The sequence below is a fragment of the Ruegeria discodermiae genome, assembly GCF_030758345.1.
Taxonomy (GTDB): Bacteria; Pseudomonadota; Alphaproteobacteria; order Rhodobacterales; family Rhodobacteraceae; genus Ruegeria_C.
The window spans coordinates 1-110,791 of record NZ_JAVAMO010000015.1; the positions used below are offsets into that span (position 1 = coordinate 1).

116 protein-coding genes, 1 tRNA gene and 5 pseudogenes (1 of these 122 cut by a window edge) are annotated in these 110,791 nt (G+C 59.6%); 65 read left to right on the forward strand and 57 right to left on the reverse strand.

What is annotated here, in order from left to right:
* The coding region (locus Q5Y75_RS22095) for a hypothetical protein (RefSeq protein ID WP_306201637.1) at positions 1-211 on the reverse strand (211 nt) is incomplete at its 3' end.
* Positions 212-265: 54 nt separating this feature from the next.
* Complete coding sequence (locus Q5Y75_RS22100) at positions 266-979, reverse strand: uroporphyrinogen-III synthase (RefSeq protein WP_306201639.1); 714 nt, start codon at positions 977-979, stop codon at positions 266-268.
* Between the two features lie 98 nt (positions 980-1,077).
* Between Q5Y75_RS22100 and tsaD the strand changes: the two genes are divergently transcribed.
* Genes tsaD through Q5Y75_RS22125 form a run of 5 tightly spaced genes read left to right on the forward strand, consistent with a single transcriptional unit; the run spans position 1,078 to position 4,265 of the window.
* A complete protein-coding gene (gene tsaD, locus Q5Y75_RS22105) occupies positions 1,078-2,175 on the forward strand; it encodes a tRNA (adenosine(37)-N6)-threonylcarbamoyltransferase complex transferase subunit TsaD (RefSeq protein ID WP_306201641.1) in 1,098 nt (365 codons plus the stop codon).
* The gene (locus Q5Y75_RS22110; protein ID WP_306201642.1) at positions 2,172-3,134 is read left to right on the forward strand and encodes an NAD(P)H-dependent glycerol-3-phosphate dehydrogenase; all 963 of its coding nucleotides are present in this window, start codon (positions 2,172-2,174) and stop codon (positions 3,132-3,134) included. Before tsaD ends, Q5Y75_RS22110 begins: the two co-directional genes overlap by 4 nt.
* Before the next feature lies 1 nt (position 3,135).
* Complete coding sequence (locus tag Q5Y75_RS22115; protein ID WP_306201644.1) at positions 3,136-3,405, forward strand: YciI family protein; 270 nt, start codon at positions 3,136-3,138, stop codon at positions 3,403-3,405.
* Complete coding sequence (locus Q5Y75_RS22120) at positions 3,405-3,827, forward strand: EVE domain-containing protein (protein WP_306201646.1); 423 nt, start codon at positions 3,405-3,407, stop codon at positions 3,825-3,827. The genes Q5Y75_RS22115 and Q5Y75_RS22120 overlap by 1 nt, the downstream gene beginning before the upstream one ends.
* 42 nt (positions 3,828-3,869) lie before the next feature.
* On the forward strand, positions 3,870-4,265 hold the full coding sequence (locus tag Q5Y75_RS22125; protein ID WP_306201648.1) for a DUF1761 domain-containing protein: 396 nt from the start codon (positions 3,870-3,872) through the stop codon (positions 4,263-4,265).
* A 227-nt stretch (positions 4,266-4,492) separates the two neighbouring features.
* Here Q5Y75_RS22125 and Q5Y75_RS22130 read toward each other — a convergent pair whose 3' ends face one another.
* Positions 4,493-4,834, reverse strand: coding sequence for a DUF2853 family protein (locus Q5Y75_RS22130; protein ID WP_306201650.1), 342 nt, complete (start codon positions 4,832-4,834; stop codon positions 4,493-4,495).
* 199 nt (positions 4,835-5,033) lie between these two features.
* Between Q5Y75_RS22130 and Q5Y75_RS22135 the strand changes: the two genes are divergently transcribed.
* On the forward strand, positions 5,034-5,681 hold the full coding sequence (locus tag Q5Y75_RS22135) for a DUF899 family protein (protein ID WP_306201652.1): 648 nt from the start codon (positions 5,034-5,036) through the stop codon (positions 5,679-5,681).
* A 44-nt stretch (positions 5,682-5,725) separates the two neighbouring features.
* On the opposite strand, the gene ahcY is transcribed toward Q5Y75_RS22135, so the two are convergent.
* Together ahcY and Q5Y75_RS22145 are read right to left on the reverse strand one after the other, a co-directional pair.
* Positions 5,726-7,114 carry an adenosylhomocysteinase gene (gene ahcY / locus Q5Y75_RS22140; protein ID WP_306201654.1) on the reverse strand — a complete coding sequence of 463 codons (1,389 nt, stop codon included), beginning with the start codon at positions 7,112-7,114 and terminating at the stop codon, positions 5,726-5,728.
* A gap of 147 nt (positions 7,115-7,261) precedes the next feature.
* The gene (locus tag Q5Y75_RS22145; RefSeq protein WP_306201655.1) at positions 7,262-7,576 is read right to left on the reverse strand and encodes a hypothetical protein; all 315 of its coding nucleotides are present in this window, start codon (positions 7,574-7,576) and stop codon (positions 7,262-7,264) included.
* A gap of 209 nt (positions 7,577-7,785) precedes the next feature.
* Between Q5Y75_RS22145 and Q5Y75_RS22150 the strand changes: the two genes are divergently transcribed.
* Positions 7,786-8,379: an HD domain-containing protein gene (locus Q5Y75_RS22150; RefSeq protein WP_306201658.1), complete on the forward strand. Its 594-nt coding sequence runs from the start codon at positions 7,786-7,788 to the stop codon at positions 8,377-8,379.
* A 303-nt stretch (positions 8,380-8,682) separates the two neighbouring features.
* Here Q5Y75_RS22150 and Q5Y75_RS22155 read toward each other — a convergent pair whose 3' ends face one another.
* Genes Q5Y75_RS22155 through rpsJ form a run of 4 tightly spaced genes read right to left on the reverse strand, consistent with a single transcriptional unit; the run spans position 8,683 to position 10,645 of the window.
* Positions 8,683-8,979, reverse strand: coding sequence for a 50S ribosomal protein L23 (locus Q5Y75_RS22155; protein ID WP_039523333.1), 297 nt, complete (start codon positions 8,977-8,979; stop codon positions 8,683-8,685).
* Positions 8,976-9,593 (reverse strand): 50S ribosomal protein L4, encoded by a 618-nt coding sequence (gene rplD / locus Q5Y75_RS22160; RefSeq protein WP_306201660.1) that lies wholly within the window; start codon positions 9,591-9,593, stop codon positions 8,976-8,978. The genes Q5Y75_RS22155 and rplD overlap by 4 nt, the downstream gene beginning before the upstream one ends.
* Positions 9,590-10,315: a 50S ribosomal protein L3 gene (rplC, locus tag Q5Y75_RS22165; protein ID WP_306201662.1), complete on the reverse strand. Its 726-nt coding sequence runs from the start codon at positions 10,313-10,315 to the stop codon at positions 9,590-9,592. Before rplC ends, rplD begins: the two co-directional genes overlap by 4 nt.
* A 15-nt stretch (positions 10,316-10,330) precedes the next feature.
* Complete coding sequence (gene rpsJ / locus Q5Y75_RS22170; RefSeq protein WP_005621947.1) at positions 10,331-10,645, reverse strand: 30S ribosomal protein S10; 315 nt, start codon at positions 10,643-10,645, stop codon at positions 10,331-10,333.
* A gap of 379 nt (positions 10,646-11,024) precedes the next feature.
* Between rpsJ and Q5Y75_RS22175 the strand changes: the two genes are divergently transcribed.
* A tRNA-Arg gene (locus tag Q5Y75_RS22175) sits at positions 11,025-11,101 on the forward strand.
* A 761-nt stretch (positions 11,102-11,862) separates the two neighbouring features.
* Here Q5Y75_RS22175 and Q5Y75_RS22180 read toward each other — a convergent pair.
* Entirely contained in the window at positions 11,863-12,087 is a 225-nt protein-coding gene (locus Q5Y75_RS22180) for a hypothetical protein (RefSeq protein ID WP_306201670.1), read from the reverse strand.
* 470 nt (positions 12,088-12,557) lie between these two features.
* Between Q5Y75_RS22180 and Q5Y75_RS22185 the strand changes: the two genes are divergently transcribed.
* Entirely contained in the window at positions 12,558-13,166 is a 609-nt protein-coding gene (locus Q5Y75_RS22185) for an SH3 domain-containing protein (RefSeq protein ID WP_306201671.1), read from the forward strand.
* A gap of 43 nt (positions 13,167-13,209) precedes the next feature.
* Here Q5Y75_RS22185 and Q5Y75_RS22190 read toward each other — a convergent pair whose 3' ends face one another.
* From Q5Y75_RS22190 to Q5Y75_RS22210, 5 genes are all read right to left on the reverse strand, one after another.
* The gene (locus Q5Y75_RS22190) at positions 13,210-13,617 is read right to left on the reverse strand and encodes a thermonuclease family protein (RefSeq protein WP_306201673.1); all 408 of its coding nucleotides are present in this window, start codon (positions 13,615-13,617) and stop codon (positions 13,210-13,212) included.
* Between the two features lie 112 nt (positions 13,618-13,729).
* Positions 13,730-13,939, reverse strand: a complete 210-nt coding sequence (locus tag Q5Y75_RS22195; RefSeq protein ID WP_306201675.1) for a DUF1127 domain-containing protein — start codon at positions 13,937-13,939, stop codon at positions 13,730-13,732.
* A 118-nt stretch (positions 13,940-14,057) separates the two neighbouring features.
* Positions 14,058-14,714, reverse strand: a complete 657-nt coding sequence (locus tag Q5Y75_RS22200; protein ID WP_306201677.1) for an SOS response-associated peptidase — start codon at positions 14,712-14,714, stop codon at positions 14,058-14,060.
* A gap of 7 nt (positions 14,715-14,721) precedes the next feature.
* Positions 14,722-15,270, reverse strand: coding sequence for a DUF2165 family protein (locus Q5Y75_RS22205; RefSeq protein ID WP_306201679.1), 549 nt, complete (start codon positions 15,268-15,270; stop codon positions 14,722-14,724).
* Positions 15,271-15,341: 71 nt separating this feature from the next.
* Positions 15,342-15,611 carry a hypothetical protein gene (locus Q5Y75_RS22210; protein WP_306201681.1) on the reverse strand — a complete coding sequence of 90 codons (270 nt, stop codon included), beginning with the start codon at positions 15,609-15,611 and terminating at the stop codon, positions 15,342-15,344.
* 79 nt (positions 15,612-15,690) lie between these two features.
* On the opposite strand from Q5Y75_RS22210, the gene Q5Y75_RS22215 reads away from it, so the two are divergent.
* Positions 15,691-16,062 carry a hypothetical protein gene (locus Q5Y75_RS22215; protein WP_306201683.1) on the forward strand — a complete coding sequence of 124 codons (372 nt, stop codon included), beginning with the start codon at positions 15,691-15,693 and terminating at the stop codon, positions 16,060-16,062.
* A 551-nt stretch (positions 16,063-16,613) separates the two neighbouring features.
* Here Q5Y75_RS22215 and Q5Y75_RS22220 read toward each other — a convergent pair.
* A pseudogene (locus Q5Y75_RS22220) lies at positions 16,614-16,955 on the reverse strand (transposase); the annotation flags it as partial.
* A gap of 198 nt (positions 16,956-17,153) precedes the next feature.
* On the opposite strand from Q5Y75_RS22220, the gene Q5Y75_RS22225 reads away from it, so the two are divergent.
* On the forward strand, positions 17,154-17,648 hold the full coding sequence (locus Q5Y75_RS22225) for a substrate binding domain-containing protein (protein WP_306201685.1): 495 nt from the start codon (positions 17,154-17,156) through the stop codon (positions 17,646-17,648).
* A pseudogene (locus Q5Y75_RS22230) lies at positions 17,624-17,743 on the forward strand (IS6 family transposase); the annotation flags it as partial. The gene Q5Y75_RS22225 and the pseudogene Q5Y75_RS22230, both read left to right, overlap by 25 nt.
* A 154-nt stretch (positions 17,744-17,897) precedes the next feature.
* On the opposite strand, the gene Q5Y75_RS22235 reads toward Q5Y75_RS22230, so the two are convergent.
* Genes Q5Y75_RS22235 through Q5Y75_RS22245 form a run of 3 tightly spaced genes read right to left on the reverse strand, consistent with a single transcriptional unit; the run spans position 17,898 to position 21,325 of the window.
* Entirely contained in the window at positions 17,898-19,580 is a 1,683-nt protein-coding gene (locus Q5Y75_RS22235; protein WP_306201687.1) for a Dyp-type peroxidase, read from the reverse strand.
* Between the two features lie 15 nt (positions 19,581-19,595).
* Complete coding sequence (locus Q5Y75_RS22240; protein ID WP_306201689.1) at positions 19,596-20,621, reverse strand: hypothetical protein; 1,026 nt, start codon at positions 20,619-20,621, stop codon at positions 19,596-19,598.
* Positions 20,621-21,325, reverse strand: coding sequence for a hypothetical protein (locus Q5Y75_RS22245; RefSeq protein WP_306201691.1), 705 nt, complete (start codon positions 21,323-21,325; stop codon positions 20,621-20,623). Before Q5Y75_RS22245 ends, Q5Y75_RS22240 begins: the two co-directional genes overlap by 1 nt.
* Positions 21,326-21,502: 177 nt before the next feature.
* Between Q5Y75_RS22245 and Q5Y75_RS22250 the strand changes: the two genes are divergently transcribed.
* On the forward strand, positions 21,503-22,474 hold the full coding sequence (locus Q5Y75_RS22250; protein WP_306201693.1) for a M10 family metallopeptidase C-terminal domain-containing protein: 972 nt from the start codon (positions 21,503-21,505) through the stop codon (positions 22,472-22,474).
* Between the two features lie 256 nt (positions 22,475-22,730).
* Here Q5Y75_RS22250 and Q5Y75_RS22255 read toward each other — a convergent pair whose 3' ends face one another.
* On the reverse strand, positions 22,731-24,251 hold the full coding sequence (locus Q5Y75_RS22255; protein WP_306201695.1) for a winged helix-turn-helix domain-containing protein: 1,521 nt from the start codon (positions 24,249-24,251) through the stop codon (positions 22,731-22,733).
* 302 nt (positions 24,252-24,553) lie between these two features.
* Here Q5Y75_RS22255 and Q5Y75_RS22260 point away from each other — a divergent pair.
* From Q5Y75_RS22260 to nhaC, 4 genes and pseudogenes are all read left to right on the forward strand, one after another.
* Positions 24,554-24,829 (forward strand): annotated as a pseudogene (locus Q5Y75_RS22260) (transposase); the annotation flags it as partial.
* Entirely contained in the window at positions 24,806-25,135 is a 330-nt protein-coding gene (locus tag Q5Y75_RS22265; RefSeq protein ID WP_306201697.1) for a hypothetical protein, read from the forward strand. The pseudogene Q5Y75_RS22260 and the gene Q5Y75_RS22265, both read left to right, overlap by 24 nt.
* 1,057 nt (positions 25,136-26,192) lie before the next feature.
* Positions 26,193-26,324 (forward strand): annotated as a pseudogene (locus Q5Y75_RS22270) (IS5/IS1182 family transposase); the annotation flags it as partial.
* A gap of 78 nt (positions 26,325-26,402) precedes the next feature.
* Positions 26,403-27,839, forward strand: a complete 1,437-nt coding sequence (nhaC, locus tag Q5Y75_RS22275; protein ID WP_306201699.1) for a Na+/H+ antiporter NhaC — start codon at positions 26,403-26,405, stop codon at positions 27,837-27,839.
* A gap of 337 nt (positions 27,840-28,176) precedes the next feature.
* Here nhaC and gyrB read toward each other — a convergent pair whose 3' ends face one another.
* From gyrB to mutM, 7 genes are all read right to left on the reverse strand, one after another.
* Positions 28,177-30,594: a DNA topoisomerase (ATP-hydrolyzing) subunit B gene (gene gyrB / locus Q5Y75_RS22280; RefSeq protein WP_306201701.1), complete on the reverse strand. Its 2,418-nt coding sequence runs from the start codon at positions 30,592-30,594 to the stop codon at positions 28,177-28,179.
* A 74-nt stretch (positions 30,595-30,668) separates the two neighbouring features.
* Positions 30,669-31,775 carry a DNA replication/repair protein RecF gene (gene recF, locus Q5Y75_RS22285; RefSeq protein ID WP_306201703.1) on the reverse strand — a complete coding sequence of 369 codons (1,107 nt, stop codon included), beginning with the start codon at positions 31,773-31,775 and terminating at the stop codon, positions 30,669-30,671.
* Between the two features lie 59 nt (positions 31,776-31,834).
* Complete coding sequence (gene dnaN / locus Q5Y75_RS22290) at positions 31,835-32,956, reverse strand: DNA polymerase III subunit beta (protein WP_306201704.1); 1,122 nt, start codon at positions 32,954-32,956, stop codon at positions 31,835-31,837.
* A 182-nt stretch (positions 32,957-33,138) separates the two neighbouring features.
* Positions 33,139-34,524, reverse strand: a complete 1,386-nt coding sequence (gene dnaA, locus Q5Y75_RS22295; protein ID WP_306201705.1) for a chromosomal replication initiator protein DnaA — start codon at positions 34,522-34,524, stop codon at positions 33,139-33,141.
* A 561-nt stretch (positions 34,525-35,085) separates the two neighbouring features.
* On the reverse strand, positions 35,086-35,349 hold the full coding sequence (gene rpsT / locus Q5Y75_RS22300) for a 30S ribosomal protein S20 (RefSeq protein WP_306201706.1): 264 nt from the start codon (positions 35,347-35,349) through the stop codon (positions 35,086-35,088).
* A 175-nt stretch (positions 35,350-35,524) separates the two neighbouring features.
* Positions 35,525-36,301, reverse strand: a complete 777-nt coding sequence (acuK, locus tag Q5Y75_RS22305) for an acryloyl-CoA hydratase (protein ID WP_306201708.1) — start codon at positions 36,299-36,301, stop codon at positions 35,525-35,527.
* A gap of 65 nt (positions 36,302-36,366) precedes the next feature.
* On the reverse strand, positions 36,367-37,218 hold the full coding sequence (mutM, locus tag Q5Y75_RS22310; RefSeq protein ID WP_306201710.1) for a bifunctional DNA-formamidopyrimidine glycosylase/DNA-(apurinic or apyrimidinic site) lyase: 852 nt from the start codon (positions 37,216-37,218) through the stop codon (positions 36,367-36,369).
* Positions 37,219-37,303: 85 nt separating this feature from the next.
* Between mutM and ubiE the strand changes: the two genes are divergently transcribed.
* Together ubiE and ubiB are read left to right on the forward strand one after the other, a co-directional pair.
* Positions 37,304-38,056 (forward strand): bifunctional demethylmenaquinone methyltransferase/2-methoxy-6-polyprenyl-1,4-benzoquinol methylase UbiE, encoded by a 753-nt coding sequence (gene ubiE / locus Q5Y75_RS22315; protein ID WP_306201712.1) that lies wholly within the window; start codon positions 37,304-37,306, stop codon positions 38,054-38,056.
* Between the two features lie 3 nt (positions 38,057-38,059).
* The gene (gene ubiB, locus Q5Y75_RS22320) at positions 38,060-39,586 is read left to right on the forward strand and encodes a 2-polyprenylphenol 6-hydroxylase (RefSeq protein WP_306201715.1); all 1,527 of its coding nucleotides are present in this window, start codon (positions 38,060-38,062) and stop codon (positions 39,584-39,586) included.
* 89 nt (positions 39,587-39,675) lie between these two features.
* Here the strand turns inward: ubiB and Q5Y75_RS22325 are convergent, their stop codons facing one another.
* A complete protein-coding gene (locus tag Q5Y75_RS22325) occupies positions 39,676-40,851 on the reverse strand; it encodes an acetyl-CoA C-acyltransferase family protein (RefSeq protein WP_306201717.1) in 1,176 nt (391 codons plus the stop codon).
* A gap of 115 nt (positions 40,852-40,966) precedes the next feature.
* Between Q5Y75_RS22325 and Q5Y75_RS22330 the strand changes: the two genes are divergently transcribed.
* The 3 genes from Q5Y75_RS22330 to tdh all read left to right on the forward strand — a co-directional run bounded on the left by Q5Y75_RS22330 (position 40,967) and on the right by tdh (position 43,870).
* Positions 40,967-41,533, forward strand: coding sequence for a helix-turn-helix domain-containing protein (locus Q5Y75_RS22330; RefSeq protein WP_306201719.1), 567 nt, complete (start codon positions 40,967-40,969; stop codon positions 41,531-41,533).
* Positions 41,534-41,636: 103 nt separating this feature from the next.
* Positions 41,637-42,821 carry a glycine C-acetyltransferase gene (locus Q5Y75_RS22335; RefSeq protein WP_306201721.1) on the forward strand — a complete coding sequence of 395 codons (1,185 nt, stop codon included), beginning with the start codon at positions 41,637-41,639 and terminating at the stop codon, positions 42,819-42,821.
* A gap of 14 nt (positions 42,822-42,835) precedes the next feature.
* Complete coding sequence (tdh, locus tag Q5Y75_RS22340; protein WP_306201900.1) at positions 42,836-43,870, forward strand: L-threonine 3-dehydrogenase; 1,035 nt, start codon at positions 42,836-42,838, stop codon at positions 43,868-43,870.
* Between the two features lie 22 nt (positions 43,871-43,892).
* On the opposite strand, the gene Q5Y75_RS22345 is transcribed toward tdh, so the two are convergent.
* The 3 genes from Q5Y75_RS22345 to Q5Y75_RS22355 form a co-directional block, all read right to left on the reverse strand.
* Positions 43,893-44,642, reverse strand: coding sequence for a metallophosphoesterase family protein (locus Q5Y75_RS22345; RefSeq protein ID WP_306201723.1), 750 nt, complete (start codon positions 44,640-44,642; stop codon positions 43,893-43,895).
* Between the two features lie 130 nt (positions 44,643-44,772).
* On the reverse strand, positions 44,773-46,368 hold the full coding sequence (gene serA / locus Q5Y75_RS22350) for a phosphoglycerate dehydrogenase (RefSeq protein WP_306201724.1): 1,596 nt from the start codon (positions 46,366-46,368) through the stop codon (positions 44,773-44,775).
* A gap of 67 nt (positions 46,369-46,435) precedes the next feature.
* The gene (locus Q5Y75_RS22355; protein WP_306201726.1) at positions 46,436-47,590 is read right to left on the reverse strand and encodes a phosphoserine transaminase; all 1,155 of its coding nucleotides are present in this window, start codon (positions 47,588-47,590) and stop codon (positions 46,436-46,438) included.
* A 159-nt stretch (positions 47,591-47,749) separates the two neighbouring features.
* Between Q5Y75_RS22355 and serB the strand changes: the two genes are divergently transcribed.
* Complete coding sequence (gene serB / locus Q5Y75_RS22360) at positions 47,750-48,625, forward strand: phosphoserine phosphatase SerB (protein WP_306201728.1); 876 nt, start codon at positions 47,750-47,752, stop codon at positions 48,623-48,625.
* Here the strand turns inward: serB and Q5Y75_RS22365 are convergent, their stop codons facing one another.
* Positions 48,626-50,956, reverse strand: coding sequence for a caspase family protein (locus tag Q5Y75_RS22365; RefSeq protein ID WP_306201730.1), 2,331 nt, complete (start codon positions 50,954-50,956; stop codon positions 48,626-48,628). It lies immediately after the preceding gene.
* A gap of 14 nt (positions 50,957-50,970) precedes the next feature.
* Positions 50,971-51,276, reverse strand: a complete 306-nt coding sequence (locus Q5Y75_RS22370) for a hypothetical protein (RefSeq protein ID WP_306201731.1) — start codon at positions 51,274-51,276, stop codon at positions 50,971-50,973.
* Positions 51,277-51,447: 171 nt separating this feature from the next.
* On the opposite strand from Q5Y75_RS22370, the gene Q5Y75_RS22375 reads away from it, so the two are divergent.
* The 3 genes from Q5Y75_RS22375 to Q5Y75_RS22385 are packed head-to-tail and all read left to right on the forward strand — an operon-like array spanning position 51,448 to position 52,534.
* Entirely contained in the window at positions 51,448-51,771 is a 324-nt protein-coding gene (locus tag Q5Y75_RS22375; RefSeq protein WP_306201733.1) for an ArsR/SmtB family transcription factor, read from the forward strand.
* Entirely contained in the window at positions 51,768-52,196 is a 429-nt protein-coding gene (locus Q5Y75_RS22380) for an SRPBCC family protein (protein WP_306201735.1), read from the forward strand. The genes Q5Y75_RS22375 and Q5Y75_RS22380 overlap by 4 nt, the downstream gene beginning before the upstream one ends.
* A 23-nt stretch (positions 52,197-52,219) precedes the next feature.
* Positions 52,220-52,534, forward strand: coding sequence for a YciI family protein (locus Q5Y75_RS22385; RefSeq protein WP_306201737.1), 315 nt, complete (start codon positions 52,220-52,222; stop codon positions 52,532-52,534).
* Positions 52,535-52,558: 24 nt separating this feature from the next.
* Here the strand turns inward: Q5Y75_RS22385 and Q5Y75_RS22390 are convergent, their stop codons facing one another.
* Positions 52,559-53,554 carry an asparaginase gene (locus Q5Y75_RS22390; RefSeq protein WP_306201739.1) on the reverse strand — a complete coding sequence of 332 codons (996 nt, stop codon included), beginning with the start codon at positions 53,552-53,554 and terminating at the stop codon, positions 52,559-52,561.
* A gap of 171 nt (positions 53,555-53,725) precedes the next feature.
* On the opposite strand from Q5Y75_RS22390, the gene Q5Y75_RS22395 reads away from it, so the two are divergent.
* From Q5Y75_RS22395 to Q5Y75_RS22415, 5 genes are all read left to right on the forward strand, one after another.
* On the forward strand, positions 53,726-54,259 hold the full coding sequence (locus tag Q5Y75_RS22395; RefSeq protein WP_306201741.1) for an invasion associated locus B family protein: 534 nt from the start codon (positions 53,726-53,728) through the stop codon (positions 54,257-54,259).
* Between the two features lie 223 nt (positions 54,260-54,482).
* The gene (locus Q5Y75_RS28570) at positions 54,483-55,124 is read left to right on the forward strand and encodes an endonuclease III domain-containing protein (RefSeq protein WP_371933298.1); all 642 of its coding nucleotides are present in this window, start codon (positions 54,483-54,485) and stop codon (positions 55,122-55,124) included.
* 188 nt (positions 55,125-55,312) lie between these two features.
* Positions 55,313-56,500: a dual-specificity RNA methyltransferase RlmN gene (gene rlmN, locus Q5Y75_RS22405; protein ID WP_306201745.1), complete on the forward strand. Its 1,188-nt coding sequence runs from the start codon at positions 55,313-55,315 to the stop codon at positions 56,498-56,500.
* 90 nt (positions 56,501-56,590) lie between these two features.
* Entirely contained in the window at positions 56,591-56,980 is a 390-nt protein-coding gene (locus tag Q5Y75_RS22410) for a phage holin family protein (RefSeq protein WP_306201747.1), read from the forward strand.
* 123 nt (positions 56,981-57,103) lie between these two features.
* Positions 57,104-57,316 (forward strand): hypothetical protein, encoded by a 213-nt coding sequence (locus tag Q5Y75_RS22415; protein ID WP_306201749.1) that lies wholly within the window; start codon positions 57,104-57,106, stop codon positions 57,314-57,316.
* Between the two features lie 4 nt (positions 57,317-57,320).
* Here Q5Y75_RS22415 and Q5Y75_RS22420 read toward each other — a convergent pair whose 3' ends face one another.
* From Q5Y75_RS22420 to hutI, 5 genes are all read right to left on the reverse strand, one after another.
* Positions 57,321-57,608: a hypothetical protein gene (locus tag Q5Y75_RS22420; RefSeq protein WP_306201750.1), complete on the reverse strand. Its 288-nt coding sequence runs from the start codon at positions 57,606-57,608 to the stop codon at positions 57,321-57,323.
* 114 nt (positions 57,609-57,722) lie between these two features.
* The gene (gene hutU, locus Q5Y75_RS22425; protein ID WP_306201752.1) at positions 57,723-59,402 is read right to left on the reverse strand and encodes a urocanate hydratase; all 1,680 of its coding nucleotides are present in this window, start codon (positions 59,400-59,402) and stop codon (positions 57,723-57,725) included.
* Entirely contained in the window at positions 59,399-60,181 is a 783-nt protein-coding gene (hutG, locus tag Q5Y75_RS22430) for an N-formylglutamate deformylase (RefSeq protein ID WP_306201754.1), read from the reverse strand. Before hutG ends, hutU begins: the two co-directional genes overlap by 4 nt.
* The gene (gene hutH, locus Q5Y75_RS22435) at positions 60,178-61,701 is read right to left on the reverse strand and encodes a histidine ammonia-lyase (RefSeq protein WP_306201755.1); all 1,524 of its coding nucleotides are present in this window, start codon (positions 61,699-61,701) and stop codon (positions 60,178-60,180) included. The genes hutG and hutH overlap by 4 nt, the downstream gene beginning before the upstream one ends.
* A complete protein-coding gene (gene hutI, locus Q5Y75_RS22440; RefSeq protein WP_306201902.1) occupies positions 61,698-62,864 on the reverse strand; it encodes an imidazolonepropionase in 1,167 nt (388 codons plus the stop codon). The genes hutH and hutI overlap by 4 nt, the downstream gene beginning before the upstream one ends.
* Before the next feature lie 120 nt (positions 62,865-62,984).
* Between hutI and Q5Y75_RS22445 the strand changes: the two genes are divergently transcribed.
* Both Q5Y75_RS22445 and hutC read left to right on the forward strand, forming a co-directional pair.
* On the forward strand, positions 62,985-64,349 hold the full coding sequence (locus tag Q5Y75_RS22445) for a formimidoylglutamate deiminase (protein WP_306201757.1): 1,365 nt from the start codon (positions 62,985-62,987) through the stop codon (positions 64,347-64,349).
* 61 nt (positions 64,350-64,410) lie between these two features.
* Positions 64,411-65,112 (forward strand): histidine utilization transcriptional repressor HutC, encoded by a 702-nt coding sequence (gene hutC / locus Q5Y75_RS22450; RefSeq protein ID WP_306201759.1) that lies wholly within the window; start codon positions 64,411-64,413, stop codon positions 65,110-65,112.
* 19 nt (positions 65,113-65,131) lie between these two features.
* On the opposite strand, the pseudogene Q5Y75_RS22455 reads toward hutC, so the two are convergent.
* Positions 65,132-65,866, reverse strand: a pseudogene (locus Q5Y75_RS22455) (fumarylacetoacetate hydrolase family protein).
* 255 nt (positions 65,867-66,121) lie between these two features.
* Here Q5Y75_RS22455 and Q5Y75_RS22460 point away from each other — a divergent pair.
* Entirely contained in the window at positions 66,122-66,505 is a 384-nt protein-coding gene (locus tag Q5Y75_RS22460) for a hypothetical protein (protein WP_306201760.1), read from the forward strand.
* A gap of 103 nt (positions 66,506-66,608) precedes the next feature.
* Here Q5Y75_RS22460 and Q5Y75_RS22465 read toward each other — a convergent pair whose 3' ends face one another.
* Genes Q5Y75_RS22465 through Q5Y75_RS22480 form a run of 4 tightly spaced genes read right to left on the reverse strand, consistent with a single transcriptional unit; the run spans position 66,609 to position 72,875 of the window.
* A complete protein-coding gene (locus tag Q5Y75_RS22465; protein ID WP_306201762.1) occupies positions 66,609-67,883 on the reverse strand; it encodes a bifunctional folylpolyglutamate synthase/dihydrofolate synthase in 1,275 nt (424 codons plus the stop codon).
* The gene (gene accD / locus Q5Y75_RS22470) at positions 67,880-68,815 is read right to left on the reverse strand and encodes an acetyl-CoA carboxylase, carboxyltransferase subunit beta (protein ID WP_306201764.1); all 936 of its coding nucleotides are present in this window, start codon (positions 68,813-68,815) and stop codon (positions 67,880-67,882) included. The genes Q5Y75_RS22465 and accD overlap by 4 nt, the downstream gene beginning before the upstream one ends.
* 60 nt (positions 68,816-68,875) lie before the next feature.
* On the reverse strand, positions 68,876-69,763 hold the full coding sequence (locus tag Q5Y75_RS22475) for a CPBP family intramembrane glutamic endopeptidase (RefSeq protein WP_306201766.1): 888 nt from the start codon (positions 69,761-69,763) through the stop codon (positions 68,876-68,878).
* Positions 69,756-72,875 (reverse strand): ABC transporter transmembrane domain-containing protein, encoded by a 3,120-nt coding sequence (locus Q5Y75_RS22480; RefSeq protein WP_306201768.1) that lies wholly within the window; start codon positions 72,873-72,875, stop codon positions 69,756-69,758. Before Q5Y75_RS22480 ends, Q5Y75_RS22475 begins: the two co-directional genes overlap by 8 nt.
* A 189-nt stretch (positions 72,876-73,064) precedes the next feature.
* Between Q5Y75_RS22480 and ilvD the strand changes: the two genes are divergently transcribed.
* From ilvD to Q5Y75_RS22500, 4 genes are all read left to right on the forward strand, one after another.
* Entirely contained in the window at positions 73,065-74,798 is a 1,734-nt protein-coding gene (gene ilvD, locus Q5Y75_RS22485; RefSeq protein ID WP_306201770.1) for a dihydroxy-acid dehydratase, read from the forward strand.
* Complete coding sequence (locus Q5Y75_RS22490) at positions 74,779-75,372, forward strand: hypothetical protein (RefSeq protein WP_306201773.1); 594 nt, start codon at positions 74,779-74,781, stop codon at positions 75,370-75,372. The genes ilvD and Q5Y75_RS22490 overlap by 20 nt, the downstream gene beginning before the upstream one ends.
* 109 nt (positions 75,373-75,481) lie before the next feature.
* On the forward strand, positions 75,482-76,243 hold the full coding sequence (locus Q5Y75_RS22495) for a DUF6478 family protein (RefSeq protein WP_306201775.1): 762 nt from the start codon (positions 75,482-75,484) through the stop codon (positions 76,241-76,243).
* Positions 76,244-76,252: 9 nt separating this feature from the next.
* Positions 76,253-76,624 carry a hypothetical protein gene (locus Q5Y75_RS22500; RefSeq protein ID WP_306201777.1) on the forward strand — a complete coding sequence of 124 codons (372 nt, stop codon included), beginning with the start codon at positions 76,253-76,255 and terminating at the stop codon, positions 76,622-76,624.
* Between the two features lie 16 nt (positions 76,625-76,640).
* Here the strand turns inward: Q5Y75_RS22500 and Q5Y75_RS22505 are convergent, their stop codons facing one another.
* Both Q5Y75_RS22505 and Q5Y75_RS22510 read right to left on the reverse strand, forming a co-directional pair.
* The gene (locus Q5Y75_RS22505) at positions 76,641-77,933 is read right to left on the reverse strand and encodes an NAD(P)/FAD-dependent oxidoreductase (RefSeq protein WP_306201778.1); all 1,293 of its coding nucleotides are present in this window, start codon (positions 77,931-77,933) and stop codon (positions 76,641-76,643) included.
* 64 nt (positions 77,934-77,997) lie between these two features.
* Positions 77,998-78,768, reverse strand: a complete 771-nt coding sequence (locus tag Q5Y75_RS22510) for an IclR family transcriptional regulator (protein ID WP_306201780.1) — start codon at positions 78,766-78,768, stop codon at positions 77,998-78,000.
* Between the two features lie 280 nt (positions 78,769-79,048).
* Between Q5Y75_RS22510 and Q5Y75_RS22515 the strand changes: the two genes are divergently transcribed.
* From Q5Y75_RS22515 to Q5Y75_RS22525, 3 genes are all read left to right on the forward strand, one after another.
* Entirely contained in the window at positions 79,049-80,041 is a 993-nt protein-coding gene (locus tag Q5Y75_RS22515; RefSeq protein WP_306201782.1) for a taurine ABC transporter substrate-binding protein, read from the forward strand.
* Between the two features lie 110 nt (positions 80,042-80,151).
* Positions 80,152-80,958: a taurine ABC transporter ATP-binding protein gene (locus Q5Y75_RS22520; RefSeq protein WP_306201784.1), complete on the forward strand. Its 807-nt coding sequence runs from the start codon at positions 80,152-80,154 to the stop codon at positions 80,956-80,958.
* The gene (locus Q5Y75_RS22525) at positions 80,955-82,229 is read left to right on the forward strand and encodes an ABC transporter permease (protein ID WP_306201786.1); all 1,275 of its coding nucleotides are present in this window, start codon (positions 80,955-80,957) and stop codon (positions 82,227-82,229) included. The genes Q5Y75_RS22520 and Q5Y75_RS22525 overlap by 4 nt, the downstream gene beginning before the upstream one ends.
* Before the next feature lie 84 nt (positions 82,230-82,313).
* Here the strand turns inward: Q5Y75_RS22525 and dalA are convergent, their stop codons facing one another.
* Positions 82,314-82,802: a divisome-associated lipoprotein DalA gene (dalA, locus tag Q5Y75_RS22530; protein WP_306201788.1), complete on the reverse strand. Its 489-nt coding sequence runs from the start codon at positions 82,800-82,802 to the stop codon at positions 82,314-82,316.
* A gap of 168 nt (positions 82,803-82,970) precedes the next feature.
* Between dalA and Q5Y75_RS22535 the strand changes: the two genes are divergently transcribed.
* Complete coding sequence (locus tag Q5Y75_RS22535; protein WP_306201790.1) at positions 82,971-83,570, forward strand: L,D-transpeptidase; 600 nt, start codon at positions 82,971-82,973, stop codon at positions 83,568-83,570.
* 139 nt (positions 83,571-83,709) lie between these two features.
* Complete coding sequence (locus Q5Y75_RS22540; protein WP_306201792.1) at positions 83,710-83,892, forward strand: hypothetical protein; 183 nt, start codon at positions 83,710-83,712, stop codon at positions 83,890-83,892.
* 63 nt (positions 83,893-83,955) lie between these two features.
* Here the strand turns inward: Q5Y75_RS22540 and hemH are convergent, their stop codons facing one another.
* Together hemH and Q5Y75_RS22550 are read right to left on the reverse strand one after the other, a co-directional pair.
* Positions 83,956-85,017 carry a ferrochelatase gene (hemH, locus tag Q5Y75_RS22545; RefSeq protein WP_306201794.1) on the reverse strand — a complete coding sequence of 354 codons (1,062 nt, stop codon included), beginning with the start codon at positions 85,015-85,017 and terminating at the stop codon, positions 83,956-83,958.
* Between the two features lie 56 nt (positions 85,018-85,073).
* The gene (locus tag Q5Y75_RS22550) at positions 85,074-85,904 is read right to left on the reverse strand and encodes a class I SAM-dependent methyltransferase (protein ID WP_306201796.1); all 831 of its coding nucleotides are present in this window, start codon (positions 85,902-85,904) and stop codon (positions 85,074-85,076) included.
* A gap of 16 nt (positions 85,905-85,920) precedes the next feature.
* On the opposite strand from Q5Y75_RS22550, the gene Q5Y75_RS22555 reads away from it, so the two are divergent.
* From Q5Y75_RS22555 to Q5Y75_RS22570, 4 genes are read left to right on the forward strand one after another with little or no spacing between them, the layout of a single operon-like run.
* Positions 85,921-86,649, forward strand: coding sequence for a ComF family protein (locus Q5Y75_RS22555; protein ID WP_306201797.1), 729 nt, complete (start codon positions 85,921-85,923; stop codon positions 86,647-86,649).
* A 36-nt stretch (positions 86,650-86,685) separates the two neighbouring features.
* Entirely contained in the window at positions 86,686-86,943 is a 258-nt protein-coding gene (grxC, locus tag Q5Y75_RS22560) for a glutaredoxin 3 (protein WP_306201799.1), read from the forward strand.
* Positions 86,943-87,773 (forward strand): carbon-nitrogen hydrolase family protein, encoded by an 831-nt coding sequence (locus Q5Y75_RS22565; RefSeq protein ID WP_306201800.1) that lies wholly within the window; start codon positions 86,943-86,945, stop codon positions 87,771-87,773. The genes grxC and Q5Y75_RS22565 overlap by 1 nt, the downstream gene beginning before the upstream one ends.
* Positions 87,774-87,785: 12 nt before the next feature.
* The gene (locus tag Q5Y75_RS22570) at positions 87,786-88,226 is read left to right on the forward strand and encodes a MarR family winged helix-turn-helix transcriptional regulator (protein ID WP_306201802.1); all 441 of its coding nucleotides are present in this window, start codon (positions 87,786-87,788) and stop codon (positions 88,224-88,226) included.
* A 2-nt stretch (positions 88,227-88,228) separates the two neighbouring features.
* On the opposite strand, the gene ubiG is transcribed toward Q5Y75_RS22570, so the two are convergent.
* Entirely contained in the window at positions 88,229-88,975 is a 747-nt protein-coding gene (gene ubiG, locus Q5Y75_RS22575; RefSeq protein WP_306201804.1) for a bifunctional 2-polyprenyl-6-hydroxyphenol methylase/3-demethylubiquinol 3-O-methyltransferase UbiG, read from the reverse strand.
* 49 nt (positions 88,976-89,024) lie between these two features.
* On the opposite strand from ubiG, the gene pip reads away from it, so the two are divergent.
* The 8 genes from pip to Q5Y75_RS22615 all read left to right on the forward strand — a co-directional run bounded on the left by pip (position 89,025) and on the right by Q5Y75_RS22615 (position 96,089).
* Positions 89,025-90,002, forward strand: a complete 978-nt coding sequence (gene pip, locus Q5Y75_RS22580; RefSeq protein ID WP_306201807.1) for a prolyl aminopeptidase — start codon at positions 89,025-89,027, stop codon at positions 90,000-90,002.
* Positions 89,999-90,838: an ABC transporter substrate-binding protein gene (locus Q5Y75_RS22585; RefSeq protein WP_306201809.1), complete on the forward strand. Its 840-nt coding sequence runs from the start codon at positions 89,999-90,001 to the stop codon at positions 90,836-90,838. Before pip ends, Q5Y75_RS22585 begins: the two co-directional genes overlap by 4 nt.
* Positions 90,839-91,046: 208 nt before the next feature.
* Complete coding sequence (locus tag Q5Y75_RS22590) at positions 91,047-91,865, forward strand: TIM barrel protein (protein ID WP_306201811.1); 819 nt, start codon at positions 91,047-91,049, stop codon at positions 91,863-91,865.
* Between the two features lie 82 nt (positions 91,866-91,947).
* Positions 91,948-92,892: a sugar ABC transporter substrate-binding protein gene (locus Q5Y75_RS22595; protein WP_306201813.1), complete on the forward strand. Its 945-nt coding sequence runs from the start codon at positions 91,948-91,950 to the stop codon at positions 92,890-92,892.
* 93 nt (positions 92,893-92,985) lie between these two features.
* Positions 92,986-94,071 carry an ABC transporter permease gene (locus tag Q5Y75_RS22600; protein WP_306201815.1) on the forward strand — a complete coding sequence of 362 codons (1,086 nt, stop codon included), beginning with the start codon at positions 92,986-92,988 and terminating at the stop codon, positions 94,069-94,071.
* Positions 94,072-94,108: 37 nt separating this feature from the next.
* Positions 94,109-94,888, forward strand: coding sequence for an ATP-binding cassette domain-containing protein (locus Q5Y75_RS22605; RefSeq protein ID WP_306201905.1), 780 nt, complete (start codon positions 94,109-94,111; stop codon positions 94,886-94,888).
* Positions 94,885-95,085, forward strand: coding sequence for a hypothetical protein (locus Q5Y75_RS22610; RefSeq protein ID WP_306201817.1), 201 nt, complete (start codon positions 94,885-94,887; stop codon positions 95,083-95,085). Before Q5Y75_RS22605 ends, Q5Y75_RS22610 begins: the two co-directional genes overlap by 4 nt.
* Positions 95,086-95,090: 5 nt before the next feature.
* Positions 95,091-96,089: a LacI family DNA-binding transcriptional regulator gene (locus Q5Y75_RS22615; RefSeq protein ID WP_306201818.1), complete on the forward strand. Its 999-nt coding sequence runs from the start codon at positions 95,091-95,093 to the stop codon at positions 96,087-96,089.
* On the opposite strand, the gene fliP is transcribed toward Q5Y75_RS22615, so the two are convergent.
* From fliP to fliF, 4 genes are read right to left on the reverse strand one after another with little or no spacing between them, the layout of a single operon-like run.
* Positions 96,086-96,823 carry a flagellar type III secretion system pore protein FliP gene (fliP, locus tag Q5Y75_RS22620; RefSeq protein ID WP_306201820.1) on the reverse strand — a complete coding sequence of 246 codons (738 nt, stop codon included), beginning with the start codon at positions 96,821-96,823 and terminating at the stop codon, positions 96,086-96,088. The two genes, Q5Y75_RS22615 and fliP, sit on opposite strands and share 4 nt — an antisense overlap.
* The gene (locus Q5Y75_RS22625) at positions 96,820-97,107 is read right to left on the reverse strand and encodes a FliM/FliN family flagellar motor switch protein (RefSeq protein WP_306201822.1); all 288 of its coding nucleotides are present in this window, start codon (positions 97,105-97,107) and stop codon (positions 96,820-96,822) included. The genes fliP and Q5Y75_RS22625 overlap by 4 nt, the downstream gene beginning before the upstream one ends.
* Positions 97,100-97,699: an ABC transporter ATP-binding protein gene (locus Q5Y75_RS22630; protein ID WP_306201824.1), complete on the reverse strand. Its 600-nt coding sequence runs from the start codon at positions 97,697-97,699 to the stop codon at positions 97,100-97,102. Before Q5Y75_RS22630 ends, Q5Y75_RS22625 begins: the two co-directional genes overlap by 8 nt.
* Complete coding sequence (gene fliF, locus Q5Y75_RS22635) at positions 97,699-99,306, reverse strand: flagellar basal-body MS-ring/collar protein FliF (protein WP_306201826.1); 1,608 nt, start codon at positions 99,304-99,306, stop codon at positions 97,699-97,701. Before fliF ends, Q5Y75_RS22630 begins: the two co-directional genes overlap by 1 nt.
* A gap of 119 nt (positions 99,307-99,425) precedes the next feature.
* Here fliF and Q5Y75_RS22640 point away from each other — a divergent pair, with 119 nt between their 5' ends.
* From Q5Y75_RS22640 to Q5Y75_RS22685, 10 genes are all read left to right on the forward strand, one after another.
* Positions 99,426-99,932 carry a flagellar basal body-associated FliL family protein gene (locus tag Q5Y75_RS22640; RefSeq protein ID WP_306201828.1) on the forward strand — a complete coding sequence of 169 codons (507 nt, stop codon included), beginning with the start codon at positions 99,426-99,428 and terminating at the stop codon, positions 99,930-99,932.
* Positions 99,933-99,941: 9 nt separating this feature from the next.
* Positions 99,942-100,346, forward strand: coding sequence for a hypothetical protein (locus Q5Y75_RS22645; protein ID WP_306201830.1), 405 nt, complete (start codon positions 99,942-99,944; stop codon positions 100,344-100,346).
* The gene (locus Q5Y75_RS22650) at positions 100,343-100,951 is read left to right on the forward strand and encodes a MotE family protein (protein ID WP_306201832.1); all 609 of its coding nucleotides are present in this window, start codon (positions 100,343-100,345) and stop codon (positions 100,949-100,951) included. Before Q5Y75_RS22645 ends, Q5Y75_RS22650 begins: the two co-directional genes overlap by 4 nt.
* Positions 100,952-100,982: 31 nt before the next feature.
* On the forward strand, positions 100,983-101,852 hold the full coding sequence (motA, locus tag Q5Y75_RS22655; RefSeq protein ID WP_306201834.1) for a flagellar motor stator protein MotA: 870 nt from the start codon (positions 100,983-100,985) through the stop codon (positions 101,850-101,852).
* Entirely contained in the window at positions 101,849-103,993 is a 2,145-nt protein-coding gene (locus tag Q5Y75_RS22660) for a hypothetical protein (RefSeq protein WP_306201836.1), read from the forward strand. Before motA ends, Q5Y75_RS22660 begins: the two co-directional genes overlap by 4 nt.
* 73 nt (positions 103,994-104,066) lie before the next feature.
* A complete protein-coding gene (locus Q5Y75_RS22665; protein ID WP_306201839.1) occupies positions 104,067-104,768 on the forward strand; it encodes a transglycosylase SLT domain-containing protein in 702 nt (233 codons plus the stop codon).
* A gap of 10 nt (positions 104,769-104,778) precedes the next feature.
* On the forward strand, positions 104,779-106,866 hold the full coding sequence (gene flhA / locus Q5Y75_RS22670) for a flagellar biosynthesis protein FlhA (protein ID WP_306201841.1): 2,088 nt from the start codon (positions 104,779-104,781) through the stop codon (positions 106,864-106,866).
* Entirely contained in the window at positions 106,866-107,624 is a 759-nt protein-coding gene (locus Q5Y75_RS22675) for a flagellar biosynthetic protein FliR (protein ID WP_306201843.1), read from the forward strand. The genes flhA and Q5Y75_RS22675 overlap by 1 nt, the downstream gene beginning before the upstream one ends.
* A complete protein-coding gene (gene flhB / locus Q5Y75_RS22680; RefSeq protein ID WP_306201845.1) occupies positions 107,621-108,709 on the forward strand; it encodes a flagellar type III secretion system protein FlhB in 1,089 nt (362 codons plus the stop codon). Before Q5Y75_RS22675 ends, flhB begins: the two co-directional genes overlap by 4 nt.
* Entirely contained in the window at positions 108,706-109,137 is a 432-nt protein-coding gene (locus Q5Y75_RS22685; protein WP_306201847.1) for a hypothetical protein, read from the forward strand. Before flhB ends, Q5Y75_RS22685 begins: the two co-directional genes overlap by 4 nt.
* Here Q5Y75_RS22685 and Q5Y75_RS22690 read toward each other — a convergent pair.
* The 3 genes in view from Q5Y75_RS22690 to flgA are tightly spaced (at most 11 nt apart) and all read right to left on the reverse strand, a layout consistent with a single transcriptional unit that may run on beyond the window.
* Positions 109,131-109,628 carry a flagellar basal body-associated FliL family protein gene (locus Q5Y75_RS22690; protein WP_306201849.1) on the reverse strand — a complete coding sequence of 166 codons (498 nt, stop codon included), beginning with the start codon at positions 109,626-109,628 and terminating at the stop codon, positions 109,131-109,133. The two genes, Q5Y75_RS22685 and Q5Y75_RS22690, sit on opposite strands and share 7 nt — an antisense overlap.
* Positions 109,629-109,639: 11 nt before the next feature.
* Positions 109,640-110,377, reverse strand: a complete 738-nt coding sequence (gene flgH, locus Q5Y75_RS22695) for a flagellar basal body L-ring protein FlgH (RefSeq protein WP_306201851.1) — start codon at positions 110,375-110,377, stop codon at positions 109,640-109,642.
* Positions 110,377-110,791 carry the 3' portion of a flagellar basal body P-ring formation chaperone FlgA gene (gene flgA / locus Q5Y75_RS22700; RefSeq protein ID WP_306201853.1) on the reverse strand. Its footprint extends 2 nt past the window's final position, so the window shows 415 of its 417 coding nt (coding positions 3-417); the start codon is cut by the window's right edge — 1 of its three bases falls inside, at position 110,791; it ends in the stop codon at positions 110,377-110,379. Before flgA ends, flgH begins: the two co-directional genes overlap by 1 nt.

Genomic DNA, 110,791 nt, shown 5'->3' on the forward strand with positions numbered 1-110,791 from the left:
CTTCGGCTTCGGCTTCGGCTTCGGCTTCGGCTTCGGCTTCGGCTTCGGCTTCGGCTTCGGAAGTTACCTCCTCTGCGACCGCATCCGTGTCAACAGCTTGGTCAGCCTCGCCCTCGGGCAGCTCAGTGGCATCGGCATTTTCAACTGCCTCTGCCGAGTCAGCCTCGGATGAGGTCTCCTTGCTGATCTCAGTCTTTTTCTTACCGGCCACCGAGCATTTCCCCCGTGATTCTGAAAATTATTAAACACCAGACCCTTGCAAAGACTAATGCGCGTCCGTGCGGCCCTCAACCCGGTTCACCCGTTTGACGGACAATTCAACGATTTTTCTCATCGCAGCACTGTCCGGGCGATCTGCGATCAGTAGGTTTTGAAAGGTTAATGTTTCAAGGGGTTCTGCCACGGCGGGGCTGAGGGCTGTCAGCCAAAGTGGCGCGCGAATACGAGCGGTTTCGGCAAATTGTCGCGCCGTACGTGGCGAGAATAGTGGCGCGACAACAGGATCGGACCCGGCCAGAACCTGGACCGCTGCGTCGGTCAGGGGCTGCAGGGATTGATCGTAAATCGCCTGTTCATCACACGAGGTACCCGCGCGTGACAGGTTCTTGGCAATCTCGCCCCGCGCATGTACGCCCCGCAGATGCAATAGCGGCGCGTCAGGTTTTTCCCTTGTTAGGGTCGAAATCAGCTGCTGCGCCGTATCGCCTGATTGTGTTGTAGGCCATCCCGCGTCGCGCGCAGCATCGGTGGTCGCCGCCCCGACGCAATAACAAGCCAGATCGCGCGTCTGGATCAGGTCGCCAGCGATCGCAACAGCATTGGCTGAGGTGAAGACGAGCCCGCGAACAGTCGACAGATCGAGCACGACATCCAGGGGACAGATTTCGATCAGCGGCGAAAAGACCGGTGTCAACTGCTCCAAAACCTCGGGAGGCAAGCCAGCAATGAACCGTTCGGAGGCGGCGCGCGCGCGTGTCATCAGCAGATGCATCTTGGTGTGGCCTTCCGCCTCGGGATTGTTTGCCGGAACGCGGGATGCTACCCCGCAGCGGATATCCGATGCAATCCCGGGGATGCATGACACCACATCTGACAATATTGGGACTGGAAAGCAGCTGTGACGATACGGCCGCCGCCATCGTGCGTCAGACCGAGGGTGACGCGCCAGAGATCCTGTCCTCCATCGTATATGGGCAGACCGATCTGCATGCGGATTTCGGCGGCGTGGTGCCAGAGATCGCAGCGCGCGCGCATGCCGAAAAGCTTGATTTAGCAGTGTCCGAGGCGTTGGCGGCTGCTCAGGTGACGCTGACAGAACTCGACGCCATCGCGGTGACTGCCGGGCCGGGGCTGATCGGCGGGGTTCTGTCGGGCGTGATGTGCGCCAAGGGGCTGAGCGCCGCAACCGGGCTGCCATTGATCGGGGTAAACCACCTGGCCGGTCATGCACTGACGCCGCGCCTGACCGATGCGGTGGCGTTTCCCTATCTGATGCTGCTCGTCTCAGGCGGACATTGCCAGTATCTGATTGCGCGCGGTCCCGAAGAGTTCACCCGCCTTGGCGGCACCATTGATGACGCTCCAGGTGAGGCCTTTGACAAGACCGCCCGACTGCTGGGGTTGCCTCAACCCGGTGGTCCTGCGGTAGAAGCTGAGGCAAAGAGCGGCGACCCGAAACAGTTCCGTTTCCCGCGCCCGCTGCTGAATCGCCCCGATTGCAATCTGTCGTTTTCGGGGCTGAAAACAGCCGTACTACGAGCCCGCGATCAGATTGTGGCCGACAAGGGCGGCCTGACCAGACAGGATCGCGCCGATCTCTGCTCCGGGTTTCAACAGGCGGTCTCGGACACTTTGACCGAGAAGACGCGGCGTGCAATCAGGCTCTATATTGCGGAAAACCCGTCTGAGCCCGTGGTTGCCGTGGCGGGTGGTGTTGCCGCCAACGGCACGATACGGGCCGCGCTGAAGACGCTATGCGAAGAGACCGGCGCGCGGTTTCTGGCGCCGCCGCTGGCACTTTGCACCGACAACGCCGCGATGATCGCTTATGCCGGGCTGGAACGGTTTCGCGTCGGCGCACGCGATGGCATGGAGCTTGCTGCGCGACCACGCTGGCCACTCGACAAGACAAGCCCGGCTCTATTGGGCAGCGGCAAGAAAGGGGCCAAGGCATGAGCATTTCGGTTCTGGGAGCTGGCGCGTTCGGCACCGCCTTGGCTGTGTCGCTTGCTGGGAACGGGCCGGTGACGCTCTGGTCCAGATCGCATGCGCAGGCCGATGCAATGCGCAGGGCGCGCGAAAATGCCGGGCGTCTGCCGGGAGTGCTCTTGCCAGAAGCACTGACCGTCAGTGATGATTTGCACATGGCAGCGCAGAATCGGACACTATTGCTGGCCGTTCCGATGCAGAAACTGCGCGCTTTCCTCAACGATCATACCGAGGCTCTAAGGGACAGGTCTCTGGTCGCGTGCTGTAAGGGGATCGAGATGAAAACTGGGCTGGGCCCAATCGCGGTGATGTCTGATGTTTTGCGCAATGCTCGCACTGCCCTGCTGACCGGGCCAAGCTTTGCCGATGACATCGCGCGTGGCCTGCCTACGGCACTGACTCTGGCTTGTGCCGAGACGGTTTTGGGGGCGGAACTGCAACATGATCTGACAACCGCGAACCTGCGGCTTTATCGCACGAATGATACGATCGGGGCCGAGCTTGGCGGGGCGCTGAAAAACGTAATGGCGATCGCCTGCGGCACGGTGATGGGCGCAGGGTTGGGCGACAGCGCCCGCGCCGCCCTGATGACGCGCGGCTATGCGGAAATGCAACGTTTTGCGCTGGCCTGCGGGGCGCAGCCCGAAACGCTTGCGGGGCTGAGCGGCTTTGGCGATCTGACGCTCACCTGCACCTCGGACCTATCGCGCAACTATCGCCTTGGCCTGTCCTTGGGTCGGTCCGAGGGGTTCGATCCTTCGGTCACGGTCGAGGGGGCGGCGACCGCTTATGCCGTTGTTGCGCGGGCGGAGGAGATGGGGATCGACATGCCGATCTCACGCTGTGTGACCGGGCTGCTGGATGGCGTCTTGACCCCGGATGCGGCGATGGCGCAACTTCTGGCACGACCGCTCAAGGAGGAATAACATGCTGATAGCCCTGATTGCGCGCGACAAGGATGGCGCGCTGCAAACCCGTCTGGATAACCGCTCCGCACATCTGGCCTATATCGAGGAAACTGGCGTAGTCGCGCAGGCCGGTCCTTTGCTGGACGGTGACGATATGATCGGATCGCTGATCATTCTGGACGTGGCGGATATGGCAGCGGCGCAGGCTTGGGCCGATAATGACCCCTATGCGAAAGCAGGGCTGTTTCAATCGGTCGATCTGATCGCCTGGAAGAAGGTGATCGGGTGATGGCATATTGGCTGTTCAAATCCGAACCCTCAACCTGGAGCTGGGACCAACAGGTCGCCAAGGGCGAGGCGGGCGAAGAATGGGATGGTGTTCGCAACTATCAGGCCCGAAATCACATGCGTAACATGAAGCTCGGCGATCGCGGCTTCTTTTATCATTCACAGAAAGAAAAGGCCGTGGTCGGCATTGTCGAGGTCTGCGCCAAGGCGCATCCCGACAGCACCACCGACGATCCGCGCTGGGAATGCGTGGACATCAAGGCGATCCGGCCCTTCACCGAGCCGGTGACGCTGGAACAGGTCAAGGCCGAGGAAACGCTGGGTGAGATGGTGCTGGTCAAAAGCTCGCGCCTGTCGGTTCAACCCGTGACCGAGGCGGAATGGCGCAAAATCTGTGCCTTGGGGCAGACAGAGGCGGACTGATCGGGCATCTTGGGCGCAAGTCCAATAGCGGAGAAGTCAGTAATGGAAGTGCTCAACATCCTCGTCGCTGCAGTTGCGGCATTTGCCATCGGGTCGGTCTGGTACATGAAGCTGGCCGAGCCCTGGATGGAGGCCTCGGGCGTGCCGCGCGGGCCGGATGGCCAGCCCGAAGGCGGGATGAACCCCAAGATCTTTGCGATCGGCTTTGTGCTGCAACTGATCGTGGCTGGCATGATGAGCCATGTATTCCGCATGAGCGGGATCGCCTCGATTGGCGCGGGTCTGATCAGCGGTATCGGGGTTGGGCTGTTCTTCATCTCGCCCTGGATCGCGCTGAACAACATGTACGCCATGCGACCGTTCAAACTGACGCTGATCGACGGCGGCTATGCCACGCTTGCCTGCGGCGTCATGGGTCTGGTTCTGGCACTGTTCTAGGTGATTTTGCGATAAATGGGGGAAGGTCCTGACGATACAGAACCTTCCCCGTCCCCACGTGCTCCCAACTCACCACACGCGAAAAAATTCGAAGGTTTGACCGTCCTGGTCCTTGGCTTCACTATCCGCCAAAACGCGGTATTTAGCAAACTCAAAGCAATTCGGATTGAGTTAAAATGCGAAACGCCCACCTGTCCACGGTGGACGTATTCAGGTTTGCGGTCGCGTTAGCCGTAGACCGATTCCTTGCCGAAATGCTTGGTCAGCATGTAGTAGACGACGGCGCGATACTTGTTGCGCTCGGACTTTCCATAAGTCTCGACAACCGAATTGATGCCGTCCATCAACTCGGGCCCGTCGGCAAGGCCCAGTTTCTTGATTAGAAAGTTCTTTTTGACCGTTTCCAGCTCGCTGTCCTGGCTGGAGGCAACGGTGGCGGCATCCGCATCATAGATCGCCGGACCACAGCCGATGGTGACCTTGCTCAGCAGATCCATGTCAGGATCAATCCCGCATTTGTTCTTCAGATCGTCGGCATATTGCGCGATCAGTTCGTCACGCTTTCCCATGGCAATTCTCCCTTGATTCTTGTGTGTTTGCGGGTGTCTCAACCCCGCCGCGCAAGCTAGTCAGCCAGCCAATTCACACAAAGGGAAAAATCCGCGGGGTTCCCCCTATCTGCTACCAGCGCGCAACCTGTTGCGATTTCTTGGATTTTATTTTAACATTTAAGTTAAATAATATTTTGCCAGAGCGAAAGGCCCTGAGATGTCCGCATCATTTCCCAATGAATCATCTGCATATCGCACCGCACGCAATACGCTGTTGCACTCGGAACTGGAACTTCGCCAGAAGACCGAAGAGGTCGCCGCGCTCCGCCGAAAGCTGCCAAAGGGCGGGGCGATTGCCGAGGATTACGGTTTCCGGGCGCTGAATGGGTCCGACGCGCCGCTATCCTCGCTGTTTGGTGATCACGACACGCTTGCGATCTATTCGCTGATGTATGGCCCGAATGCCGATGCGCCCTGCCCGGCTTGTTCGTCGCTGCTGGATGGGCTTTGTGGTCACGCCGCACAGCTGGCGCGGCGGATGTCGCTGGTCATCGTGGCGCAGAACACGCCGGAAAAGCTGACCGCCTTGTCCAAGCATATGGGCTGGCAGGCGCTACCGATTTATTCGGCCTTGGGGACCAGCTATCAAAGCGACTATCTGGCAGAGAGTTCCGAGGGCAATCAGATGCCGATGATGAACGTCTTTTGCCGCGACGAGGACGGCATTCATCACTTCTGGGGGTCCGAGATGCTGTTTGAGCCCAGCCCCTGGCATCCGCGCCATATGGACAGTGTCTGGCCGCTCTGGAATGTGATGGACATGACACCTCAGGGGCGCGGGGATTTCATGCCGTCGCTGCGCTGAGGCGGGGAAATGGGGCCGGGTAGACGCGCCCGGCCCCGCCCGGATCAATACCGGTAGTGTTCGGGCTTATAGGGACCCTCAGGCTTCACGCCGATATAGGCCGCCTGCTCGCTGTCCATCTGGGTCAGTTTGACGCCAATGCGATCGAGATGCAGGCGCGCGACCTTTTCATCCAGATGCTTGGGCAGGATGTAGACCTCATTTTTGTATTGATCACCTTTGGTGAACAGCTCGATCTGCGCCAGAACCTGATTGGTGAAGGAGGCTGACATCACGAAAGACGGATGCCCTGTGGCGTTGCCGAGGTTCAGCAGACGGCCTTCGGACAGCAGAATGATGCGGTTGCCCGAGGGCATCTCGATCATGTCCACCTGTTCCTTGATGTTGGTCCATTTGTGGTTCTTCAGGCTGGCCACCTGAATTTCGTTGTCGAAATGGCCGATATTGCCGACGATGGCCATGTCCTTCATCTCGCGCATATGCTCGATGCGGATGACGTCCTTGTTGCCGGTGGTGGTGATGAAGACATCGGCACTGGCGACTTCGTCTTCCAGCAGCGTCACTTCGAATCCGTCCATCGCAGCCTGGAGCGCGCAGATCGGGTCGACCTCGGTCACTTTCACACGGGCGCCGGCACCACGCAGCGAGGCAGCCGAGCCTTTGCCCACATCGCCATAGCCACACACAACAGCAACCTTACCGGCCATCATGGTGTCGGTGGCGCGGCGGATGCCGTCGACCAGCGATTCCTTACAGCCGTATTTGTTGTCGAATTTCGACTTGGTGACCGAGTCGTTCACGTTGATCGCCGGGAATGGCAGGTGGCCGTCTTTGACCAGCTGGTACAGACGGTTCACACCGGTGGTGGTCTCCTCGGACACGCCCTGAATCTGGTCGCGCATCTTGGTGAACCAGCCTGGGCTCGCTTCCATCCGCTTGGCGATCTGCTTCTTGATGACTTCTTCCTCTTCCGAACCGGGAACGGGAATGATGTCTTCACCCGCTTCGGCGCGGGCACCCAGCAGGATGTACAACGTTGCGTCGCCGCCATCATCCAAGATCATGTTGGGGCCGTCTTCGAACAAGAAGGATTTGTCGAGGTAATCCCAATGCTCTTCCAGCGTCTGACCCTTGATGGCAAAGACCGGGATACCGGCCTCGGCAATCGCGGCGGCGGCATGGTCCTGGGTCGAAAAGATGTTGCATGACGCCCAGCGCACATCGGCACCCAGTTCGACCAGCGTCTCAATCAGAACCGCCGTCTGGATGGTCATGTGCAGCGAACCTACAATGCGCGCACCCTTCAGCGGTTTGCTCTCACCATATTCCGCGCGCAAGGACATCAGCCCCGGCATCTCGGTTTCCGCGATATCCAGTTCCTTGCGGCCAAATCCCGCCAGCGAAATGTCTTTGACGATATAGTCCCCGGGCATTCTGCGCGCTCCATATGCAACAATCAAATCCTGCTTGGCCCGTAGCATCCAAAGCTACGAGAGGCAACGCGATTGAGCATCACAGGCGCTGGGTAGCGCAGATCGGGGGAGAGGGGGAGGGACGCGTTCGCTAAAACTGGTCCCGGATCAACTTGGCGTACCGTCTGGGATGACGAGCGGAACAGCCTCGAAGAAATCAGTGCCGGCGGCGACAATACAGGAAATGCCGTTGGCCTGGGTTAGGAGTACGGTGAATGTGCCGGTTTCTTCAGATGTCCAGATCTCCATCACCGAGTGTGAGCCTCGTACATTCTGAAGACCGCCGACCTTTAATTCTTCGGCATATTTGTCTTTCAGATTGGCGACAACACTGTCGCGGGCTCCGCAAGAGGCGGCAAAGGCAGGCGGCGCGGTGGCGGCCATACCGAAAGTCAGGGCAACACCCAACAAACGCTTGAACATAACAAGCTCCTTTCGTTACAGGTTTCTGTCTGAGAGGACCGCCCAGGGAGGATAAAATGGCGTCCCCCTCGATTAATATATCGTGATCCCGCACCCATTTTTCAAACCACGGGCGCTCAATAATTTGTTCGCAATGCGTGATCAGGATAGGGAACATTGTGCGATCGAATTGTGGCAAAAACATGGCAAACACGAAGGGCTGTGGCTGAATGGCAACGCAAACACGGGCTTGGCAGCGGATGTTATCGGGGCGTAGACTGGACTTACTGGATCCGACCCCGGTTGATATCGAGATCGAAGATATCGCTCACGGACTGGCATTCGTGGCCCGCTGGAACGGTCAAACCAAGGGTGATTTCGCCTATTCCGTGGCCGAACATTCCTTGCTGGTCGAGGCGCTTTTTGGCCGAATTGCCCCCAAGGCGCCCGCAAAATGGCGGCTGGCGGCCCTGCTGCACGACGCACCGGAATATGTGATCGGCGACATGATCTCGCCGGTGAAATCCGCTGTGGGCCCGGATTACGGCAAACTGGACGACCGGTTGGCCGCCGCGATCCATATCCGCTTCGGCCTACCCGCTGCGGTGCCGCAAACGGTGAAACGCCAAATCAAGAAAGCCGACAAGATCAGCGCCTGGATGGAAGCAACCCAGATCGCCGGGTTTTCCGAGGTTGAAGCCTCCAAGTTCTTCGGCCGCCCGGACAAAGCGGTGATGGAGGGGCTGCAGATCACGCTGCGCCCACCGGTGGAGGTACGGCGGGCGTATGCGGATCGGCACGGGGCGTTGTTGGCCTTGATTTGAACGTATGGCTTCGCACCGATGTCAACAAAAGCCAACTTTGTTGAAAAAGCCGTCCGCTTTCGAGTGCCTTACGGGTTGGTCAGACCAGGCTGTCCCTTACAGCGCGCGCATCGCACTTGGATTGGCTGATCCGCAAGGGTCAGTTCGGATCTTTGACAAACGGACTCCGTTAATTTGCAAACCTCGCTGGATAGAGGCGCCCGATCAGCGCGTTAGCTTTGAACAACGGCAACGTTTGCGACGGATCACAAAATAGGCCCCCGCTTTCGCGAGGGCCTGCTTTTCTTGCCAAAGACGTTTCGATCAGAGACCGGTGGACACGTCGATGGTGTTGCCCTCTTCGAGGGTCACATAGGCTTTCTTGACGTCTTTCCGCTTGCCAAGTTGCCCGCGGAACCGCTTGACCTTGCCCTTGGTCACGGTGGTGTTCACCGCCTTGACCTTCACACCAAAGAGCGCCTCGACGGCTTCTTTGATCTGCGGCTTATTGCTGTCAATCGCCACTTCAAAAACAACCGCGCCGTTTTCGGACGCCATGGTCGATTTCTCGGTGATGACCGGCTTGCGGATCACGTCATAATGTTCTGCTTTCGCGCTCATTTCAGACGAGCCTCCAGTGCTTCGACACCCGCTTTGGTGAGCACCAGCGTGTCACGCTTGAGGATGTCATAAACGTTTGCACCCATCGACGGCAGGATATCCAGACCTTCGATGTTGCGCGACGCCTTCAGGAACCCTTCGTTCACGGTCGCCCCGTCGATGACCAGCGCGCGTTTCCAGCCCAGGTTTGCAACCTGTTTGGCCAGAGCGCCGGTCTTGCCTTCGGCGGCGGCGTCTTCGATCACGACCAGTTCACCGGCTTTCGCCTTGGCGGAAAGGGCGTGCTTCAGACCCAGCTTGCGGAACTTCTTGGGCAGGTCGTGGCCGTGCGAACGCGGCGTCGGACCTTTGTAGATGCCACCCTTGCGGAAGATTGGTGCGTTGCGGTCACCATGGCGTGCGCCACCGGTGCCCTTCTGGCGATAGATCTTCTTGGTCGAGTAGCTGGTTTCCGAGCGGGTCTTGACCTTGTGGGTGCCAGCCTGCGCGTTGTTGCGCTGCCAACGGACCACACGGTGCAGGATGTCCGCGCGCGGCTCCAGGCCGAACAGGTCCGCATCCAGCTCGATGTTGCCGGCTTTGCCGCCGTCCAGTTTGATTACATCAAGTTTCATGCTTCACCACCTTCCGCGGGTGCTTCTTCCGCGGGTGCTTCGGTTGCAGCCGATTTGATCGCCGCCGGGAAAGGCAGCCCTTCGGGCGCTTTCTTTTTCACGGCGTCCTTGACGGTGACCCAGCCACCTTTCGAACCCGGAACCGCGCCCTTGATCATGAGCAGGCCACGATCAGCATCGGTTTTCACGACTTCGAGGTTCTGGGTGGTGACACGGGCAGCGCCCATGTGACCGGCCATCTTCTTACCTTTGAACACCTTGCCGGGGTCCTGACACTGACCGGTCGAACCGTGCGAACGGTGCGAGATCGACACACCGTGCGAGGCACGCAGACCACCGAAATTGTGCCGCTTCATGGCACCGGCGAAACCTTTGCCGATCGAGGTGCCTGTCACGTCCACTTTCTGACCTTCCAGAAAGTGCTCGGCCGAGATTTCGGCGCCAACGTCAATCAGGCCTTCTTCTTCCACGCGGAACTCGACCAGCTTGCGCTTAGGCTCAACCTTGGAGGCCGCATAATGGCCGCGCATCGCCTTGGAGACACGCTTGACCTTGGGCGAACCTGCGCCAAGCTGAACGGCGGTGTAGCCGTCTTTTTCAGTGGTCCGCTGCGCCACGACCTGCAGGCCGTCCAGTTGCAGAACGGTCACAGGGATCTGCTTGCCGTCGTCCTGGAACAGCCGGGTCATGCCGACTTTCTTTGCGATAATACCGGAACGCATTCTCATACCCTCCGATTACGATTGCAGCTTGATCTCGACATCCACACCAGCGGCGAGGTCGAGCTTCATCAGCGCGTCCACGGTCTGGGGGGTCGGATCAACGATGTCCAAGAGACGCTTATGCGTGCGAATCTCGAACTGATCGCGGGATTTCTTGTCGACGTGAGGGCCACGGAGAACCGTGAACTTCTCGATCTTGTTCGGCAGCGGGATCGGGCCGCGCACTTGCGCACCGGTCCGCTTGGCAGTGTTGACGATCTCTTGCGTGCTGGCATCCAGGACGCGATAGTCAAATGCCTTCAGCCGAATACGGATGTTTTGGCTTTGCATTCTAACAGCCTTTGTCTTCAGGCGTTGGAGTTGAGAGGAGGACAGGCGCCCATCGCCCACCCTCATCGAACCCAAAAGGCGGGAATCACCCCGCCTCGATGTTCATGATGAGAACCCGCGCGCTATACAGGTGCACGGACGACGTGACAAGGGGCGATTCACCGCCCTGATCCACCAAATAAGACCTGCGGCCTAAATTGAGTTTCCGGCAATCCGACAGGTGCCATTGTGCAGCGGTACCTGGGCGACGCAATATCGTATTGCGGATCGTAGAGCTAAGCGTCAGCGCGGCTCTGCGCGGTGCCCGATCAACAAGATGCAAAAAAACCTGACGGGTCGCCGATGACAACCATGAAAAACCCGGATAGACAGCCGCCAAGGCCCCGTGGCTCAACTGGATAGAGCAGCCCCCTCCTAAGGGGCAGGTTGCAGGTTCGAATCCTGCCGGGGTCGCCACTAAGCATCTGATAATAATAGATTAAATCAGGATTTTTGCATCAAAACCATTAGCATGATATTTTGTGCGTAGCACCTAATGGAATTTGGATGCACGACATGTCATGCAGACTAACCCGTTGCTGGCACAAGATTGGCACAAAACTGACACAGCCGCAGCGCCCAAACGGACGAAAAAGGCCCGGCGCTGTGCTGGACCTTCTGCATTTGATGTCAACCGATTTACAATGCTGTGATCCGGCGGGATCGCCAGGCGGCCAAGGCCGATGCAGGTTGGGCAAGACCAGGGCGGAGGGCCGATTCCCCCGTAGCCCGGACCAGTTCAGAGCCGCCGCAGATCACGTCACTCCCATACAGTTCCAAGTCTGGGATATAAGGCGCGCTCGATCATTTGCCGCGCGCGAGATCAGCTTTCACCTCTCGCGCCGATGAATGCGTGGAACCTCTATCAAATCCACCGTATGTAATGCGAACGGGTAAGTTCAGTTTTGCCAAAGAGCAATGACGTCTCGCGGGCATAACCGTCATTGGGCTTATGTCCACTACTGAGTAAGATGGGGAGCGCGATGTCGTACAGCATGCATACTTCTAGCTCTCGCGTTTAACGTTAAACGTCGGATCTCTGTTCTTAAAGCTGTTGTAGACTGCCCTGACACAACAGCGCGGCCAAAGTGCGGAATCGGCGCTGAACTTCATCAATCAGGCAGCGCAGGGTCAGAGGCTCACCGACACCCGGGCAAACTTTGTGGCTAATCTTCTGACTACTGGCGGCTTTCTTGCCGGTCATTGGCAAGGGCAGCAAGCCCTAGCATGGTAAGGGCTTGGACGCTTATGCACAGCCCCCAGATCCAGAGCGGCACGACATTCGCAAGTTCTCTGGCGGCGAGGGCGTAGATGATCAATGATGCCGGAATGGTGGCAATCAGGCTGATAATCAATGGACGCCTAAGCCGTCGCGCCACCCGCTCTGCAATATGCTCTTTCATGGCAACCAATGTAGGAACGCGCGCCCGATCCGTCCAGAACCAAGGGCGACAACAAGTTAGCTCAGAATATCAAACGATATCAAAGGCCGAACCCGGATAAGGTAACAGGATATGACTGACCGCGAATATGCATCCGCATCAATTGAGGACATCGGCCACCGACAATTGCGGGTCAGCTACTCGGGATTTCCATGGCAGAACGCGACGCGGATCGCGCAGCGGGCCAACCAGATCGCACAGAACTATTCGCGGGGCTGGAACTGCCTGCACTCCAACGAACTAATGCCGTCATGGAAGCGGGTGGATGCCAAGTATTGTTCAGAGCGGTGTCGGAAGACGGTTGCGAGGCGACGGCGTGCACGGCACTGATGTCGGGCGTGCGGGCTGCATCCACCTCTGGGTTGCCTTGACTACAACTGGTGCCGACGATGTAGTGCTTCTCGAAACGACCAATTGGAGTGGATGTCGCAATGCAACGTTTTGTAGTTTCTGCCGCCGCACTATTGTTTCTAGCACTGATGGTCACAACAGCGAGTGCCCAATCTCAAGGATTCACCACCACTTCAGTTCATATGCGTGCAGGGCCGGGAACCAATTACCCGGTGGTGGCGACCTTACCGCAGGACGCAACTATTGAGATATCCGGTTGCCAAGTGGGCTATAGTTGGTGCGATGTATCCTGGAATACCGCTCGTGGTTGGATTTCAAACAACTACATTCTGGTTGAAGAAGACGGGCAAAAGACTGTGTTGAATCCTGTGCTTGCCGCCGCGCTAGGCATCGCGATTATCGAATTCAGCCAGTCATATTGGGAAAATCACTATCAGGCATATCCTTGGTTTGCATATTGGAACCATTACTACCACCCTTATCATCCGGTTCCAGGTCCATACTGTTATCATGCTCCACAGGATCCGGCATGTCACTATGCACCCTACAATCCAAATCGGTTGTACCAAACTGAGCATCATCATTCCCATCACCACGGGCATGGGCATCCACATAACCATTCTCACCACGAGGGGAGCCATGGCGGACATGGCCATTCACATCACGACGGGAGCCATCACCACCACTGAGTCTACCTCAAAAAGGGAGTACTAATTCACGACAGGAGCGGCTTCAGCAGTACCTCGCCCGCTTCAACCGGGACTTGGCGGCGGGCTTTTCAAACCGGGCATACCGGCCACCTGAGTAATTGGTGAAACCAAGGGCATGCCCAGCAGCAATAACGGTGGCACTCAGGTCCCCACCATCTACATCGCAAGTCCCGATATGATGGTCCCTGTGCATCTCGCCCGTCAGTTCACAGCGGACGGTTTTTCCAGTAACGAAACCAATCATCCATTGCTTGGCGTTCAGTCCTTCCGGTGTGTCAGTTTCGGGGGCATCGACGCCTTCAAAGCGCACTGGAGTTCCATTCCTTCCATCTAGAACGATGGTATCTGCATCTCGGACATGGATATCGGAACACGTCAGACCCCCGGACTGGCACGCAGCCAGTAACAACAGTGGAATAATTAGACGCATTCGTGTCTCCTTAACAGAGCGTTAAGGTCGGCACGAATGCGTTAACAAACGACCACACAGATAAAACTGGCGGGAAAAGAAGCGACGTTGGGCGCAGGAAAGCCGCGCGCAATCAACTACCGAAATGGTGGCGATGCAGGTATGCCTCTATCTCGCAGCGGGATATCCCAAGGCCCAGCAGTTCGCGGTCTGTCATCCGCATCAGTTCTCTTCGCTGCTGATTGTAAAGGGCTCGGGTAGCCCGCTTGGCCTTCTTCTTTTCTGAATTGGAAAACAGGCGCGAAAGAAAACCGTCCCGAACTGGTGCGTCAGCATATGCCATCTGAGTCTCCTTCTCACTTGCTTGATTGCTCTAAGGTGACACATGCGATGTAGTTCTGAAGCTTGCTGAAAGCGGAAATTAAGTCTTGTTCAGGCTGTCGAAATTGGCGGCGTATTCACTACTCGTCTGTCGCAACACCCCGAGCCACAATCTCAAGCACCCCGTCAGGCAACGGTCTCTGTAGCGTCCCAGCCTCGCTCCAGGGTGCTGTGAGCCACGTCTCAACCTCTTCGAGCGTCTGCAGGATCACCGGCATGGCCTTCGGGTGGATCGCGCCCACGACGTTATTCGGTTCTGTCGTCAGGAACCCGTAGAGGTCTGCATTCACCTCACCTTCCTTGACCTTTCGCACGCTGGTCCAGTTGGTCCAAACGCCAGCGAAGAACGCCAGGGGCCGATCCTCGCTGAAGGCAAACCAGACTAGCTCGGATTTACCCTCCGCATTCCTTCCCGGCTCTGAGAACGAGGTGAAGGGCACAACGCAACGGTGCTCCACAGCCAACCAGCGCCGCCAATGGGGGCTTTTCGTGTTGCGGACGTTCGTCACACCCCGATCCACCTTCTTGCCCTTCAGGGCGAAGGCAGGGCTTGGCATTCCCCAACGACCCATCGCCAGTTCCCGCTGGCCTTCGTTGTTGCGGACGACAGGGGCGTTGTAGTCGGGGTATATGCTAGGCTGCAGGGGCATGTTTCCGACCGCAGGCGTGGCTGTCATGGCCTTGGTGAAGTCAAGAACAGCCTGACGCGCGGATGTGTGTGAATAAAGATTGCACATGGATCTCTTACCTGAGCGTATGTCGCCTTTTTGATTCCACCGGTCCGTCGTTGTCCTGAAAAACATAGATGCCAGACAGGAGCATGGTCGCATAGAAAATGAACGCGGTCTGTTGCGCGTTGAAGGTGAGCGAGCGCCACATCTGAAACCACTCTCCTGCAACCACCATGAAGCCAAACAGCCAAACCAAAATTGAAGCAATCAAACCCACTGCAAACGGAGTCTTCGCGGCTCGGAATTGAGGGTTCGGCCCGTTGATCCGAAGCAACATAAGAATGCCTGCAATCGCAAACATCGCTCCTGCCACTGCCTCTCCGGTGGTGATTGCTGCATAGGCAAGGCGTTGTATTGCGGGGTCTGTAGCTGCGCGCCAAGAGACCTCCGGGTCATCTTTTGTGGACGCCATTGACATGACTTCCTGCACGTAGACCCAATTCGTGTCATAGTCTGCAACGTTTCCATAGGCGACCATGAGCGCCCACAAGCCAAGAATGACTGCCAACAGGGCCTTGGAAAACCTGAGCCAAAAGACCTCTGAAAATACCGGTGTGTTCATTCATCGCTCCACATGATTATCTCGGCTTTTGTTGAGCCTACGAGTGGTTTCATTCTTCCGCAAACGGCTGGTTACTCATCCCCCAGCATCACAGTCTTCCACGTCTGGATCAGTTTTGCCGGGCGGCGCACTGGCAGCTTCCCCAAGTCTTCCTGCTTTGGCAGCCTTGCACGCATGTCCACATATTCACGGCCATGCTTGTGGCAGGGCAGCACCGGTTCATGCATTGGCCAGTCGGGGCCAACGATGTCAACGAGGTCTGAGGCAAGGAAATGGACCTTACGGCGGCATAGGTTGCACCGAAGCGTGATGCCCTGACCATCAGCCGCAGCATCCCGCAACGTGCGGCACTTGCCGGGGTACGGATGGGCTGGCGGATGAGAGACAGGCATAAATAGAACATAATGGGAACATTGCAGCTTGCCCAAGCTGAAAATCGCACCTAGCTTTCCCGTTATGCGCACCAAATCCCGCTCCCGCAAAAAAGCCGCTGGCGAACTGTTCTATCCTCTGAGGGTTCGCGAGCTGGTTCCTGTGGATGGGTTCGGGCGGCGATATGACGACCTGCACAGATGGATGGATGAGCGCACAGGACGCGGCTTGTGGGGTCACAACGCAGACTGTGTGCCTCGTTACGACCTCAGAGACACAACGGCCTTCTACATGGCCGATCCGGCGCTTGTGGTGCCGTTTCTTGAGACCTTCGACTTGGAGCTTGCGCAGGGTGACCCGGAGCGCCCCGGCGAGAGTTCGTATAGGTTGATGGGACCGAGGTCCGGGCTTAACCGATGATGTCTGTTCGATATGTACGGTTGTTGAGTTACCCCTTGGAGCGCAACCGTGTCCTGTGATATCCGGGCCTCTTTTTTCGAAGGAGGAGGACATGTCTGACTAGGCCGCTCATGAAGCCCTCCACACCGCCTACGTCCTGATGGACAGTTACGGCTCATATGTTGGCGAGCATCGGTGGGTCGAGGCGAACCCGGAAATCGCAGCCAAGGTTGAAGAGGCTATGGAGGCATCATGGATGTGTGCCAGTCAATTGGCCGGGTGCATCTGGTCGAAAATCAGGAGGTCGGCTTTGGGAGACCTGTCGGAAAGGAAGTGCTGTAGCAACTCGGATGCGTCTTGCACTCGTGAGGCCGCGCGGACTGGCAGACAACCCGCCGGGGGACGGGCGGAAATCCATAAGAGGGGGACACGCAGCCTCGCCCCATGTTTTCGATTGCCCCGAAATGTCTCTACCCCCGACTAGGGGCAAGGTTGCGCTAACGGTGCTGATGGCCACGACCGAGGGCTTACTGTCCACAGCCGGTATGACTGTGCCATACTGCCACCATGACCCGAGCAGCCGAGCAGTCTTCCTTCCATGGTCGACCATTGCTGCGGATCGGAATGATCAGGGCGGCGTCACGCTCGATGATGGCGCTGTAACAGCGGCGCGTGTCGTAAGCGCCGTCCGCGGTCACGGTGCCGATCTCGTCATCCGTCGGAATCTGGTCGAGTAAATCAGTTAACAGCGGACTGTCGCCGTCGCGGCTTGGGGTGAGTTCTACGGCGCGGATGTCAGAGGTAGCCGTATCCATAGCCAGATGTACCTTGCGCCACTGGCGGCAAACACGAACGCCATGCTTGCGGGCTTGCCATTCGCCATCGCCGAGAAACTTGATCCCGGTGCTGTCCGCTGTCCAGAAGGACCGGAACGGTGATGGAGCCGGTGTAGCGCAAATCCGCACGCAGATAGACTTCATAAAGGAACGCGTCTTGCGGCACGGCCTGTGACTGGCCGATGACCCAACCGTCTTCCGATGAGATAGGATCCATCCAGGTAAAGGTGAACGCATCTGTCAGGCCCTTCAGAGCCAGCTCGACGCCATGGCACCATGGGCATCCGCGCAGGTCACCTGTCGGATTCCTCTGTGATCGCACATCGGTTAGCAGATGTCCGAAGCGTCATCGTGGCCTCACCGGACTATCTCAAGGCTCACAGAACCCCGCAACAACCAGACGATCTGCTTGGCCATAACTGTCTTCACTACACCTATTCGCGCGATCCGAAGGAATGGGTTTTCTCCGGCCTGGAAGGGGAGATCGCGGTGAAGACCAGAGGCACGCTCAGGATCAACAACAGCGAAGCCCTGTGCAAGGCCTTGATGGATGGCCTAGGTATTGGCCGACTGCCAACTTTTGTCGCAAGCTCCCATATTCAATCAGGACAGCTTGTCAGGCTGTTGCCCGAATATGCGCTTCCTGAGCAAGCGCTCTATGCCATATTCCCCGAACGTTCGCATGTGCCGGCGAAGGTACGGGCGTTCACTGATCATTTGGTTGACCGGCTGGGGGGAGATATCGCATCGTGGGACAAGCTCCAGTCGTGAGGTTCGCCGCGCGCGCGCATTCGAAGAAGCGACCAACGCTAAGTTCCTGGCGCATGGACGAGATTTGTGTTCGCGTGCGCAGCAAACCCAGGTGGGCAAACGGTCATTGGGCGCATCACCAAACGCGGCAGCCGATACTTGCGAATGGAGCCTGCGAAGCTCAGAGGAATACCATAGGTTTAGATGAACCAGACATCCTCCTTTGTCCAAACCCCATAAATCTTTCCAGAATGCGCTGACGTCAGACTGTCAGGTGGGATCAACGATTCCCATGGCCATCATCCGCAGTGCGGTCATGGAAGGCACAAAGAAATAGTCACCTCCGCGGCATTCCACGAAGGTCTTGAGCTTGCTCATGACATAGGGTGGTTTGTGGGAACTCGGGTCGGACGGAATCGTGTGACGTTTGTGGTGATCATGATTTCCAAGAAGAGGACAAGTGTTGTTGCCCTGGTGGAAATCGAGCCCGTATTGAACCCACTGTTGCTGTACGAATTCGAACTGCCGAAACAAGCTGGCTCCCATGATGATCATGATCACGCCTTGTTCGGTATCGTCATCCTTATGTTCGAAATTATGTGGCCCATAGGGCAGGCCGCGCCGCAGGATGCGGCGGCGTTTATTGAGCGCGCTGGTAGCGTCGGGATTTTCGAAAGGCTTGCCGGTGGTTTCGTCAATGCCGCCTTTGTTTAGCGGGTCGAGATAGTCGCGGGTGTTCATGCGGCGCATATGGGCACCGCCTGGGCATTTGAAGCCAGTCATGTCATCGCCATAGCGGAAATCCCTTGCCGCTGGAGAGGCAATATATGCGAGGTTCTTCTTGTAGCCTTCGACCGGGTCGACACCTTCGCCCCGGAAGCCCATCTTTTCGCCAAAAGCGACCCATTCGCCATAGGTGGGCACCTTCGAGAGCGGTACGCCATCGGACCATCGCCCGCACATTTTGGCGCGAAGGGTTTCCTTGGCTTCTTCGTTGGGAACGTCCATCACCTTGGCATATTGTTTGGCTTCCTCGGCGACGACTGCATCGTAAGAGCCGACATTTTCGTGCAATTTACGGAAGGCGAAGAACGTGCCATTGTGCATGAATTCAGGTGGAGTGGCGGTGGGGGGGAGTTCCTGGCTCTCGTCCGGATGACCGAGGATAAATTCTCCGGTGGCCAGCGGTTCCCAGCCATACCCCATCAACTTACCGCGCCCGATAACGGCAGTTTTTTCTTCTTCGGCGGACAGTTGGCCTTCGAAGACTGGGTTGCCAATGCCGTCGGTAAAACCGAAATGCTCCTTGGGGGTGGGAAGGATTGCGCCACCGATTTTTTCAAAGACGGCAGAGGCATTCTGATAGGGCTGGTCTCCCTCGGCTCCGACACCGGTCAGGTGAGTTACGCCGCATTCCTCGGCGGCCTTGAGCAGCCAATCGGTGCGCTTTCCCAGTTCAGGATGTGGGGTGGCGAGGTCGGTTTTGCTCTTGCTTTGCACGTTCAGCGTGATCAACGCATGCACGTCATCAGTGCCAAAACCCAACGTGCCGGGTGCGCGGCTTTTTTGCCAGATAGGGTCCCAGTGCTTTATCCAGCTTTGGTCTTTGACATCCTCGACCTTGGTCTGGTCGCGGTCGCCAAGGATAAACGCCCGCTGGCGCATGCCCTCAATGAATTCGGCTGGCATGGCCTGCATTGTGCGGACGGGCAGTTGCAGGGCCAGCATGCCGGGAAAGGTAAGAGCAATATTTGTCGTGCAGGTCGGCTTCGGGTTTTTTTCATCCCAACGGATGGCGGTTGTGACCTTTTGGCGGACTTCTTCAAGGAATGCGCGTCCGGTCTCGGGTTTGGGGAAATGAAAAAATACATAGCGAGCAAAGGGGAAGGAGTGGCGGCCATAGGCGCGGATGACGTTCCCTTGAATGTCATTGAGACTAAGATTGCGTGTCATGTCTGGCTCATGTCTTTAAGAAATCACGTTGGCGGGGTTGGTCGAGGAAATGACCCCTGGTTTTTGCGTTTTGGCTTTGGTGTTCAGAGGTTCGTGCTCTGCCATGAAGTCGCCAAAGGCCGCGTACAGTTCTACATTGGACTTAGCCTGATTTTCGACAAAGAAGTCAGCGAATTTCTGTTGCAAATAGAGTGATTTCAAAACCGAGGGCAGATCGTCATACTTGGCCGGGGGTAAGGGCTTTTCGCCGTTTCGGATGGCATAGCGGATGAAGACCACCGCGAGAACAAGCCCGAGCGCAATCGCAAAGAGACCGGTGGCGAGGCTGGAAAGACCGACGAAGGGCACGGTCGTGATTCCGAAAAGCCAGAGCACCAACGAGATCAGACCAACCGCCAGTGGAGCAACGGCGCCGATGATCAGTTGCGTAAGTGGCAAATTGTGGAATTTTGGCAGCTCAAGGTAGTAGTCATGGAACGGCATGGTGGTTTCGACATGACATTTGTCGAGGTATTCCCCGAACTGCTCTGCCGAATTGACGTGTTCGAAGCCGTAGCAGTTAGAGTACACCGCACGAAGCTCTTCCTCCATTGTGCTCCAGAGTTCACGTGCATAAGAAGCACGAACTTTGCGTTGTTGTTCGGCGCTCAGATCGGTGGGTAGCGGATCTCCATCTTTCAAAACCGCGTCTACTTCGGCGCAGAACACCAGATAGGGCGTTTTCAGTTCATCAACATGCTGTGGGATGATCGGGGGCGGGCTGCGCCTAAGGCGGGCGACCAACGGATTTTGCGTGCTGCGCCCGTTATAGACTACATCGTTCAGCACAAACATACGCGCCAGGTGGTTGCGGGTGTTGCGGGCAAAAGGGCTGTTGAACTTGGTATGTTCGGTGGCCGGTGACTGATGCGCTGTGGGCATTTCGGCAAGCGCGATGCGCGCGCGTTGCTCGAAAGAAGTTTGCGGATCTTCCTCGGGTGCGCCAGATTTGATTGGGGCGAGGGTGGTCAGGAAGATATGGCCGGAATCGAGGTCGGGCATCAGCTATCTCCCTGTGGTTTTGTGGTGGCTTTGGCAGCAGCGCGTAGGGTGTCAAATCCGGATTGTGCCTCGTTGACGAATTTCTCACGGTTAACGTCTGAACGTTCGGTATCGAGGCTTGCTACGGGTCCGAAGCCAGGATCGCCAAGGCCCTTTTGCATAACATAGGCGGCCTCGTGATAGGCGGAGGCGAACTCTTCGCGGGAAGATCTGCTATGTATTTCCGCAAGATCGCGCAGACGGTCATAAATCAGCAGGCTGGTCTTGATGTCACGTTGGGCAGAACCGGGCGTGGCGTTGTAGTAATAGTCGGTATCGATCTGGTTGTAGGTGATATAGTTCTTGAACGGCGTAATCGGGATCGACTTGGGGTACTTGATCGAGGAATACCAGAACAAGTCAAGTCCCGACGGGATACCGTCGGAAAAGGCATCGATATACTGGTCCCATGTACCGTTGAAGTTTGAGCAGAAGAGCACATAGTCGTCTTGTACCTGTTCTTTACCCTGGCCGAGATCCGGCCAGTCATTAGGTTTGATGATCACCCAACGGGCGAAGTGAATAAGTGACAGCCCCAACAGTCCGAGCAAGTTTGATGGAACTCCGCGTGCTGCCATGAATAGCAGGCGGTTGATCCAAGTTGTTCTTGGATTGCTGGGCGTGACCACATTCATTGCATAGGCTTTACCGGCAATATTCGACATGGCGATCCCCTAGGTTAGCAAATTAATTTTGAAAATTACGCATGCATAGCGATCCTAAATGAAGGTTATCATTGCTGTGGATTGAGTCGAGGAAAAATGGTGGCAGCCGAAGTTGCTAAGCGGGCCGTGCTTTAGAACTATGGATGATAAAGGGTTCTGAACGACAGAAGCGGAAGCGTGTGGACTGTTCTTGTAAAGATTTTAGACAGAAGGGCTTTAGTAACGGATAACGCCGGTGTCTACGTCAGTCTGCACCAGGGTATGGGCTATGGTGGCCACGCCGAAGGAGACAGTCTCTATGAGATTGAAAACATCAGAGGCAGCCCTCATGCGGACAAGCTTTATGGTAACAATCTGAGCAACAGGCTCTCGGGCGGCAACGGCGAAGATTTCGTCTTCGGTGGCGGCGGAAACGACATTCTGTACGGCAGCTTCGGCAACGACTTTCTTGATGGAGGAACCAAAAACGATACGCTTTACGGCGGCAGCGGAGACGACATCTTCAAGTCTGGCTTCGGCGCTGACATTTTCAATGGCGGCACTGGAAGAGACAAAGTCATCTACCAAGGTCACAACGACGCAATGGTGATCGACCTCCAGGGCGGGCGCGGTCTCAAAGGTGAAGCTTGCGGGGACACGTACATCAGCATTGAGGACGTTGTTGGTGGCGACAAAAACGACGTCATTTACGGAAATGATAAGGACAATAGCCTGATCGGCTGGGACGGCGACGACTATCTGTTTGGAGGTGATGGTGCCGACAAACTCAATGGAGATTTCGGTAACGATACGATGCATGGTGGTGCCGGTGCCGACGAACTCGCAGGCCATTACGGCCGAGATACCTTTCTCTACACCAAGGCTTCGGACTCTCAGGTCGGTGAGGAAGACACAATCTTTGGTTTTCGCAGCAACGATACATTCGACTTCCGCCAGATCGATGCTGATCCCCGTTTGGCTGGCCACCAGGTGCTGGATTGGATTGGTGAGGGAGGTTTCACCGATGTCGGTCAGGTACGCTTCGTTGATGGCAACTCCGTTGACTATATCGAGGTCAATCTCGACACCAACTTGGGCAACGCGGAAATGCGCATTCGTCTCGAAGATACCGGCGGTTACGATTTGTCCGCCAATGACTTCCTGTTCTAGGTCCTGTTCGCAGGTATCGCGGGATGGTCCGGACCAGGCCAAAGCAAAGGTCCTAAGGACCATCCCCACTCAATATTCCTACCCAATTGGCGCTCCGAAAAGACGACATGCACGGCACAATTGTGGAGGCTTTCGGCGGGCAGGGTGATTACGGGAACGGAGCCCCTTCTGGTATTCTACCAGGCGTACAGTTGGCCAGCGAACGGATCGCCTCACCTGACAAGGCGTTTCCAACTGTCTAGCTTCAAATCTGTTCTCAGGCACCCTGTCTCGCGGTTTCAAGCATTGGCTCTAGGCTTGCATAGAAACCCTTCCCAACCAGCGCCTTGATTTCACGATCCGACAGATCTGGTCGAATTTTGAAAGCCTCCATCAAGGCTTGTTCTGCGGCTTCTTTGCGGTTTTGCCAGACCTCGATCGCAGCGAGGGCAACGAGGGGAATGTGGTTTCGAGGATCTGCGCGGCACGCCCTCTCGATCTCTTCTACAGCTTGCGGCGTCTTCCCAGACAAAAGCGTGGCCATCGCCAACGCCGTACCCCAGACCGCCCTGCGCGGATCCATCGGACTAGACTGAATACCGGAGCGCAGCTCGTAGGCGCCCTCTTTAAAGCGCCCGGCGATAAGTTGGATGGTTCCAAGCGCGGTGCGGGCCTGCGCATTGTCCGGGTTCATTTCCAGGGCAGCTTCTAGGATTGGAATGGCGCGTTCCCGCTCTCCAATATCCGCAAGTGCACAGCCGGAGAGACCAAGGATGGTTGAATCCATCCCATCCAGATCCATGGCGCGATCGGCTGCCGCCACTACCCTAGGAAGCAGAGTGTCGCGCGTTCCCAGAATACCGACACGATGACCAAGGCCCAAAACCAGCGCCAGATGTGCGTGCGCCAGCGCCAAATCGGGCTGTTGCTCAATTGCTAGCACAAGCAGATCTGTTGCCTCTTCAAATGAAGCGCGATTCCACCCCTTCAGGGACAACACGCCTGTTGCCTCCAGGGTGAGAGATGGCGCAAACTGCTCGCCCGGAGTGCGATCAAGGTCCTTCATCATTGCGCGGACAAGTTGCGGTTCCAGAAGGGGCAGAACCGTCGTCAACAATTCGTCGGTCAAGCCTTCTCCGTCGGGTAGTTCGACTCGCCGCGCCCAAATGTGATGTCCACTGGCGGAGTTGATCAACTGGAAATTGGCGCGGACCTTTCCAGCGCTACGTTGCAGACTGCCCTCCAGCATGTACCAAGCGCCGAATTTGTTTCGCACTTCGCTAACATCGATAGCACGGTCTTTTAGCGCAAAGCTCGCCGCGCGTGACACGATCGACAACAGAGGAACCCGCGTCAACACAGTGGTCAACGTTTCGACGAACCCATCCGCAACGCCTTGCAGGTCCGGAGAAACACCAAAAACTTGCATTGGAAGAATTATTAAGGACGGCTGATCAGAAACCGTGTCAGTCAGCGCCGCTTGGTTGACCGACACAGTTTCCAAGTCTCCGACGAATCTGAAGCCTCGACCATGCACCGTCTTTATGACTGCCTGGGTCTTGCCATCATCACCGACTGCGCGACGCACGCCTTTCAAACAGGTTGAGACCGCTGAATCTGTGACTATGCGCCCTTCCCAGAGTTTATCAATGATTTCGTCCCGGCTGATGACCCGGTCCGGATTCTCGATCAAAAGAAATAGCAACTCCAGACTACGTGGCTCGATCTTGACGACCTGCCCGGCCCGACGCAGTTCAAACCGCTCGGAGTCCAATTCGAAATCACCAAAGCGATACATCTCGTTTCTTCCCCCAAGCTGCCTAAAGCCGCTTTTGCAGATTGTCAGTGGAAAACCACAAAGGCAATCGGCTGCTGACCGTGTCGTGCCACAGGCTAATCTATCCACAACAACATGAAACTTGCCAACGACACTCATGCCACCAGTATGAACGCGTGTTGCACTTTTTTGGCGGAAAAGAGAGAGATTTCTCACTTTTAGTCTCGTAGCTTCGTTCGCAGGTTTATTTCGTTGAAAAGCTCTTGCTTGATCGAGGCGTAAGTCGCTGATTCAATTCCCTCTGCGAGTGGGAGGGATTGGCGATGATGGGACCGAGGCAGAAAGCGCAAGCGGCGCTGTTCTACGAGTTCTCATTGAAGGCTTATGTCCTGCAAAACCATTTGCTTCGATCCATTGACCGGATTGTCGATCTGAGCGCCATTCGCTCCCATCTTGCGGACTTCTACAGCCATACAGGCCGCCCGTCTGTCGATCCTGAACTGCTAATCCGGATGTTGCTGGTTGGCTACTGAATCGGAACCCGGTCGGAGCGGCAACTGTGCCAAGAGGTGCATTTGGAATGGGAGTGGAACGCATTTGTCGAGAAGCAGCAACGCGTAACGAGCAAAATGAGAGCGATAGAGAAGATCCTAAAGCAAGTAAAGGGCGAAAATGATAAGAAAAAACGTGAGGCATTGAGGAAAAAGATCCACAATATGATCGTATCCTATAACAAATTGCACATTGCGCGCCGTCATGCCTGGAATGATTTTCTGCTTGTGGCTCTGCCATTCGAGAAAGCGATAAGTAACCTGCGCCAACACATTACTCATCGTGAGAAATACAGTCTGTTTCGAACCAAACAACACACGGCTGACGAAAAAAAACGCTCAATATGGCCATAGATCGCGCTGAATACTTCAATAAATACGCAAAACAGAACTGGAATGATATCGAAGGTTACCGGAACAGATTCGAAAGAATTTGGTAATTGAACGGGCTAAGTCAGCAGCCCGTTCAAGCGTCCCGCCCGGTCAAATCCTTACCTTCTCCAACGCCAATATGGGTTTTAGGTGTTCAGTCCCGGCATCAGGCGGATCGGATTGACGATGATCGTTCTGGTTCTGAAGTTCAAATCTTGCAGGTGTATTTACAGGGTGTCAGCCCACTGAGCTTCTTGAGACGGTGGGCGACGTTGTAGGATTCAAAGAAGTTGGCCAAATAGCTTCGAAGCTGATTGTGGCTGACGTAGTGGCATCGCCTGACTGTGGCTGTGGCGCCCTTGATAGTGCGGCTCATGCGCTCGAACTTGCCATCGGTCAATGGATGGTTTGGCTATGTCAGTCAGCGCTCGACCCGCTGGCGTCGCACATCATGTCGAACGGCATCGACCGAGGATGGTCGGTGATCCGATTCCGGGGATGCTCGGCAAACTTGATGCCATTCTCCGTAGGGTCGTGCGGACCCGCTGGGGGATCGCTTCGAGCAAGGCATCCTTATAGGTGATCGAATGGATCGGGTCAACAAACCCTGGGATCAATCACCTAATATCAATGACCGGAATAGAATCAGTCCTGCCTTTCAGGTGTTGAGCGCTCGACCGGTCGGAATGCCCTCCATGTCCAGTTGGACTGACAAACAGCGGGTTCTGGCGTTTGCGAAATAGTGATTGCGTTCTGTGTTCGGAACCGACGCGTAACGCAAATCTCGTCTGCGACATCAGATAATACTTCGTAACTTCGACCCGAAGGTATCCAATTGCAGCGTGTTTTGAACAGCTATGAGAGGCGTCGCGATACCTAAAACGGGATTTGCAGTCGATCCATCATACTGCGAGCCTCCGTCAGGACTTCCCGACTTGATCCAACTGTCATTGCATCCAATGTTGCGACAAGCTTCTGTATCTCACCGATGAGAGTCAGCGCACCGCCCACAATGGATCGTTGCAAGTCGTGAAGCGGCGTCGAGCGCTGTTTCAATAAGCTCAAGAATGTTCGACATGTCGCGACCCGCTACAACAAAACGGCGGAGAGCTTTCTCGGTTTTATCGACATAGCGTCGATCCGTCTCTGGTTCCGAAATTTGTCAACATGACCTAGGGTGTATGCAGTTTGGCCAGCTTATGCGAGACCAAGCACTGGGGTAGCAACCTCGAGAAACCTGGAGGAAGCAATGAAGACGAACATTCCCGAGGGCGCGCGCGCGCCGCATTTCTGGGAGGCGTTGATTTCGCTCCTCTCGCTTGTTTTCGGAATCAGCCTGTCCATCGTGGTATATGGGCTTGACCCGCACGTACCCATGCTCTTGGGCGTTATGGTTGCGGCGCTCGTAGCCTTGCGGTGCGGTTTTTCTTGGCAGAACATTCAAAATGGCATGGTGCGCGGTATTACCAATGCATTACCCGCCACGATCATTCTGATCATTGTGGGAATTCTGATCGGTGTCTGGATTTTGGCAGGCGTTGTGCCGACCCTGATCTATTATGGTCTGAAAGTCCTGTCGCCTTCGATCTTTCTACCCGCAACCGTGATCATCTGCGCCATGACCTCGCTTGCGACTGGCACCAGTTGGGGTACCACCGGGACCGTTGGTGTCGCCCTTATGGGAGTCGGTGCCGGGCTGGGATTTCCATTGCCGCTTGTTGCCGGAGCCGTCTTGTCGGGAGCTTACTTCGGGGACAAGATGTCGCCACTCTCTGACACGACGAACATGGCGCCAGCATTGGCCGGGACGGACCTGTTTACCCACATCAAGCACATGTCCTACACGACCGGTGTCTCGATCACGCTAACTCTGATCATCGAGATCGTTCTTGGCCTGCAATACGGAGGCGGTGAAGGCGATGTGAAACGCATTGATACAATCCTGCAGCTGCTAAACGAGAACTTTACGATCAACGTTGCGATGATCATTCCGCCGCTGGTGGTGATGGCCGTGTCTTACAAGAAGATGCCAGCCATTCCCGGGATCACCTTGGGCGTTGTTTCTGCCGCGATCCTGGCCGTTGGCATTCAGGGTGCAAACTACGAAGCGCTTTTGAATGCCGCCTTCAGCGGATTTGAGGCCAATACCGGAAACGAGGATGTAGACTCGCTGCTGACACGTGGTGGGATGGACTCGATGATGTACACCATCAGCTTGGTGATCGTTGCAATGATGTTTGGCGGCGTGATGGAGCGCACCAACCAGCTAAAAGCGATTGCCGACAAAATCCTGACAATGGCCAAGTCGACGGGCTCTTTGATCGTCTCGACCGTGCTCACCTGTATAGGCGCAAACATGATCCTGTGTGACCAGTACATGGCGATCGTCATGGGAGCGCGGACCTATGCACAGGCCTATCGAGAGCGCGGCCTGGCACCAGAAAACCTGTCTCGGGCGGTCGAAGATTCGGCCACGGTAACCGCTAACCTGGTGCCCTGGAACTCGGGCGGCGCCTATCAGGCTGCGACGCTTGGTGTGGCAACGATCGCCTATCTGCCGTTCGCATTTTTCTGCTGGCTGTCGCCCATCGTGACCATCGTGTTCGGTCTGATGGGCTGGACAATATGGAAACTTGATCCGGAAGCTGCACAAGACGATCATGCTGCTACCAGCCCAGCAGAATAGGTGTTTCTTAGATCGGAGAGGGCGAAGCGCCTCGCCCTCTTTCGAAACCTCGCTCACGGCCCATTTTCGTCGTGACTGGACATTCGATGAGCCTATTTGAAAGTCTGTTTTGTCCCGCGAATTCTCTCTTCTTGGCTTCTGGGATTTTGCATACGCGGCGAATGTCGAGTGTAGATTGCGCCTGCATAGCAAGGCTTATTTGCATGAGTTCGCACTGGTCAGAAGCAGACTTGTGTCCGGCCTGTTTGCGCGGCACACTTGGCCGCCGGCCCTGATGGTTTCCGCGGACCAAGTCCCAAATGGGCATCGCGAACGATTATGGGCTATCCTACAACCTTCAAAAATCCAAATTCTCAACGCTCAGCGCGTTCTTCTGGATGAACTCACGGCGAGGTTCGACGACATCTCCCATGAGTTTGGTGAAGAGATCGTCAGCTTCAACCATATCGTCCACCCGCACCTGCAATAGCGTGCGCGCATCAGGGTCCAAGGTGGTTTCCCAGAGCTGGTCGGGGTTCATCTCGCCCAGACCCTTGTAGCGCTGCAGGGACAGGCCCTTTTCGCCCTCTTCCAGGATTGCGCGTAGCAGATCCAAGGGGCCATGGATCGCCTGCATCCGGTCGCGGCGGACCAGTGTTGCGGGCGTGCTGTAGACCTCCTGCAGGCTCTGGGTGAAACTGCCGGTCTTGCGCGCCTCGCCCGAGCGCAGCATCGGGCCGTCCAGCGTGCGCACCTCTTCGACGCCGCGCAGGATGCGGGCCAGACGGATGCCGTGATCCTGCGTGATCCGGCCCTGCCAGCCGCGTTCGTATTCCAGTGCGATCAGGTCCAGACGGGCAGCAACCTTGTCGGCCACACCTTGCAGGTCGGCATCCACCGCGCCGGGCACGAAGGCACCCGCCACGGCGGCCTGTTCCAGAATGTGGCGCGGATAATGGGTCGGGAACGCGTCCAGCACGCGTTTCAGTTGCCGCGCCTCGTCAACCACGCGGGCCAGGTCCTGACCGATGATTTCCTCTCCCGAGCCGAGTTTCAACACCGCGCCCTCAACCCCCTGATTGATCAGATAGTCATCAAGTGCGGCTTGGTCCTTCAGATAAACCTCTGATTTGCCGCGCGACACTTTGTAGAGCGGCGGCTGCGCAATGTAGAGATACCCACCTTCGATCAGTTCCGGCATCTGCCGGTAGAAGAAGGTCAAGAGCAGGGTACGGATATGCGCGCCGTCCACGTCGGCATCGGTCATGATGACGATCTTGTGGTAGCGCAGTTTTTCGATGTTGAACTCATCCCGCCCAATGCCGGTGCCCAACGCCATCACGAGGTTACCGATCTCCTGACTGGACAGCATCCGGTCAAACCGCGCGCGTTCCACGTTCAGAATCTTGCCGCGCAGGGGCAGAACGGCTTGTGTTAGCCGGTCGCGCCCGGTCTGGGCCGACCCACCGGCCGAGTCCCCCTCGACCAGAAACACCTCGGTCTTGGAGGGATCCTTTTCGGAGCAATCCTTGAGTTTGCCGGCGAGATAGTTCACATCCATAGCCGTCTTGCGGCGGGTCAGCTCACGGGCCTTGCGGGCGGCTTCGCGGGCCAGCGCCGCCTCAATGATCTTGCCGACGATCTGCTTGGCCTCATTGGGGTTCTCTTCGAACCATTCGGCCAGCTTCTCGTTCACCATGCTTTCCACGGCGGGACGTACTTCGGACGAGACCAGTTTGTCCTTGGTCTGGGATGAGAATTTTGGGTCGGGCACTTTGACCGAGAGCACGCAGGTCAGCCCCTCGCGCGCGTCATCGCCAGTGAAGCTGACCTTTTCCTTTTTCGCGATCCCGCTGGATTGCGCATAATTGTTGATTGTCCGGGTCAGCGCGCCGCGAAAGCCCGCCACATGGGTGCCGCCATCGCGCTGCGGGATGTTGTTTGTGAAAGGCAGGACCGTCTCGTGGTAGCTGTCATTCCACCACATGGCGATCTCGACCCCGATCTCGTCGCGCTCGCCCTTGATGTAGATCGGCTGATCCATCACCGGGCTTTTCGACCGGTCAAGATACTTGACGAATTCCTTGACGCCGCCTTCGTAGAACAGCTCGGTTTCCAGCCGTTCGGCGGGGCGCTCGTCGATCAGGATGATACGCACGCCCGAGTTCAGGAAGGCCAGTTCGCGCAGCCGCTTTTCCAGCGTGTCAAACGAGTATTCAAGGTTCGAGAACGTATTGGTCGAGGCCAGGAACCGCACTTCGGTGCCGGTTTGCTCGCCGCATTCCCCGACCACGGTCAAATGCTCGCTGGTCTCGCCACCCTCAAAACGCGCGACATGTTCCTTGCCTTCGCGCCAGATACGCAGTTCGAGCCAATCGCTCAGCGCATTCACCACCGAGACACCGACGCCGTGCAGACCGCCCGAGACCTTATAGGAATTGCTGTCAAACTTCCCGCCCGCATGCAGTTGGGTCATGATGACTTCGGCGGCGGAAACGCCTTCTTCCTCGTGAATGCCCACCGGAATGCCGCGCCCGTTATCGCTGACCGAGACACTGCTATCGGCGTGAATTTTTACGGTGACGTGATCGGCATGACCGGCCAGAGCCTCGTCTATGCCATTGTCAACGACTTCATACACCATATGGTGCAGACCCGAGCCATCATCGGTATCCCCGATATACATGCCGGGACGCTTGCGAACCGCCTCCAACCCCTTGAGAACCTTGATGGAATCCGCGCCATATTCCTGCGGGGTTTGCTCGTTCTCGGACATTCGCGCCTTCCTGTTATATTCCTGCGATTTTATACGAAACGCAGGCAGGAATGTCACGTGAATCCGCTCGTTTTTTAAGGGTTTCGGGCAGGTGAAACCTGCGAGATTCCGGCCGCTTCGGTCACGCTCAGATATTGCGCCCGATCGCCCAGTTCGACGTACAGTTCCGGTCCCGTTCCGGTCATCCAAGCCTGCGCGCCCAGGGCGCAAATCTCGTCGTATAGCGCCGCCCTGCGACCCGCATCCAGATGCGCTGAAACTTCATCCAGCAGCAGGATCGGCGGCGTGCCGATAAGACCTGACAGCGCCCGCGCATTGGCCAAGATCAGTGAGATCAGCAGCGCCTTTTGTTCGCCCGTCGAACAGTCTTTTGCGGGCACGCCCTTGGCCGCGTAAACGCCATAGAGATCGCTGCGATGTGGCCCGACAAGCGCCCTTCCGGCGGCAATGTCGCGAAATCGGGACTCCTGCAGCGCCTCGCGCAGGTCCGCCTCGGTCTCTGGCATCTCACCCTCAGATTGGATCAGGTCCAGTTCCGCTGTGGGAAAGGGGGTCTCGGCATCATTCTGGGCGCGGCGCAAATGGTCCAGCGCCGCGACGCGACCCTGATGGATGCGGTGCCCTGCCGCGGCCATCTGCTGTTCCAGCGCGCCGTACCAATGGGCGTCGCGAACTTCGTCTTTCAGCAGCCGGTTACGCTCGCGCATAGCCTTGTCATAGGTCAGTGAGGCCTCGGCATGGCCGGGATCGAAGCTGAGCGCGATCCGGTCCAGAAAGCGCCGCCGCCCCTCTGCCCCTTCGATCCAGAGCCGGTCCATCGAAGGGATCAGCCAGACCACGCGCGCGATCTGACCAAGCGCGATCTGGCTGGCGCTCTTGCCGTCCAGACGGACCTGCCGCGCAGCGCCACCCTCAGACCAGGTTTCGATCTCGTGCTGCTTGCCCTGCGTCTCAAGAACACCTGACAGCTTCCAGCCCAGCGCCTCGGGGCGGCGCGTCATGTCGGCGGCGCTGGCCCGACGCAACCCGCGTCCGGGCGAGAATAGCGATACCGCTTCGATGACATTGGTCTTGCCCGCCCCGTTGGGGCCGTGTAGCGCCACGGGCCGCCCGTCCAGCGCCATCTGTGCCAGCTTGTGGGATCGGAAGTGAGAAAGTTTGAGGGATGTCAGGGCCAGCAAGCCAACCAGCCCCTTACCGTGGAAACGACGCTTGCCGTAGGCATCGCGCAGCGGCGCGATCAGACGCGCATCGGCATGACCACATAGACCGCGCTCTGATCATTGCCTTCGCGCATCAGGGTCGGGTCACCGGCCGAATTGAACATGAAAACCGCATTTTCCCGATCCACCTGACTGGCGATTTCAAGCAGGTATTTGGCGTTAAAGCCGATCTCCAGCCGCTCATCACCATAGGCCACCGCCAGCTCTTCTTCGGCCGCGCCGCTGTCAGGTGCGTTGACCGACAGGACCAGCTTGTCCTCATCCAGTTGCAGCTTCACGGCACGCGACCGCTCTGATGATACGGTGGCCACCCGGTCCACGGCTTGCGCAAATTCAGAGGCATCCACCTCCAGCCGCCGGTTGTTCCCCTGCGGGATGACGCGGGTATAGTCGGGGAAGGTGCCGTCGATCACTTTCGAGGTCAGCGTGATGTCAGGAGTCGCAAAGCGCACCTTGGTCTCGCTGACAGACACGGCAATGTCCATCTCGTCATCATCCAGCAGCTTGCGCAGCTCACCCACGGTCTTGCGCGGCACGATCACGCCCGGCATGTCCTCGGCCCCGGCGGGCAGTTCCGAGTCAATCCGGGCCAAACGGTGCCCATCGGTCGCCACGCAGCGCAGCGTCTTGCCGCCCTCGGGGCTGTCGGCCACATGCATGTAGACACCGTTCAGATAATACCGTGTCTCTTCGGTAGAAATGGCAAATTTCGACTTGTCGAAAAGCCGCCGCAGAACGGCAGCATTGGCGGTGAAGTTCGACTGGTATTCCGAGGAGGCCATGACCGGGAAATCCTCTTTGGGCAGTGTCGCCAGAGAGAAGTTCGAGCGGCCCGCCTCGACCGTCAGACGGCCTGTCGCGCTATCTGCGGTCAGTGTGACAAGCGCGCCGTCGGGCAGTTTGCGCACGATCTCATGAAGGGTGGTCGCGGCGACGGTGGTGGCACCCGCGCGCTCAACCTGAGCCGGGGCGCTGTCGACCACTTCGATGTCCAGATCGGTCGCCCGGAACTGAACGCTGTCGCCTTCGGCCTCGATCAGCACATTGGCCAGAATGGGGATGGTGTTGCGCCGTTCCACAACAGACTGAGCCTGCGCCACGGCCTTGAGTAGAGTGCCGCGTTCGATGCTGATCTTCATTTCCCTTGTTCCTCTGCATGGGCCGGGACACGCACCCTAGCGGGTTGCCGCACCGACACAAGATTTTTTACAGATTTGTCAGCCGGAAAGACACGGGCGTCAAGGCCCGTGCCCCACTCGGAATGCAGTTCCCGATCAAACGTGTGGAGGAACACACAAATGACCGGGAAACCGAGGGTCGATCAGGCCTCCAGCGCGCGGCGCAGCATCTCGACATCTTCGGCGATCTGGCCGTCAGTCAGCTTCAGCTCTTCGATGCGGCGTACGCCATGCATGACGGTGGTGTGGTCGCGCCCACCAAAGCGTCGCCCGATCTCGGGCAGCGACCGGCTGGTCAGTTGCTTACACAGGTACATCGCGATCTGCCGGGGCCGCGCGTAAGAGCGTACACGCTTGGGTCCGATGATGTCGCTGAGGCGGATATTGTAGTATTCCGAGACCTTGCGCTGGATTTCCTCGACCGTGATCTTGCGTTCCGAGGCACGCAGAACATCGGCCAGGCAATCCTGGGTCAGCTCCATGTCGATCTCACGCCCCACCAGCGACGCAAAGGCAAAGAGCCGGGTCAGCGCGCCTTCCAGCACGCGGACATTGGTGGAAATGCGATGGGCGAGGAATTCCAGCACGCCATCGCGGATTTTCAGGTCGGGATAGGTGGCGCTGTGCTGCTGCACCTTGTTCTGCAGGATGCCCAAGCGCAATTCGTAGTCGGTCGGGTGCAGATCAACGACGAGGCCGCATTGCAGGCGCGATTTCACCCGGTCTTCAAGATCCTTGATCTCACCCGGTGCGCGGTCGGCGGAGATAATGATCTGCTTGTTCTGGTCCACCAGCGCATTGAAGGTGTGAAAGAACTCTTCCTGGGTGCTGTCCTTGCCGGCGATGAACTGCACGTCATCGACCATCAGCACATCAACCGAGCGGAAGAGATGCTTGAAATCCATCATCCGGCGTTCGCGCAGAGCCTGCACGAAGCGATACATGAATTGTTCGGCAGACAGGTAGAGCACATTCAGGTCAGGCTGACGCTCGCGCAATTCCCAGGCGATGGCGTGCATCAGGTGCGTTTTACCCAATCCGACGCCACCATAAAGCACCAGCGGGTTGAACGTGACAGGACCGCCCTCAGACACGCGGCGCGCAGCGGCATGGGCCAGTTCGTTCGGTTTGCCGACGACAAAGCGTTCAAAGGTGAAGCGCTTGTCCAGCGGCGCGGTCTGCAACGCGTCCAGCGGCGCATTGGCAGGGGCGGGCGAGGCGGTAGCAGGGGCGTCCTGCTCTTCCGGTTCTTCTTTGAGTGCGTTCGAAGTCGGGCGTACGGGCGAGTTTGCGGCGACGCGGAAGGCCAGACGGCGCACGTCTTCCCCGGAGGTCGTCAACTCATAGAGAATAAGATCGGCAAAGTTCTGGCTGACATAGTTCCCCACGAAATTCGTGGGCACCGAAAAGACGGCGACGCCATCTTCCAGTTCCTGAAATTTGAGCGGCTCGATCCAGGTCGTGTAGTTATTTTTTCCGACAGTCTTGAGCAGTCGTTCACGAAGTTGTCCCCATTTCTCTTGTGTCATCAAGCGCCTCACGCATCCCTCGTTTTGCTGGGCCGCCATCCCGGCGGCCGTTATTTTTGCCCATTTATTGACCGGGTTCGGCCGGCCACGGCTCACACGCAAAAGGGTTGCGTCATCGGAATTAGATCCGAAGCGAGTTGTCTTCCCGTGAGACAACAATACCGACCACACGAGCAAAGAGTCCGCAGTGACAACGGATTCGTGGCACGTAAACTCGGCACACAACTTTATCTAGACAGGGCTACACCGCGCGGCAGTACGCGGCTGGCAGCAGACCAAACCTTCGGGTACCTCCCGATACCTGGCTTGCGTTTGCGATCTTCTCTGATGCCTGTCAGATCTGACCGAAAACGTCCTGTCCCCCCAAGCGAGTGAATCGCTAGAACAGTGGTAGCAACACCAGGGGCGGGGCAGCAACGAAACTCTAATGTTGACTCAGTCTTTACCGACAACGAATCTCAGGCACCTGCGGGACAGCGGCAATGTTGCAACAGCCATGAAAAAAAGGCACCGTGGGGGTGCCTTTTCAGATCTTCGCATTTTGCAGATTCGCCGAGCGGATCAGGCCATCGCCTTCACGCGCGCGGACAGGCGCGACATCTTGCGGGATGCGGTGTTCTTGTGGAAGACGCCTTTGGACACGCCGCGCATCAGTTCGGGCTGCGCCGCGCGCAGGGCTGCGGTGGCGGCCGCCTGATCGCCGGATGCGATGGCTTCTTCAACCTTGCGGAGGTGGGTGCGGATGCGCGAACGACGCGCTTTGTTGATTGCGAAGCGCTTTTCGTTCTGACGGGCGCGCTTCTTGGCTTGGGGCGAATTGGCCATGTGGTCTGTTACCTTGTTTCGTTTCCGTTGTCTCGATTGCGCAATGACGGAACCTGCAGGGACCAGAGTTCACCCTTGTGATTCGAGCCTGAGCGGGCCGCACGCGCATGTATAGCGGCGCTCATTACCCAAGTTCATGAGGCTTGCCAAGCCCGATCTTGGGCACAGCCAACCGCTATTTGTCGCGAAACTGCGCCTCGCGCTTTTCAAGGAAGGCGGCCATGCCCTCTTTCTGATCTTCGGTGGCAAACATCGAATGAAACACGCGGCGTTCGAACAGCATGCCTTCGTTCAGTGTCAGTTCATAAGACCGGTTTACTGATTCCTTGGCGGCCAGAACGCTCAGCTGCGATTTTTCGGCCACCTTCTGCGCGGTAGCCATCACTTCTTCCATGAGCTTCTTGGTGGGCACGACGCGGCTGACCAGCCCGGCGCGCTCGGCCTCTTCAGCATCCATGAAGCGCCCGGTCAGGTTCATGTCCATCGATTTCGACTTGCCCACAAAGCGGGTCAGGCGCTGCGACCCGCCCATGCCCGCGATGACACCCAGGTTGATCTCTGGCTGGCCGAACTTTGCATTGTCAGCCGCGATGATGAAATCGCACATCATCGCCAATTCGCACCCGCCGCCCAGCGCATAGCCCGACACGGCTGCGATGATCGGCTTACGGATGGCGGCGATGCGGTCATTGGCCGAGGCAAAGAGATTCTCTTCAAACACCTCGACAAAACTCTTCTCGGACATCTCCTTGATATCGGCACCAGCGGCAAAGGCCTTGTCCGACCCGGTCAGAACAACACATCTTACCTTGTCGTTTTCATCGGCGCTTTCCAGTGCTGCGCACAACTCGCCCAGTAACTCGGTATTGAGCGCGTTCAGCGCGTCGGGTCGGTTCAGTTTGATGAGGGCGACGTGGTCTTCAATGTCGACGATGATCGTCTGAAAAGCCATTGAGTGCTGCTTTCGGTTGTTCCGGTCAGAGCCGATTCCTTATCATGCACAGCCTATGGTTCAAGCTATCTTTGGCAAACCGGACAATAGAAAGACGACCGGCCCGATTGCGCGATACGTGTGATCACGCCGGTGCAATCGGGGGTTCGGCAGGGCTGACCCTCGCGGTCATAAACATCGAAGCGGTGCTGGAAATATCCAAGCTCGCCATCGGCTTGGCGGAAATCGCGCAGGCTTGATCCGCCCGCCTCAATCGCCTCGGACAGGACGGCGCGGATGATCGGAACCATCGCCGCAACACGAGGCGCAGAAATTCTGCCCGCCTTCCGACGCGGCGACACTCCGGCGCGATAGAGCGTCTCGCAGACATAGATATTGCCCAGACCGGCAACGATTCCCTGATCCAGCAGCGCGGATTTCACTGGCGTGTTACGCCCTTTGAATGCCGCGATCAGATGCGGTTCGTCAAAGGCATTGCCCAAGGGCTCCGGCCCCAGAACTGACAGCAGCTTGTGCTGTTCGGCGCTCTCGGTCGCCATCAGGTCCATCGCGCCAAAGCGCCGCGGGTCGTTGAAGGTAACGCGCGCGCCGTTCTCCATGTGGAACACCACGTGATCATGTTTTTCCGGCATCGGGTGATCATGCAGGAACTGACCCAGAGGATCGCTTGAGATGGTCATCCGCCCCGACATGCCGAGATGGATCAACAATGTCTCGCCGCTGCTCAAATCCAGCAGCAAGTATTTCGAGCGCCGCCGCAGCCGGTCCACACGGACGTCACGCAGCCGATCTGCCATGCGCTCAGGGAACGGCCAGCGCAGGTCGGGGCGGTTTACGTCGGTCAGTTTCAGGACCACACCCTCCATCGCGGGCAAAAGGCCGCGCCTGACGGTCTCGACCTCGGGCAATTCGGGCATTATGGCTCTCCTGTCCAATGGGCCGCATTGTGCCCACCTCTCAGCGTCCTATAACAAGGGCGAAATTCAGCAAACGGCAAGCCGCATGTCAGACAGAAGCGACACAACCACCCATTTCGGTTTCGAAACCGTCCCCGAATCCGAGAAGGCAGGGCGGGTGCAGGGCGTCTTCAACTCGGTTGCCTCGAAATATGACATCATGAACGATGTGATGAGCGTTGGCATCCACCGGGTCTGGAAAGACGCAATGATGGACTGGCTCGCCCCGCGCCCCGGTCAGCGCCTGCTGGATGTGGCGGGCGGCACCGGCGATATCTCGTTTCGGTTCCTCAAGCGTGCGGGCTATGGCCATGCCACCGTTCTGGACCTGACCGAACCGATGCTGATCGAAGGCCGCAAACGCGCCGAGGCCGAGCAGATGGCCGACAGTCTGGACTGGGTCGTCGGCGATGCCATGGCGCTGCCCTTCGAGGACAAGACATTCGACGTCTATACGATCTCGTTCGGCATCCGCAATGTGACCCGTCCGCAAGAGGCGCTGAACGAGGCCTTCCGCGTGTTACGCCCCGGTGGTCGTCTGATGGTGCTGGAATTCAGCCAGATTCCAAATGACGGGTTACAGAAACTCTATGATCTCTATAGCTTCAACGTGATCCCACGCATGGGACAGATGATCGCCGGGGATCGCGACAGTTACCAGTATCTCGTGGAATCGATCCGCAATTTCCCCGATCAGGAGACATTCCTGTCGATGGTCCGCGAGGCGGGGTTCGAGAACGCCAAATACCGCAATCTGAGCATGGGAATCGCGGCCCTGCATTCCGGCTGGAAAATCTGACGCATGCGCGGCCCGCACAACATCATTCGCCTGATCCGCACAGGCGCCACTCTGGAGCGCACGGGCGCCATGAACGTGGTGCTGGACGCCTTCGAGGCCCCGCGCGCCCTGCGCTTCGTGGCCCATGCGCTGGGCAAACCGTTCCAGTGGCTCGGCTACAAGGGTGATCCCGCCATGCCGCCTGCCACCCGCGCGCTGACCGCGCTGGGCCCGGCTTACATCAAATTCGGCCAGATCCTTTCGACCCGCCCTGACGTGGTGGGCGAGGAATTGGCGGTGCAATTGCGGGTGTTGCAGGACAAGCTGCCACCCTTTTCCCGACAAGAGGCGATGGCAGAGGTCGAACGCGAACTCGGCCAGCCCGTACCTGAACTGTTCGAAGAATTCAGCGAGCCGATTGCCGCCGCCTCGATTGCGCAGGTTCACAAGGCCCGCATCGCTAATGGCGGCGGCGAAGTCGCGGTCAAGGTGCTGCGCCCCGGCATCGAAAAGGCGTTCCAGAAGGATATTGACGCCTTCTATCTGGCCGCCCGTATCGTTGAGCTTTGCGCACCAGGCGCGCGCCGGTTGCGGCCGATGGAGGTGATCGAACATTTCCATGGAGTCGTCCGCGGCGAGCTTGATCTGCGTCTGGAAAGCTCCGCAGCCTCAGAGTTTGCCGCCAATACGCAAAAGGATGAAGGGTTCCAGCTGCCGACGATAATGTGGTCGCTCTCGGCGCGCCGGGTGATGACGCTGGGCTGGGCCGATGGTGTGCCGTTGGGCGACAACGACGCGCTGGACGCGGCAGGCCATGACCGGCGCGTCCTAAGTGAACGGGTGCTGACCCTGTTCCTTCAGCACGCGCTGCGCGACGGCTATTTCCATGCCGACATGCATCAGGGCAACCTCAAGGTTGCGCCCAATGGCGATATCGTCGCCTATGATTTCGGCATCATGGGCCATATCGACCAATATACCCGCAGGGTCTATGCCGAGATTCTTTTCGGCTTCATCCGCCGCGACTACAAACGCGTGGCCGAGGTACATTTCGAGGCTGGTTACGTTCCCGCCGACCGCGATGTTGACGAGTTCGCCCGTGCCCTGCGCGCGGTGGGAGAGCCGATCTTTGGCATGGATGCCAGCCATATCTCGATGGGTCGTCTGCTCAATTATCTCTTCGAGGTGACCGAACGCTTCGGGATGGAAACCCGCACCGAACTGATCCTGCTGCAACGCACCATGGTGGTGGTCGAGGGTGTGGCCCGGTCCCTGAACCCGCATATGAACATCTGGGAAGTGGCGCGCCCGGTGGTCGAAAGCTACATCACCGAATCCATCGGCCCGCGCGCCGCACTCTCGGATTTTTACGACACCGCCAAGGTACTGGCCCGGTTCGGCCCGCGCCTGCCCGCGCTGGTCGAAAAGATGCTGATCGCGCAGGCTACCGAAGAGCCACCGAAATCGCCAATATCCCTGCCGGTCTGGACCGCCCTTGCCGGGTCCGGTGTTGGCGCGGGGATCGTCTTGCTGGTCAGCGCGCTGTTCTAGGCAGGTCCTTAGGCTTCATCTTTCAGGAAACATCCGCGCGCGCCAAAGGCGCGTTGGGGGGCAGGCAGCCCCCCTTGCGACAATCCGGATCAGAGCCGTTCGATGGCAATGGCAATGCCCTGACCGCCGCCAATGCACATGGTGATTAGACCCTTGGACCCGCCGGTGCGCTCCAATTCATAAAGCGCTTTCATTGTGATGATCGCACCAGTAGCCCCCACCGGATGACCCAGCGCAATCGCGCCGCCATTCGGGTTCACCTTGGCCGCATCCAGCCCAAGTTCCTTGTTCACGGCAAGGGCCTGAGCGGCAAAGGCCTCGTTGCTTTCGATGACGTCGAAATCATCCACCGACAGGCCGGTGCGCTGCATCAGGTTCTGCACTGCCGGAACCGGACCGATGCACATCACCTCGGGGCGCACACCGGCATGGGCATAGCCCAGAATGCGCGCCTTGGGCTTCAGGCCCGCCCGCTCCGCCGCATCCGCTTTGGCAAGCACCATCGCCGCCGCGCCATCGTTGATGCCGGACGCGTTGCCAGCGGTCACCCGGCCATCTTTCTTGAACACCGCACGCAACCCGGCCAGCGCCTCGGCAGTGGTGGGTTTGGGGTGCTCGTCGACCTTGAAATCAACCATGTCGCGACGAACCTTGACCTGCACCGGCGCGATCTGGCTGTCGAATACCCCGCCTTCGATCGCCGCCGCTGCACGGGTCTGGCTGGTCAGCGCAAAGTCGTCCATATCCTTGCGGGTGATTTGATGTTCATCCGCCACGTTCTCGGCGGTCACGCCCATATGGCCGGTGCCAAACGGACAGTTCAGCGCGCCCAGCATCATGTCGAGCGACGCCACATCGCCCATCTTCTGACCCCAGCGCGTCGCGGGGGTGATAAAGGGGCTGCGCGACATGCTCTCGGCCCCGCCCGCGACAGCAAACTCCGCATCGCCCAGCATCAGGGACTGGGTCGCCGAGACGATGGCCTGTGCCCCGGACCCGCACAGGCGGTTCACATTCATCGCGGGCGTGCCGTTCGGGATACCGGCCTGCATCGCGGCGACGCGGCTCAGATACATGTCGCGCGGTTCGGTGTTGATCACGTGGCCAAAGACCACATTGCCGATCTGCGCGGCCTCGACACCGGACCGCTCAAGCGCGGCCTCGGTCACCACGGTGGCCAGATCGATCGGCGCGGTGGAGGCGAGCGCCCCGCCAAAAGTACCAATAGCAGTGCGGGCACCGTCCAGAATTACGACATCGGTCATGTTTCACTCCTCAAGATTTGGGTACACTATGCACCCGGCCCGCCCTTCTGTCGCATGGGACGTGAGGTCACATCCACAATTGACAAGTGGTGCCTCTAAGCCCAGAAAATCCGTCATGACGGACAATCCCGACGATATCCTGAACCGCCTGCCCGCCCGGTTGAAAGAGGCCCGGCGTGCACAAGGGCTGTCGCTGGAGGCAGTGGCAAACCTCAGCGGTGTCTCCCGTTCGATGGTCAGCCAGATCGAGCGCGGCGAGAGCAGCCCGACCATAGCAACCCTATGGAACCTGACCCGCGCGCTGCAGGTCGATTTCGCGGGCCTGCTGGAAGATGGCGACAGCGCGGACAAGATCGAAGTGCTGCACAAGGGCGAAGTGCCGAGCATCGACAATATGGGCGAAGGCTGCCGTATCCGCATCCTGTCCCCGCCCGAAGAGGCCGGCGGGCATGAGGTGTATGACATAAGCTTCGAGGCAGAGGGAATTCTCAGCAGTCAGCCCCACATGCGAGGTGCGCAAGAGCAACTGACCGTGCTGGAGGGCAAGGTTCGGGTTACTTCGGGCGCAGCAGTCGCCGACCTGTCTGCGGGCGATACGGCGCGCTATGCGGCCGATGTCCCGCATGCAATTGCGGCCCGAAGCGGTGCGGCCCGCGTGTTTCTGATCGTCAAGAACGCCTGATCGAAAAAATTCCGCCTTTACGGAAAATTATCCAATATTGCGAAATCCCCTATTTGGGAATCTTGTCCGTTATGCTAGAAGTGCGACTCAAATGGAGGTCGCCATGTCGCACGCATTCCTGTCGCAGATCACTGACACGCTAGCTCAGATCGAGGCCGAAGGGCTTTATAAACGCGAGCGAATGATCACCTCGCCGCAGGGCGGCGAGATCACGGTGGGCGGACGGCAGGTCATCAACCTGTGCGCCAACAACTACTTGGGTCTGGCGGATCACCCCGACCTGATCGCCGCAGCCCGCGATGCGATGGAGCCGAAGGGTTTCGGCATGGCCTCGGTCCGGTTCATCTGCGGCACGCAGGATATTCATCGCGAGCTGGAGCACAAGCTCGCAACCTTCCTGAAAAAGGATGACGCGATCCTGTTTGCGGCCTGCTTTGATGCCAATGGCGGGCTATTTGAGCCCTTGTTAGGGCCTGAAGATGCGATCATCTCGGACAGTCTGAACCATGCCTCGATCATCGATGGGGTGCGGCTGTGCAAGGCAAAGCGCTATCGCTATCTGAACAATGACATGAACGATCTCGAAGCCTGGCTGAAACAGGCGCGCGAGGATGGGGCGCGACATATCATGATCGCCACCGACGGTGTGTTCTCGATGGATGGCTATCTGGCCAACCTGCCGAAGATCCGCGAACTGGCCGACAAATACGACGCCATCGTCATGGTCGATGACTGCCACGCCACCGGTTTCATGGGGCCAAACGGGGCAGGCACGCCGGATCATTTCGGTGTCGATGTGGACATCCTGACAGGGACGCTGGGCAAGGCACTTGGGGGGGCAATCGGCGGTTATATCGGCGGGCCGCAGCCAGTGATCGACCTTCTGCGGCAGCGGGCGCGGCCCTATCTGTTCTCGAACTCGCTGCCGCCATCCATCGTCGCCGCCGGGCTAGAGGCGATCCGTCTGGTCGAAGAGGGTGCTGACCTGCGCGCGCAGCTCTTTGACAACGCCAGCTATTGGCGCGCCGGGCTGGAAAAGCTAGGCTTTGACCTGCTGCCTGGGGAACATCCGATCATCCCGGTGATGCTGGGCGAGGCACAACTGGCGCAGGACATGGCGGCGCAGATGTTTGATGAGAGTGTCTATGTCTCGGGCTTCTTCTTTCCGGTGGTGCCACGTGGGCAGGCGCGGATCAGAACCCAGATGAATGCGGCTCTAACAAAGAAAGAACTGGACCGCGCACTGGCAGCCTTTGGCAAGGTCGGCAAGGCTCTGGGGGTGATCTGATGCGACCCAACACCATGAAGGCGCTGGAGAAGTCCAAGCCCGTGGAAGGTCTGTGGATGGTGCAGGCGCCAGTCCCCGAAATCGGCCCGGACGAGGTGCTGATCCGCGTGACCAAAACCGGCATCTGCGGCACCGATATCCATATCTGGAACTGGGATGACTGGGCCGCATCCACTGTGCCGGTACCGATGATCACCGGGCATGAGTTTGCCGGTGAGATTGTCGAGATCGGCAAGGACGTGACCGGGCTGGCGGTCGGCCAGCGCTGTTCCGGCGAAGGGCATCTGATCGGAACCGAAAGCCGCCAGAGCCGCGCGGGCAAGTTCCATCTGGACCCCGGCACGCGCGGGATTGGCGTGAATGAGCAAGGGGCCTTTGCGCAATATCTGAAACTGCCCGCCTTCAATGTGGTGCCACTGCCGGATGATGTGCCGGATGAGATCGGCGCCATCCTGGACCCGTTGGGCAATGCCGTACACACAGCGCTCAGCTTTGATCTTCTGGGAGAGGATGTCCTGATCACCGGTGCAGGCCCCATCGGCATCATGGCCGCCGCCGTCGCGCGCCACGCAGGGGCGCGCAATGTTGTGATCACGGATATCAACCCGGACCGCCTGAAGCTTGCGGAACACGTGGTGCCCACCGTGCGGGCTGTCGATGTGTCGCGCGAGGATCTGCAGGATTTGATCGCCGATCTGGGTCTGAAAGAGGGTTTTGATGTGGGGCTTGAGATGTCGGGCTCGCAGGTGGCGCTTGACCAGATGGTCGAGGCGCTGGTGATGGGCGGCAAGATCGCACTGCTGGGCATCCCGCCGGGCAAATCGCCAGTGGATTGGAGCCGGATCGTGTTCAAGGCGATCACCATCAAGGGCGTTTATGGGCGCGAGATGTTCGAGACCTGGTACAAAATGATCGCGATGCTGCAGAACGGTCTGGATGTGGCTCGGGTGATCACCCACTGCTTCGGCGTCGAAGACTTCGCGCAGGGCTTTGAGGCGATGAAATCGGGTCAGTCCGGCAAGGTTGTGCTGGACTGGACCGGCATATAGGGGCTATGTCCCCGAGGTATTCTCAGCCAGATGAAAAAGCGGATCGAGGTGCAAGCGCAAGGCGCCCTTGATCCGCAAGCTGCCAGCAGCTTTTCCCTTCGAACACCGCAGCGGTCAGAGGTTTGCCATATCCTGCACCGCTGTCCAGATTGATGCGGTTGCCATAGTGGGTTGCCACGTTGACCGGTGTGTGGCCATGCACGATCAGCTTTGGATGCGGTTCCGAATAGATGTGAAAGCTCTGCCGAATCCAGACCAGGTCGTTGTCGCTCTGCTCGCCCAGCGCAATGCCGGGACGGATTCCGGCATGGACAAAGGCGAGGTCGGGGGTTTCGTAGATCTTCTGAAGGCCGCGCAGAAAATCAACATGTGCTTGCGGTACCGCCTCTTTCGCTTCGGCATGCAGGTCTTCCAATCGGGTCCCGCTGTCGTAGCTCAGACCATAGCTCTGAAGCGTCTCGGTGCCGCCCAGCCGGTCATGCAGCCAGTGGTAGCCGACGAGAAGATGCGGGTCGTGACGCGGCACATCCTCCATGAACCAGGCAAACATCCGGTCGTGATTGCCCAGGAGCGTGATCCAATTCCGCCCGGCCCGCTGCCCCTCGATCAAAAAGTCGATCACTTTCTGGCTGTCGGGGCCGCGATCCACATAATCTCCCAGAAAGACAATGCGGGCGTTAGAGCCGCCATCCGCCTCGATCAGAGCCAAAACGCGGTGCAATTCATCAAGCTGCCCGTGAATGTCACCTACCGCATAGATCGGGTCCGTCATCCGTGCCTCCGTGGCTGCTGCCGGGGTTGTGCCGCGTCGTGGCGCGAAGGGAAAGTGTTTTGTCGTGGCTTCAGGGAACAAAAAAGGCCGCCCTCGATGGGGCGGCCGATCTGGTTTTTGCAGGGCGGCCTCAGGCCACATCAAACTCCAGCGGTTTGATCTGTCGGAAAAGGCCGGTCTCAGCCAGTTTCGCGCGCGCTTCGGCGGGAACCGGTTCATCCACATAGAGCAGCGCGATTGCCTCGCCACCCGCTCCGGCCCGTCCCAGCGTGAAGTTCGCGATGTTGACGCCATTGGCACCCATGGTCTGACCCAGCGCCCCAATGATGCCGGGGACATCTTCGTTGGTGGTATAGAGCATATGGCGACCGATCTCGGCGTCGATATTGATGCCCTTGATCTGGATGAAGCGCGGTTTGCCGTCGCTGAACACGGTACCCCCGATCGAGCGCTCGCGCACATCGGTCACCACGGTGACCTTGATATAACCCGCGAATGCGCCGGATTTATCCTGATTGGTGGTGCTGATCTGGATACCGCGTTCCTTGGCCACTACGGGGGCCGAGACCATGTTCACCTCGGGGTTGAACTTTTTCATGATCCCCGCAACGGCGGCGCAATTCAGCGCAGCCAGGTTCATCCCAGCGGCGACCCCGTCATAGAGGATATTGATCGCCTTGACCGGCTCGTCGGTCATCTGACCAACAAAACTGCCTAGATGCCCGGCCAGCTTGATCCAGGGACCCATGACCTTGGCCTCTTCGGCGGTCACACTGGGCATGTTCAGCGCGTTTTCCACCGCACCCGTCAGCAGATAGTTCGACATCTGCTCGGCCACCTGCAGCGCCACATTCTCCTGCGCTTCGGTGGTGGCCGCGCCCAGATGCGGGGTGCAGACCACGTTGGGTAGATCAAAGAGGGCGTTCTCCTTGGCGGGTTCGACCGCGAAGACGTCAAAGGCCGCCCCCGCGATATGGCCCGATTGCAGCATCTCGGCCAGCGCCTCTTCGTCGACCAGACCGCCGCGGGCACAGTTGATGACGCGTACGCCTTTCTTGGTCTTGGCCAGATTCTCGCGGCTCAGGATATTGCGGGTCTGGTCGGTCAGCGGCACATGGAGCGTGATGAAATCGGCGCGTTCCAGCAATTCATCCAACTCGACCTTTTCGACGCCCATCTGGTCAGCCTTGTCCTGCCCTAGGAAGGGGTCATAGGCGATGACCTTCATCTTCAGCCCGCGCGCACGGTCGCAGACGATACCACCGATATTGCCCGCACCGATCACGCCGAGCGTCTTGTTGGTCAGTTCAACCCCCATGAATTTGGACTTTTCCCACTTGCCCGCATGGGTCGAGGCGCTGGCCTCGGGAATCTGACGCGCCACGGCGAACATCATCGCAATCGCATGTTCGGCGGTGGTGATCATGTTGCCGAAGGGCGTGTTCATCACGATCACCCCCTTTTTCGACGCGGCATCCTTGTCGATATTGTCGGTACCGATCCCGGCACGGGCGATGACCTTGAGGTTATCGGCGTTGGCGAGGATCTTTTCGGTCACTTTGGTGGCCGAGCGGATGGCCAGACCATCATATTGACCGATCACCTCGGCCAGCTTGTCTTTGTCCTTGCCCAGATCGGGCTGGAAATCCACATCGATGCCGCGATCGCGGAAAATCTGGACGGCGGTTTCGCTCAGCTTGTCGGAAACAAGTACTTTAGGGGCCATTTTCATTGGTCCTTTGACTGCAAGGGAGAGCGGGGCCGCGAGGCCCCGAAATGTGTCGGGAATCGCGTCAGGCCGCCTCGGACTGGGCGGCGACTTCAGCCTGATAGGCCCATTCGAGCCAGGGCAGCATCGCCTCGATATCCGAGGTTTCGACCGTGCCGCCGCACCAGATGCGCAGGCCCGCAGGCGCGTCACGATAGGCACCGATATCCAGCGCGATATTCTCAGCCTCCAGCCGTTTGGCCACGGCTTTGGCGAATGTCGCGCCATCGGTGATCCGGTCATCAGTGAATTTCAGGCAAACGCTGGTGTTGGATTGCGTCGCCGCATCCTCGGCCAAATTGGCAATCCAGTCGTTCTGGTCGCAGAACGCATGTACCGCGCCAGCATTGGCATCGGCACGGGCGATCAGACCCTGCAACCCGCCAACCGAGCGTGCCCAGTCGAGCGCAAACAGATAATCCTCAACCGCCAGCATCGACGGGGTGTTGATGGTGGCACCGGTGAAAACACCGTCGATCAGCTTGCCGCCTTTGGTCAGGCGAAAGATTTTCGGCAGCGGCCATGCGGGCGTGTAGCTTTCCAGCCGTTCCACCGCACGGGGGCTCAGGATCAGCATGCCATGCGCCGCTTCGCCGCCCAGCACCTTCTGCCAGGAGAACGTGGTCACATCCAGCTTGTCCCAGGGCAGGTCCATCGCAAAGGCCGCGGACGTGGCGTCGCAGATGGTCAGACCCTGACGGTCATCGGCGATCCAGTCACCATTCGGGACCCGCACGCCCGAGGTCGTGCCGTTCCAGGTAAACACCACGTCATTGGTGAAATCGACAGAGTCCAGATCGACGATCTGTCCGTATTCAGCGGTCTTTACCTCGGCGTCGATCTTCAACTGCTTGACCACATCTGTCACCCAGCCAGCACCGAAGCTTTCCCAGGCCAGCATTTCGACCTTGCGTTCGCCCAGCAGCGACCACAGCGCCATTTCAACGGCACCGGTATCCGAGGCCGGAACGATGCCGATCTTGTAGTCTGCGGGGATACCCAGAACCTCGCGCGTGCCCTCGATGGCGGCCTTTAGCTTGTCCTTGCCAATAGCGGCACGGTGCGAGCGGCCCAGGGCGGCGTCGGCGAGTTTCGTCAGGTCGAATGTGGGGGGTTTGGCGCAGGGGCCAGAGGAAAAACGCGGATTCGCCGGCCGCGATGCCGGTTGTGCAATAGCCATGATGCTACCCTTCCAGATAAGCGCCCCTCGTTGGGGAGGGGTGTCCCACGGACGGACTTACGGGCCGATCCGGGGTTTCACAAGAGCGAATTTGGCGTTAGAGCGCCGGTTCATGTGACAAACGCGACCTCATCGCCGCCTATCGGAAACTTCGCCACCATGTATATCGCCACCCTGCTGACCGCCCCCGCAACAGCCGCACTCGATACCGCGCTGATCGAGTCGCTCCGCAATGCCTGGGGCGGGGGGGATGTGACCTGGCTCAGCCCGGATGAGGCGGCCGAGTTTCCCTTGAGCGCTATGCCGGACAATCAATGGCGGGTTTGGGAGGATCTGCAGAAGATGTCAGTCGATCTGGTTCTGCAGCGCGCCGAGGGGCGCCGCAAGAAGATGCTGCTGGCCGACATGGACAGCACCATGATCCAGCAGGAATGTATCGATGAACTGGCCGATGAGGCCGGGTTTGGTGAACGGGTCAGCACGATCACCGCACGTGCAATGAATGGCGAGCTGGATTTCGAAGGCGCGCTGATCGAACGCGTGGGCCTGCTGCGCGGGCTGGCGGAGACGGTGATCGATAAGGTTCTGGCCGAACGGATCACGCTGATGCCCGGTGGCGCGGCTCTGGTGTCTACAATGCGGGCCAATGGCGGTTATTGCGCGCTGGTCTCGGGCGGCTTCACCGCCTTCACGCGCTCGGTCGCAGCACAGCTGGGGTTTGACGAGAACCGCGCCAATACGCTGCTGGCCGAGGATGGCGCGTTGACCGGCGATGTCGCGCGACCGATTCTGGGCCGCGAAGCCAAGGTCGAAGCACTGGAACAGATCAGCGCGCGGCTGGGCATTGCCGAAGCGGATGTGTTGGCGGTGGGCGACGGGGCAAACGATCTGGGCATGCTGCACCGCGCCGGAACCGGGGTTGCGCTGCATGCCAAGCCGTCTGTTGCCGCGCAATGTGATGTGCGGATCAATCACGGCGATCTGACCGCTCTGCTCTATCTGCAGGGTTACACGCGCGGTGACTTTGCCACCTGATCAGAACAGGTCGAACCGCACCGGATTCTGCGCCCAATAGACTTTGGCGGCCAGCAACAAACGCTCGGTCGGGTCCTGCGTGGCGGCGAATGGCACCGGCACGCCATTTGCCGCGCTCACCCGCTCCAACGCGGCCTGCGTGGCGGGCCCGGCCTGACCATCAACACCTACCGGCTCGCCCAATTGGTTGAGCAAGGTCTGCAGGGCCCGGTCGATATCGCTGCGCGAGAGCGTGCCCAGATTTTCCCGCGCCAAAGCGGCAGGTTCCTCATTGGCCAGCAGCGAGGCCTTGGCCGCGCGTATCCCGGCCTCAGCCGCACTGACGCCCTGAGCGCGCCCATTCAGGATGATGATCGCACCGTTTGCGCCACCCCAGGCATCCCCGCGCGCCAGCGCGATGTCATACCAGCCCAGCGCATCATTGCCGGTCTTGCCCGGCACCTGATCATTCAGGATCATCCGCGCGATATTTGAGGGCGCAGTTGGATGTCCACCATCGGAGGCGGCGGTGAACCATTCCAGTGCCTTCGCGGGGTCCGTAGGACTTCCATCCAGACCATAGAGTGACACGAAACCCAGATTATCATAGCCGTAGATATCGTCGCGCAGCTGCGAGGCGGTCAGATAGCGCATACCGCGCTCGGGGATATAGTGATCAGTATCCTTGGTCAGGAAGTAATAGCCCAGTTCGTTCATCGAGAAAGTATGGCCCAGCTCAACCGACCGCTCTAGCAGCTCGAAGCCGCGTTGGCGCTCGGCCTCTGTTGCCCCATTGCGCATCAGGCGCTTGCCCAGCGTGTGCATGGCATAGGGATCCTGCTCAGCGATTGCCTCTTCCAGCAAGGCTCGTGCTTTGTCAGGATCATAGGGGATCTTGACCACGTCGCGGTCGATCTGCTCGGAGTTCAGCAGGACCGAAAGCCCATGTTTGGCTCTGATATGCCCAGCATCTGCTGCAGCCTGAAAATTCTCGTGCGCTTCTTCCAACTGCTTGGCGCTTTGTTGCAGCCGCGCCAGTTGATAGCGGTATCTCGCATTATTCGGATTGGCCCGCACTGAAGCTTCGCAGGTCGCCAGCCCCTCGATCAGGTCCAGATCGTTGGGCAGGCGATAGATACCGACCCCGTTCAGGTCCAACGCATCGCCCGCCGCCAGATCGCAGGGATCGTAGGTGAGCGTTAGGGCCACATCGATGCGAACCGGCGGGCCTGATGCGGGAGCGACCTCAAGGCTGAATGCATCGTTTTTGCTGGTCTCGGTCACATCGAGCGCGCGCATGTCTGTGATTTCCGGCGCATAACCGACGATACCGCCGGTTTCCTCATCATTGAGCGACACCAGCCCATTTGCAGGTGGTGCAAGCAGCGCTGCAGAAGTGATCTCCTGCCCGAGTTCCGCGCGAATGGCGTCATCAAGCGGGATCAACCGATTGAAGGTTTCGTTTAGGTTAAGCGACACCACAGGCGCAGTGCCTGTGTCGGCCACAGGCGCCTCGATCTGTGCCTGCGCCAGATGGAACGGGCGAACCAGCGTCGAGCTTTCCCAAGGCACCTGCACCCCGCCTGTCGCAGTATGAACCTGTTCGCGGATCAACGGGAAAAGTTGTAGAATGTTCTCTGTAGGAGCGCTGCGCGCTGCCTTAAGTACAGCCGCCGTATAGGGGCTGTTGCCGCCCTCGGCCCCGTCCATCGCCAGTTCACCCGGCGAGGTGGAATAAGCGACCAGCGAATTCAGCGGCGTACGGAATACCTCAAACCCGGCACCGGTCTCGAAGAGGTTCGCATCCAGATCGGCGGCCAGTCGCAGGTTCTGGAACGGATTGTCGCGGCAGGAATCGAGAATTGCCACATGGGCGGAACCGCGCGCGGCAAGGGTGTCGATCACCCGGTCCAGCGTCATCGTCTCTAGCGGCAAATCGTAGACATTTTCGAATTTGGCATCCACAGGCAGCAGATAGTTTCGCCGCCCGATTTGGATGCCATGACCCGCATAATAGAACACCACATCCGCGCCTTGCGGGATGTTGAGTACAGCAGTGCGCAGAAGTTGTTCAAAGTCGCGCTTTTTCAGGTCATAGCCATCAAAGACCTTGAACCGGAACTCGCGCAGCATCGCAGCCATATCGCGGGCATCTTTGGCGGCATTGCCCAGATCCACGACATTCTCGTAGTCCTGATTGCCGATCACGATGGCGACACGCTGGCCGCCCCCGGCCAGGCGCAATCCGCGCGCGCCCTGCGCACGCGCTGCGCCGGACAAGCCGACGCCAAAGGCGCCGGTCGCCGCAAGCGAGGCCATCAGGCGAAGGCAATCCCGTTTACTCAGATTCATCGGTCCGTCCTCGATCAGCCCCAGCCGCCGCCTCCACCGCCGCCTCCACCGCCGCCGCCTCCACCGCCGCCACCGCCGCCGCCACCGCGCTCATCTCCAGAGAGGGGCCTTCTTTTTGGCTCTTCAGGTTCGGGTTCAGCCACTGCCGGAACGCTGGCCGTAGCGCGCGTTGCTTGTGGTGTCGAGGTCGGCGCGGGTGTCGTTGCGACCGGTTCGGGGGTCGTTGTTGTTGTCGTGGTGGTCTGCCCAGACCAGGGCGGCGTGCAGCCGGCCACAATTACCGTAACTCCAAAAGCGACAGGGATCAGGGTCCTGACCATCACAAATTCTCCTAATATTCTCTTTAAAACGTGATCTGTGGTGAAACTCTAGCGGCTTGAACTTTGCCCTGTCTATGAACTTTGCCACATTGGATTCCCGGCGCAGGTCCAGATATAGACCCTTCGATCATTAACATTTACGTTAATTAGCACTTGTGTTAACAATCACCCATGACCGCTGTTTTGAAAGCCTTCTCTGCCCTGTCCGATCAGACCCGCATGTCGATCGTCGAACAGCTCATGGCCGAAGGCGAGCTGGCCGCCGGGGAATTGATCGAAGGGCGCGGCATGTCGGGTGCGGCCATTTCGCGGCACCTCAAGGTGCTGCGCGAGGCCGGGCTGATCCGCCAGCGCGTGCAGGGAACCCACCGGCTTTATACCGTCGACGGTCAGGGTCTGCGCGCGATTGCCGACTGGACGATTTCCAAACGCGCGTTCTGGGAGGCCAGCCTGGACCGGCTGGATGCCGCCATCATCGAAGAGGACCAAACATGAGCGAGTTGCGGCTGGAACGCCATTACCCAATCAGCGCCGAAAAGCTGTTTGCCTGGGTCAGCGATCCGGACAAGTTATTGAAATGGTGGGGTCCCGAGGGGTTGCACGTACCCGAGCATGATCTGGATTTCACCCGCAAGGGGCCGTGGTACTCGGTCATGGTGAATGACGAGGGGCAGCGCTACAAGGTATCGGGCCATGTCACCCATGTCGATCCGCCGAAAACGGTGGGCTTCACCTGGGGCTGGCATAATGACGCGGACGCACGCGGGGCCGAAAGCCATGTGACCCTCACCGTGGAAGGCACCGAAGAGGGCGCGCGGCTGATCCTTGATCATCGCGAGCTAAGCGATGCCGATGTCGCAGCCAACCACGAAAAGGGCTGGACCTCGTCGCTGCGTAAACTCGACGCACAGTTTCAATAAGCACCAAAAAGGAGGATTTCAGTATGCCACAGTTTATCTTTGCCTATCACGGCGGAAGCCGCCCCGAGGACCCCGCCGAAGTCGAAAAAACCATGGCCGCCTGGGGCGCGTGGTTCGAGAAAATGGGCCCCTCTTTGGAAATTCCCGGCGCGCCGGTCGGCATGTCGAAAACCGTCAGCGCCGCGGGAGTCGCCGATGACGGGGGCGCGAATCCGATCTCTGGCTACACCGTGATCAAGGCTGATTCGATTGAAGCGGCCACCGAAATGGCAAAGGGCTGCCCGATGGTCGTCGACGGATCAGGCAGCGTTGAAGTGGCGGAAGTCATCGAGATGTAAGCCCGCCACCAGGCGCGCGGCGGATCAGATAAACCCTTCGGCCGGAGCGATGCGGCCGCATTCGATACCGCGTCGACTGTGGAGCAGCGGCGTCATGAATTTGCGCGTCGCCGGGTGGTCAGGGTCGAGAACGCCCAGGCTGACCAAGATGGCCGCAATGGCGCATTCGCTGGCGCGGGTGGTGCCATCCATGATTTTGAGCGCGACGCCCATGCGCTTTTCCGGCAGGATCGCGACAAACACGGCCTCGGCCCCGGTCTTAATGGCCGCCATGCCACCGGCGGCGCGCATCAGCTCGGTGCAAGCACGGCGTTCACCCGCCACCAGTTCGGGATGCTGCATCATCGCTTTGGTCAATTCGAGTGCCGCAACGCTTTGACGATCCGCGCGGCCGGCAGCCGAGGCAAACCACGCCATGGCCCGCGCAAGACCGGTGAGCGAGGTGACGAAATTGGGCGCCGAACAACCGTCGATCCCGTGCCCGGGGCTGGCCTCGCCGGTGACCTCTTCGAAGGCGGCCAGGCAAGCCTGCTGTACCGGGTGGTCCATCGCGACATAATCGGGGCCTGCCCCCATATGCTGCGTCAGGGTCAGGAACCCCGCATGTTTGCCGGAGCAATTGTTATGCACCTGACAGGGCGTTTCATAGGCGCGGATCAGCGCCTCGCGGGCATCGCGGTCCTCCGGCACTTGCGGGCCACAGCGGAAGTCGTCATCACTTAGCCCAAGGTGACCCAGCCAGGCATTGACCCGCTCGGTATGAATCGCCGCGCCCTTGTGCGAGGCGCAGGCCAGTGCCAGATGCTCTGATCCCAGCCCGTATTTCGCCGCCGCTCCGGACGTGATCAGCGGCAGCGCCTGGACCATCTTGCAGGAAGAGCGTGGAAAGATCACCGCATTCGGGTCGCCCCAGCTGCGCACGATCTGACCGCTATCGTCGCAAATCACGGCATGTCCCAGATGCACGCTTTCCAGAAACGTATTCCGCCAGACCTCGGTCATCGCTACGGGTCGTGTCATGAAAAACCTCTCGAAATTCTGCGCGATTTCCTGCCAATCGCTCTTTCACCCGTGGTAGAACATGCGATAATGTGACTATGTCGGCAAGCGTCGGCTGTGCGGTCAAGATGCGCCTTAAAGGTGCGCAGGCACTCTGATTTTGAGGTAGAGACAGTCTAGGAGTCTGGACAGATGGGAACGAAACTGGCGCGTATCGTGGCAGGCATGTGTCTGGCCGGTCTGGCAACCACCGCAAATGCGCAAACATCGGAAAGCTCGAACCGGGTCGCGGTGCAAACCGCCTGGAGCGTGTTTGTTGAGAATGATCCGACCGAGTGCTGGATCGTGGCCGCACCCGAAGAGACGGTGAACACCCGTGGCGGTCGTGTCGTGGCCGTGCGGCGCAGCGATATCCTGTTATTTGTGTTCTTTCGACCCAAGGCGGGCGTAAAGGGGCAGGTCACCTTTACTGGCGGCTATCCTTTTGCGCCGGGATCCACGGTGAATCTAAATGTCGGCGGCTCCGAATATGAGCTGTTCACAGAGGGCGAATGGGCCTGGCCCGCGACGGCTTCGGATGACACCAAGATCGTGACCGCGATGAAGCGCGGCGCGCAGGCGGTTCTGACCGCCCGGTCGGCGCGGGGTACTCAGACAAAGGATACGTTCTCACTACAGGGCTTCACCGCCGGCATCGAAGACGCTGAGAAGCGCTGCGCCGAGTGATCATCCAGTCTCGCTGAACATGCGGCGTACGCGCTGATCTATTGCACGGCAGATGTTCTATATTTGTTCTATTGCCTGTGCTAAGATCAGCGACATGCAACTGTCACTGCTCCCTGACTAACGCGCGCGATGTCTTCTGTTGGTGGATAAGCGTCTGCGCCATCACCATGGCCCACCGCCAAAGCACCTCTTGCTCGACCCTGTCTCGCAGCTAGTGATGGCGATGATCGGTGGTTTGACGCACGGAGACGTTTCCCTGGGATGCTACACGCGATTGCGGGATCACATCCGCTGTTGGGAGGATTTGCGCGACGCTCCGGTCGCTGAAATCCACGAACTGATCCGTTCGGTTGAGATACCCGAAAAGAAAGCGCCCAGGCTAAAGGCAGCCCTGCAATTCGTGAGTGCAAGCCAGGGTAGCCTGTCGCTCGACTTTCTGGGTGAGATGCCAGCCGATGCGGCAATCATCCGGTTGGAGAAATTGGATGGCATTGGGCGCAAAACCTCTGCTGCGGTCCTGAAATTCAGCACACTGCGCAAAGCCGTTCTGCTCGTTGATACACATCTCCTGCGTGTCGCCGCACGTCTGGGGCTGATCAGCCGCAAGGCCAGCATCGAGAAAGCCTATGATACCCTGATGCCTCTGCTGCCCGGCCAATGGGAGGCCGATGACATGGACAACCATCACCAACTGATAAAACTGCATGGTCAGACACTCTGCCGACCTGCAGTTCCGAAATGCGGATGCTGTCCGGTTCGCGAAGTCTGCAGTTGTTTCCGCAGCGCTCGCCGGTCCCGCTCAGGCTCAAGACCTATTCAATCTGACCGACCAGTTGCACCGCTTCGGCATCCAAGGCTTGCCTGAGTCGGTACATGCGCCACCTGTTGCGGCGACATATTCGCTCGCCAAAGGGCACGTCCGCAGGCGGACCTGGACGGGACCGCCCCCATGTGCCGGAGTAGCGAAGTGCAGCACAACAAACACGATTCCTTTTGATCTTGCCGCGTGTTCCTATATAGAGGCGCATCTTACGCACAAACCCGAGCCTCGCCATGACCGCCAAAGCGCCGATTACCCAGGACGTGATGACCATCCCCCGCAAGCTGCCGGAGGGGAGGGTCAACCTTGTCGGCCTAACTCGGGACCAGCTGCGCGAGACGCTGATCGAACATGGCACGCCGGAAAAGCAAGCCAAGATGCGGACCGGTCAGATCTGGCAGTGGATCTATCAATGGGGCGTGCGCGATTTCGACGCGATGACCAACCTCGCGAAAGCCTATCGTGCGCAACTGGCTGAAAACTTCGTGATCGAAACGCCTGAGGTCATCACCCGGCAGGTATCCGAGGATGGCACGCGCAAATACCTCGTCCGGATCGCGGGCGGGCATGAGGTCGAGGTTGTCTATATCCCCGAAGAGGATCGCGGCACGCTTTGTATCTCGTCTCAGGTGGGCTGCACGCTGACCTGTTCCTTCTGCCATACCGGCACCCAGAAGCTGGTGCGCAACCTGACGGCAGCAGAAGTTGTCGGCCAGATTATGATGGCGCGCGACGATCTTAACGAATGGCCGACACCCGGCGCGCCCAAGGATGAAACGCGCCTACTGTCCAACATCGTGCTGATGGGTATGGGTGAGCCGCTTTACAATTTCGACAATGTCCGCGACGCGATGAAGATCGCGATGGACCCCGAAGGCATCTCGCTCAGCCGCCGCCGCATCACATTGTCCACCAGCGGCGTGGTTCCCGAGATCGCCCGTACCGCCGAAGAGATCGGCTGCCTGCTGGCGATCTCGTTCCATGCCACCACGGATGAGACCCGCGATTTGCTGGTCCCGATCAACAAGCGTTGGAATATCGAGGAATTGCTGCAGGCGCTGGCGAGCTATCCCAAAGCGTCCAACTCGGAACGTATCACATTCGAATATGTGATGCTGGACGGGGTGAATGACAGCGATGCGGATGCCCATCGCCTGATTGATCATATCAAGCGCCACAATATTCCGGCCAAGATCAACCTGATCCCGTTCAATGAATGGCCTGGCGCGCCCTACAAACGCAGTTCCAACAACCGCATCCGAGCCTTCGCCAATATCATCTATCAGGCCGGATATGCCTCGCCCATCCGCAAGACACGGGGCGAGGATATTATGGCAGCCTGCGGTCAGTTGAAATCGGCCACCGAGCGCGCCCGCAAATCGCGTAAGCAGATCGAGGTCGAGGCTGGTCTACGCCGCTGAGACCGCGCAACTATTTGGTGAATGCCGCGCCGGAATGCGTTATCCGTGAAGGTGATTTGACCCGAAATTGCGCTTCAAGGAGCTTTTGCCATGACCCGACGCCTTCTGCTTGCCGCCGCCATCCTGATCAGCAATGCGGTGGGGCTGTTGTTGGCCACGCTGCTTCTGGAAGGGTTTTCGGTCGGGCCGCTGTCGCTGCTGATCGTTGTGGTGATCTTCACCGTCATTCAGGTTATCGCCGATCCGCTGGTCACCAAGATCAGCGAAAAGAACCTGCCTGCACTCAAGGGCGGGGTTGCGCTGGTGGTGATTTTCTTTGGTCTGATCATCACCAATCTGATCGTCAGCGGCTTTCAGATCGGCGGTATCGCCAATTTGCTGGCTGCGACCCTGTTGGTCTGGCTCGGCTCGCTGATCGCCAACATCCTGATTCCGATGTTTGTGTTCAAGGAACTGCAAGCGCCCACCAAGACCAAATAGGTTAATTGGGGCAATCTTGGAAACGAACTGTCCAGGTTGCCCGCAAAACACCCTATTTCCGGTAAATTCCAGCCCAGATCACCGTGCAGTGTCATCCTCGTTCAAAAAGGTAACGAGGGTGAGATGATGACTTTTGGCGAGGCCAACGGGGCTGTGATTGATGCGAGCATGCTGGACATGATCCAGCGGGAAAAGGACCTGGCGCTGAGCGCGCGGGAATGGGAATTCCGCCTGGCGGGGATGGGATATGCGATCAAGGCCATGCGCGGCAAGCAGGTGCTGACCAAGCTGCCGCAGGGCACGGTCGTGGGCATTCTGCCTGAAAACCTGCACTGACCGGCTAGACCGCCACCACGGCGGCGCCGCTCAGGACATCGATATTGCGCCCGCCCACCGCGGGATCGGTATTGGCCCGCATATGCGTAACCATGTCGCGCACGCGGTTCCAGGCACCTTCATCGGGATAGATCACGACAACCATGCCTTCGCTGTCTGAGGTGCGGACAAGATAGCCGCCCACGGCCCCCATCGCCTTGAGCTGAGTCAGGTTGTCCCGCGCACTTTTCTCCAGCGCGGCCGCGTCATGCCCTTCTTCATATTGCCATGTCGAGACGGTCACATAGGCCATCACTCCCTCCCTTCGGTCGGTTCTGCGCCGAGTGTAGCACGAATCGATCCGGCTTTGGCCGGGGTAGGGCCTACATGGCCGATCCCAGCCACAGGCCATGGCTGGATCGATGGCTCAGAGGATGCCGGGCAGGTTCAGCCCGTGCTCACGCGCACAGGTCTTGGCAATATCATAGCCCGCATCCGCATGTCGCCAGACGCCCGATGCCGGGTCGTTCCACAGCACCCGCTCCAGCCGCTTTGCCGCCTCAGGCGTACCATCGGCACAGATGACCACGCCCGCATGCTGGCTGAACCCCATACCGACGCCACCGCCATGATGCAGCGAGACCCATGTGGCGCCCGAAGCAGTGTTGATCAGCGCGTTCAGCAGCGGCCAGTCGCTGACCGCGTCCGAGCCATCCAGCATCGCCTCGGTCTCGCGGTTGGGGGACGCGACAGAGCCTGAATCCAGATGGTCGCGCCCGATCACAATCGGCGCTTTGAGCTCACCGCTCGCCACCATTTCGTTGAAGGCGAGCCCGGCGCGGTGCCGGTCGCCGAGCCCAATCCAGCAGATGCGGGCGGGCAGGCCCTGAAACGCGATACGCTCCTGCGCCATGTCCAGCCAGTTATGCAGATGAGTGTTCTCGGGGAACAACTCCTTCATCTTGGCGTCGGTCTTGTAGATATCCTCGGGATCGCCTGACAGCGCGCACCAGCGGAAAGGGCCAATGCCTTTGCAGAAAAGCGGACGGATATAGGCGGGGACAAAACCGGGAAAGGCAAAGGCGTTTTCCAGCCCCTCATCCTGCGCCACCTGCCGAATGTTGTTGCCATAATCCAGCGTCGGCACTCCCGCGTTCCAGAAATCCACCATCGCCTGCACATGCACGCGCATGCTGGCACAGGCGGCCTTTTCCACCAATTTAGGGTCTGTTTCGCGCTTCTCGCGCCAGTCCGCCAGCGACCAGCCCTGCGGCAGGTAGCCGTTGATCGGATCATGAGCGCTGGTCTGGTCGGTGACGATGTCGGGGCGGAGGCCACCCGCCTGCATGCTGGCGTAGATCTCGGGAAAGATATCGGCCGCATTGCCCAAGAGTCCCACGGATTTCGCCTCACCTGCCTTGGTCCAGCGCGCGATCATCTCAAGCGCTTCATCGAGCGTGTCGGCGCGTTCATCGACATATTTGGTGCGTAGGCGAAAATCGATCCGGTCCGGGTCACATTCCACCGCCAGACAACAAGCCCCTGCAAAGACGGCGGCCAGCGGCTGCGCCCCGCCCATACCGCCCAGCCCCCCGGTCAGAATCCACTTGCCGGTCAGATCACCGCCGTAATGCTGCCGCCCGGCCTCGGCAAAGGTCTCGTAGGTTCCCTGCACGATGCCCTGGGTGCCGATATAGATCCATGACCCGGCGGTCATCTGGCCGTACATCATCAGGCCCTTCTTATCGAGTTCGTTGAAATGATCCCAGGTGGCCCAATGTGGCACTAAATTCGAGTTTGCGATCAATACGCGTGGCGCATCGGCATGGGTGCGGATCACCGCAACCGGCTTGCCGGACTGCACGATCAGGGTTTCCTCCGCCTCCAACTGCTTGAGGCTGGCGCAGATCAGATCGAAATCCTTCCATGTCCGCGCCGCTCGCCCGATGCCGCCATAAACCACCAATTCATGGGGGCTTTCGGCCACATCCGGGTGCAGGTTGTTCATCAGCATTCTCAGCGGCGCTTCGGTCTGCCAGCTTTTGGCGTTCAGTTCGGGCCCGGTCGGCGGAAAGACATCGCGGATGTTGTGGCGGGGATCGGTCATGCGGGGCTCCAGTTCTTGAGCGTTGTGAGTATCTCGGCCAGCGGTCGGCGCAATCTGTCCACCTTGTCCTGCGCCCAGGTCCAGGGCGCGGCCTCGGCCATGTAGGTGGATTGCGCCAGTTCCATCTGGATCGCGTGCAGGCCCTCTTTGGGGCGTCCGTTGTGACGTGTGGTCCAGCCGCCCTTGAAGCGGCCATTGACCACATGGCTGTAACCGTCGGCGTTGGCGCAGATTTGCTGCACATACTGTTCCAGCTCTGGCGCGCAGGTGGTTCTTTCATTCGTACCAATATTGAAATCGGGCAATGTGCCGTCGAACAGGAACGGGATATGCGATCGGATCGAGTGACAATCATAGAGGATGGTAAAGCCATGCACCGCACGCAGACGCTCCAATTCTGTCGTCAGGGCGTCGTGATAGGGCGCGTGGAACGCCTCGCTGCGGCGGGCGATCTCCTCGGCGTCGGGTTCCATTCCCGCGCGGTAGATCGGGGCACCGTCGAAATCGGTCAGCGCACACAGAGACGTGGTGTTTTGTCCTGGATAGAGACTGATATCCGCCGGATCACGGTTAACATCAATCACGTAGCGATGGATCGGCGTTCGCACCGTAGTGATGTCCGCGACCAGCCCGTCATAGAGGCGGTCGATATGCCAGTCGGTATCCGCCATTGCTTGTCCGGTGGCGTTAAGGCGGGACAGGATCTCTCCCGGAATCTGCGTCCCGGTATGGGGCAGGCCCAGCACCAGCGGGCTGTCGCCGCGCGCCACCTCGATCATGACGGCACCTCCAGCTGCGCCACCTGTTCGAGGTCGCCGGATCGGACCATGGCCGCCGCCGCCTCGATATCGGGCGCGAGATAGCGGTCCTGTTCCAGCGCGGGCACGGAGCGGCGCAGATGCTCGATCACCGCCTGCAATCGATGCGATGTGGCCAGCGGCGCGCGTGCCTCGATCCCCTGCGCGGCGCAGAGCAGTTCGACCCCGAGGATCACAGACAGGTTCTGGCACATCCGCTCCAGCCGCAGCGCGCCATGGGCGGCCATCGATACGTGATCTTCCTGATTGGCTGAGGTTGGGGTGGAGTCGGTCACGCAGGGATTGGCCAGATGTTTGTTCTCGCTCATCAGCGCCGCGGTCGTCACTTCGGCGATCATGAAGCCCGAGTTCAACCCCGGATCGGGGGTCAGGAAAGGCGGCAGATCGAAGCTGAGCGTCGGGTCAACCATCAGCGCAACGCGGCGCTGGGCAATGGCGCCGATCTCGGCCAGCGCCAGCGCGATCTGATCGGCGGCAAAGCCCACATATTCAGCGTGAAAATTGCCGCCTGACACGATGCGTCCGGCCTCAACAAGCACCAGCGGATTATCCGTGACCGCATTGGCCTCGACCTCAAGCGTGCGGGCCGCCATGCGCAGCACATCCAGCGCCGCGCCGACAACCTGCGGCTGGCAGCGGATGCAATAGGGGTCCTGCACGCGGTGATCGCCCTTGCGGTGGCTTTCGCGGATCTCGGACCCCTCCATCAGCGCCCGCATGCCCCGCGCCACGTCGATCTGGCCCGCGTGGCCGCGCAAGTCGTGGATCTCGGGTACCAGCGGCGCGGTTGAGCCCATGATGGCATCGGTGGTCAGCGAGGCGATCACCATCGAGGCGCGCGCCATCCGCAACCCGTCAAACAAGCCTGCCAGCGCGCAGGCGGTCGAAAACTGGGTGCCGTTGATCAACCCCAGCCCGGCCTTGGGACCCAGCGCAACAGGTTCCAGCCCGGCACGCGACAGCGCCTCCGCCGCGGGCATGCGCTGGCCGTCATGGAAGGCCTCGCCCGCCCCGATCATCACCGCCGCCATATGCGCCAGCGGCGCCAGGTCGCCCGACGCACCGACCGAGCCCTGCGACGGTACAACCGGGATCACGCCTCGCGCCAGCATCGCCTCGATCTGTTCGATCACCGCCCAGGTCACGCCGGACGCACCCCGCCCCAGCGACAGGAGTTTCAGCACCATCATCAGGCGGGTTTTGTCCGGTGCCAGCGGCTCGCCCACGCCACAGCAATGAGACAGGATCAGGTTGCGCTGCAGATGGGCGGTGTCCTCGGGGGCGATGCGGGTCGAGGCCAGCTTGCCGAAGCCGGTATTGATGCCATAGACCGCCTCTGATCCGGCAGCGGCCTGCGCCACCATACCGGCAGCGGCATCAACCGCCAGTTTCGCGGCCCGATCCAGTTTTACCGGGCCCCCGTCCCGATAGAGCGCTTCCAATGTGGCGAGCGTGGCCGTGCCCGGCGTCAGCACGATCATGGGCGACCTGCGAGGATACGAGCGTGAAGCGGGTTGAAACCGATGCGATAGGACAGCTCTGCCGGTGTTTCAACATTCCAGACCGCCAGATCGGCGCGCAGACCCGGCGCGATCCGTCCGCGATCCGACAGGCCCAGCGCCTGCGCGGCATTGCTTGTAACACCCGCCAGTGACTCTTCGGGCGTCATGCGGAACAGGGTGCAGCCCATATTCAGGGCCAGCAGCAGCGACGTTATTGGGGATGAGCCCGGATTGCAATCCGTCGCCAGAGCCATCGGTACATGATGCGCGCGGAGTGCCTCGATAGGCGGTTGCTGCGTCTCGCGCAGTGTATAAAACGCCCCCGGCAGGATCACCGCAACTGTCCCCGAGGCCGCCATGGCGCGTGCATCCGCCTCATTCGCGTATTCCAGATGGTCCGCCGACAGGGCCTTGTATCGCGTCGCCAATTGCGTGCCGCCGAGATGAGACAACTGCTCCGCATGCAGCTTGACCGGCAGTCCAAGCTCTGCCGCGACGCGGAACACCCGTTCGATCTGATCGGTGTCAAAGGCGATATTTTCGCAAAACCCGTCTACCGCATCGACCAGGCCTTCATTCTGTGCGGCGCGCAGCGTCGGGATGCAGACCTCGTCGATATAGGCGTCGCTGCGCCCCTTATATTCAGGCGGCGTGGCGTGGGCGCCCAGAAAGCTGGTTCTGATGGTGACTGGTCGCTGATGTTCCAGCGCGCGGGCGGCGCGCAACATGTTCAACTCGGTCTCGCGATCCAACCCGTAGCCGGATTTGACCTCGATTGTGGTCGCGCCTTCGGCGATCAGCGCATCGAGCCGAGGTAGCGCCTGCGCAATCAACGCATCCAGCGAGGCCCTTCGTGTGTCGCTCACGGTCGAGATGATACCACCCCCGGCGCGCGCGACCTCTTCATAGCTGGCCCCGTTCAGGCGCATCTCGAACTCGCGGGCGCGATCGCCGCCAAAAACCAGATGGGTGTGGCAATCGATCAAGCCGGGCGTAACAAGCCGACCACCGAGTTCGTCGCGAGGCCAAGCGGCATAATCCTCGGGCAGGTCCACCACGGCCCCTGTCCACGCGATCCTGTCCCCCTCTATCGCGATCGCCGCCTCATGGATCAGGCCATAAAGGGCGTCGCCTGCACTCATCGTTGCGGCATGAAGACCGGTCAGGATGCGCTTGTTGATCACGGAATCTCTCTAGGAATGGTTGCACGATATAAAGTATGCGGATAAAGTTATTATGTCTAGTCATAATTGAGAATCCGAATGCAGGCAATTTTTGCTCAACATGCTTTGTTAGGATCTACTTGGCGCCAGCACGTGCGGGTCTGCGTTGAAGACATGCACATCCAAGCGATTGAGGTCCAAACGACACCTCAGCCCGGTGACGTGCAGGTCGACACGCTGTTGCCCGCGCTGGCGAACCTGCATTCGCACAGCTTCCAACGCGCCATGGCGGGCATGACCGAGACGCGCGCAGCGGGTCGCGACAGTTTCTGGACCTGGCGCGAAATGATGTACCGCTTCGTTACCCACCTTACGCCCGAAGACTACGAGGCCATCGCAGCGCTTGTCTTTCTGGAGATGCAAGAGACAGGCTATGCCTCGGTCGGCGAGTTTCACTATGTCCACCACCAGCCCGACGGTACGCCCTATGATGCGGTCAGCGAGTTGAGCCAGCGCGTCTTTGCCGCCGCCGCGCAAACCGGGATCGGGCTGACGCATCTGCCGGTGCTCTACAGCTACGGGGGCCCACAACGGGCGGAGCTTGGGGCGGGTCAGAAGCGGTTTGGCAATGATGTTGGGGCCTATCTCGATCTGGTGGCCGAGGCGCGTCAAGCCAGCCGGGCGCTGCCTGCGGACACCCGCGTCGGGATCGCCCCGCATTCACTGCGGGCGACCTGCCCCGAGGATCTGACAGAACTTCTCGCGGGTCGCGAGACCCGGTCGATCCACATCCACATCGCCGAACAACTCAAAGAAGTCGAGGATATCAGGCTCTGGCTAGGGGAAACGCCGGTCGCCTGGCTGCTGCAGAATGCGCCCGTGGATGACACATGGTGCCTGATCCATGCCACCCACATGACCGAGGCGGAAACCGTCGATTTGGCGCATTCCGGCGCCGTTGCGGGGCTTTGCCCGATCACCGAGGCCAATCTGGGGGATGGTCCGTTCAACGGCCCGGCCTATGTGCAGTCCGGCGGGCGGTTCGGCATCGGGTCAGATTCGAATGTCTGCATCTCGCTGACCGAGGAGTTACGGGCGCTGGAGTATTCCCAGCGCATACGGGACCACAGCCGCAACGTGATGGTGCCGGGTGAAGGCTCGGTCGGTGCGCACCTCTACCTGTCGGCAGCGACAGGCGGGGTGCAGGCGCTGAGCCGCGACAGTGGCGAGATCAGGATCGGCAAGCTCGCCGATCTGGTCGCCATCGACCGGACCGACCCGGCCTTGCTGGCGCTGAATGACGCACAGCTTCTGGATGGGCTGTGTTTTGCCGCAAAAGATCGGGTTGTCACCGACCTCTGGTCCGCGGGACGGCATCAGGTGCGCGCGGGGCGGCATGTCGCCCGTGATGCGATCCTGGCCAACTACAAGGCCGCCATAGCGAGGCTGGTCGACGTGATTTGACCCGTCAGCCCCTCCCTATCCCTAAAATATGAGCATATCGGAGTTATGATCGGATGGCAGAATGACGGACCGCAAAACCATCAGTTTTCAAGACGTCCGGGACGAGGTCATGGCCCGTATTCAATCCCGCACCTGGCCGCAGGGCACCGTGCTGCCGACCGAGATCGAACTGGCGGCTGAGTTTGGCTGTGCACGCGCCACCGTCAACCGAGCCCTGCGCGAGCTGGCCGAGCGCGGCATCGTCGACCGGAAGCGCAAAAGCGGCACGCGCGTCGCTTTGCGCCCCACCAAACAGGCCAAGCTGGAAATTGCCGTCGTCCGTCAGACCGTCGAAGAGATGAACGCCACCTACCGCTATTCTCTGGTCAGCCGAAACCTGATGGCTTGCCCGCCCTGGCTGCAGGCCAAGATCGGGCTGACCAATGCCGGGCAGGTTATGCACCTGTGCTGCATGCATTTCGCCGATGACCGACCCTTCCAGTTCGAGGAACGCTGGATCAACGTCCATGCCGTGCCCCATGTTGTCGAGGCAGACTTTCTCACAATGGGTCCGAATGAATGGCTATTGGCAGAGATTCCGTTTTCGGATGCCGAGGTGTCATTTTCTGCCGTGGCTGCAAGCGCAACGCTAGGCGAGTTCCTTGCCGTGCCCTCCGGTGCGCCGCTGTTTCAGATGGAGCGGACGACCTGGTTAAGCGCCGAGCCGGTGACATTTGTGCGCATGACCTTTCATCAGGGCTATCAGATGCGCACGCGCTACTGACTCTTCGTCCTTTGAAGACTTACTCCGGCGCGCCGATCACCAATTGGACCGGGTCCAGGCCATCAATCCCGCCCTCGATCCGGTCGCCCGGCTGTACCGCCCCGACCCCGGCAGGTGTTCCTGTCAGCACCAGATCGCCGGGCCGCAGGTGATAGAAACCGGACAGGTGCTGCACGATTTCAACGGTGCTCCAGACCATCTCGCCAAGTGTCGCATCCTGTCGCACGTCACCATTTACCGAGAGATGGATTCTGCTGCCCGCCTGTGGCTGCCAGTCTGTCGCCCGGCGCAAGGGCGCAAAGACCGCAGAATTCTCGACATCCTTGCCGAGGTCCCAGGGCCGTTGTTTCTGCCGCTCGCGGATCTGCAGATCGCGACGGGTCATGTCGAGCGCGCAGCAATAACCGAAAATGGCCGCCTGAGCGGCTTCGGTATTGCCACGAAACACCTCGGCCCCGATCGCCAGGGTCAGCTCCATCTCGTGGTGATAGTCATCGGTGCCGGGTGGATATGGAGCGGTCGTGCCGCTGAGCGTGGCGTTGGCGGGGGATTTGGTGAAGTAGAACGGCGCCTCGCGATCAACGCTATTGCCCATTTCAGCGGCATGGGCCTAGTAAATCCGGCCAACACAAAAAATTTGCCCCACGGGATAACCGCGCGAATCGCCCGATACGGGTATTACGGGATTGGGTTTGGTCTCGAAGAGGTTTTCTATGTCGCTCGGGCTCTGTTGCTCAGCTCGACTCTGGGTCATCAGAGTCGCCGGGTCCAGCAGAGAAATTGCTCCAAACCATCTGTTGCAAGGCGTATTTTTATGCTGCCGGGGCGAAGCATCCGGCCAAAATTCGGATTTCGCGCCATATTTTGCCAACAACCTGCAATTGCGTAGGCGCAATTCCGCTCATCGTGTGATATGATAGCGTGAATAAGTTTTTTGAACTTGCGAATTAGGTGATTCAGCGTCCAAAGGGGACCTCAAGCTAGCGCTATAGGCGCAAATGGGGCAGACATGATCAAGGTTATGGAAGACACGCCGTCGACACGGCTTCCGTCGCAACTGCGATGCGGCGGAGATGTGCGCGTGACTTCGCTGCAATCGGCCCTAGATACATTGAAGAAGGTCCGGGTATCTGCCGCAACAGGCAGTTGCTCCCGTGCGACGCGCCAGGTCAGTCACCGAGGCGTCGTGGCCGCAATTCAATTTGGTTACAGCGTCGGTTTTACCGGCGCACCACACCATTGTTCTGCAATTTCTGCAGGCAATTACATCAGAACGCTTCAAGGCGTCGGGGCATCGGATCTATCCCCCAGATCCCGCCCCATTCGTTTCCGGGATAATATTTCTGTTCCGGGCCACGCCTTGATGCTGCGGCAGGAGATGCCGGGCTTCTAGCCCGGTAGATTCCGCTGCGGGCCAGACACAGCAGCTACACCCGGTCTGGCCTACCCCGTCGGAGAGAACCCCCCTCCTCTCCGGCGGGGACCCCCCTAACAACTCAGCCGTTTTCGCGCAGGATATGACCGGCAAGATAGAGCGAGCCGCAAATCAGAATGCGGGCTTGTGGGTCCGCCCCGGTGATTGTCTGCAATGCTGCGGCAACATCCACGGAGGTTGAGGCACACATGCCGACAGAGCGTGCCGCATTGGCGGTGTCGGCTGCAGGCAGCGTGTTGGCCTCGCCCGGGATCGACACGGCGGTTAGGCTTTCGGCCTGCGCTGCCAGGGGGCGCAGATAACCGGTGACATCCTTGGTGTTGAGCATGCCGCAGATCATATGCGTAGGCCGTTTCGGCAACCTTGCGAGCAGGTCTGCCAACGCGCTGCCAGCGGCTGCATTGTGGCCGCCATCAAGCCAAAGCTCGGCCTCGGGCGCACTGTCGATCAGCGAGCCGGTCCTGAGCCGCTGCATACGCGCGGGCCATTCGGCCTGGGTCACTGCGGCCTCATAAGCGGCATCGCCCAGGTTCAGATGCCGCAGAACCGCCAGCGCGGCACCGGCATTCTGAATCTGATGCGCGCCCAGCAGGTTCGGCATCGGCAGATCGCGCAGCCCGGTTTCGTCCTGATAGATCAACCGTTCACGTTCTTCGTAGACGTGCCAGTGCTGACCAAAAGCCAGCAGCGGCGCGCCCAGCCGGGCGGCGGTGGCTTCGATCACCGCCATCGCCTCGTCGGGCTGTGGGCCAACAATGACCGGCACGCCGAGTTTGATGATCCCGGCCTTTTCGGCGGCGATCTTGGCGATCGTGTCGCCAAGAAACTGCTCATGATCGATCGAGATCGGTGTGATCACGCAGAGCGCCGGATGATCGATCACGTTGGTCGCATCCAGCCTGCCACCCAGACCCACCTCAAGCAGTGTGTAGTCCGCCTGAACGCGCGAGAACGCCAGCAGCCCGGCAATGGTCGTGATCTCGAAATAGGTGATCGAGGCACCGTCGTTGGCGGCATAACATTCATCCAGTACCGCTGTCAGATCGGCTTCGCTGATCAGACTACCGGCGAGCCGAATACGCTCGTGAAATCGCGCCAGATGCGGCGAGGTATAGGCATGCGCCCGCAGCCCGGCGCCTTCCAGCCCGGCGCGGATCATCGCAAGGGTCGAGCCCTTGCCATTGGTACCCGCGATATGGATGACCGGCGGCAAGCTGTCCTGCGGATTGTCCAGCGCGGCAAGCAAATGCCACACCCTGTCCAGTGTCAGGTCGATGATCTTGGGATGCAGCGCCATCATCCGGTCGAGGATGATGTCGGATTGTGCCGCGTTCATTTCTCGGCCGGTGCCTCTTCAGCAGGGTCTTTGGCGGTTTCGGCCACTGGCTCTGGCGCGGGCAGATCACCGCGTACCGCAGGCGGCTGGTTCATCAGCATCCGGGTGATGGTGATCAGTTCATCCCGCATCTCGGTCCGCTTCGTCACCCGGTCCAGCATGCCGTGATCCAGTAGGTATTCGGCGCGCTGGAAACCTTCGGGCAGTTTCTCGCGGATGGTCTGTTCGATCACGCGCGGCCCGGCGAAACAGATCAGCGCGTTCGGCTCCGAGATGTGGACATCCCCCAGCATCGCATAAGACGCGGTGACACCGCCGGTGGTCGGGTGGGTCAGAACCACGATATAGGGCAGGCCCGCCTCTTTCAGCATTTCGACCGCGACGGTGGTCCGCGGCATCTGCATCAGCGACAGGATACCTTCCTGCATGCGCGCGCCACCGGCGGCGGAAAACAGGATCAGCGGTCGCTTGAGCTTCACCGCTTCTTCGGCAGCAGCGATGATCGCGTTGCCCACATACATGCCCATGGACCCGCCCATGAACGAGAAATCCTGCGCGGTGGCGATGATCGGCGTGCGGCCAATCTCGCCATTGGCCACCAGCATCGCTTCTTTTTCGCCGGTCGCCTTCTGGGCGGCCTTCATGCGGTCGGGGTATTTCTTCTGATCGCGAAACTGCAGCGGATCGGCCTTGGGCTCGGGCACCGCGACTTCGGTAAAGACGCCGCCATCGAACAGCGCGTTGAACCGCTCACGCGGGGTGATCGCCATGTGGTGGCCGCAATTGGTGCAAACGTTCAGATTGTCGCTGAGCTCGCGATGGAACAGCATGGTTCCGCATTCGCTGCATTTATGCCAGAGGTTCTCGGGCATTTCCCGGCGGGAAAAGATGGAGTTTATCCGGGGCCGGACGTAGTTGGTGATCCAGTTCATTCAGGAACCTCTGGTGGAGCGTGCACGCGCTCAGATAAGACGCCGCGCTCGAAAATGCAATCAGCGTCGCATCGCGATGCGAGCCACAAGCCAAGCGCAGACCATCATGATCAGGTCCACAAGCAGCCACAAGCGCAGTGTACCGGTATCGGACATGTCGAACGGCGTCAGATAGAGCGCGAGGCCGCTGAGCATATCTGGAAAGCCGACGATCAGCAGGGCTACGACATTGTTGGCGAAATGCAGCGCGATTGCGGGCCCCAGCGTTCCCGCGCGCGCGGTGATATCGGCCATCAGCAACCCGAAGAGCCCCGTCAGACCCACGATCAGCAGGGCGTTCTCCCCCGCCTGTTCGGGCGAGTAATGCCCGATTGCGAACAGGATCGACGGCACCAGCATCCAGACCAGAGGGCTGCGGAAACGTGCCGCGAGCGATTGCTGCAGATAGCCTCGAAACAGGATCTCCTCGGCGCTGACCTGGATCAGCACCGCCAGCAGCGACAGCGGCAACAGGGCAAGCCAGGACCCAAGCGACAGATTGGGCGTCAGCGGCGCGCCGAAATCATAGGGCGGCAGCAGAAAGACCGCCAGCATCAGCAGAAACAGGAGGCGGACCACTTGCCAGAACTGTCGAACCATCTGGCGGTAATCTCCGGTCACGCTTTGCAACCCGCGCCGTTGAAGTTGGCGCGCTGCCAGCACGACCCCCAGCGTCATGAAGCCGAAACAGCCCAGCAGCAGCAACATTCCGAACTGCGAATCGCCGGTGATGAAGGACAGGGCAAGCTCTTGTGATCCGGTTGCCGTCAGCATCCGCAGGACGACCGAATACCCCACAAAGAGGGTCACCGTGACGATTACTAGCCCCAGCAGCACACGCCAGATGGCCTGCCGGGGACGGCAGGGAGCGACCAGGCGTTCATGCGCGGCGTAGGGTGTATCAGTCATTGCCTGCGTCACCTGCTTTTTCGCGCGTCACGTCGGATACATCCGCGACGTCGAGATCGTAGCCGCTGTTGATGATGTCTTGAATACGCTCCCCAGCTCCCATCAGATAGCCCGCGACGGTTTCCAGAAGTTGCACCGCCACCTCGGCATCGCTTTCGATCACGGTACGGAATTCCTCGGCCCCGATTCTGAGAAACTTGCAGTCCTCGCGCGCCACCAGATCCATGCTGCGCGCGCGGCGCATGATGATCGACAGATCCCCGATCAGGCGGCCGGGTTCGATTATGCTGATGGCGCGCGCCTCGTCTTTCTGGCCGGGCCAATGCAGCAGAGCGCTTCCTTTGACACAAAGATAGGCGGCATCGGCCTGCTGCCCGGCGGCAAAGATGGTTTGGCCCTGCCCGACCTCATACCATTGCGCCGAATAGGCCAGAAGTTTCTGATTGCGGGCGTTGAGATTGCCGAATAGATCGGTGCCAGCGATGATGTTGAGCTTCCGGCTCAGGTCCGCCGCCCCGCGTTCGTCCAACCCATCCATCTGCCGCGCCGAGACGCCGTCAATGCGGCCGTTTTCGATGTCGATGAACAGGTCATAGGCTTCGGGATGGGCAAAGCTGTCTTCCATGAAGATCATGATGGATTTCGGCAACAGCTCGCGCAGGCGCTGCCGGGTCCGCAACCGGCTCTTGGAATCGTGGCTGGCCAGTGCTTTGTCGAGGATCAGGATATCAGGGCGCTTGATGCCCGCGCGGGAAAACGCGATCCGTTCCTGAAACACCGTCGGCAGGCTGTTCCCGCCCAGCCCAGAGGGCAGATCATAGATGATCGCGGCAAGGCGCCGCTGCAGCCCGGCCTCGGTCAATACGTCCGCGACCACATCCTCGATCTCTTCGGCGCGTGCGCCCGCCATTTGCGACACCAGCCCGAACAGTGCGTTTTCGGCTACGCTGAGCCGGGGCAGATAGCGATCCTCTCTGACGGTTTCGAACATGCCTTGCGATGCCTTGGTCAACCGTTCGGCATGGGCATGGCGCATGGCAAGGATCTTGTCCTTGAACGCGTCGGTGAAGCTTGGCCCGATCTGTTCGGCGGTCAGCAGGAAAGGAACCGTTACCAGCAACGCAGCCTCGTCATGGCTCGGGGCATCGTCGCCGCCCCGGTCGCGACGCTCGGCGATGTCCAGCAGTCGGTTATAAAGGGTTTCGTCCAGGCCCAGACGTTGGAACAGCGGGTGGTCGGTGCCGTCCCGACCGAATGTCTGTCTGAGTTCGTCCATTACGGTGGCGGCGATCAGCATGGCCTCGTCATCCAGGCCCAGCTCTTCCATCATCGAGATGAATTCGTCGTTTTGGACCAGTGCCTCGGCCGGAAGATCGCGGGTCGGCGCAGCGAAGAGCAGGTTGCCACCGATAGGTACTGCCGGATTAAATTTCTCCCGGTCGAAACGGTAGACCAGCTCATCCAGTTCGCGCGCTTTGAGCGCCTCCCATACCTTGCCGCGCAGCGCCACGATTTCACGCGCCAGCGCGCGGTGCAAATCTGGATCGAGCTTTGATCGCAGAGTGCGGCGCAGCATGAATTCGTCGATCCCCATCGCTTCGACCAGCTTGAACCACCAGTCTCGGATGCCCTCGCCGTCGGGCAGATCGGCAAGGCTGGGATCAAGCCAGTTCTCGTCCAGCGAATCGCCGCTATTGCCCGCACGCACGGCTTCGATCTGCTTGCGGTCGGGTTGGCGCGGATGTTCAAGGTCGCGCAATGGTTTTGCGCGCAGCGGCATCAAAAGGTTGTCGCCCATAGTGCCGTCAAACAGATAGGGTCGCGAATGGGCATAACCGACACGCGCGGCGATCACCGCCTGGTGCAGTTCTTTCACATTGTGCCCTGACAGGATCACATCACCATGCGAGGGCAGTATTTCGCGGGTCAGCAGCTGCGCCAGCGCGCTGCGCTCGGATTGTCGGCTGGACCGGATCGCCACCCGCGCACCGGGCGGTATGGTCATGTTGACGTCTTCCAGGATGGTGTTGCCGTCCCGGTCCCGCACGGTCACATTGCGCAGCTCGACCGCGCCGTTCAGATGCGGGATTTTACTTGGTTCTCCATCAAACAACTCGGGCGGGATCATGTTGCGCGGTGCAAAGCGTTCGGTCACGATCTCCCAGCGCAGCGACATGTCCTGAACCTGATTGTAATAGGTCAGCAGTTCCTTCCAGGGGCTCGACAGGTCCTTATAGGCCGCAAGCGCCGCCACCAGCGCACCCACCGTGATCTCACCCTTGATCGCCAGATATCCGCCCGCCGAATAGAAAAAGAACGGGGTCATCTGGGTGATCAGATTGTTCAGGAACTTCATGAAGAATTTCTTCTGATAGATCTTGAACCGGATATCGAACAGCTTGCCCAATCGGCTGGTGAAAATCGCCAGCCGATAGCGCCAGCCGCCATTGGCGCGTAGGTCCGAGATACCGGCCGCGCTTTCACCGATTTCCGAGGACAACCGGCGGACCTGCTGGATGCGGTCCTTGTTCAACAGGTTGATCTGCCGCTGCAGCATCGGGATCAGCCAGGCCTGCAGCGGGATCAGCGCGATCGAGGCAAGCCCGAACCAGACGCTTTGCATGAACAGGAAGGTCACGATGGTCAGCATCTGACCCAGCTGGAACACCGGCTGCGCCACCGCATCGCCCATCAACCCGCCCATTGGCTCGGCCTCGGAAGTGATCATCGAGACCAGTTCGCCCTGGCTGGTAGTCGCGAAATAGGGACGGGGAAAGCGCATCATGCGGCTGATCAACTGATAGCGCAGCCGCCGCAGCATCCGTTCCGACAGCACGCCCTTCATCGTGTTGATGCGCATTTTCATGAAACCGCTGGCGATGACCGTGGCCAGAAACGCGAAACACAGCACTAGCAGGTACTGCACCTGCGTCAGGTCGAGGCCCCACAGATTGATCACATCGGTGGTTGCGCCAATGGCGTCGTTGATGATGCGCTTGGGCAGTTCCAGCGAGGCATAGAGGAACGGAAATGAGATGATTGTCAGCAGCAGCAGGAATAGCTGTTGCCGTTTCGAATGTTTCCAGATGAATGAAAACAGTGTGGGTTCCATCACCCGTCCCTCGTTTCAGGTAAAATCTTCCACGGCGTGGCGCGGAAATTCCACTGTCACCGGATTGACGGACGGTAAGCACTGGTCCGGTGGATTACAAGACGCGGGGATCAACGGATTTCCATGACACTTGTGTCGCCCGCAGCAGGGGGCTATTGCCATCTGAACCATTCTTCCGGGAGTCCAGCCATGCTCAAGCGCAAGTTCGACAAGACCAAATTGCCCAGCCGCCATGTGACCGAGGGGCCAGAGCGCGCGCCGCACCGGTCATACCTTTATGCGATGGGGATCAGCGAGGATGAGATTCATCAGCCGCTGATCGGCGTGGCGACCTGCTGGAATGAAGCCGCGCCCTGCAATATCTCTCTGAATCGTCAGGCGCAGGCGGTGAAGCTGGGCGTCAAGGCCGCCAGCGGCACCCCCCGCGAGTTCACCACCATCACCGTCACCGACGGGATCGCGATGGGGCATGAGGGCATGCGCTCGTCTCTGGCCTCGCGTGAGGCAATTGCCGATACGGTCGAGTTGACCATGCGCGGGCATTGCTATGACGCCATCGTCGGTCTGGCAGGCTGCGACAAGTCGCTGCCGGGAATGATGATGGCAATGATCCGGCTCAACGTGCCTTCGGTCTTCATCTATGGCGGCTCGATCCTGCCGGGTCGGCTGGAAGGCAAGGACGTCACCGTGCAGGACGTGTTCGAAGCCGTTGGCCAGCATCAGGCGGGCAACATGACGACCTGCGAGTTGGAGAAGCTGGAACAGGTGGCCTGCCCCAGCGCCGGGGCCTGTGGTGGCCAGTTCACCGCCAACACCATGGCCTGCGTGTCCGAGGCCATCGGGCTGGCGCTGTTCAACTCATCGGGCGCGCCTGCGCCTTATGAGAGCCGCGACCAATATGCCGAGGCGTCCGGTGTCGCGGTAATGAACCTGATCGAAAAAGACATCCGCGCCCGCGATATCGTCACGCTGAAATCGCTGGAAAACGCCGCGCGCATCGTAGCCTGCACCGGCGGGTCTACCAATGCCGGTCTGCACCTGCCGGCCATGGCACATGAGGCGGGGATCGATTTCTATCTGGAAGACGTTTGTGAGATTTTCCGCGACACACCTTACTTCGTCGACCTGAAACCGGGCGGGCAGTTCGTGGCCAAGGACCTCTATGAGGCGGGCGGCGTTCCTGCGGTGATGAAAGAGCTCAGCAAGGCCGGGCTGCTGCATGAGGACTGCATGACCGCATCAGGTTATTCGGTTGGCGAAGAGCTGGAAAAAGTGGATCGCGCCGCAGATGGCCGTGTCATTCATCCGGTCGAAACCCCACTCTCGACCACCGGCGGCGTTGTCGGCCTGAAAGGCAACCTGGCCCCTGAAGGCGCCATCGTGAAAATCGCGGGGATGAGTGAGGAACAACTCAGCTTCACCGGCCCCGCGCGCGTTTTCGAATGCGAGCAGGACGCCTTCGAAGCGGTACAGAAGCGCGAATATGAGGAAGGCGACGTGTTCGTCATTCGCAACGAAGGCCCGGCGGGCGGCCCCGGCATGCGCGAGATGCTGGCGACCACGGCGGCGCTCAGCGGTCAGGGCATGGGCAAGAAGGTGGCGCTGATCACCGATGGCCGCTTCTCGGGCGCGACGCGCGGCTTCTGCGTGGGCCATGTTGGCCCCGAGGCGGCGCATTGCGGTCCTATCGCACTGCTCAAAAACGGCGATATGATCACGCTGAACGCCATTGAAGGCACCATCAACGTCGATCTGTCCTGGGAAGAGCTGGAAGAGCGCAAAGACGCCTGGAAAGGTCCGCGCGAAACAATCTATGCCTCCGGCGCGCTTTGGAAGTATTCGCAGCTGGTCGACAAGACCTATAAGGGCGCGGTGACCCATCCCGGCGGTAAGGCGGAAAAGCATGAATATATGGACCTCTAAGGTCCGTATTGCCGCCCTGGCCCTTGCCCTGCTCGCCGGTTGCGACGAGATCGGCGGGCTGGAGCAGGGTCAATCCCTGCCCACATCCGTGGTTCTGGCGGGCGGTGATATCGTGCTGCGCGCGCCACACGGCTATTGCGTTGAGCAGCGCTCTGTCCGGAGCGGCAAGAACAACAGCTTTGCCCTGCTGGCGCGCTGCGACGCACTGGGTGCCGGCAGGGGTTCTGCCAGCCAGGGATTTGCGCTGATCACGGTCACCACCGAAGCCCGCGCTGATGCGATCCAACCGGATACCGACGCGATCGCACGCTCTGCCGCCCCGGCCAAACCCGGGACCAGCCGCCGCTATGGCGACCTCGCGATTGTGCGTTTCGACGAGACGGCCCATCGGGTGCGTGGCGCGAGCCCGCAGGTCTGGCGCACCGCATTCGTTGAGAATGGCAATGTGGTCGCGCTGGCGCTTTACGCCGAAGAGGGCAGCCCGATGCTGGGCGATCGGGGCGCGCGCATGCTGTCCGAATTGGCCCGGCGCACCCGCGCAGCCAGCGCCCAGATTGCGCCGGATCAGGGTTGATCACACTTCACCCAGACAAAAAAACCACGATCGACGCGTTATTGTGTTTATCTGGCTGGCGTCCTTTCGGTAGACAGGGGGACAACATGTCATCAACGGCAGACGGAAAATGAGCAGGGTTCTGGATCGGTTGTTCCACAATCGCACGCTGCGGCGCTGGGAGCTGGCGGCACAGCAGGCGGGTGATCTCGACCTGCCGACCCTGCGCCAGCAGCGCAACCAAGCGCGCGCGCTGCGCAAGCATCTGGACCAGGTGATTCATACGGCAGACGGGCGTCTGGCGCGGCCTGAGATCGGATCTTCGTTCTTTTCCAAGCCACATGGCACCGATTGGTCCTGGCGACCCGAGCTGTGGCGCGGGCCCTTGCCGGTATCCGGGATCGCCTCGGCCCGGAACCGGTCGTCGCTTGGGGGCGAGGTGACGCTGTTTCACGACTGCAGCCAGTCCGAACTGACCCTTCGGCAATGCCGCAATCTGCGGGAAGAGGACCTGGCCCCTTTCGGCTTACGCATGGATGTGCTTCGCTTCGAGGGGTCGTTCCTGTCGCTGGTGGTCGACTTTCCGCCTGAGGCCACGGTGGGGCTGTCGCGCGGGCATCTGATCCGAGTCGATACCACGATCGCCTCGGAAAAACCCATCGAGATCTTTGCCCGGCTGAACATCCGCCATGGTCCCAACACCGAACAGATCACCCGCGAATTGCCGCTGGGCGACGAGGAGGTGATGGTCGAGTTCGACCTCGCCTATTCCCGTCTGAACGAAAAACGTATCGAGAAGATCTGGCTCGACCTAATCTTTGAGGCACCCGATTTCAATCAGGTTGTCATCCGCGACCTGACCCTGTGCCGGGTCCGCCGCGCCGCATTGTAAGGGGGCCGCATGAGCGAGCTGACACTCACCAAGATCCGGCTGCGCAACAGCGTCTGGGAAGGCCGCCTGACCGGCGCACCGGCCGGCCAGCGCCCCGAGATTGCAGTGCGCCATCACGATGAGCCGGTCGAAACGGTCGAGTTGACCGAGGATGAGAGTGGTGATTGGGATCTGAAGATCACCATACCGGCGCTTGCGATTGCCGACGGTGTCCAGAGCTTTGTGATCTTCGACCCGGCGACGGGTGCCAAGCTGGGCGATTTCACCCTGATCGCGGGCGAGGCGGCCTCAGAGCATCTGCGCGCCGAGGTCGATCTGCTGCGCGCCGAGCTGGACATGCTGAAGCGTGCCTTCCGGCGTCATTGTATCGAGACCAGCTAGGGCCTGAAACGGCACCCTATCGTTCGAGCCGATCCATGAGCCGCATGGCCCGGATGGCGGTTCCCATACCGGCCAGTTTGAACGCACGCAGCGGGAAACGGCGCGGCGGGGTGATCGGAAATGGCAAGCTTTCGGGCGGCGCGCCAAGGGCGCGTTCCGCCAGAACGCGACCCATCACATGCGACATCGCCACGCCCCTTCCATTATATCCCAGGCCGATCAGCAGGCCGGGTTCCGGTTCGTGCAGATGCGGCAGATGATCGTCGGTGATGGCGATGGTTCCACCCCATTCGTGGCTCCACTCGGCCTGCTCAAGCTGTGGATAGACACGGCACGCATCGCGTTTGAGCCAATCAAAGCCGCTCAACCCGCCCCGTTTGTCCATCCGGCCCAGACCGCCATAGACCATGCGATTGTCCGGCTCGCGACGCGCATACATGATCACTCGGCGACTGTCCGAGATCGTGTGCCCCTCGGGCAGGATTTCCGCCGCAACCGAGTCGGGCAGCGGGGCGGTGGCGATCTGGATGGGCGTCATGGGAATGATGGTCTTTGGCAAGTCCGGCAGCAGCGCCGCACTGTAGCCATTGGTGGCCACGATCACCTGTTCGGACGTGATTGCGCCGTGCGGGGTGCGGATCGTCCAGATGCCATCGCGGCGCTCAAGCGCCTGCGCCGGGGTCTGTCCGAAAATCCTCGCCCCCCGCGCTTTGGCCGCGTGCGCCACACCGCGCGCCAGCATCAGCGGCTGCACCGCGCCGCCGCGCGGGGTCAGTACGCCATAGCCATAGGCCTCGGTGCCCGTTTTTTGCAACAGACCGGTACCCGAAAGCATCTCCATCGCCGCGCCAAAACGGTTCCAGGCGTGAAGGTCTGCCTCGGCCTTGCGCCGCGCACCATCGGAATGCAGCACCCGGAGCCAACCCGCCTGCCGCGCCTGGCAGTCGATCTGGTATTTGTCGATCAGCGTAAAAAGCTCATCGGCGGAGTTCAGCGAGGCCACTGCCAGTTGCTCGAACCGGGCAGAACCGACCCGCTTCTGCAACTGGGCAGGCGAATTGAACGGCAGCATTGGATTCACCTGCCCGCCATTGCGCCCCGATGCGCCCCAACCAACATCGCCGCTATCGATCACGGCAACCTCCGACCCGGCCTCTGCCAGCGCCAGCGCCGCCCGCAGGCCGGTGAATCCTGCCCCGATGATTGCAACATCCGTGCGCAGACTGTCCTTCAAGGGTGGGTTGGGGTCACTCGATGGCGCTGTGTGAAGCCAGAGCGATGCGGGCCAGGAGACGGATGTGATGCTCATGATCTCTCACAATGCAGAACTATGGTTCCAGTATGTGAGAGCCTTGATCATCCTGTCAATCGTCTTAAGCCAACGCCGCGCCTCCGATCCGGTCCGAAATGGCGCGCGCCGTTTCCTGCACTCTTGCGGCAAGGGCAACGAAACCGTCCTGGTCAATATGGGCGGTGAGGGTCCAGAGCGACAGGCAGGCGGCGACCTTGTTCTGTTCGTTCCAGATCGGTGCGGACATGCCCATGACCTGCAGGAATTCTTCGCGAATCGCGGTGGCATATCCGGCCTCTTGAATGCGCGGCAACTCGGCTAAAAGCGCATCAGAGGAGGTATGCGTAAACTCAGTGTATTTTTCAAAGGATGCCGAATCGAGATAGGTCTGCAAGCGCCTGTCCGACATCTGCGACAGAAACATCTTGCCCGCCGCAGTGCAGTGCAGCGGCGCGCGGTCTCCGGCGCGGGGGGCATAGCGGACGGCGTCGAAATTCACTGTTCTGAGATACAGGATCGCATCCTGATCGAGCACCACCAGCGCCGCGTTCATCCTGGTTTCTTCGCTCAGCCGGGTCATCGGGTCCGCCGCCGCCTGTTGCAGATCCGACCGGTTCCAGGCCGCGTGCGCCCATTGATGAAACCGGGATCCGGTCTTGTAGGTTCTGCTTTCCGGGTCATACTCGACAAGACCTTCGCCTTGCAGGACCGCCAGAATCCGGTGGCAGGAACTTTTGACAAATTGGGTGTCCGCTACGACCTCGGAAAACGCCATCGGTTGCCGGGCATGGGTGAGTACGTCCATGATGATGGCACATTTGGTGACGATCGAACTTTCAGCGGATCTGCCCATCCATGGCTCCTTTCTATCTCGGGCAATGTGGAACCGGTGGTCGCTGAAGGTTAAAAATTGACCAGTTCGGCCCCAACAAAGCGGGGTCTTTCGAGAAAAAAGTTGACGTTTCGCAGAGTCACTGAATACTCTTTTATTTCAGAACGCAAGTTCTGCATAACGATAGATGGGGGCCCACTTACATTCGAACCACGCGCTGTGGACCAAAAGACAAAGCCGCTTGCGTGGGTCATAATAATGGTGCGGCACACCTTACGAAATTGCCCAACAGGAGGACAAGATGAAGAAGACACTAGCAACATTGGCTGCATCCGGGATGCTCGCTATTGCGGGTCAGTCGGCGGTGGCACAGGAAGAGATCACGGTGGCCTACTTCCTGGAATGGCCGATGCCATTCCTGGCGGCCAAGGCTTCGGGCGCTTATGACGAGGCACTTGGAAAGAAGGTCAACTGGGTCTCCTTTGAGACTGGCACAGCGATGAGCGCAGCCATGGCCTCGGGAGATGTGCAAATCGCGGTGTCACAAGGCGTTCCGCCCTTCGTGGTCGCTTCGTCAGGCGGGCAGGACATTCAGGTCGTGGATGTGGCCGTCAGCTATTCGGACAATGACAACTGTGTGGTGCATGCCGATCTGGAAGTCGACAAAGATACCGCTGGTGAACTGGCCGGCAAGAAAGTGGCTGTTCCGCTGGGCACTGCGGCGCATTACGGCTTCTTGCGTCAGATGGACCATTTTGGCATTCCGCTCGACAGCCTTCAGATCGTTGACATGCCCCCACCGGAAGGCGCCAATGCGCTTGGTCAGAAAGCGGTCGACTTTGCTTGTGGCTATGGCGGCGGCCTGAGCAGCATGCGCGAACACGGCAACGTGCTGTTGACTGGCGGCGAAAAGGAAGAACTCGGCATTCTGGTGTTTGACGTGACCTCCTCGCCCGCGTCCTACATTGCCGAAAATGGCGATGTGGTCGCGACGTTCCTGAAAGTAACCGCTGATGCAAATGCGGAATGGAATGCCAACCAGAGCGACGAAATGCTGGCTGTGATTGCAAAAGAGTCGGGCATGGACATCGAAGCCGCAAAAGGTGCGATTTCGACCATGAAATTCCCGTCTGTTGAGGACCAGCTTTCTGAGACATGGCTTGGCGGAAACGCTGCGGCATTCATGAAAGGCGTCGCAGATGTCTTTGTGGAAGCCGGATCGATCGACTCTGCGCTCGACAGCTATGAGGACGCAGTCAACACGGGTCCGCTCAGCGCAGCGTCCGGTTCATAACACCTGGTTGCCTGGCGCGAAGACTGCTTTGCGCCAGGCAATACTGAGACGCCGGGAGAACAGCGCGAGTTCCCCGGCATTTCAATTTGGCAATCGACAGGTGAGGACGGATGACCGGACTATCGATACAAGACCTATCCATGCGCTTTGAGCTTCCCAATGGCAGTGCCGTTCAAGCCCTCGAAAACGTGTCCATGGAGTTGAAAGAAGGCGAGTTGCTGAGTGTTCTCGGACCTTCGGGATGCGGCAAGACAACCTTGCTGAACATCGTTGCCGGGTTTCTGGCACCGACAAGTGGAAAGCTCATACTCAACGGCCACGAAATCACCGGCCCGGATGCCGAGCGTGGCATGGTGTTCCAGAAAGGCGCATTGTTCGAATGGATGTCAGTGCGTGAAAATGTCGGCTTTGGCCCAAAGATGAAGGGGATGCCGGAAGGTGAAAAAGCCGAAATCGTTGACCACCTTCTGGACGTTGTCGGCTTGCAGGACTTCAAGGAAAAGGCGGTTTACGAATTGTCTGGCGGTATGCAGCAGCGTGTGGCGCTGGCGCGGTGCCTGGCCAACGACCCCGATGTCATCCTCATGGATGAGCCCTTGGGCGCGCTCGACGCGCTGACCCGCGAGAAAATGCAAAGCCTCGTGCTGAAGCTTTGGAAAGAGACCGGGAAGACAATCATCCTGATCACCCATTCGGTGGAAGAAGCGCTCTTGCTGGGCGAGCGGTTAATCGTCATGGCGCCACGTCCGGGTCGTATTCACAAAGAATACAGGCTTCCCTTTGCTGAACTGGGGGTCGGGGCCGATCTGCGCGAAGTAAAGAAACATCCCGATTTTGCCCCCAAGCGTGAGGAAATTCTCTCGATGATCTGGGACATGGAAGAAGAAATCATGGGACGCACGGAGGACGCCGCATGACCGGATTTTTTGTTCTCTTCATTTATCTCGGGATCTTCGCTGCGTCGTACTTCATCGTGACAAAGGTTGTTCATCACGCAACGATTCGGGATTACACGTCGCTTAAGACGGTGACATTCGGCGATGAAAGCGCGGTTCGACCGAACCGGGTGGCCGGTATCATCTCGATCATCACCATCTTCTTTATCTGGGGAATGTTCACGGGCTCGGCCCTGTTACCCAGGTTCCTCCATGCACCGGCCCCGTTCGTAGGCACGACGGAGTTCACCTATACGGTAGAGGCAAACGGGGAAACAGATGATGCGACCGTTACGGTCGTCGTCTATCCCCGCGACGAAAAGGTGGACCCGCCTGAGGTCGATCCAGGTGAAGGGCTTGCCAAGAACGACTCGATTGCAATCGCGCAATGGAGAACGGGTTTGCTCCGCGTCGACAATAACGACGATGTCAGCAAGGCTGATGGCGCGGAAGTAATCGCAATCAACGGCCAGCCGATCCAGCGCGGTGAGACCGTCCAGATCGAAAACGGGTCTGTCACATTATCCGACAAGGGCACGCCGAATATTGCGCCCAGCCGTGGCTGGCAGATGGAACCGCTATATCTGCCTCCTCCGGAAGAGGTCTGGAAGAGGACCGTGACCGTTCTGAGCGAGGGGTTCCGAAACTTCACCCTATGGGAACATCTGGGCTATTCACTGTTCCGCGTTATCGCCGGTTTTCTTTTGGGTGCACTTGTCGGGATACCGTTGGGGTATGCGATGGGCCTGAGTGATTGGTTCCGCGGCTGGTTTGATCCCATCGTGGAATTCATGCGCCCGGTGCCGCCGCTGGCCCTGATCCCGCTGGTGATCATCTGGTTTGGCATCGGTGAGGGAGGCAAGATCATCCTGCTGTTCCTTGCGGCTTTGTGGATCATGGCCATCGCGGCGCGATCCGGCGTGTCGGGTGTGAATATCTCGAAGGTGCATGCCGCCTATTCACTTGGCGCAAGCAAGTGGCAGATCATGCGCTATGTGATCATCCCCAACTCTCTGCCCGAGATATTTACCGGCGCGCGAGTGGCGATGGGCGTCTGTTGGGGCACGGTTGTTGCTGCGGAACTGGTTGCCGCGGAACAAGGTGCCGGCATGATGATCATGGTCGCGTCGCGGTTCCAGAATACCGATATCGTGATCCTCGGTATTATCCTGATCGGTATCATCGGATTTGGTATCGACATGCTGATGCGATGGGCCGAGCGCATATTGGTGCCTTGGAAAGGCAAGAGCTGATCCACTGAAAACCGTCGCCGCGAGGGATCGCGGCGGCGGATATCTCATGCAACGCATGCGATGACTACGAGCATCCCGGCAGGGTCAGCTGCCCATCTCCAGCGTCCACCAGATCTTGCCGCTGCTTTCCTGAAACCACGAAAAGCCCATGTTGCGGGCCTGCGGGTCCATGATGACCGACCGGGTGCCAGGCTGTTCCATCCAGGCCGAAAGGGTTTCCAGCTCGGTCTCGTAGGATTCCGAGATTGCCTCACCCAGGAACTGGCCAAAATATCCCGCCCGCTGCGCGCGATCCAGCGGCGACGACCCGTCAGAGCCAAAATGCCAGGGCCGGTTCTGCACCGACATGTCACGCGCATGCGTCGCAGCCGCCGCGTTAAGCTGTGAATTCAACTGCACCGTCGGCAGCCCTGCAGCCGAGCGCAGGGAATTGACCGAATCAAGCATCCGGAACTGGACCTTCGATCCATCGCCCCTGATTCGGTACACGCCAGAGCCGTTGTTCTCATATGAGGGCGTGCAGGCGGCAAGAGCCCCCATCAGCATCCCGACAAGCAAAACTAGACGCAACATCCTGTCACCTTGAGCCGTTTCTTTACCGGCAGATACAGCGAGCCGCGCTCAGGTGCAAATGCGCGTGTGCAACACAGCGCCCAAGAGATGCGGTTTGATTTGCGACTGAGGCTTTCCGGCAATATCATGCCGGACAGGTTCTTTTGTTCTGAATTGAGGTCCAAAGCTATGAAGCGGAAATGCATTCCCCCCCAAACTCGGCGCGGTTTTCTCGTCGGAGCGGCGTCGATGCTGGCAACGCCTGCGCTGGCTCAATACATTCCGGGCGATCCCCTGCGGCCCGCGCCAGAAGAGGAACCACCCGTCGATCGCAACATCTCGAGCTTTCGCGCGCTTAGCTGGCAGCCCTATTTCTCGAACACCAGAAACGGTGCGATTCTCGTGGATACGCAGTCGCGCGCGCTGCATTACTGGTCCGAAGATCAGTCTGTTTACAAGCTCTACCCGTCTTCTGTTCCACTGACCGAAGACATGACCCGGCGCGGACGCACAAGCGTGATCCGCAAGGTCGAAGGCCCCACCTGGGCACCGACCCCGTCGATGAAGAGGCGCAACCCGGAATGGCCCGATTTCATTCCAGCGGGTCCGGATAATCCGCTGGGGACCCACGCGCTTTATCTGAGCTGGAAATACTATCGTATCCACGGTACCCATGACACGCGCAAGATCGGCCGCCGGTCATCCAATGGCTGTATCGGGCTCTATAACGAGCACATCGCCGAGCTTTTCTCGATGACGAATGTGGGCACGCAAGTGTTGCTAATTTGACGACATTTGACGGTTCAAAGGTGGAGAATGGGCAACAACCATTTGCAATCCCAGCTTATAGTTGCTTAGAAAACCTCACGAGGTAAGTCTTGAGAGTGCGGTCTGGGAATTCCGAATCGCACGCATCCTGGAGGTTAATATGAAGAAACTCGTTCTCGCCGCTGCCCTGACTGCTGCAGCTTCGACCGCATTCGCCGGTAACCTGGAAGAGCCCGTTGTTGAGCCGCCGGTCATCGTTGAAGAGACCCAAGGTTCGTCGGGTGGCATCTGGCTGCCGCTGATCCTGCTGGTCATCGCGGGCGCGGCTGTCGCAGCCAGCTAAGCTGACGATACAAGATCTGGAAAAAGGCGGTGGCATGAGCCCCGCCTTTTTTCTTTCGCTGGATCAGTCCAGCCAGCCCTTCAGATTGTCCTCGATCACTTTGGACAACGCCGCGATATGCGCCGTGTCATCATTGAGGCAGGGAATATAGGTGAAGGCCTCGCCACCGGCCTCTTCGAAGCTCTCCTTGATCTCTTCGTTGATCTCTTCCAGCGTCTCGATGCAATCGGCCGAGAAGGCGGGCGCGCAAACGGCGATCTTCTTCTTGCCTTGCCGCGCCAGATCAGCCACGTGATCCACGGTATAGGGTTTCAGCCACTCTTCAGGCCCGAAGCGCGACTGGAAGGTCGAGACGATATCGGTATCGGCCCAGCCCAGACGCTCTTTCAGCAGGCGCGTGGTTTTCACGCATTGGCAATGATATGGGTCGCCCTGCTGCAGATAGCGCTCGGGCATGCCGTGATACGAACACACAAGTATGTCGGGCCGGTCATCGAGCTTGGCATAGGTCGTCTCGATCGATTGCGCGAGCGCGTCGATATAGGCGGGTTCGTCGTAATAGGCGGGCACCGTCCGGCTTGAGGGTTGCCAGGCCTCTTCCATCAGTGCCCGAAAGAACTGATCGTTTGCAGTGGCCGAAGTGGCTCCGGCATAGTGCGGATAAAGCGGGAAGAACAGGATGCGGTCGCATCCGGCCTCGACCATCGCGCGGACCTTCGATTTGGTCGACGGATTGCCGTAGCGCATACAGAAATCAACCATCACCCTGTCGCCGTAACGCGCGTGCAGCGCCTCGGACATCTTTGTGGTCTGGTCCTCGGTGATCGTCATCAGCGGGCTTTCGCCGCGGTCATGGTTCCAGATCGACTTATACGCTGCGCCCGAGGTGAAAGGCCGTTTCGTCAGGATGATCAATTGCAACAGCGGTTGCCATTTCCACGCCGGATAATCGATCACCCGCTGATCCGAGAGGAACTCGTTCAGGTATCGCCGCATCGGCCAGTAGGTATAGTTGTCGGGTGTGCCCAGGTTGGCCAGCAGAATGCCCACCTTGCCCATGCGGATCGGCGGGTGATCTGCCGGGGCGTGTTGCGGGCGGGCAGCGGGCTGGGTGGCGTCTAGCATCTGGGTGTCCTGGCTTTTGAGTGTTGTCTTTGCAGATAAATGGAATGTTGCTGGCGTCAATCGGGCAGTTTTGTCTCACCCGTGCCCAGCGCTGCCGCGAGTCGCATGGTGGCAGAGCCCGGGCGCAGCGGTTTCGGCTGGCTGTCATCGGGTGCCCAGCCGGTCAGGCACAGGATCTCGAACGTGGCGGGCAGCCTTTGGTCGGGTTGGGCAACATGGTCGGCATAGAGCCTGTTGGCCTGCTCAAACAGCGCACGCCGGGTGAAATGGCGGTCGCGGGCGGTCAAGATATTGGTTTCGCCCATGGCGCGCAGGTCCTGCATCAGGTGGCGTAGATCGCGATAGGCTGCGGTCAGGGTGAAGCTATCGGCCACCGGCAGGGCCAGCCCGGCACGCTGCAGCAGCGCACCGAGGTCGCGAATCTCGGCCATGGGCGCGATACGCGGGCTGAGGCCGCCACGGGCCTCGATCTCGGCCTGAGCCAGAACAGCGCGCAACTCGTGCAGGGTCTGCCCGCCCAAGCTGACGCACAGAAACAGCCCATCGGGCCGGAGCGCACGGCGGCACTGGATGATCTGGCCCACCGGATCATTGGCCTGATGCAGGGCCATGGCATGGATCACCAGATCATGTTCCGAACCGGGCAGGTCCAGAACCTCGCCATCCTCGACGATCCGCGCGTTGGGGAACTGCGCGCGCCAGATCGTGGGGAAAGGCGTCACGATTGCGATATCCGTAAACACTCTCTTAACCAGCGACAGGCGATCCTGCACCTCGGCCAGGGCGGCCTCGTGCAGGAACAGCGCATCTGCTTGCACCCGACGACGGCGCTGAAGCAGGGCGGGTCGGTCGAACAGGGCCGGTGTATCAGAAGGTGGCAATCTCATGGCGCGCAGATAACTCATGTGGGCAGGAATTCAAACCGCGCTAGAGATGATCTATCCCCCCCGCTGCGTCAGTTGCGGAGAGCTGGTGACCAGCGATTTCGGGCTTTGCGGCTCATGCTGGCGCGACACGCCACTGATCACCGGCACGATCTGCGAAAGCTGCGGGCTGCCACTGCCCGGCGAGGTGGACGGCCACCGCATCGAATGCGACGATTGCATGCAGACCCCGCGCCCTTGGCAAGACGGGCGTGCGGCGCTGACCTATACGGGCCGGTCGCGCAAGATGATCCTGGCGCTGAAACATGGCGACCGGCCCGATCTGGCCCGGCCCGCAGCACGGTGGATGACGCAGGCGGGTGGGCGGATACTGCAACCGGATCGCCTGCTTGTCCCGGTGCCGCTGCACTGGTCGCGCCTGCTCAGGCGCCGCTATAATCAATCCGCACTGCTGGCCACGCATCTGGCAGCTCTGAATAACCTGCCCACCTGCCCGGATATGCTGCTGCGCACCCGCTCCACCCCAAAGCTGGACGGCAAGACACGTGACCAACGCACAGCGCTGCTGACAGATGCCATCCGCGTGAATCCGCGCCATGCAGCGGGCCTTGTAGGGCACGACGTGGTGTTGGTGGATGATGTGATGACTTCGGGCGCAACCCTGACGGCCTGCGCTGAAGCCTGCCTGAACGCGGGGGCAAATCATATTTTCGTGCTCACTCTGGCGCGCGTTGCCAAGGATGCCTAGTTGCCCGTAGATTGCCGCGACTCAAGGGAACAAGACATGAAACCGGTTGAAATCTACACTTCTCCGCTCTGCGGGTTCTGCCACGCTGCCAAACGCCTGCTGACACAGAAAGGTGTCAGCTTTGACGAGATCGATGTGCTGCGAAACCCAAAGCGCAAACCCGAGATGATCGAGCGTGCCCGCGGCAGCCGCACGGTGCCGCAGATCTTTATCGGTGGCGCACATGTTGGCGGCTGTGACGATCTTCACGCGCTTGACCGTGCGGGTAAGCTCGACAGCCTTCTCACCGCCTGATGCGCACCGCCCTGCTGCAGATCACGTCTTCGGACGATCCTGCCGCGAATCTCGAAATGGTTCGCGGTCTGTTTGGTGATGCAGCAGGTCAGGGGGCCTCGTTTGTGCTGACGCCCGAGGTCACCAACTGCCTGTCAACCAGCACGACTCACCAGCGCGCCGTCCTGCACCATGAAGAGGATGACCCGACGCTTGCCGCCCTGCGCGAGCAGGCCGCCGCGCTAAAGATCTGGCTGCTGATCGGTTCGCTCGCGCTTAAGACCCAAGACACGGATGGCCGCTTTGCCAACCGGTCGTTCCTGATCGACCCTGACGGGGCGGTCGTGGCACGCTATGACAAGATTCACATGTTCGACGTGCAGGTGTCCGAGACCGAAATGTACCGCGAATCGGCGAATTACCGGCCCGGCACGCGCGCGGTGGTGGCCGAGATGCCCTTCGGCAAGCTGGGCCTGAGCATCTGCTACGATCTTCGCTTTCCCCATCTCTACGCCGCGCTGGCGCAGGCAGGCGCGCAGGTCTTGACGGTTCCGGCGGCGTTTTCGCCGGTCACCGGTGCGGCGCATTGGCAATCGCTGCTGCGGGCGCGTGCAATCGAAACCGGGTGCTACGTTTTGGCACCCGCCCAAACCGGGACACATCCGACCAGCCGGGGCAGACAACGCACAACCCATGGCCATAGTCTGGCGATTTCACCCTGGGGAGAGGTGCTGATCGACGCAGGGACCGATCCGGGCATTCACATTTTCGATCTGGATGTTAGTTCTGTGACAGAGGCGCGCCGAAAAGTGCCTTCGCTCTCCCATATGCGCCATTTCGATGGCCCTTAACCCAGATCCGAAATGAACGACGATACCAATTCCCTTGCGGCTTCGCTATTTAGCGAAATCCTCACCTCGGACCAGTTGCTGCGCAACCGGCTGAGCCGGGTGTTGCCCAAAGGGATGGAGATCTCGCATTTCTCGGTGCTCAACCACCTGGTTTTTGTGGGGGATGAGCGAACACCTGCGCAACTGGCCGGAACGTTCCACGTCACCCGCGGGGCCATGACCAATACATTAGCCAAGCTAGAATGGGCGGGCTATGTGCATATCCGTCCCGATTGGGACGATGCGCGGCGCAAGATGATCGCGATCAGCCCCGCCGGGCGGCGGGCGCGGGATCAGGCGATCTCATCCATTACGCCGCTCATCAACGCGTTTGTCGACGATTTGGGTATTGAACGGGTGCGCAACGTGCTGCCCGTGTTGCGCGATCTGCGGCTGAAACTGGAAAACGAGTAGCCTCAGACGGGTTTCACGCTGGCGGTCACGTAGTTGACGCTCAGATCGCGTGCCGAGATCGACCAGGACCAGAGCAGCGGGTTGAACACGAACCCCTTGCGGTCCACCGGTTCCAGCCCCGCCTCACGCAGCAGGTCAAAGAGTTCATCTGGGGTGATGAACTTTGACCACTCATGCGTGCCGCGCGGCAGCCAGCGCATGACCACCTCGGCCCCGAAAATCGCCATTGCGTAGGATTTCGGGTTGCGGTTGAGGGTTGAACAGACCTGCAGCCCACCGGGCCGCAACAACTGCTGCGTCGCGGTAAGATAGCTCAGCGGGTCGGCGACATGTTCGACAACCTCCATGTTGAGGACCACGTCGAACTGCTCTCCGGCCTCCGCGAGCGCTTCGGCGGTGGTGTGGCGGTAATCGATCTCCAGCCCGGATTGCTCGGCATGGACCTGTGCGACGGGGATGTTCCGTTCGGCGGCGTCCGCGCCGACAACATCCGCCCCCAGCCGCGCCATCGGTTCGCTGAGAAGCCCGCCGCCGCACCCGATATCGAGCAGGCGCAGCCCGACAAAAGGGGCCGGCGCGGTCAAATCACGCTCAAACTCGGCCGCGATCTGCCCGGTGATATAGTCCAGCCGGCACGGGTTGAGCATGTGCAGAGGCTTGAATTTCCCCGCCGGGTCCCACCATTCCGCTGCCATTGCCTCGAATTTGGCAATTTCTGCCGGGTCAACGGTGGATTGATAGACTTGCATTCCCGTCTCCGTATGCTCTTTTACCGCTTGAGCACTATATAGGGCGGTAATGGACAAGTATCCCGACCAAAAGCGCGCAGTTCAGTATCTTTATCCGCCGATCGATCCGTTCGATCAGCGCATGATCGATGTGGGCCAGGGACACCGTATCTATGTGGAACAATGCGGAAATCCCGATGGCAGGCCTGTCGTGGTTCTGCATGGCGGGCCGGGTGGCGGGTGCAGTCCGGCGATGCGGCGCTATTTCGATCCGGACGTGTACCGGGTGATTCTTTTTGACCAGCGCGGCTGCGGTCGCTCGCGCCCGCATGCCTCGGTTCAAGAGAATACAACCACACATCTGGTGTCGGATATCGAGGTGATTCGCCGACAGCTGGAGATCGATAGCTGGGCCGTATTTGGCGGCAGTTGGGGCGCAACGCTGGCCCTGGTCTATGCGCAGGCGCATCCCGACCGGGTCGCGCATCTGATCCTGCGCGGCGTGTTCCTGATGACGCGGGCCGAGTTGGACTGGTTCTATGGCGGCGGCGCGGGCAAGTTCTGGCCCGAACCCTGGGCGCGTTTCTCTGCTCTCATTCCAGAGGATGAGCGCGACGACATGATCGCCGCCTATCACCGCCGCCTGTTTTCCGGCAATCTGCAGGAAGAGACCCGCTATGGCCGTGCCTGGTCGGCCTGGGAGAATGCGCTAGCCTCTATTCATTCCAACGGGTCGACAGGGGAAAGCCCCGGTGATTATGCCCGCGCCTTTGCCCGGTTGGAGAACCACTATTTCATGAACGATGGCTTCCTGGAATTTGACGGGCAGATTCTCGCCAATATGGACCGGATCGCGCATATTCCCGGACATATCGTGCAGGGGCGCTATGACATGATCTGCCCGCCCACCTCGGCCTGGAAACTGAGCGAGCGCTGGCCCAATTGTCAGCTCAAGATGGTGCGCAATGCCGGTCACGCCCTGTCAGAGCCTGGCATCAGCGCCGAGTTGGTGCGTATCATGGACCGTATCGCGGAGCAGGGAACATGACCCGGCTCGACCGTCGTGCCCTTTTTGCCTCTGGTGCCGCCGCCGCCTTGCTTGCGGCAACCGGGTTGTCGGCACAGGCCGGACCGCGCGCAGGGGGCACCCTGCGCCTTGCGGTTCCGCGCGAGGGCGATGCGCTGGGCCTGATCGCCCGGCGCGCAGTTTTTGAAACACTGACCGAGATCGGCCCTGACCGTGCCTTGCGCGGCGAGTTGGCAAGCGCCTGGGAAAGCGATGCCGATGCGCGTGTCTGGCACTTCGATCTGCGTGAGGGTGTCCGTTTTCATGATGGCAGCCCGTTGCAAGCCGCGGATGTGATCGCCTCGCTGGCGCGGCTGCCACATCTGGACTCGGCGCACGAAATCTTGCCCGGACGCCTGCGGCTGGAGGTGGCAGAGCCGATGCCGGACCTGCCACTATTGCTGGCCGAGGATCACTTCCTGATCGCGCCAAACGGGCAGTTTGGGGCGACGCTTGCCGACGCGATCGGAACCGGCTGCTATCGCGTGACTGCCGCGCGTGAAGATCGCCAGTTCCGGACCGTTCGCGTAACGGATCATCACCGCCAAGGCCATGCGGGTTGGGCTGACGCGGTCGAGATCATCGTGATTCCCGACCCAGCTGTGCGCGCCGAGGCGCTTTGCGACGGGTTTGTCGGCGTGACCGTGCTGCCGCAGGCAGAAACGATCAGGGCGCGCGGCGACTATCGCTGCCACCCCTCTGCCGATGACATGCAGATCGCCTTTGCGCCGCAGGTCGGCACCCCGGCTCGGATCGGTCAAACAACCTCGCTGGGTGATCTGCGCATCGCCGAGCGCTGGTGGCTTGTTGAGACCTGATCGCACATCTGCCTGACAGACAAAGACTGACCGGGGCTTCTGGCGGCCCCTGCGACGTAGGCCTTATTCTACATATCTTGCGCTCACTCCCTGCTGAGACACCATATCTGCGTCGGTATTTTCCAAGCTCAGGAAATTTATGCAACCGGTTGCAAAAATGGAAATTGCCGTTACAGTAAATGATGCTCGTGGGAGGAGCCGCTCTGAAATGATATCGTTTGGCCTGAACCATATGACAGTACCGCGCGTACCTGCGAGGGACCTGCTGGGTATGGCAAGCGCTCTGGGCTGCACCGGTGTCGAGTTCCGCAACGATCTGAACGGCCCGCTGTTTGACGGCGAAGACCCCAAAGATATCGGGGCCGCCGCGCGCGAGGCCGGGCTGCGCATTCTGGCGCTGGCAGAGGTCAAAGCGTTCAACGACGCCCCATCGGACAAACTGCCCCCCGCGCTTGATCTGATGCAGATGGCTGCTGCTTGCGGTGCCGAAGGGGTTGCGCTGATCCCACAGCTGGCGACGGGGCCAAGTGGACGCGACAGGCAGCGTCTGGCCCTGCGCGCGGCCCTAGAGGTGCTGCAGGCCCCGCTTGAAGATCACGGTCTGACCGGGCTGATCGAACCGCTGGGCTTTGCCCACAGCACCTTGCGTCTCAAGAGGGATGTCGTGGCCGTATTGGACGACATGAACCGACCCGCCTGTTTCGGAATCGTGCATGACACGTTCCATCATCATCTGGCTGGCGAGGACACCTTCCAAGCCCAGGCGACAGCGCTGGTACATATCTCTGGCATCACCGACCTGGCCCCAACATCGGAACAGATGATCGACGCGCATCGCGTGCTCGTGGATGCGGATGACCGTCTGGGCAACCTGCCCCAGTTACGCGCCTTGCAGATGGCAGGCTATGAGGGGCCCGTTTCGTTCGAGGCCTTCGCGCCCGAGATTCACAACATGACCCAACCCGCCGAAGCGCTGGCGCGGTCACAGGAATTCATCACATCACATCTGGCCCGGAGAGCCGCCTGATGGGCGTGATGGTCAATCGGCCTCGAAACGAGGTCCCGGTATCAAGGCAACGTGCGCCGGGCACGATCCAAGGGAGGAACCTATGAAGAAACTACTACTCGCCAGCGGCCTCGCCGCACTGATGGGCACATCCGCAATGGCCGAAACCATCGGGGCCAGTATCGCGCGGTTCGACGACAACTTCCTGACCGTCATGCGCAACGGCATGACCGAACACGCAGCATCGCTGGATGGTGTAGATTTGCAGGTCGAAGATGCCACCGATGATGTGGCCAAGCAGTTGGATCAGATCAACAACTTTATCGCTTCGGGCGTTGATGCGATCATCGTGAACGCCGTCGATACATCCGCAACCCAGGCGATGACCGATGCCGCTGCCTCTGCAGGTGTGCCGCTGGTCTATGTCAACCGCGAGCCTGCAAATGTCGACACCCTGCCCGAAAATCAGGCTTTCGTGGCGTCGAACGAGATCGAATCCGGTACGCTAGAGAGCTTTCAGATCTGCCGCAACCTGCGGGCAGAGGGCAAAGCCGGCGGTGCCAAAGGGTATGTTCTGATGGGCCAACTCTCCAACCAGGCTGCCGTTCAGCGGACCAAGGATGTGCATGACGTGGTCGGCATGGACATGTGCAACTTCATGGAAATCATCGACGAGCAGACTGCCGAATGGTCGCGCGACAAGGCGCAGGACCTCATGACCAACTGGCTGTCCTCGGGCGAGGATTTCGACTTTGTCATCGCCAACAATGACGAGATGGCAATTGGTGCGATCCAGGCCATGAAAGCCTCAGGCATCGACATGGCCACTGTCCAGGTCGGTGGTGTGGACGCCACACAGGATGCTTTGGTTGCGATGCAGGCTGGCGATCTGGACGTAACCGTATTTCAGGACGCCCATGGTCAGGGCGCAGGCTCGGTTGATGCCGCATTGGCGCTGGCCCGTGGCGAAGATCTGGATCAGAAAGTCTACATTCCGTTCAAGCTGGTGACGCCCGACAACGTCGCCGATTTCCTGTCGCGGAACTGATCCGACAGACCAAGAACGGGCAGAGCGGCACTGTACCGCTCTGCACTAATAAGACCTATTCGCGACATCACCTATTCAATCGAGGGACACCTGATGGCTGAAGAATCCCACGGTATCGGCGGGCTAAAATACGACAAGTCCAAACGGTCCTGGCCAGGCGAGGTGAATATCTTTTTCGCCCTGATCATAATCATCCTCATCTTCGAAGCGCTCGGTCAGTTGCTTCCGTATATGCGCGGTCAAAGCATGTTGTTTGACTTCAACACCAACCGCGACGGAACCATCCTGAATATCGCCCGGATCAAGATCATTATCCTGCAGGTGGCGATCATCGGGATTATCGCGCTGGGGGTCACGCAGGTGATCATCTCGGGCGGGATCGACTTGTCATCGGGGCCGCTTGTGGGCGCGACAGCGATGATCGTGATGTCCTTTGCCCAGACCGAATTGGTAAACGGGCAGTTGAACCCAAAGGCGGTGTTCGGGGCCTGGGCTTTTGATCTACCTGTGCTCATACCCGTAATAGTCGGTTTATGTTTCGGGGCGTTCATAGGGGCCATAAACGGCTCACTCATTGCATTCACCGGCATTCCGCCCTTCATTGCGACGCTGGGCATGTTCCTGATCTGCCGGGGCATCGCCCAGTGGTGGACCCGCGGTCAGCCCGTGTCCTTCCCTACCGAAAGCTATGCCTGGCTGGGGTCAGGGATGATGCCGGTGGTGTGGTTCCTGCTGCTGGCGTTTCTGTTCCACTTCGTGCTGAAATTCACGGTCTACGGCAAACACACCTACGCAATAGGCTCTAACGAGGCAGCGGCACGGATGTCGGGCATCAACGTGCGCCGCCACAAGGTCATGGTTTACATGATCGCCAGTATGCTCGCCGCCTTTGCCGCGATCATCCTCAGTTCCAAGAACCTGACCGCGCAGACCGGCATGGGCCAGTTCTATGAGCTGTTCGCGATTGCCATGGCGGTGATCGGTGGGGTCAGTCTGACCGGCGGGCGCGGCTCGATCATAGGTACTGTTCTGGGCGCCATGGTGTTCGGCGTGATCCAGTCCGGTTTCACCTATATCAAGCTCGATGCGTTCTATCAGCTCATGGCCATGGGAGCGATCATCATCAGCGCCGTGGTTCTTGATCAATGGCGCCAGAAAAGCGCCGCGGCCAAGGCTTAGGGAGGAGGAACTGATGAGTGAAGTAAAGCTCCACGACATGGGTGACATCATCCTTGAAACGCGCGGCCTGACCAAGCATTACGGCGGTGTGCACGCCCTGGAAGACGCCAATTTCATCCTTAAGAAGGGGGAACATGTGGCGATCATGGGCGATAACGGGGCGGGCAAATCCACATTTGTCCGCCAGATCACCGGGGTCGAACAGCGCACGCGCGGCACGGTCATCTTTGACGGTCACGAGGTCGATTTCAAAGGCCCGCTTGAGGCGCGCGAGGCCGGTATCGAAACCGTGTTCCAGACGCTGGCCTTGGCCGATCATCTGGACGTGCCCGACAATCTGTTCCTGGGTCGCGAAAAGACCATGTGGAACTGGTTGGGCCCGTTCCGGCGGCTGGATTACAAGGCGATGCGCGCCGATACGATGGCCGCACTAGAAAAGACCGGCGTCAAGATCCCCAACATCCGCAACACCATCCAGAACATGTCGGGTGGTCAGCGCCAATGCGTGGCGATCGCACGCACGGCCAGTTTTCATTCCAAGCTGACAATTATGGACGAGCCGACTGCCGCGCTGGGCGTTCAGGAAACGGCGCAGGTTGAGAACATCGTTCGCACCCTCAAGAAGGCGGGTGAGCCGTTGATCCTAGTCAGCCACAACATGCGGCAGGTCTTTGATCTGGTGGACCGCATCATCGTGTTTCGTCGGGGCCGTATCTGCGCCAATCTTGACATCAAGAACGAAAGCTTCACCGGCGAAGATGTGGTCAGCTACATTACCGGCGCCAAGACCGGGCCGGAATATGAAGGAGTGGCATGAGAAAGCTCGTCGATTTTCAGGACCCTTTCTTTGAACCGCTCTGGATCCGCGTTGCTGTGGTTGCCGTGGCAGCAGGATGGGGTTTGTTTGAATTGAGCACGGGCGCTCTCTTTTGGGCTGGGGTCTTTCTTGGGTTCGCGGCCATTTGTGCCTGGCGGTTTGCCTCTATTGACTATGGCAAAAAACCGGAAGATTAGGGCGTATGGCCGTTACGCTGAAAGATGTCGCGGAACTTGCGGGCGTGTCACGCTCGGCCGTGTCGCGTACCTTTACCGAGGGCGCATCGGTGTCTGCCAAAACCCGCAACAAGGTGATGAAGGCCGCGTCCGATCTGGGCTTTAGCCCCAATGCGCTGGCCTCATCGCTGACCACCGGCCGGACCAAGATGATCGGTCTGGTCTCGAACAACTTTCACAACCCGATCTTTCTTGAGGTTTTCGACCTGTTCACGCGTGGCCTGCAGGACCGGGGTTTGCGCCCTTTGCTGGTCAATCTGACCGATGAAACCGACCCCGAAACCTCGGTCCGCATGCTGCGCCAATATTCGGTCGATGGCGTGATCGTCGCCTCGTCCACTTTGCCGCCCGGCTTTGCCACCGCCTTTCGCGAGGCTGGTCTGCCGGTGGTGCATTCCTTTGGCCGTCACACCAGAACGCCGAATGTGGACATACTGGGGATCGATAATATCGCTGCCGGGCGGCTTGCTGCGCAAACGCTGATTGCGCGGGGATATACCGAGCTGGGGTTTCTTGGCGGTCCGGCAGATGCAACATCCACCATCGACCGCGAAAAGGGCTTCCTGCAAGAGATCGCCGCGCAGTCCGGCATTTCCGTCACCTCCAGCTTTGCCGAAAACTACTCGTTTGATGCCGGTCTGGACGGCATGAGGGACCTGCTGACGGGACAACTGGCGCAGGCTTATTTTTGCGGTGACGACGTTCTGTCCATCGGCGCTTTGGCCGCGTTGCAGGGGGCGGGATTGCGGGTGCCTGAGGATATCGGTTTGCTCGGTCTGAACGATATGAAAATGGCCGCCTGGGCCAATATCAACCTAACGACGATTCATAACCCGTTCCCAGAGATCATCGCCGCCTCGATCGATCTGGTCGCAACCCTTGCCGAAGGCGAGACGCCGCCGCCCGAGGCTCGACTGTTCGATTGCCATGTTGTCGAACGCGGCACATTACGGCCTTTGCCTTAAGGCGCGTAGCTGCGGACCAGTGCGGCGGCAATCAGCGACCAGCCATCGGCCACAACAAAGAAGGCCAGCTTGAACGGCAGCGCGACCGAGGCCGGGGGCACCATCATCATGCCCATCGACATCAGCACCGCCGCAACCACCAGATCGATGATCAGAAACGGCATGAAGACCAGAAATCCGATCTGAAAGGCGCGCGCGATCTCCGACAGCATGAAAGACGGGATCAGCACCGACAGGGCCGCATCGGGCGTTGGTGCCTCGGCCACGTCCTCGGGCCTGAGAGCCGCAAGCGTCTGAAACGTCTCGGGGTCGATCCGTGCCGCCATGAAGCCCCTGAAGGGCTCCATCGCGCGCTGTAAGGCGGGCTCGACCTCCATCTGTTCGTCGATCAGTGGCTGGATGGCGTTTTGCCAGGCGTCGGTGAAAACCGGCTCCATCACGAAATAGGTCAGGAACAACGCCAAGCTGACGATCAGCATATTGGGCGGCGATTGCTGCAAGCCGATGCCCTGCCGAAGGATCGCAAGCACGGTGACCAGAAACGGAAAACAGGTGATCATGATCGCCAGCCCCGGCGCGATGCTAAGCACCGTGATCAGCAAAATCAACTGGATCGTGCGCCCAGAGACCGACCCGCCCTCGCCCAGCGAGACCGAGATTTCCTGCGCCGCCGCCGGGCCTGCCAGCAGGGTCCCAAACAGGAGGGTCAGCGCCAGGACGTTGCGTGCTCTCATTCCTTGCCATCCGGGACTGTGACGATCTCGATCAGCCTGACCGCCAATTGCCCGCCCTGATCGCCGTCCAACTCTTCAAGCTGACCGCGTGCGACCAACTGGTCTCCCACAAACAGCTCCACCGGGTCCTCGACCCGTTTGTCGAGGGTCAGGATGGCGTTTTCACCCAATCCGATCAGATCCCGCACCAGCGGACGCGCGCGCCCGACCGAGACAGTGATCTCGACCGGGACCGAGGTGAATGGCCCGGTGAAATCGGGCTTTGTGGCGTGCGGATCATCCATGTCGTGTCTCCGTCTTGGCATGATGCAGGAAGGCTTCGGTCGCCTCGGAAATGGCGTCCAGTAGGGCGGTGCAGTCCAATTCGCGTTCGTCTCTGCCGATGCGCAGGCTGGCCTGTCCCTGCGGCAGTGACGCGTCTTCGATCATCTCGACCGGAAACGAGAACTCGGCATCCAGTGCGGGCGTAAGTGTTTCAGCCGCACCAGCGGGAACGGTAACGATCGCCGGTTGGCCCGCCTGATCGCGCGCCATCTCGGTCAATTGTGCGACGATGCGATGGACGAAACTCCGCTCGATGGTTTCGGGCAGGACGGTGTTCATAAGGCTTTGGAACATGGGCTCCAGCGAGGCCACCATCTGCTCCAGCGCCTCCTGATAGGTGAACCCCAGATCCTGCAGCGACTGTGCCAGATCAGCCGAAATACGACCCTGTTCAGCGGTTTGCGCCGCCCCGGCATCGTCCAACCCGGCAGCATATCCCTGTTCGAACGCCGCCCGGCGCTGGTCTTCTAGCTGTTGCGCAGACAGGAGTTGAACCGTCCCTTCAGGCGACAGGTTCTGGTCGAAATCTTCAAGCAGATGCGCGATGGACATCAGGCGTTCCCCCGGCTTTCCTCAAGCCAGCTGCGCAGAATCTCGACCGATTCATCCTGGCGGTCACCGACCAGCTCGCGCAGGCGATCGACCGGCTTCTCGGCCTGATTTGGTAGGGCCGAGACATCCGTCGTCGCTGCAAGCGCGACCTGGGCCGATCCCTGCGGGGCATCTGCGGCCTGAACCTCTCCGGTCAGTGCGGGCGGGTCAGCGGCAATCGACGCCCCCGGTTCAGAGTTCAGCGCCAGTTGCGGCGCTGGCAAGGCCGCCGAGCTGGTCAGAATCGGACGGATGACAAAGGCGCCAAGCCCCAGCAGAACCAGCGACAGGAACGCCATCTGGACCAGCGGCATGGTCCGCAACCCCAGACTTTGCAGGAAGGATGGGGCAATGGCTTCGGTTCCCTCGGGGGTCGGGACGGGCAATTGCATCGACTTGATCGTTATGACGTCACCGCGTTCGGCGTCAAACCCCACGGCCGAAGCGACAAGCTCGCGCATCGCTTCCAATTCCTCCGCGGGTCGCGGCGCACCGGCAAGCCCTCCGTCCGCGCCGGTGCTTGTCGTTTCGTTAACCAGAACCGCCACGCTGAGCCGCTTGACCGCGCCGGGCAGGCGCAGGATTTCGGTCTCGGTCTCTGACACCTCGTAATTCACCCGCTCGCGCGTGGAATTGGCGAGCGATTTCGACGAATCCTCTCCGGCGGCGTCGCCGTCCGGCAGGTTCGAGGCAACGGTGACGTCATTGGATTGGTTCGACGCGGAGTCCGAGCGCTCTTCCAGATCGGTACTGATGGCCACGCGCCCGTTGGGATCGAAACGTCGCTCCCGCACCGATTCCTGTTCGGTTACCGTATCCACACTGACCTCGACCACCGCATTTCCGCGCCCGACGCGTGCCTCGATCAGCCGCAATACGCGTTCGCGCAGCCGGTCGGCACGGGCATCGGATGTGTCGGTTTGTGGGTTGGCATCGGCCTCGCCGATCAACCCGCCAGCCGCATCGATGACCGCAACATTCTCGACATTCAGTCCGTTAACCGCCGAGGCCACGAGGTAGCGAATCGCATCCGCTTGTCCAGGCTGAACCTGCCCATTTGCTGAGGTGATGAACACCGATGCGGTTGTCTCTGCATCCCGTCGGAACGGCTCGCCCATGTTGTTTGCGATATGTACGCGCGCCTGGCTGACATGCGGCCCGGCGACAATTGTGCGGGCCAGCTCGCCCTCTTTCGCGCGCCAATAAGCGGCGTCGAACATGCGCGACGTCGTGCCGAACCCGTTGAGCGAATCGAGCAATTCGTACCCGCGCCCGCCATTTGCGGGCAGCCCCTCGCTTGCCAAGGTCAGGCGCAACTGATCGCGCTGGCCGGAGGGCACGTAAATCGCGCCCGCCTTGACCTCATAAGTCACGCCTTCCTGTTCCAGCGCGCGCACCACCTCGCCCGCCGCCCCGGTTTCGAGATCGGCATAGAGCAACGCCATGGATGGCGTTGTGCTGATTCGAACCAGCCCGAAAATGGTGACGGCCATGGCGACAATGGCCGCAATCGCCAATAGTTGCTTTCGTTTGTCGAGACCCGCCCAGACGCTTCCGATCTGCTGCACCCTATCCTCCGTTTGCCGACATCCTGTCTGGCTCGTTCACACTTATTGCGGGTGGCGCTTAACATTCGGTTAGTCCCTGAGCGGGTATGGATTGTTGCGAACAATTCGGGAACCGACCCATGACAGACGCCACAGCAGAAGATGCCGAAGAGCCACCGAAGTCCGGAAAGATGGGACTCGTGCTGGCGATCTTGCTGACCGTGGTTGGCGGGGGGGGGGGATTTTATCTGGCCAGTTCGGGGAAGGTGCCACTGCTTGGCGGAAAGAAACCCGAACATGCCGCCACAGATGCCAAGGATAATCCATCAAAGGGTTACAAGGCGGTCAAGGTCGCTTTTGTCGATCTGCCTCCGGTTCTCATCTCGCTCGACAGCACAAGCGGCACACGGCATCTGCGCTTTCATGCGCAGGTTGAGGTCGAGACCAAGTACCAGCCCGAGGTCGAGGCGATCATTCCGCGTCTGGTCAACGTGATGAACAGCTATCTCAGGGCGCTTTCGCTGGCAGAATTGCAGGACCCGCTGGCCTTGCCACGGCTGCGTGCACAGCTGTTGCGCCGTCTGTCGATTGTCAGCGGCGAAGGGCAGGTCCGCGACCTGCTCGTCATGGAATTCATCTTGAACTAGGAGGGGCAGGTGCAGGTAATTGCCGATATTCTACTGGCCGCCGGCGCATTTGGTGCAGGATTTTACTGTTTCATTCTGTCGCGACGGTTGAAGCGGTTCAGCGATCTGGAAAAAGGGGTCGGGGGGGCGGTCGCGGTCCTGTCCGCGCAGGTCGAGGACTTGACCAAGATAGTCGATACGGCCCGTGCCGCCGCTGGAAGCTCCGGTGCCGAATTGCAAGAGCTGACTCGCAAGTCCGAATCAGTTGCGCATCGATTGGAGCTTTTGATCGCGTCCTTTCAAGATGTTGCACCCGCCGAAGAGGCGCCGGTTCAAGCTCCCGCACCCTCCCCTTCCCCGAAAACCAATAAGACGCCCGCGCCGGGCTTGATGTTTCAGCGCACCGCGCAAGGTGTTGAAGAGGCGGCGTCATGACGGGCTTCGTCAAACCACCGCTCGAACCTCGCCGTGCTCGGGTCGGTACTCTGTTTCTGATCACGCTGTTCCTGCTTGGCTCAGCAATGGTGCGAATCGGCCTGCATGCTGGTCCGGCTATCGCGCGCGAGATCACAGCAGAAGAGACAGGGAAAGATGGGGACGGGTCCAGGGCGGCTCCCGCGCTCGCAACGGAGGCCCACCTGCAGCCTGTGCTTGCCGCATTTGCAGAGCGTGAGACCCGAATCGCGCGGCGCGAAACGCAGCTTGAGGATCGCCTCAAGGCGCTGGACATCGCCGAGCGTGCAATTGAGGCGAGGTTGGTCGAGCTCACCGCAGCCGAAGAGGCCTTGCGCCAGACCCTGGCCTTGGCGGACGGCGCCGCCGAAGGCGATCTGGGCATCCTGACCGAGGTGTACGAGAACATGAAACCGAAAGAGACCGCCGCGCTCTTCGAAGAGATGGACCCCGCCTTTGCGGCCGGTTTCCTGGCCCGAATGACACCGGAATCCGCGGCCAAGGTGATGTCCGGGCTCAGCCCGACGGCGGCGTATACGGTCAGTGTCGTCCTCGCCAGCCGCAACACATCCGTCCCCAGAGAATGAGTCGCCTGATGTACAAGATCGGAGGTTTCGCATGATTGGAATTCTTGGAATCGTCATCATTTTTGCGATGGTTTTTGGCGGCTACCTTGCTGCGGGCGGCAAGATGACCATCATCCTCAAATCGCTCCCGTTCGAGATGATGATGATCGGGGGCGCGGCGATTGGTGCCTTTCTGATCAGCAACGACAAAGGGGGCATCAAACACACGCTTCAGGACATCGGCAAGGTGTTCAAAGGCGTCAAATGGAAGCCCGAGGATTACCGCGAGTTGCTCTGCCTGCTCTTTGCCCTGATCCGCATTGCCAAGCAGAGCCCGGTCGATCTGGAACAGCATATCGAAGATCCACAAGCATCGGCGTTGTTCTCGAAATACCCGAAAATTCAGGCCGATAATGAGGCGGTCGCACTTATCTGCGACACGCTGCGCTCGGCATCGATGAATTATGACGACCCTCATCAGGTCGAAGAGGTTCTGGAAAAACGTATGGAGGCCAATCTGCATCATGCATTGCTCTCAAGCCATGCCCTGCAGACCATGGCCGACGGCCTGCCTGCCCTTGGCATCGTTGCCGCCGTTCTGGGCGTGATCAAGACCATGGGCTCGATCGATCAGCCGCCCGAGGTTCTGGGCAAGCTGATTGGCGGCGCGTTGGTCGGGACTTTTCTGGGCGTTTTTCTGGCCTATGGTCTGGTCGGCCCCTTTGCTGCCAAGGTCAAGGCGGTGGTCGAGGAGGACAGCCACTTTTATCAGCTAATCCGCGAGGTTCTGGTGGCAAATCTGCACAACCACGCGGCAAGCATCTGCATCGAAGTGGGTCGGCAGAATACGCCCGCACATTACCGGCCCGACTTTGCAGATCTGGAAGAAGCTCTCAAATCAATAAAGCAGGGGGCGGCATGATCCGCGCAGTCGCCTGCGGATTGAGTGCCATCTTCCTAGCCGGAGCTTTGCAGGCGGAACCAGTGGTGGTGAGGTCAGGGGACCATGGAACCTTCACGCGTTTGACGGTCGGTCTGCGGACCGGCGCGCGGTGGGAAATTGATCAGATCGGCAACGTCGCCCGACTGACCCTGGATACGCCATCCATCACTTTTGACGTCAGCGAGGTGTTTTCGCGGATCGGTCGCAACCGGCTGAAACAGATTGAGCAAGCTGCCGAAGGTGCGCCTCTGATGCTGGAACTGAACTGCGAATGTTTGGTGACGGCCTTCGAAGAGGGCAATACCTTGCTGGTCCTCGACATTCGGCCCGGTCGACCGGTCGTCGTAGAAAAAGTCGAACTGCCGATCGTTTTTGGCCTGCTCCAACAACCCGATATCGAAATCCCGCCCAAGATTAAGCGGGCGAGAGCACCTCGCAAAGAGGCCGCTGCCCCGGTTGTCGCAGTGGAGGGGGCGGCGATTCAGTCACAGGTGGATCGCGCGATTGCACAGGGTCTTCTTGCCCCAACGGCCGATCACCGCGCGCAATCCGGCCTGGATCAGTTGCAAGCTCTGAAGAGAGTGCTGGACAATCGGACGGCGAATGTCCGAGCCACCACAGTCATAGATCGCGACCTGGACGGGGTCCTTGATGGCATTTCGGCGCAGCTTCGGCAGACCCGGTGCGTGAAAGATGGCCGCCTGGATATCGGCAAGTGGGGCGACGATTCGACTTATGCCAGTTTGGGCGAAATGACATTGCAGATTTACGGCGAATTCGATCGCCTTGATCACGCCGCAGTGCGACAGCTTGCAAAATCGCAACTCTATCTCGGCTTCGGAGCGGAGGCTGCCGCAACGCTTGGGTTGGACCCGACCAGCGCCGATCAGGTCCCGGAGCTGGCCTCCATCGCTATGGTGATCGACGAGCGGCCGCATTCCGCGCGCCCGGTCTTTGCCGGTCAGCAAGCCTGCGAGGGGTTGGTCGCATTTTGGGCCTTGTTAGCTGACCAGGAACTGGCCGATGACGCCGACGTCGAGGCGATATTGAACGGCTTTTTCTCTTTGCCGGAACATTTGCGCGGCCATCTGGGCCCCCGCGCGGCGGGCTCTCTGGTCGAGGCTGGCAAGACCGACATGGCACAGATCATGATGCGGCGCGCGACGCCCAGTCCCGTAGACGTCGCGGCTCGGATGGTCCAAGCGAAGCTGTCCGAGGCCGCCGGGAATGCCGGGCAGGAAATGACCCAGCTCAAAGAGGTGATCAGCGACAGGTCGGATCCACCAGAGGCACCCATCGCGCTGATCGAACTGGTTGAAACGGCCTGGGAGAACCGCCTTGGCGTAGACGAGGAAAACGTGATGCTCGCTGCGGCCTTCGCGCAGGAATTCATAGGATCGGATCTGGGTCCAAGATTGTGGCAAGCCCACATCCTCGCCCTCGCGCTGAGCGGAAATTTTGATGAGGCGTTCGGCCATCCGGAAATGCGGCACGCGACAGACACGGCAGAGGTGACCGAACTGCGCCAGAAATCCCTGACCTTGCTGGTAGAAAACGCAGCGGATATCGCTTTCCTTGTCAACGCGACCGATCAATCCACAGCACATATCCAGACACTGGACACAAAGCTGCGCATTGCGGTGGCGCGTCGCTTGCAGCAACTGGGTTTCTCCGAACAGGCCATGAAATACCTGGAATTGCCAAAATCGGCGGGATCTCCGATGGCAGCAAGTTTGCTGCGCGCCCAGTCCGCATTGGATGCAGGATTGCCGCGCCGGGCCTTGCTTGAATTGTCGAATGCCGATGGCGAAGAGGCACAGCGCCTTCGGGCGGAGGCACTTGCCATGAGCAACGAACTTGTCCCGGCGGCAGCACTTTATCAGGAATTGGGTGAAGCGGACGCAGCAGCGCGGTCGCTTTGGCTCAGCGAAGAATGGGCCGCGATCCCGGAAGGGGCCAGCCCGGTGTATCGAGAAGCGGGGCAGCTATCGATCGGCCTGTCGCAAGAACCCGCCGTACCGGACACCCCGACATTGGGCGCGGCGCAAGCGGTCGCAGAAACGGCGCGCGACGCCCGTACCCGGATCGAAGACCTGCTTGCAGTCATTGAACGCCCCTGACCTCGGCCGGTTACGAATTATCAATTCCGCCGCATTAGCGTGACAGAACAGAATGTTCAGACGGTTTCACAGAATGTCCATCGACACAAAGCCAGCGGCAAGCGGCCTTCTTTTATTCGTTTTTGTACTCGGGCTATACGCCACACCGGCGACCGCCCTGCGCCCGGGGCAGTTTGCGGCGCAATGTGACCGAGCAGCGATTGGCGCCGCGCAAAGATATGGCGTGCCCGAATCCGTCATGCTGGCGATCACCCGGGTTGAGACGGGCCGAACCAGAGACGGGGCTTTGGCCCCCTGGCCCTGGGCGATCAACATCAGCGGCAAAGGGTACTGGTTCCAGACGCGGCATGAGGCTCAGAGCTTTGTGTTCAAGCATTTCGTGAACGGCGCGCGCAATTTCGATGTGGGTTGTTTCCAGATCAACTACCGCTGGCACGGCAACAAGTTCCGCTCGATTGAGGAGATGTTCGATCCGCAAAAGAACGCCGATCACGCCGCCCGGTTTCTGCTGGACCTGCACAGGGAGTTTCGCAACTGGACCGCTGCCGCTGGCGCCTATCACTCGCGCACGCAATGGCGGGCAGAGCAATATGCCGCGCGCTTCAGGGAGGTGGAGGCGAAATTGCCCGATGGCTCGGCTAAGGATCGGCAACACATGGCGTCAAAGCGCTCCATTCAGGCAGCCCTGCCGCTGACCCAGGGCACATCGCCGCAACTGGGTTCGCTGGTGCCGACAGGTGTCGGCACGGGCGCGTCTTTTCTTGCACTGAATTGAGGACTCGCCCATGCCGAAAATAAGCAGTAGCGCCCTGTTCAGCCCGACGGTTTTGCTGGCGCTTTCGCTCATGGCAGTGATCGTCATGATGATCCTGCCGATGCCCGCCTGGATCCTGGATATCGGTCTGGCCGCGTCTTTTGCACTGGCAATCCTGATCTTCACCATCACGCTATTCATCGAACGACCACTGGATTTTTCGTCCTTCCCCACCATCCTGCTGGCGTCGCTCATGCTGCGCCTGTCGCTCAACGTGTCCTCGACCAAACTGATCATCGGCGAGGGTCACACGGGTACCGGCGCGGCGGGCGGCGTGATTGAAGGGTTTGCTCATTTTGTCATGGGCGGCAGCATCTTTCTGGGCCTCGTGGTGTTTGGTGTTCTGCTGATCGTCAATTTCATGGTGATCACAAAAGGTGCCGCGCGCATGGCCGAAGTTGGCGCGCGCTTTGCGTTGGACGGTATGCCCGGCAAACAGCTGGCAATTGACAGCGATATGTCCGCTGGTGCGATCGACCATACCGAAGCCAAGGAGCGGCGCGAGCGAGAACAACAGGAAACCACATTCTTTGGCTCGCTGGATGGGGCGTCGAAATTCGTCAAGGGTGATGCGGTGGCGGGCCTGCTGATCACCCTGCTCAATCTGATCATGGGCCTGATCATGGGCATCGTCGTGCATGACATGCCCGTCTCTTCTGCGTTTGAAAGCTATGCGATCCTGACGGTCGGAGACGGGTTGGTGTCGCAGATCCCGGCGGTGATCATTTCCATCGCATCGGCGTTGCTTCTGGCGCGCGGCGGAACCCAAGGCGCAACCGATACAGCCCTGCTTGCACAATTGAGCCGACACCCCGCCGCGTTGGCGACAGTTGCCGTGCTGATGGCGCTTTTTGCGCTGATGCCCGGCCTTCCGTTTCTGCCCTTCATTCTAGGCGGTGCGGTGTTGGGATTTGCCGCGCGCAAAATGCATCTAAAGGCCGCGCTCGCATCGGACCCGACCACTACCGAAGAAGAAGTACAACAAGACGCACCGCGCATGTCGCTCGCTGACATTCTGGACCTTGACGACGTGCATCTGGAGTTTGCCCCTGATCTGGTTGCGATGGTGCTGGATCCGGGGACCGGGCTGGACGCGCGGATCGCCAATATGCGCAATCATGTGGCTTCGGTCTATGGGCTGATCCTGCCGGACATTCGGTTGACGGATAAGGCCGAACTGCCTGCGGGCACCTACATCATCAAAGTGCAAGGGGTCGAACAGGTCCGGGGGGTGCTGCATCCCGATCTGGTGCTGGCGCTGGTGCCCGATGGAGCCGACGCACTGCCCAGCGGACCTGATGTCGCAGAACCGGTTTATGGTGCCCCGGCGCGCTGGATTGCACCCAAGGATCAGGATGCCGCAGCAGTGGCCGGGGCAACGCTTGTTACCCCGCCCGAAATCCTCGCCACTCACCTGCTTGAGGTGATCAAGCAGAACTTCGCACGCCTCCTGACCCTGAAATCCCTGCGTCGCCTGCTGTCTGAGATGACCCAGCTCAGCGACGCCACCCGCGCCGAGGCGAACCGCAAGATGCTGGATGAGTTGATCCCCGACAAAGTGCCGATCGACTGCCTGCACTCGGTGTTGCGCCTGCTGCTAGAAGAGAGGGTCTCGATCAGAAATATGCCGCTGATCCTGGAAACGCTAGCCGAGGCGCGGGTATCGACCACTCAGCCGGAAAGCATCTGCGAGATGGTGCGCCAGCGCCTCGGCTTCCAGCTGGTGGCAGAGATGAAACGCGAGGATGGGACCATCCCGCTGGTTCAACTTGCCCCGGAGTGGGAGGATACCTTTACCAGCTACCAACTTGACGGGGTGCCGTCCGGCCATGACATCGCATTGCCGCCCGATCTCTTCAGTCGCCTCGGCGAAGGGGTCACCGAGCAGTTCGATCAAAGCTCGCGGCAGGGTGTTTTCCCGGCGCTGGTGACCTCCACCCGACGGCGGCGGTTTCTGCATACCATCATGCGCGCGCGCGGACTGGCCAACCCGGTCCTGTCCTTCGAGGAAATCGGGCTAGAGGCGCGACCCTCGCTGGTCGGCGTTGTCGCGGCCTGATGGAACTCCTGTCAGATCGCCTGAGTGCCGAAGTCACCCACCTGCTCATGGTGTTTCTGCGCGTCGGCGCTGCGGTTTCGCTGTTCCCCGGTTTCGGGAACAGAACCCTATCGGCACGTGTGAAACTGGCGATCGCACTGGTCTTCTCGCTGATCGTCACGCCGGCCACCCCGGGCCCGGGTATTCTGAGCTTTGCGCAAATTCTGAGCATTGGCGGCGCTGAAATTCTGACCGGTCTTGTGTTCGGATTGGCGCTGCGATTGCTGGTTCTGGCACTGCACACTGCCGGGTCCATTGCCGCGCAATCGACCTCGCTGTCGCAAATCCTGGGGGGCATGGCAGCAGAGCCGATGCCCGCAATGGGCCATGTTCTGGTCTTGTCGGGCATCACCCTCGCGATTGTGCTTGGCATGCATGTCCGGGTGGCGGAATACCTGATCCAGTCCTACATCCTGCTGCCGACCGGCAGCGCCATCGCCCCGCAGGATCTGGCAAGCTGGGGCACAGGCCAGGTGGCGCGCATGTTCGCGCTCGCGCTACCGCTGGCGGCCCCGTTCGTGATCGCATCGCTTGTCTACAATCTGGCTCTTGGGGCGATCAACCGCGCCATGCCGCAGCTCATGGTGGCTTTTGTCGGCGCCCCGTTCATCACCTTCGGAGGGTTGTTTTTGCTATTCGCAGGTGCACCGCTGCTGCTGATGCTATGGCACGACGCCTTGCTGCAAACCCTCGCTGATCCATTGGGAGCACCACCATGAGCGGTCCCGAGGACGGGGAAGACAAGTCATTTGAACCGACGCCGCGCAAGTTGCAGAAAGCGCGTGAGAAGGGAGAACTTGCCCGATCCGCCGACCTGAACATCGCGGCGGTTTACGGTGGCTTCATTCTGACCCTCTTTGTTTTTGGCGCGTCGATGGTCGATCAGGCCGGAACCGCGATGAGCGTTCTGCTCGGGCAGTCTGATCAGCTGTCCCAAATGATCTTTGACGGCCCGGCACAGGCACCTGTTGGAGGGGTGCTGTCGACTGTGACTGTCGCGATTCTGCCGCTTTTTCTGGTGCCCGCTGCAGCTGTGATCCTGTCTGTGGTCGCACAGCAAGCCTTTGTGGTCGCGCCTGCCAAGATCAAACCGAAACTGTCCAAGATCTCACTTATCTCAAATGCGAAGAATAAATACGGCCGCAGCGGGTTGTTCGAGTTCGCCAAGAGCTTTCTTAAGCTGGTGACCTATGGGCTTTGCCTGGCGCTGTTTCTGAAAGCGGATCTGAACGCCATTCTGACCTCGGGCGCCGCTGGTGCCCGCCCAGCCGTGGTGGTGATGATGGCGACGGTACTGCAATTCCTGATGATCGTTTTCGTGATCGCGCTGGCGATCGGAAGTATCGACTTCCTGTGGCAGCGCGCCGAGCATCTGCGCAAGAACCGAATGACCCGAAAGGAGTTCACCGACGAGATGAAGGAATCCGATGGTGATCCGCATATGAAGAACAGCCGCCGCCAGCGTGGCCAGGAAATCGCGATGAATCAGATGATTCAGGATGTTCCCGATGCAGATGTGGTGATCGTGAACCCCACCCATTTCGCAGTGGCTTTGAAATGGTCACGCCTGCCGGGATCCGCGCCGATCTGTGTTGCAAAGGGCGTTGATGAAATCGCGGCGGTCATTCGTGAAACCGCGATCTCGTCGGGGGTGCCGATCCATTCCGACCCGCCAGCCGCACGCAGCCTGCATGCCAGTGTCGAGATCGGACAGGAAATCGACGCCGCGCATTATCAGGCGGTCGCAGCCGCGATCCGGTTCGCCGAGAAAATGCGCAAGAAAGCCAGGGGGCGGGTCCATTGAAGGCTGGAAGTCTCGACAGATTGGTTCGAGCGAGCGAAGCTCAGTATCTTCTCGAATATGAAAAGATCAGGTCTCTTGTTGAACGCGAGGCAGCCATCAGTCACCGCCTGGCCGAGTTGGCAGGGCATAGCCGGCGCGCTTGCGAGACTGATAGCGGCTATGCCCAAAGTGGTGCGCATGCCCGTTGGGAAAGCTGGGCAGGACAGATGGCGGCGGTCTTGAATACCGAACTGGCGCAGATTCGAGCCCAGAGGCAAAATCTCGACGACCAGATGCGCAAGGCTTTTGCGCGCCAAACAGCGCTTAAGGCATTGAACAAGTCAAACATTTTGCGCCAAAAGCATGAACTTGGCGTAGCCAAAACCGCTCAATTGGAACAATTGGCGGTTATCTGCGCGCCCAAAAACCGTGATGTGTCCACTCAGTAATTGTCCTGCCGGGCGATATCCACGATCAGAACCGCATGCACCACATCAGGACCCAATTCGTGCTGGGCGGCATCCAACAGGGCCTGCCGCAGCGGGTCCAGCTTGCCCGACATCGTGAAGGCCCCATCGAAACCGCCGGTATTGGCATGGTCGAACAGAACCTGCAGGAAAGCATCCCGCAGCTTGGGTTCACGTGCATAAAACGGCTCGCTTGTGCCCGGTGCCACTTCGAGGCTCAGCGCCAGATTGGCCAGGCCCGCCAAATGCTCGCCATCCAGGAGTGGAACCACGAACTGCTTACTCATCTTGAGGAACTCGTGATCGCCTGATGTGCCCTCAGACTTCGACTTGGATTTCTCTTTCTTCTTTTCTGGAACATCCTGTTCGGTTTCGACCTTCGCCTCCTTCTGCCCTCCGGTCAGCGCGGTCCCGGCAAAGACCCCGAGCGCAATCCCAACCAACGGCAGTATGAACAAAAGCAATTTACGCATGATCGAATTCCTCAGAATGGCAGAACGGCGTCCAGCACCTGCTGGCCGTATCGCGCCTGCTGGGCGTCGGTAAGCTGACCTCTGCCACCATAGGATACCCGGGCCGAGGCGATCTTGTCATAGGTGATCTGGTTTTGTCGCGAGATGTCTTCGGGGCGCACAAAGCCCGATACGAGCAACTCGCGCAGTTCAAAATTAACCCGCAGCTCCTGCGAGCCGCTGATCGAGAGTACGCCGTTCGGCAGAACATCAACCACCGTGGCCGCAACACGTAGTGTCAGCTTTTCCTTACGTTTGACCGAACCCTGGCCGGTGTTTTTGCTTTGGCTGTCGATCGCAACCGCATCCGCAAGCGAGGCACCCTCAGGCAGCTTGTCCTGCAACCGTTGCGGCGCGCCAAATAGTTCGGCCACCTCCAGCGTTTCCGAACCGCCACGGGATCGTTTGGTGCCGTTCGAAATCTCGGCTTTTTCGTCGATTTCGATCACCACCGTAAGGATGTCGCCCTTTTTCATCGCCCGCCGGTCACCGAGCAGGGACCTCTGACCGCCGCTCCAGAGCGAGGATTGATCGACCGTGCGCTGATCGGGTGCATGCAGCGGCAATCCCGGCCACAACATTGCGACCTGTTCGGGGGAATCCTCGTTATCCGACAGGCTGGGCGGGCGCCCGAGATGGTCGAGCCGACCACAGGCGACCTGTAGCATGCCAAAGCTCAGAAAAAGAAGCGCGGGTTTGGACAGTTTCATCAATCTACCTCGATACGGCCGTCGGCCATAATCCGGCCGGACAGGGTGGTGCGTGATGCTAGGTTCATCACGCGGATCGTGTCGCCCACAGCACCGCGCCCCAGCGCGCGGCCATCGGCTGTGATGGTGAGACCGCTTTGCACGAAGACCAGCGACACCAGATCGTTGCGATCCACGATGGCGGGCGGCACAACGTCGCCCGCGCGAATGGGACGGCCGGGATAGAGCGTCACGCGCGCCTCATAGCCCACCACTTCGGCGGGATGGGCGTAGACGCCCGGCATCTCTCCGGGTTCCTGAACCAGGTCGGTGGGCGCGATCAGTTCCTTGGCGCGGATCGTGCGGTTTGGTGTAACAATATCGGCCTGCGCAGGCAGTGCGGCGAGCAGCGCAACAGCAGCGAGAATCCTGGCC

Coding starts and splice junctions, on each gene's coding strand:
- Q5Y75_RS22100 (WP_306201639.1), bottom strand. CDS start 979: ATGACACGCGCGCGCGCCGCCTCCGAACGGTTCATTGCTGGCTTGCCT.
- tsaD (WP_306201641.1), top strand. CDS start 1,078: ATGACACCACATCTGACAATATTGGGACTGGAAAGCAGCTGTGACGAT.
- Q5Y75_RS22110 (WP_306201642.1), top strand. CDS start 2,172: ATGAGCATTTCGGTTCTGGGAGCTGGCGCGTTCGGCACCGCCTTGGCT.
- Q5Y75_RS22115 (WP_306201644.1), top strand. CDS start 3,136: ATGCTGATAGCCCTGATTGCGCGCGACAAGGATGGCGCGCTGCAAACC.
- Q5Y75_RS22120 (WP_306201646.1), top strand. CDS start 3,405: ATGGCATATTGGCTGTTCAAATCCGAACCCTCAACCTGGAGCTGGGAC.
- Q5Y75_RS22125 (WP_306201648.1), top strand. CDS start 3,870: ATGGAAGTGCTCAACATCCTCGTCGCTGCAGTTGCGGCATTTGCCATC.
- Q5Y75_RS22130 (WP_306201650.1), bottom strand. CDS start 4,834: ATGGGAAAGCGTGACGAACTGATCGCGCAATATGCCGACGATCTGAAG.
- Q5Y75_RS22135 (WP_306201652.1), top strand. CDS start 5,034: ATGTCCGCATCATTTCCCAATGAATCATCTGCATATCGCACCGCACGC.
- ahcY (WP_306201654.1), bottom strand. CDS start 7,114: ATGCCCGGGGACTATATCGTCAAAGACATTTCGCTGGCGGGATTTGGC.
- Q5Y75_RS22145 (WP_306201655.1), bottom strand. CDS start 7,576: ATGTTCAAGCGTTTGTTGGGTGTTGCCCTGACTTTCGGTATGGCCGCC.
- Q5Y75_RS22150 (WP_306201658.1), top strand. CDS start 7,786: ATGGCAACGCAAACACGGGCTTGGCAGCGGATGTTATCGGGGCGTAGA.
- Q5Y75_RS22155 (WP_039523333.1), bottom strand. CDS start 8,979: ATGAGCGCGAAAGCAGAACATTATGACGTGATCCGCAAGCCGGTCATC.
- rplD (WP_306201660.1), bottom strand. CDS start 9,593: ATGAAACTTGATGTAATCAAACTGGACGGCGGCAAAGCCGGCAACATC.
- rplC (WP_306201662.1), bottom strand. CDS start 10,315: ATGCGTTCCGGTATTATCGCAAAGAAAGTCGGCATGACCCGGCTGTTC.
- rpsJ (WP_005621947.1), bottom strand. CDS start 10,645: ATGCAAAGCCAAAACATCCGTATTCGGCTGAAGGCATTTGACTATCGC.
- Q5Y75_RS22180 (WP_306201670.1), bottom strand. CDS start 12,087: ATGAAAGAGCATATTGCAGAGCGGGTGGCGCGACGGCTTAGGCGTCCA.
- Q5Y75_RS22185 (WP_306201671.1), top strand. CDS start 12,558: ATGCAACGTTTTGTAGTTTCTGCCGCCGCACTATTGTTTCTAGCACTG.
- Q5Y75_RS22190 (WP_306201673.1), bottom strand. CDS start 13,617: ATGCGTCTAATTATTCCACTGTTGTTACTGGCTGCGTGCCAGTCCGGG.
- Q5Y75_RS22195 (WP_306201675.1), bottom strand. CDS start 13,939: ATGGCATATGCTGACGCACCAGTTCGGGACGGTTTTCTTTCGCGCCTG.
- Q5Y75_RS22200 (WP_306201677.1), bottom strand. CDS start 14,714: ATGTGCAATCTTTATTCACACACATCCGCGCGTCAGGCTGTTCTTGAC.
- Q5Y75_RS22205 (WP_306201679.1), bottom strand. CDS start 15,270: ATGAACACACCGGTATTTTCAGAGGTCTTTTGGCTCAGGTTTTCCAAG.
- Q5Y75_RS22225 (WP_306201685.1), top strand. CDS start 17,154: ATGGGCATCCGCGCAGGTCACCTGTCGGATTCCTCTGTGATCGCACAT.
- Q5Y75_RS22235 (WP_306201687.1), bottom strand. CDS start 19,580: ATGACACGCAATCTTAGTCTCAATGACATTCAAGGGAACGTCATCCGC.
- Q5Y75_RS22240 (WP_306201689.1), bottom strand. CDS start 20,621: ATGCCCGACCTCGATTCCGGCCATATCTTCCTGACCACCCTCGCCCCA.
- Q5Y75_RS22245 (WP_306201691.1), bottom strand. CDS start 21,325: ATGTCGAATATTGCCGGTAAAGCCTATGCAATGAATGTGGTCACGCCC.
- Q5Y75_RS22255 (WP_306201695.1), bottom strand. CDS start 24,251: ATGTATCGCTTTGGTGATTTCGAATTGGACTCCGAGCGGTTTGAACTG.
- nhaC (WP_306201699.1), top strand. CDS start 26,403: ATGAAGACGAACATTCCCGAGGGCGCGCGCGCGCCGCATTTCTGGGAG.
- gyrB (WP_306201701.1), bottom strand. CDS start 30,594: ATGTCCGAGAACGAGCAAACCCCGCAGGAATATGGCGCGGATTCCATC.
- dnaN (WP_306201704.1), bottom strand. CDS start 32,956: ATGAAGATCAGCATCGAACGCGGCACTCTACTCAAGGCCGTGGCGCAG.
- dnaA (WP_306201705.1), bottom strand. CDS start 34,524: ATGACACAAGAGAAATGGGGACAACTTCGTGAACGACTGCTCAAGACT.
- rpsT (WP_306201706.1), bottom strand. CDS start 35,349: ATGGCCAATTCGCCCCAAGCCAAGAAGCGCGCCCGTCAGAACGAAAAG.
- acuK (WP_306201708.1), bottom strand. CDS start 36,301: ATGGCTTTTCAGACGATCATCGTCGACATTGAAGACCACGTCGCCCTC.
- mutM (WP_306201710.1), bottom strand. CDS start 37,218: ATGCCCGAATTGCCCGAGGTCGAGACCGTCAGGCGCGGCCTTTTGCCC.
- ubiE (WP_306201712.1), top strand. CDS start 37,304: ATGTCAGACAGAAGCGACACAACCACCCATTTCGGTTTCGAAACCGTC.
- ubiB (WP_306201715.1), top strand. CDS start 38,060: ATGCGCGGCCCGCACAACATCATTCGCCTGATCCGCACAGGCGCCACT.
- Q5Y75_RS22325 (WP_306201717.1), bottom strand. CDS start 40,851: ATGACCGATGTCGTAATTCTGGACGGTGCCCGCACTGCTATTGGTACT.
- Q5Y75_RS22330 (WP_306201719.1), top strand. CDS start 40,967: ATGACGGACAATCCCGACGATATCCTGAACCGCCTGCCCGCCCGGTTG.
- Q5Y75_RS22335 (WP_306201721.1), top strand. CDS start 41,637: ATGTCGCACGCATTCCTGTCGCAGATCACTGACACGCTAGCTCAGATC.
- tdh (WP_306201900.1), top strand. CDS start 42,836: ATGAAGGCGCTGGAGAAGTCCAAGCCCGTGGAAGGTCTGTGGATGGTG.
- Q5Y75_RS22345 (WP_306201723.1), bottom strand. CDS start 44,642: ATGACGGACCCGATCTATGCGGTAGGTGACATTCACGGGCAGCTTGAT.
- serA (WP_306201724.1), bottom strand. CDS start 46,368: ATGGCCCCTAAAGTACTTGTTTCCGACAAGCTGAGCGAAACCGCCGTC.
- Q5Y75_RS22355 (WP_306201726.1), bottom strand. CDS start 47,590: ATGGCTATTGCACAACCGGCATCGCGGCCGGCGAATCCGCGTTTTTCC.
- serB (WP_306201728.1), top strand. CDS start 47,750: ATGTATATCGCCACCCTGCTGACCGCCCCCGCAACAGCCGCACTCGAT.
- Q5Y75_RS22365 (WP_306201730.1), bottom strand. CDS start 50,956: ATGAATCTGAGTAAACGGGATTGCCTTCGCCTGATGGCCTCGCTTGCG.
- Q5Y75_RS22370 (WP_306201731.1), bottom strand. CDS start 51,276: ATGGTCAGGACCCTGATCCCTGTCGCTTTTGGAGTTACGGTAATTGTG.
- Q5Y75_RS22375 (WP_306201733.1), top strand. CDS start 51,448: ATGACCGCTGTTTTGAAAGCCTTCTCTGCCCTGTCCGATCAGACCCGC.
- Q5Y75_RS22380 (WP_306201735.1), top strand. CDS start 51,768: ATGAGCGAGTTGCGGCTGGAACGCCATTACCCAATCAGCGCCGAAAAG.
- Q5Y75_RS22385 (WP_306201737.1), top strand. CDS start 52,220: ATGCCACAGTTTATCTTTGCCTATCACGGCGGAAGCCGCCCCGAGGAC.
- Q5Y75_RS22390 (WP_306201739.1), bottom strand. CDS start 53,554: ATGACACGACCCGTAGCGATGACCGAGGTCTGGCGGAATACGTTTCTG.
- Q5Y75_RS22395 (WP_306201741.1), top strand. CDS start 53,726: ATGGGAACGAAACTGGCGCGTATCGTGGCAGGCATGTGTCTGGCCGGT.
- Q5Y75_RS28570 (WP_371933298.1), top strand. CDS start 54,483: ATGATCGGTGGTTTGACGCACGGAGACGTTTCCCTGGGATGCTACACG.
- rlmN (WP_306201745.1), top strand. CDS start 55,313: ATGACCGCCAAAGCGCCGATTACCCAGGACGTGATGACCATCCCCCGC.
- Q5Y75_RS22410 (WP_306201747.1), top strand. CDS start 56,591: ATGACCCGACGCCTTCTGCTTGCCGCCGCCATCCTGATCAGCAATGCG.
- Q5Y75_RS22415 (WP_306201749.1), top strand. CDS start 57,104: ATGATGACTTTTGGCGAGGCCAACGGGGCTGTGATTGATGCGAGCATG.
- Q5Y75_RS22420 (WP_306201750.1), bottom strand. CDS start 57,608: ATGGCCTATGTGACCGTCTCGACATGGCAATATGAAGAAGGGCATGAC.
- hutU (WP_306201752.1), bottom strand. CDS start 59,402: ATGACCGATCCCCGCCACAACATCCGCGATGTCTTTCCGCCGACCGGG.
- hutG (WP_306201754.1), bottom strand. CDS start 60,181: ATGATCGAGGTGGCGCGCGGCGACAGCCCGCTGGTGCTGGGCCTGCCC.
- hutH (WP_306201755.1), bottom strand. CDS start 61,701: ATGATCGTGCTGACGCCGGGCACGGCCACGCTCGCCACATTGGAAGCG.
- hutI (WP_306201902.1), bottom strand. CDS start 62,864: ATGAGTGCAGGCGACGCCCTTTATGGCCTGATCCATGAGGCGGCGATC.
- Q5Y75_RS22445 (WP_306201757.1), top strand. CDS start 62,985: ATGCAGGCAATTTTTGCTCAACATGCTTTGTTAGGATCTACTTGGCGC.
- hutC (WP_306201759.1), top strand. CDS start 64,411: ATGACGGACCGCAAAACCATCAGTTTTCAAGACGTCCGGGACGAGGTC.
- Q5Y75_RS22460 (WP_306201760.1), top strand. CDS start 66,122: ATGATCAAGGTTATGGAAGACACGCCGTCGACACGGCTTCCGTCGCAA.
- Q5Y75_RS22465 (WP_306201762.1), bottom strand. CDS start 67,883: ATGAACGCGGCACAATCCGACATCATCCTCGACCGGATGATGGCGCTG.
- accD (WP_306201764.1), bottom strand. CDS start 68,815: ATGAACTGGATCACCAACTACGTCCGGCCCCGGATAAACTCCATCTTT.
- Q5Y75_RS22475 (WP_306201766.1), bottom strand. CDS start 69,763: ATGACTGATACACCCTACGCCGCGCATGAACGCCTGGTCGCTCCCTGC.
- Q5Y75_RS22480 (WP_306201768.1), bottom strand. CDS start 72,875: ATGGAACCCACACTGTTTTCATTCATCTGGAAACATTCGAAACGGCAA.
- ilvD (WP_306201770.1), top strand. CDS start 73,065: ATGCTCAAGCGCAAGTTCGACAAGACCAAATTGCCCAGCCGCCATGTG.
- Q5Y75_RS22490 (WP_306201773.1), top strand. CDS start 74,779: ATGAATATATGGACCTCTAAGGTCCGTATTGCCGCCCTGGCCCTTGCC.
- Q5Y75_RS22495 (WP_306201775.1), top strand. CDS start 75,482: ATGAGCAGGGTTCTGGATCGGTTGTTCCACAATCGCACGCTGCGGCGC.
- Q5Y75_RS22500 (WP_306201777.1), top strand. CDS start 76,253: ATGAGCGAGCTGACACTCACCAAGATCCGGCTGCGCAACAGCGTCTGG.
- Q5Y75_RS22505 (WP_306201778.1), bottom strand. CDS start 77,933: ATGAGCATCACATCCGTCTCCTGGCCCGCATCGCTCTGGCTTCACACA.
- Q5Y75_RS22510 (WP_306201780.1), bottom strand. CDS start 78,768: ATGGGCAGATCCGCTGAAAGTTCGATCGTCACCAAATGTGCCATCATC.
- Q5Y75_RS22515 (WP_306201782.1), top strand. CDS start 79,049: ATGAAGAAGACACTAGCAACATTGGCTGCATCCGGGATGCTCGCTATT.
- Q5Y75_RS22520 (WP_306201784.1), top strand. CDS start 80,152: ATGACCGGACTATCGATACAAGACCTATCCATGCGCTTTGAGCTTCCC.
- Q5Y75_RS22525 (WP_306201786.1), top strand. CDS start 80,955: ATGACCGGATTTTTTGTTCTCTTCATTTATCTCGGGATCTTCGCTGCG.
- dalA (WP_306201788.1), bottom strand. CDS start 82,802: ATGTTGCGTCTAGTTTTGCTTGTCGGGATGCTGATGGGGGCTCTTGCC.
- Q5Y75_RS22535 (WP_306201790.1), top strand. CDS start 82,971: ATGAAGCGGAAATGCATTCCCCCCCAAACTCGGCGCGGTTTTCTCGTC.
- Q5Y75_RS22540 (WP_306201792.1), top strand. CDS start 83,710: ATGAAGAAACTCGTTCTCGCCGCTGCCCTGACTGCTGCAGCTTCGACC.
- hemH (WP_306201794.1), bottom strand. CDS start 85,017: ATGCTAGACGCCACCCAGCCCGCTGCCCGCCCGCAACACGCCCCGGCA.
- Q5Y75_RS22550 (WP_306201796.1), bottom strand. CDS start 85,904: ATGAGATTGCCACCTTCTGATACACCGGCCCTGTTCGACCGACCCGCC.
- Q5Y75_RS22555 (WP_306201797.1), top strand. CDS start 85,921: ATGTGGGCAGGAATTCAAACCGCGCTAGAGATGATCTATCCCCCCCGC.
- grxC (WP_306201799.1), top strand. CDS start 86,686: ATGAAACCGGTTGAAATCTACACTTCTCCGCTCTGCGGGTTCTGCCAC.
- Q5Y75_RS22565 (WP_306201800.1), top strand. CDS start 86,943: ATGCGCACCGCCCTGCTGCAGATCACGTCTTCGGACGATCCTGCCGCG.
- Q5Y75_RS22570 (WP_306201802.1), top strand. CDS start 87,786: ATGAACGACGATACCAATTCCCTTGCGGCTTCGCTATTTAGCGAAATC.
- ubiG (WP_306201804.1), bottom strand. CDS start 88,975: ATGCAAGTCTATCAATCCACCGTTGACCCGGCAGAAATTGCCAAATTC.
- pip (WP_306201807.1), top strand. CDS start 89,025: ATGGACAAGTATCCCGACCAAAAGCGCGCAGTTCAGTATCTTTATCCG.
- Q5Y75_RS22585 (WP_306201809.1), top strand. CDS start 89,999: ATGACCCGGCTCGACCGTCGTGCCCTTTTTGCCTCTGGTGCCGCCGCC.
- Q5Y75_RS22590 (WP_306201811.1), top strand. CDS start 91,047: ATGATATCGTTTGGCCTGAACCATATGACAGTACCGCGCGTACCTGCG.
- Q5Y75_RS22595 (WP_306201813.1), top strand. CDS start 91,948: ATGAAGAAACTACTACTCGCCAGCGGCCTCGCCGCACTGATGGGCACA.
- Q5Y75_RS22600 (WP_306201815.1), top strand. CDS start 92,986: ATGGCTGAAGAATCCCACGGTATCGGCGGGCTAAAATACGACAAGTCC.
- Q5Y75_RS22605 (WP_306201905.1), top strand. CDS start 94,109: ATGGGTGACATCATCCTTGAAACGCGCGGCCTGACCAAGCATTACGGC.
- Q5Y75_RS22610 (WP_306201817.1), top strand. CDS start 94,885: ATGAGAAAGCTCGTCGATTTTCAGGACCCTTTCTTTGAACCGCTCTGG.
- Q5Y75_RS22615 (WP_306201818.1), top strand. CDS start 95,091: ATGGCCGTTACGCTGAAAGATGTCGCGGAACTTGCGGGCGTGTCACGC.
- fliP (WP_306201820.1), bottom strand. CDS start 96,823: ATGAGAGCACGCAACGTCCTGGCGCTGACCCTCCTGTTTGGGACCCTG.
- Q5Y75_RS22625 (WP_306201822.1), bottom strand. CDS start 97,107: ATGGATGATCCGCACGCCACAAAGCCCGATTTCACCGGGCCATTCACC.
- Q5Y75_RS22630 (WP_306201824.1), bottom strand. CDS start 97,699: ATGTCCATCGCGCATCTGCTTGAAGATTTCGACCAGAACCTGTCGCCT.
- Q5Y75_RS22640 (WP_306201828.1), top strand. CDS start 99,426: ATGACAGACGCCACAGCAGAAGATGCCGAAGAGCCACCGAAGTCCGGA.
- Q5Y75_RS22650 (WP_306201832.1), top strand. CDS start 100,343: ATGACGGGCTTCGTCAAACCACCGCTCGAACCTCGCCGTGCTCGGGTC.
- motA (WP_306201834.1), top strand. CDS start 100,983: ATGATTGGAATTCTTGGAATCGTCATCATTTTTGCGATGGTTTTTGGC.
- Q5Y75_RS22660 (WP_306201836.1), top strand. CDS start 101,849: ATGATCCGCGCAGTCGCCTGCGGATTGAGTGCCATCTTCCTAGCCGGA.
- Q5Y75_RS22665 (WP_306201839.1), top strand. CDS start 104,067: ATGTCCATCGACACAAAGCCAGCGGCAAGCGGCCTTCTTTTATTCGTT.
- flhA (WP_306201841.1), top strand. CDS start 104,779: ATGCCGAAAATAAGCAGTAGCGCCCTGTTCAGCCCGACGGTTTTGCTG.
- Q5Y75_RS22675 (WP_306201843.1), top strand. CDS start 106,866: ATGGAACTCCTGTCAGATCGCCTGAGTGCCGAAGTCACCCACCTGCTC.
- flhB (WP_306201845.1), top strand. CDS start 107,621: ATGAGCGGTCCCGAGGACGGGGAAGACAAGTCATTTGAACCGACGCCG.
- Q5Y75_RS22690 (WP_306201849.1), bottom strand. CDS start 109,628: ATGCGTAAATTGCTTTTGTTCATACTGCCGTTGGTTGGGATTGCGCTC.
- flgH (WP_306201851.1), bottom strand. CDS start 110,377: ATGAAACTGTCCAAACCCGCGCTTCTTTTTCTGAGCTTTGGCATGCTA.